Below are 114,353 nucleotides of genomic sequence, written 5' to 3'. Positions count from 1 at the left end.
GCGCATCTCGACGCGATCCGCCGGTCTGGCTTGCGCCTGCAGACCGATGAGACGGACCGGCGGGTCCACGGCATGCGGGCGCTGCGCCCGGAACAGGCGGACGCCATCCCCGATCTGCTGATCGTCTTCACCAAATCCATGCACACCGGCGCCGCGATGGCAGGCGTGCGCCATCTGCTGGGGCCGGACACCATTGTGCTGACGTTGCAGAACGGCCTGGGCAGCGTCGATGCGATCAGCGAGTTCGTGCCGGCGCAGCGGCTCCTGATCGGCGTCACCACATGGCCGGCCGACCTGGCTGGCCCCGGGCACGTGCATTCGCACGGCGAGGGCGTGGTGCGGATGATGAGCGCCGATGGCGTGGACCGGCCCGCCGTGGCGGGGACGGTCACGGCGCTGGAGCGCGCCGGGCTGCACTGCCGCGCCGACGCGGATGTGTGGGCCGCGATCTGGGAAAAGGTGGCATTCAACGCCGCGCTGAACCCCCTGTGCGCGGTCACCGGCAGCACCGTGGACCAGTTGGGCAACATCCCGGATGGCCCGGCGCTAGCTTTCTCCGTGGTGGCCGAGGTGCTGGCCGTGGCCAGGAGTCATGGCGTGGCGGTCGACGCGGACAAGGTCGGCGCCAACGTGCTGCACGCCATCGGCCACCACATCGGCCACAAGCCTTCCATGCTGCAGGACATCCTTGCCGCCCGGCGCACCGAGATCGATGCGATCAACGGCGCCGTGGTGGCTGCGGCGCGGCGCCACGGGGTGCCGGTGCCGTGCACCGAGAGCCTGCTGCAACTCGTCCGGCTGATCGAAGCCCGGGCGGCAAGCGGCGGACAGGGCGCCAGTCCGCTCCGGCAGCACTGAGTTCCGGCCCGTCGTGGCCACAAGACGTAAGGTGCAATACGCAGTACGCAAGACGCAAGACGCAAGACGCAATACATAAAAGCGCTGGCCCCGGCCAAAGCGCCCATCGACAGGAGACACGCATGAATAACTATCTATTCCGCGCCATTGCCGCGCGCCGCATTTCCATCGCGCGGCGCAAGCGCCGTCTTGCCACGATCCGGGCCGGCGCGCATCGCCATGGAGCGCCAGCATGAGCGCGAACCGGCTACAAGCCGGCGCGCCGGTTGACGTGGGTAGCGCGCTCGACGACGGCCCGTACACGACCATGCAGAAGATCGTCGTGATGCTGGCGGCGTTGTCCATCGTGATGGACGGCTTCGATGGCCAGTTGATCGGCTTCGCGATTCCCGTGCTGATCAAGGAATGGGGCATCACCCGCAGCGCCTTCGCGCCAGCGGTGGCGGCCGGGCTGGTGGGCATGGGCATCGGCAGCGCGTGCGCGGGCCTGTTTGCGGATCGCTTCGGCCGCAGGTGGGCCGTGATCGGCAGCGTCTTCCTGTTCGGCGCGGCCACCTGCGCCATCGGCTTCGCCCCGGACACGACGACGATCGCCGTGCTGCGCCTGATCGCCGGCCTCGGCATCGGCGGCGCACTGCCAAGCTCCACCACCATGACGGCGGAATTCACCCCGGCACGTTGCCGCACGCTGGCGGTGACGGCCACCATCGTCTGCGTGCCGCTTGGCGGCATGCTGGCCGGCCTGTTTGCGAGCGTGGTCCTGCCGGCCTATGGCTGGCGCGGCTTGTTCTTTATCGGCGGCGCCCTGCCGCTGGGCCTGGGCGTGCTGCTGATGCTGGTCCTGCCCGAGTCGCCGCGCTTCCTGGTGCGCTGTCCGGCCCGCTGGGATGAATTGCGCCGGTTGCTCGGCCGCATGTCCAGGCCGCTGCCGGCGGATGCGGTCTTCACCGACCTGGCCGAGCGCGGCGCACAGAGCCGCAAGGGCTTCGGCGCGCTGTTCGCGCCCGGGCAGGCGCGCGACACGCTGGCAATCTGGTGCGCGTTCTTCATGTGCCTGCTGGCCGTCTACAGCGCCTTTAGCTGGCTGCCGACCATGCTGGCGTCGGAGGGCTTGAACGTGGCGGTCGCGGGCTCCGGCCTGACCGCCTACAACCTCGGCGGCGTTATTGGCGCGCTGTGCTGCGCGGTGGCCATCGCGCGCTTCGGCTCGCGCTGGCCGCTGGCGATCTGTTGCGCCGGCGGGGCGGCCAGCGCGCTGCTGCTGCAAGGCGTGGACGTGCGCCACAGCACGGGGTTGCTGATCTTTGGCCTGGGCGTGCACGGCATGTTCGTCAATGCGGTCCAGTCGACCATGTACGCGCTGTGTGCCTTCGTGTACCCCACGGCAGTGCGGGCCACGGGCACGGCATCGGCGCTGGCCTTTGGCCGCCTCGGGGCCATTCTCAGCGCCTTCGCGGGCGCGGCGGTGATCACCGCGGGCGGCGCGTCGTCCTACCTCGGCATGCTTGGCGCGGCGATGGCCGCCGTGCTGGTAGCGCTGCTTGCGGTCAAGGGGCATATCCCGAAGCTGGCGCGTAGGCCGGCCAGCGGCGACGCGGTCCTGCGTACCGGCGCCTGGCGCAACGCCGGCTGCCCCGCATCGTGTTCGACTACATCGAAGGCGGCGCGGATGACGAGTCCGGGATCCGGCGCAATCGCGATGCGCTCGATGCCCTGTTGCTGGATCCGGCGCGCCGCCGCGCGCGCCGGCATTCCGTTCACGCTGTCCACCGCGTCCAACGTGGCGCTGGCGGAGGTGGCGCGACGTGCCGGCGGCAGGCTGTGGTTCCAGCTCTATGTGGTGCAGCGCGAGCACGCCCGCGCGCTGGTCAGGGGGCGCGTTGTCCGCCGGCTATGAGGCCCTGGTGCTGACCACGGACGTGACCGTGAACGGACGGCGCGAGCGCGACCTGCGCAACGGCTTCGCGGTGCCGTACCGCCTGACGCCGCGCATCGTGGCGGATGCGGCGTTGCATCCCGCGTGGACGATCCGGCAATGCCGCCATGGCTTGCCGACGCTGCCTAACGTGGATGGCGGTGCCGGTGCCGGTGCTGGTGCCGATGCCCAGGCTGCATTGCTCCAGCGCCGCATGGACGCCAGCTTCTCCTGGGACGATCTTGCCGCGTTGCGCGACATGTGGCCGCGCAAGCTATACGTCAAGGGCATCCTGAATGCCCGCGACGCCGCGCGCTGCGTCGCACTCGGCGCGGACGGCGTCATCGTGTCGAATCATGGCGGGCGGCAACTCGCGGATCTTGCGGCGCCGGTCTCCGTCTTGCCCGAGGTGGTGGCGGCCGTCGGCGGCGCGCAGACGCTGGTTGACAGCGGCTTTCGCAACGGCAGGGATGTCGTCAAGGCGCTGGCGCTAGGGGCACACGCCGTCATGCTCGGCAGGCCCTTGCTCTACGGCCTTGCCGCGCGTGGCGAGGCCGGCGTGGACGAAGTGCTGGCCATGTTCGTGGCCGACATCGACCGGACCCTGGCCCTGCTTGGTTGTCCGGACGTCGTCTCGCTTGGCCAGGGACGGTACATCCGGAATTCGCTATGATCCGGGATCGGAACCGTCTTGCGCGCGGCCGGCATCCCCAGGTGCGCCAAGGCAGATAGCCGCGCCCGGAGGCCAGGCGGCGCGCGCCCATGCCAATGACCCGGATAAACAGCAAGGCCCCTGTCACCACAGCCCCACCCGAAGCGCAGGCGGCCGCCCTGGCACATCGGGCGGAACGGATCGTCACCGATGTCGACGGCTGCCGCGTGGTGTGGCGCCGCTTTGGCGAGGGCCAACCCGTGGTCCTGTTGCATGGCGGGCATGGCAGCTGGCTGCACTGGGTGCGCAATATCGAAGTGCTGGCCGCGCACCGCGCGGTGTGGGCGCCGGACATGCCGGGGTTTGGCGAGTCGGACGATATCGCCAGCGATCTTTCCGTGATGACCGGCACGCTCGTCAAGGGCATCAGGCAGTTGCCCGGCTGCGACGGGGCGGTCAGCCTGGCTGGCTTCTCCTTCGGCGGGCTGGTGGCGGCCAACGTGGCCGCATCGCTGGGCACCGCGAGCCGGCTGGCGCTGCTGGGCTCCGGCGGCCATGGCGGCATCCGCCGCCAGCAGCGCGCGCTGCTGGACTGGCGCCAGGCGCGCGACGCCGAGGCCCTGGCGGGGGCGATGCGCTACAACCTGGAGGCGTTCATGATTGCCGATGCGGCCAAGGTCGATGCCATGGCAATGTACGCGCACACCGAGTCATGCCGCCTCACGCGCTTTCGCAGCAAGAACATCTCCCGCTCGGGCGACCTGCGCGACGCGCTGGACCGCTTCGGCGGCGAGGTGCTGCTGGCCTGGGGCGAGCACGACGTGACGGCGGATCCCGTCCCGGCCATCGCGGCCATGACCCAGGGCAACCCGCGCCGCGAAGGCCGTGTCATTACCAACGCGGGCCACTGGGTCCAGTACGAAGCGCACGCGCCAGTCAACGCACTGCTGGATGGCTGGTTGCCGAAATAGCCGGCGCCGCCGCCGCCGCCGGGTACGTCCTCTGGTAATGCACCGTGAACGTGCCCAGCGCCGCAAGCGCAGCCTGCGGGTCGTGGCTCGGCTTGACGGCGAAGGCGTCAAAGCCGCAACGCGCCATGTAGTGCACGGTATCGATCATCACGTCGCCCACCGCGCGCAGCTCGCCGTCCCAGCCATACTGCGTGCGCAGCATCTGCGCCAGCGAGTAGCCGCGCCCGTCCGTATAGACCGGGAAGTCGATCGCCAGGTGCGCGATGCCGGTGGCATCGATGGTGGCCGCGCCCGCTTCAAGCAGGCCTTCGGGGTCCGCATCCGGGCCCAGGTACACGGCCACCGGGTGGCGGCGCAGGCGTAGCGCGTCCCGTGCCGCCCGCCACGTGCCAAGGGTGACCAGCCAGCCGTTCTCGTCTGGCGGCAGCGCTTGCGTGGCCGAGACAGGCGCATTCTCGTGCGGCACGAAGGCGCGCCAGATGTCTGCTTCAAGCTGCCCGTTGCGAATCACATTGTTCAGCGGTGCCTTGGATTGGTGATCAGACACGGGCTTGCTCCGCTTGCTGGCGCCGCGCGACGATCCTCGGGTCCTGGTAGACCGCCTGCTTGAAGGGCTCCAGGCCAACCCGCTCGACCACGTCGATAAACCGCTCTGCCTCGCTGTCGCGCAGGGACAGGTAGGTATCGATCAGCAGCGCCACCACATCGGGGATTTCATCGCGCGCGAACGACGGGCCGATGATGCGGCCGATCGCTGCGCCGCCGCCCTTGTGCTGGTCCAGCAGGGCGTGGCCGGCCGCGCCGTTTTGGCGCCCGCCGATGGTCACCTGGTACCACGCCTCGCCGGCCTTGTCCACGCCAAGGATGCCGATATGGCCAACGTGGTGGTGCCCGCAGGAGTTGATGCAACCGGAGATGTTCAGGTCCAGCTCGCCAATCTCGAACAGGTAGTCCAGGTCGTCGAAGCGGCGCTGGATGGCCTCGGCCAGCGGGATCGACACCGCGTTGGCCAGCGAGCAGAAATCCCCGCCCGGGCAGGCAATGATGTTGGTGAGCAGGCCGATGTTCGCCGTGGCCAGGTTCAGCGCTTCCAGCGCCTGCCAGAGCGCGAACAGCGCGCCGCGGCGCACATCGGCCAGGATCAGGTTCTGCTCGTGCGAGACGCGCAGCTCGCCAAAGCCGAAGCGCTCCGCCAGGTCCGCCACCGCATCCATCTGGTCGGCGGTGATGTCGCCAGGCGGCATGCCGGTGGCCTTCAGCGAGACGGTCACGGCGGCGTAGCCGGGCACGCGATGCGCATGCACGTTGCTGCGCAGCCAGCGGGCAAAGCGCGGATGCGCCGCCGCCAGCTTGGGGTCGGGGCCGGCCTCGTGCGCCGCCGCGGGATCATGGTCCGGCATGGTGAAGCGGCTCGCCACGCCTCTGACGAAGTCCGCGCTGACCGTGTCCGGGCCGCCGCGGATCCGCTGCCATTGCTCGTCCACCTGCTGCGCGAACACGCCCGGCGTCAGGTCCTTGACCAGGATCTTGATGCGCGCCTTGTACTTGTTGTCGCGCCGCCCGTGCAGGTTGTAGACCCGCAGCGTGGCCTGCAGGTAGGTGAGCAGGTCGGACCAGTGCACAAAGGCGTTGATCAGCTTGCCGACCATGGGGGTGCGGCCCATGCCGCCGCCCACCCACACCCGGAAGCCAAGCTCGCCATCGCGCTCCACGGCCTGCAGGCCGATATCGTGCACGCCCACCGCCGCGCGGTCCGTGGTGGCGCCGCTCACCGCGATCTTGAACTTGCGCGGCAGGAAGGCAAACTCCGGATGCAGCATCGACCACTGGCGGATGATCTCGCACCACACCAGCGGGTTCACGATCTCATCCGGCGCCAGCCCGGCGAAGTGGTCGGTGGTGGTGTTGCGGATGCAATTGCCGCTGGTCTGGATGGCGTGCATCTGCACGGTCGCCAGTTCCGCCAGGATGGCGGGGGCGTCTTCCAGGCGCGGCCAGTTGAACTGCATGTTCTGCCGCGTGCTGAAGTGCCCGTAGCCGCGGTCCCAGCGCCGCGCTATCTCGGCCAGCTTGCGCAGTTGCCGCGACACCAGCATGCCGTAGGGAATCGCCACGCGCAGCATGGGCGCATGCCGCTGGATATAGAGGCCGTTCTGCAACCGCAGCACGCGGAACTCGTCCTCGGTGAGCTGGCCGGTGAGAAACCGTTCGGTCTGGCCGCTGAACTGCGCTACGCGCTGGTCGACCAGTTGCTGGTCGACGGTGTCATACACATACATGGAGCACTTCCAGGTGTGCCGTGCGGGGAAGGGGAACGCTAGCCCGCCGGCGAGGGGCTTGTGGGTAGCCATGAGGCTAGCGCCCCTTGCGCGCGCCGAACAGGAGCAGATGGTGCCTGTTCGGGCCGGAGCAGATGCCTCGCCGGGCGCCAACAGGCACGCCGCAACGGGTGGGTCCCTTGCCATTAAGAATGTGGTGATATACGGTGCGCATATCACAAATCATTTTTAAGTCCATCATGAGTCGCATCCTGGTCGACCTCACGGAGGAGCAGCTTCAAGAGCTGACAGCCATTGTCGAGGCAGAACAGCGCCCTCGGGCGGTAGTTATCCGCGAGGCAATTCAAGCGTACATCGCGCAGCGCAAGCCTGGCCTGGCCTCTGACACCTTCGGGCTTTGGAAGAACCGCAAGGTGGATGGCCTTGCGTATCAGGAAAAGCTGCGGGAGGAGTGGTGAACGCGCTCTTCGACACCAACATCCTGATCGATCACTTGAACGGAATCGGCCTGGTGTGCGGATTCCCTATCAACTCACATAGAGCAAGCGATGGAATCTGGAATCCATCGCCGCCAGTCGCATTCTTCGCCTCGCGGCCCGGCGCCGCCGCGCCAGTCATCTCCCGGCCAAACCATCCAGCCGCTCCACGGCCTGCACCGCTGCCGCGCGGGCGGCCGGTGACAGCGTGAGCTTGATGTGGCCCGTATCGGGCACCAGCGTCACCGGGATATCGGGGCGGCCCGCATCGGCGAACACCTGTGCGAACTTTGCGGCGACAAATACTTCATCGTCCTGCCCGGCCAGCACCGCCGCTGGCTTGTGAATCTCGCGAATATTGCGCTGGTAGTCCTCATCGGGCTGGAAATTCGTCGCCAGCGCATAGGAATACGACGCCGTTAATTCGGCGCGCGGCGCGTCGTTGATGGCAAAGGCCAGTACGGGCAAGTGGTTGAAGGCGGTGATGCCGATCCGGTTCAGCAGCGTGAGCGCGATCACGCGCGGCACGCCGACCGAGACCCAGCCGCCGGCGTCGGGGCGGAAAGTGGGCGCCCGGCGGTTCGTATAGGGCGCCATGAACAGGTAGTTGTCAAACATGGCCTGCCGCGCACCGCCGGCCACGCGCAGCGCAAAGCCGCCGCCCGATGAAAATCCCACCAGCGTCTTCGGGCCGGCGGGCTGAACGGCGCTCACAAAGTCCTCCAGGTCGTCATCGAGCTGCCCGATGTAGGCAATGTCGCCACGCGGGCCCGAGGCCCCGTGGCCGCGCATATCCAGCGCATAGACCGTGAAGCCGGCCTGCGCGAAGCGCAGCGCAAGCGGATGCATGCTCTGGCTGTTGGCTGAGGAGCCATGCACCAAGACCACGCTGCCCCGGCTGGGCTGGCCGCCGGCAGGGACGTAGCGGCGATAGGCGAGCTGCGCGCCGTCGCGTGCCGCGTAATGGGCGGGGGCCGCAAGCGCGGAGAAATCCACGTCCTTGAACGGATCGCTAATGCTCAGCATCGGCTTTGGCCGAGCCGGGCCACCTGCGGCCAGTGCCGCGGCAAAGGCCAGGAGCACCACGAAGAGTATGGCGGAGACGGCGAGCGTGGCGGTTCGAAGTTTCACGGTATTCGGTATTCGCTTTGCGCAAGGGGTGGAATAGTGGAAGGGACTGCGCTACCGGGATTGAATCGAAAAGTGCGCTAGTCCAGCCCGCAAGCTAGCACCGAATCCGCCACCGCGCGACATCCGCTTGTGGAAGGCTTGGTTTGCGGAAAGGCGTGAATTCTTCCGCATGCGTCAAGAGTGTTTTCCCATCCCGGCATTTCTTTCCGCCCGGTGGAAGGCTAACGTGCAATCACGCGTCCGCTGGCTTTGGCCTATGGCTGCGCAAGGCCACAAGCGCCGGACAAGACACACGACAAGTGGGCACGGATCCCGACCCATGCGGAGGAAGACAAAGCGATGCCAACATCATTTTTATACGTGGCCCAGCCCATGCGCGTGCTGTTTGGCGCGGGCAGCCTGAGCCAGGCAGGGCAGGAGCTGGAGCGGCTGGGCGCCAAGCGGGCGCTGGTGCTGTGCACGCCTAACCAGGCCGAGGACGCAACGCGGCTGTCCGACGCGCTCGGGCCGTTGTCCGCCGGCATCTATCCCGGCGCCGTGATGCACGTGCCGCTGGAAACCGCCCGTGCGGCCGTGGCGCACGCGCAGGCGGTGGGCGCGGACTGCATGATCGCCCTTGGCGGTGGCTCGACCACCGGGCTGGGCAAGGCCATCGCGCTGACCTCGGGCTTGCCGATCCTGGCGATTCCCACAACGTACGCCGGCTCGGAGATGACGCCGATCTATGGCCTTACCGATGCGGGCCTGAAGAAAACCGGCCGCGACCCGCGCGTGCTGCCGCGCACCGTGATTTACGATCCGGCGCTGACCGTGGGCCTGCCGGTGTCCTTGAGCGTGACCAGCGGCCTGAACGCCATTGCCCACGCCGCCGAGGGCTTGTACGCGCAGGACGCCAACCCGGTGACGTCGCTGATGGCGGAGGAGGGCATCCGGGCGCTGGCCAGCGGCATTCCCCGCGTGTTCGCCGCGCCCACCGACCTGGATGCGCGCGCCGATTGCCTCTACGGCGCATGGCTGTGCGGCTCGGTGCTGGGCAGCGTCGGCATGGCGCTGCACCACAAGCTGTGCCACACGCTGGGCGGCAGCTTCAACCTGCCGAGCGGCACCGGCGTGCAATCTCAAGGATTGGGCTTGGCGTCGCCCATCGCGCAGGCGACGCAGTGTCTTGCCAGCACATCCGTCGGGTCGATCAGCGTGATGACGCGGCCGTTGGCACAGCGCATTTCCGCCTGCGGCAGGAGCAAGGGCAATTCGGTGCAGGCAAGGATGACGATTTCGACATCGCGGCCGAGACGCACACGGCGGTGCTGCCGCACGCCATGGCCTATAACGCCATGGCCGCGCCGGATGCCATGGCGCGGATCCGCCGCGCCATGGGCGGCGAGGGCATCTCCGCCGCCGCCGCGCTTTACGACCTGGCCGCCCGCCACGGCGCGGCCACAGCGCTGCGCGATATCGGCATGAAGGCCGAGGACCTGGACCGCGCCGCGGATATCGCCCTGGCCAACCCTTACTGGAATCCGCGCCCGATCGAGCGCGCGCCGATTCGCGAATTGCTGCAGGCCGCCTTTGAAGGCGTGCGCCCGGATTGAGCGACGCGCCAACACACAACATGCACACAACACACAACACACAACACACAACACACAGGAGACAAACAATGCAGATCGGCTTTATCGGAATCGGCAAGATGGGCTTGCCCATGGCACGTCACCTGGCCGCGGCCGGGCATTCGGTCGAGGGCTTTGACCTGTCGCCCGCGGTGCTTGAGGCGGCGCGCGAGGCCGGGCTGAAGACCGCCGGTTCGCTGGCGGCGGCAACCGCCGGCAAGGACGTTGTGTTCAGCTCCCTGCCGCACGACGCGGCCTTCGAAGCCGTGGCCGCGCAACTGGCAGAGCTGGCCGCGCCGGGCACGCTGTATATCGACACCAGCACCGTGTCGCCGCAAGCGTCCGCCCGCGTGGCCGCCGTGCTGGCCAGGCGCGATATCCCGTACTTGCGCATCACCGTCTCCGGCAACAACAAGATGGCCGAGGCGGCGCAACTGACCGCCCTGGTGTCCGGCCCGGCGGCCGCCTATGAAGTGGCAAAGCCGCTGCTGGCCGCGCTCGGGCCGGCCCGGTTCTACCTGGGCGAAGCCGAGCAAGCGCGCCTGATGAAGCTGGTGGTGAACCTGATGATCGGCCTGACCTCCGGCATGCTGGCCGAAGCGCTGGCACTCGGCGCCAAGGGCGGCCTCAAATGGCAGGATATGTGGTCCGTGATCACCGCCAGCGCGGTCGCCGCGCCCATCGTCAAGGCCAAGTCCGCGCAACTGGCCGAGAACGACTACACGCCCACCTTCACCGTGGACCAGATGCTCAAGGACGTGGGGCTGATCCTGGATGCGGGCGCCGACCTGCGCGTGCCGCTGTCGCTCACGGCGCTGCTGGGCCAGATGCTGCAGGGCGCCGCCGCGCAGGGCATGGCCGGCGACGACTACGCCGCGGTGATCAAGTCCGCGCGGCTGGCCGCCGGGTTGCCGTCGGTCAACGGCTAGCCGGAACCCGGACCGGACCTGCGGGCATCCTCACGAGGTCCACTTGCGCTCGTAGTCCATGCGCTCGAAGTGCGCCACCAGGTAGTCGATGAACAGGCGCACCTTGGCGGCCAGGTAGCGCCGGCTCTGGAAGGCGATGTTGATGGTGAGCCGGGGCAGGTCCCAGTCGTCCAGCACCGGGATCAGCCGGCCCGCCACGATGTCGTCGTAGACGATGTACTTGGGCTGCACCAGGATGCCCAGGCCCTCCAGCGCGGCCGCGCGGATCACCTGGCCGTCGTTGGACTCCAGCTTGCTGCGCACCGTGACCGTTTTTTCTTCGCCATGGCGGGTGAAGGCCAGCTCGTGCGGCCGGTTGGCGTACGAGTAGATCAGCATGTGGTGGCGCAGCAGGTCGTCGACCTCGCGCGGCGTGCCCATGCGGTCCAGGTAGCGCGGCGAGGCGGCCAGGATGCGGCGGGTCTCGGCCAGCCGGCGCACGGTCAGGGCGGAATCCGGCTCGAACTCGCGCGTGCGGATGGCCAGGTCGATGCCGCTGTCCATGATGTCGTAGTAGCGGTTGGCCGTGAGGATATTCACGTCCACCTTGGGGTAGAGGCTGGTGAAATCCGGCAGCAGGGGCGCGAGGTGCTTCATGGAGAACGACATGGACGCGGTGACCGTCAGCGTGCCGCCCGGCTCCAGCACATTGGCGTTAACCGCCGCCTCCGCCTCCTTCATTTCCGCCAGCACGCCCTTGCAGCGCCGGAAAAACTCATGCCCCACATCGGTCAGGTAAAGCCGGCGCGTGTTGCGCTCGATCAGCCGTGCCGATAGCCGCTGCTCCAGCGAGGTGAGGTAGCGGCTCGCCGCCGCATTGGAAATGTCCAGGCTCTCGGCGGCCTTGGTGATGCTGCCCAGCTCCGCGATCTGGACGAAGAGTTCGAATTCGGTCCAACGGTCCATGTCTTGTCTCCCCGTGTTCTCTTTAGTCCGCCTGGCGCCAGGTTTGATTCTCTCGCCTGGTGGAAAGAAGATTTCCTTACCCGTCGTTTTTTTCCACTTGCCGGGAGTATAGAGTTTGTTCCAGCGCATGTCAGGCACGACATGGCGCCCACAAGACCCAGAGCGGCGCGCCGGCACAGGCAGCGCTGCCAGGCAACGGAGACACACCCATGATCCTGGTACGCGGGGCCACCCTGGTCACCATGGAACCCGCCCTCGGCGAGTTCACCGGCGACCTGCTGATAGACGGCGAACGCATTGCCGCCATCGCGCCGCATCTCGACGTGAAGGACGCGCCCGGCGCTGAGCTGATCGACGCCCGCGGCTTCATCGTCGCCCCCGGTTTTGTCAATGCGCACATGCACACCTGGCAGACCGCGCTGCGCGGCGTTGCCTCCGGCTGGACACTGACCGAATATTTCCGGCAGATGCATGCCGGGCTGGCCACGCGGTTCACGCCCGGCGATATCGGCATCGCCACGCTCGTCGGCGCCTGGAACCAGCTCGATTGCGGTACCACCACGCTGGTGGACTGGTGCCACAACAACCCCACGCCAGCGCACAGCGATGCCGCGCTGGACGCGCTGGCGCAATCCGGCATCCGCGCGGCGTTCCTGCACGGCTCGCCCAAGCCCGATCCCAAGCCCGGCGCCCTGCCGTTCTGGGAGACGCCGCACCCGCGCGGCGAAGTGGAGCGCCTGTCCAGGCGGCTGCAAGGATCGTCCTTGCTAAGCCTCGGCCTGGCCATCCTCGGGCCCCATTACTCGACGCTGGACGTGGCGCTGCACGATTTCGCCCTGGCGCGCGAGTTTGGCCTGCTGGCCAGCATGCACCAGGGTGGCGGCAGCGCGCGCACGCCGCAAGGGTGGGAGCGGCTGGAGCAGGCAGGGCTGCTCGGTCCCCATATCAATATCGTCCATGGCAACAACCTCACGGATGCGCAGCTTGCGCGCTTCGTCGGCTTGGGCATGAGCTTCTCCGTCACGCCGGAGAACGAACTGACGCAGGGCCATGGCATGCCCATCACCGGCCGCCTGACGCGCCTGGGTACCGCGCCGTCGCTCGGCGTGGACCTGGAGTCGGGCTTGTCCGGCGAGATGTTCATCGCCGCGCGCATGGCGCTGGGCATCCAGCGCGCGCTGGACCATGCCGAGTACCGCCAGCTGCACGGCGAGATCGCGCCCGCGCATGCGGTGAGCTGCCGTGATGCGCTGGACTGGATCACGCTGGCCGGCGCGCGGATGCTCGGCATGCAAGACCGCATCGGCTCGCTGGCCGTGGGCAAGCAGGCCGACCTGGTGATGATCGACGCCCGCAAGCTCAACATGATGCCGCTGCACGACCCGGTCAGCGCCATCGTGATGCAGGCCAGCCTGGCCAATATCGACAGCGTGTTCGTGGCGGGCAAGGCGCGCAAGCGTCACGGCCGGCTGCTGGTGGACGGGCTGCCGGGCAAGCTCGACGCCCTGCGCGAATCGGGCGAACGCCTGGCGGCGGGGCGGTAGGGCGGGCGTATCAATCGGCCGTCAGCGCTAGAAAAACACCAACGATAAGGAGGAGACCATGCATCGACAACCCGCTCCGCACGGCATCGGCGCCGGCAAGATCTTCAGGCTCGCATCATGAACGCAATCACCGAAGTCACGCCGCTGTTCGAGATGCGCGGCATCTGCAAGGGCTTTCCCGGCGTGAAGGCGCTGGACGATGTGTCGTTCGCCATCTACCCCGGCGAGGTGCACATGCTGCTGGGCGAGAACGGCGCCGGCAAATCGTCGCTGATGAAGGTGCTGTGCGGCGTCTACGTGGCCGATGCCGGCGAGTTCTATCACGATGGCGCCCCGGTGGCGATCACCAGCCCGGCCGACACCATGCGCCTGGGCATCGCGGTGATCTTCCAGGAGTTCTCGCTGGTGCCATACCTTGACATCGCGCAGAACATTTTCCTGGGCCGCGAGCCGCGCGGGCGCATTCCCGGCTCCGTCGACGCCGCCAGGATGCACGCCGAAGCACGCCGCATCCTCGATATCCTGGGCATGGAGGTGAGCACCCGCACGCCGGTGCATGCGCTGGGCGTGGCCCAGCAGCAGATGGTGGAAATCGCCAAGGCGCTGTCGCAGAACGCACGCATCCTGGTGCTGGACGAGCCTACCGCCGCGCTGTCCGACCGCGAGACCGAGAAGTTGTTCGCCGTGATCGCGCGGCTCAAGGCCGATGGCGTCTCGATGATCTATATCTCGCACCGCATGGCGGAGGTCTTTGCGCTGGGCGACCGCATCACCATCCTGCGCGATGGCCGCAAGGTAGGCGCCTGCCTGCCCGGCGACGCCACGCCGGACGAACTGGTGGCGCGCATGGTCGGGCGCAAGGTCGACATGAGCTATAGCCGCGAGCGCAGCGCGCAACTGGGCGAAGTGGCGCTGGATGTGCACAACGTCAGCGCCGACAACGGCATCACCGACATCAACCTGCAGGTGCGCGCCGGCGAGATCGTGGGCCTGGCCGGGCTGGTGGGCTCGGGCCGCAGCGAGGTGGCGCGCGCCGTGTTTGGCGCGGATCTGGTCCGCCAGGGCGAAATCCGCATCTTTGGCAAACGCCTCACCGGCGGGCCGGACCGGGCCCGCGAACTGGGCGCCGCGCTGATTCCGGAAAGCCGCAAGTCGGAGGGGCTGGCGCTGATCCGCACGGTGCGCGACAACCTGCTGCTGGCCGGCTTGCGCCGCGCCTTTCCCGCACGCTGGTATCGCGCAGACAAGGCCGAGGCGCTGGCCGAGCGCGAGATCGCGCGGCTGCGCATTGCCACGCCCAACGGCAACCAGCTCGCGCAGTTCCTCTCCGGTGGCAACCAGCAAAAGATCGTGATCGGCAAATGGCTGGTCGCCGAAGCGAAGCTGTTTATCTTCGACGAGCCCACGCGCGGCATCGACGTAGGCGCCAAGGCCGAGATCTTTGCCTTGATCGACAGCCTGGTGAAGCAGGGCGCTGGCGTCCTGCTGATCAGCTCCGAACTGCCGGAAATCATCAATGTCTGCGACCGCACCTATGTCATGCGCGGCGGGCGCATCGCCGGCGAAGTCGCCCATGGCGAGATGACCGAAGAACGCATTCTGCAACTGGGGATGAACGATGCTTGATACCAACGCACTACCGCGTCCGCTTAGCCTTTCCATTGGCAAGGTGCCCGGATCGGTCTGGGTGCTGCTGCTGCTTTCGCTGGGCTTCAGCGTGACGGGCTCGGGCTTCCTGAGCGTGGAGAACCTGCTGAACATCGGCACGCAATCCACCATCCTGCTGCTGATCGCCTTGCCCATGACGCTGATCATCATGACCGAAGGGCTGGACCTGTCGATGGGCGCCGTGCTGACCTTGTGCGGCGTGGTGCTGGCGATGGTGATGGTGTCCACGGAGTCGCTGCCTCTTGCTCTGGGCGCCGCGCTGCTTACCGGGCTGGCGTTCGGCCTGCTCAACGGGGCGCTGGTGTCGTGGCTGGAGATCCCGCCTTTCGTGGCCACGCTCGGCACGCTGGGCGTCGCGCAGGGGCTGGCGCTGGTGGCGACCGATGGCCAGAGCGTGACAGGCATCGGCGACACGATTCCGCTGATCTACGCCGGGCAACTGCTGGGCGTGCCGTTCCCGATCTGGATCGCGGTGGTGTTCTACGGCCTGTTCCACTGGCTGCTCTACCACACCCGCTTTGGCGCCTATGTGTTCGCGCTGGGCGGCAACCGCGAGGCGCTCAAGTTCTCCGGCGTGCGCATCAATGTGTATCTCATCGCGGTCTATGCGCTGGGCGGGCTGATGGCCGGGCTGGCCGCGTTGCTGCTCACGGCGCGCATGAATGCCGGGCACCCCACGGCGGCCATCGGGTTGGAGTTCGATGCCATCGCCGCGGTGGCGGTGGGCGGCACCACCTTCGAGCGCGGCAACGGCTGGCTGCCCGGCACGGTGCTGGGCGTGCTGGCGGTGGGCGTGCTGCGCAACGGGCTCAACCTGGTTGGCGTGCAGTCATCGGTGCAGGTAGCGGCCATCGGACTGCTGGTGCTGGTGGTGCTGCTGATCGAATCGTTCAAGGGGAAAGCATGAACACGGCGACTCTGTTCCCGCCACTCTCGGCGGATGCCCGCTCGTTTGCCTACCGGCTGTTCGCGCTGGGCCTGCTGTGCCTGCTGCTCGCGGTGGCGTCGGACGCGTTCCTGACGCTGGGCAATATCCTCAACGTGCTGCGCCAGGCCAGCCTGCTGTTCCTGCTGGCATCGGGCGTGACGCTGGTGATCCTGACCGGCGGCCTGGACTTGTCGGTGGGCGCCAACGTGGCCATGTCGGCCTGCGTGGCGGCGACCGTGATGAAGGCCACCGGCTCCACCATGCTCGGCGTGAGCGCGGGTCTGGGCACCGGCGCGCTGATCGGGCTGGCCAACGGCCTGCTGGTGGCCATGCTGCGCATCCCGCCATTCATCGCCACCTACGGCATGTTGTGGGTGCTGCACGGCGTCACCTATTGGTTCATGGCGGGCGAGACCATCCACGGCTTCCCGCCGGCGTTCCGGGCGATCGGCAGCGGCTACCTGTGGGGCGTGCCCATTCCGGTCTACCTGATGCTGGCGTTCCTGGTGGCGGGCACCGCCATGTCGCAAAAGACCACCTATGGCCAGGAGATCTACGCCATCGGCGCCAATCCCGTGGCGGCGCGGCTCTCCGGCGTGCCGGTGAAGCGGCGGCTGGTGCTGGTGTACCTGGTGAGTGGCGCCATGGCCGGCATCGCCAGCCTGGTGTTCCTGGCGCGGCTGAACTCGGCCGAAGGCGATATTGGCGAGGCGCTGACGCTGCCCGCCATCGCTGCGGTGTTGATCGGCGGCACCTCGCTGTTCGGCGGCGTGGGCCGCGTATCCGGCACGCTGGTGGGCGCCATCATCCTCACGCTGGTGCTCAACGGCATGAACCTGCTCACCGTCAGCGCCAACTGGCAGCCGCTGGTGACGGGCGTGATCGTGGTGCTGGCGGTCTTCCTGGATACGTTGTCGCGCAAGCGGCTAGGCGTGAGGTCTTAGCTCAGGGTCGTCAATCAAGGTCGTCACTCGAGGTCGTCAATCAAGATCGTCAATCAAGGCCGCAAGCTTTTCATCAGAGACAAAGGAGACAACATGAACGTACGTAACCTGCAGCAACTGGCCGCCGTGCTGGCCCTCGGCATCCTGGCCGCACCGGCCCACGCGGACGGCGAGCGCATCGCGGTGTTCACCAAGAACCAGACCAACCCGTTCTTCCAGGTGGTGCGCCAGGGCGCGGACGCGGCGGCCAAGAGCATGAACGCGCGCGTCACCCACTACATCCCCACCAAGCCGGACAGCATCCCCGAGCAGATGAGCCAGATCGAGGACGTGATCGTCAAGAAGACCGACGCCATCGTCTTTGTCCCGGTGGACTACAAGGCCATGGGTCCGGGCGTGAAGAAGATCAACGCGGCCAATATCCCGGTGGTCAACGTGACCGACAAGAGCGAGGTCGGCAACTTTGTCTCCTTCGTCGGCGCCAGCGACTATGACCTGGGGCTGAAGACCGCCACGCACCTGTTCAAGGCCATGGGCGGCAAGGGCAACGTGGTGCTGCTGGAAGGCATCAAGGGCTCGCTGACCAATATCGACCGCGTCAAAGGCATGCACGACGCACTCAAGGCGTTTCCCAACGTCAAGCTGGTGGCCTCGCAGCCGGCCAATTACCAGCGCCTGCAAGCCCTGCAGGTCATGGAAAACCTGATGCAGTCCTACCCGCAGATCGACGGCATCTTTGCCGCCAACGATGCCATGGCCATCGGCGCGATCGAGGCGCTGCAAGGCGCCAACCGCAAGGCGCTGGTGTCCGGCATCAACGGCACGCAGGAGGCCATCGACGCAATCAAGGCAGGCACCTTGCTCGCCACCGGTGACTACAATGGTTTTGCGCAGGGGTGCCTGGGCACGATCGCCGCCATCCGCAAGCTGCGCGGCATGCCGGTCACGCAGAGCATCGTGCTGCCGGCCACGGTGGTGGACAAGACCAACTACCAGTCGATCGACATCCCGGTGAGCAAGCGCACCTGCCCGCGCTGGGAAGATGCCACCAAGGCCTAATGTCATCAAGAACGACCACAAGAGAGCACACATCATGCGCAATCTAGACGAAGAGACCATCACTCAGGCCGTGCTGGCGCGGCATGCCGACATGCCCAACGGGCGGCTCAAGGAGATCATGACCAGCCTGGTCCAGCATCTCCACGCCTTCGCCCGCGAGGTGCAGCTCACGGAAGGCGAATGGGCCGAAGGCATCAAGTTCCTGACTGAAGTCGGCCACACCTGCACCGGCAGCCGGCAGGAGTTCATCCTGCTGTCCGACACCCTGGGCCTGTCCACGCTGGTCACCGCGCAGAACCACAAGAAGCCGCGCGGCTGCACCGAGGCCACGGTATTCGGGCCGTTCTACGTCGATGACGCGCCAGAGTACGAACTGGGCGCCGACGTAGGCAACGGCATGACCGGTGAGCCGTGCTATGTCAGCGGCAAGGTCAAGAGCGTGACGGGCGAGGCGGTGCCGAACGCGCGGCTGGAAGTCTGGCAGGCAGATTCGGAAGGCCTCTATGACGTACAGCAAGCGGGCCTCGATGGCCGCCAGGGCCGCGGCACGCTGACGGCCGACGAGAGCGGCGGCTTTCACTTCAAGTCGATCGTGGCCGAGTGCTACCCGATCCCGCACGACGGGCCGGTGGGCCGCATGCTCGATGCCATGGGCCGCCATCCGTGGCGCCCCGCGCACCTGCACTTCATGATCTCCGCGCCTGGCTACGAAACGCTCATCACCCATGTGTTCCGCGAAGGCGGCGAATACCTGGAGTCCGACACGGTCTTCGGCGTGCGCAGCTCCCTGATCGCGGACTGGGTGCAGCACGAAGCCGGCACCGCCCCGGACGGCACGCCATCGGCCACGCCGTTCTACACGCTGGACTTCGATTGGCACGCTGGACTTCGATTTCATTCTCAACCCGGCACCGGCAGCACCGGCGCCGTCCAGGAGGTAAGCCCCATGCTGTTTGTATTCCATCTTCTCGACAAGCCCGGCACCAGCGAACTGCGCGCCCGCGTGCGCCCGGAGCACAAGGTCTACCTCGGCGCCAAGGCCGGCAGCATTGCCTTTGCTGGCCCGCTGCTGGGCGAGGACGGCACCAGCATGGTCGGCAGCCTGCTGGTGATCGATTTCCCGTCGCTCGGCGAGGCCAAGGTCTGGCTGGCCGGCGAGCCCTTCACGCGGGCCGGCGTCTACGGGCAGTCGAGCGTGCATGCCTTTAGCAACCTGTGGCCGCAGAAGGTCGGTTTCCCGCCAGCTTAACGTTGGCTCAATGTCAGGAATATCAGGAAGATCGGCCAAGATCGGCCAAAGTCGGCAAAGGGAGAAATCGTGTCCATCGTCAAACACATCGTGATGTGGAACCTGCGCGGAGAGACCGAAGTCGACAAGCAAGACGCCGTGTCCCGGCTCAAGCTTGCGTTCGAAGGGCTTCGCGGCCGGATTCCCGGAATGCGCCACCTGGAGGTGGGCGTGGACTCGAGCAAGGTCAACTACGCCTGCGACGTGGTCCTGTACTCCGAGTTCGAATCGCAAAAGGCGCTAGAGGGCTATGCCAGCCACCCGGAGCACCTGCGCGTGAAGGAAGAGCTTGGCGACTTGCGCATCGCACGGCACCAGGTGGACTACGAGCCGTCTGCGTGAATATCCAGCGGCCGCGGGCAGCCTTGCCGCGGCCGTGCGAAAATCTCCACTGGCCTGCGGCAATACCGGCGGGCCGGTGGGATGAACGCCGGATGCCCGGCCGTTCAAAACGATAATTCGCGCGCGCCAGACAGTTCTCCCCGGACCCGTCTCTCGCGACGCCAAGTGGAGACAGGACAACCCTATGGGCATCACAGAACTTCTGGCACAGCCGATTGGCAACCTCGCGGACTGCGTCCGCCTGCACGCCGCCGAGCGGCCTCAGCAGGTCGCGGTCGTCGACAGCCGCGGCTCGCTCACCTATGCCGAATTCGACGCGCTGGCCGACCGCGTCGCCGCCGCCTTGCAGCGCGATGGCCTGCAGCCCGGCGCCTCGCTCGCCATCTGCGCGGCAGCGTCAAACGAATACGCCGCCATCCTCATCGGCGGCCTGCGCGCAGGCGTGGCCCTGGTGCCGCTGGCGCCGTCCTCCACGCCGGCCAGCCTGGCTGGCATGGTCGAAGACTCCGACGCCCGGCTGTTCTTTGTCGACGCGGACGTCCTGCGCGAGATCGCAGACGTCAAGGACAGCATCCAGGCCCGGCTCATCGGGCTGGCCGATGCGCCCACCGGCCTCGCCTTCGAAGCCTGGCTGGCGCGCCAGGGCAGCCGCCCGCAAGCCCATCCTGTTGCACCGCAACAGGTCTTCAACATCATCTATTCCTCGGGCACCACCGGCACGCCCAAGGGCATCGTGCACACCCACGCCCTGCGCTGGAACCAGATCCGCCGCGTCCAGGAATCCGGCGGCTACGGCCCGGATGCCGTCACGCTGATCTCCACGCCGCTGTACTCCAACACCACGCTGGTCAGCTTCATTCCCACGCTGGCGCTCGGCGGCACCGCGGTGCTGATGCCCAAGTTCGACGCGCAGCGCTATCTGCAACTGGCTGCGCAGCACCGCGTCACGCACAGCATGCTGGTGCCCGTGCAATACCAGCGCCTGCTGGCGCGCGCCGACTTCGATGACTACGACCTGTCCTCGTACCGGATGAAATTCTCCACCAGCGCGCCGCTCTCCGCCGCGCTCAAAGCCGAGGTCCTCAAGCGCTGGCCCGGTGGCCTGGTCGAGTACTACGGCATGACAGAAGGCGGCGGCAGCTGCGTGCTGGCCGCGCACGAATTCCCCACCAAGCTCCACACCGTGGGCAAGCCCATGGAAGGACACGACATCCGCCTGATCGACGACGACGGCAATGAAGTGCCCGTGGGCGAAATCGGTGAAGTCGTCGGCCACTCCAACGCCATCATGGCCGGCTACCACAAGCAGCCGGAGAAGACCGCCGCCGCCGAATGGCGCGACGCCACCGGCAAGCTCTTCATCCGCACCGGCGACGTTGGCCGCTTTGACGAAGACGGCTTTCTCACGCTGATGGACCGCAAGAAGGACATGATCATCAGCGGGGGCTTCAATATCTATCCCAGCGACCTGGAAGGGGTCCTGCAGCAGCATCCCGACGTGCTCGATTGCGCGGTGGTTGGCGTGCCCTCGCAGCGATGGGGTGAAACGCCGGTGGCATTTGTGGTTCGGCGCGATGGTGCCACGGTGTCCGATGACGCCTTGATGGCGTGGACCAACGAGCAGGTTGGCAAGACGCAGCGGCTTGCCGTGCTGGAGCTGGTGGAGGTGCTGCCGCGCAGTGCCATCGGGAAGGTGCTCAAGCGGGAACTGCGGGATGGGTTCAGGCCTGGGCGGCCGCTGGATTGAGGCATGCTTCCCTGACCCCGCTAGCGGGCGAAGGGATGTGCCCAAGCCCTATGCCCCGGAGCCGGCCCGTGCCGCTCCGGCGGCCAACCCCAGTACCTGCGCCGCCCCCTTCGGCGAGATCATGCCGATGAAGTCTTGCATATAGCCGCGTACATACTGGTCGTCCCGCAAGCTGATGGCCGCCATGGATGCGGGAAAGATCCCCCCGGTATCGATCACCGCCAGGTCAACATCCCGCGCCGGCTCAAGCGCCATCTGCTGGATCACAGCCACCCCCAGCCCCGCCGCCACATAAGCCTTGATCACATTCGCGTCGGTGGCCCGCACCACGACCCGCGGCGACAGCCCTTTGCGCTGGAACTCCCGTGTCACCACCCACCCGGAATTGAAGTGCTCGTCATAGGTCACGAGCGGATACTGCGCGATATCTTCGATCGTGACCTTCTTGAGCTTGAGCAGCGGATGCCGCCTGGGCACGATCAGGCAGCGCGGGATGGGATAGGCCTCCAGCGTGAGGATGCCCTCCGGCGTCTTCGGCGGCAGCGTCGAGACGCCGAGTTCCACCGCGCCTTCGGCCACCCACTGCACGATCTGGGCGGGCGTGCCTTGCAGCAACTCCAGGTTGACGGCCGGATGCGCGGCGGTGAAGCGCCGGATCACGTCGAGCAGGGCGTAGCGGGCGTGGATATGCGTGGTGCCCACACACAAGGTGCCCCTGCTCGCGGCAAGGTTGGCTTGCGCCAGGTTGGTCAGCGCGCGCGTGTCGTTCAGCACCCGGCGGGACAGCGCCGCTGCTTCCTGTCCCGCATCGGTCAGCGCCACCAGCCGGTTGCCGCGGCGCACGAACAGCTCCACGCCAATCTCGTTTTCCAGCGACCGGATGAGTTTGCTCACCGCGGGCTGGGTCGTGTGCAGCGCATCCGCGGCGCGGGACACGCTGAGGTTGCTGGCGATCACAGCCTGGATGCAGCGAAGTTGTTGGAGGGTCATATCATGCCATTATGGCAATGATTGTCTACAAACATGTCATTTTACAGAAAGATATGGGAAGCAGAGAATCGCCACATCTTCTCCCAGCGTAAAAGGCCTCTGTGATGACTTCCAGTGTGTTCGACCAGCCCCTGCAGCAGCATATGTGGAGCACGGATGAGATGCGTGCCGTGTTCTCGGAGGAGAACCGGGTACAGAAGTGGTTCGATTTCGAGGCGGCACTGGCACTTGAGCAAGCGGCGCTGGACATCATTCCCTCGGCTGCGGCCGGCGAGATCGCGGCGCGGGCCAACGTCGCCGATATCGACATGGCGGCGCTCGCCCGCGAAACACGCCGTGTGAAGCATCCGCTGGTGCCCGCGGTGCGCGCGCTGCAGCGCCAGTGCGCGGGCGCGCTGGGCGAGTTCGTGCATTTCGGACCGACTTCGCAGGACGTGTACGACACCGGCATGATGCTGCAGGTGCGCGAGGCGCACAGCATCCTGATGCGCGACCTGACCGCGGCTTCGCGCGAACTGTATCGGCTGGCGGATGCGCACAAGCACACGCCGATGGCCGGACGGACCCATTCGGTGCAGGCTTTGCCGATCACCTTTGGCCATAAGTGCGCGGTCTGGTTGTCGGAGCTTGGCCGCCACCACGAGCGGATGCAGGCGCTGGAGGCGCGCACCTTCGTTGGCCAGATGGTGGGCGCGGTGGGCACCAAGGCCTCGTTCGGCCCGCACGCCATGGCGCTGGAGGCGCGATTGATGGCGCGGCTGGGCCTGAACGTGGCCGACATCAGCTGGCAGCCCGCGCGCGACCGCCTTGGCGAGTACGTGAGCGTGCTCGGTCTGATCGGCGCCACGCTGGGAAAGATCGCCAATGCCATCATGAACCTCGAGGCCGACGAGGTCGGCGAACTGGCGGAGCCGTTCAACGAAGGCAAGGTCGGGTCATCCACCATGCCGCACAAGCGCAACCCCGCCGTGGTGGAGACGGTGGTGACGCTCAGCCGCGCCATCCGCTACAGCGTGGCGATGATGCACGACGCGCAGATGGCGGAGCACGAGCGTGACGTGGCGGCGGTGCGCATGGAGTGGAAGGCGGTGGAGCGCGTGATGTTCGCGCTCTCCGAGAAGGTCGGAAAGCAGACCGCGCATGAACTGGTCTACGCCGCCGCCATGCAGGGCATGGAAGGGGGCATCACCTTCGAGCAGGCGCTGCAGCGCAATGCCACCATTTGCGAAGCGCTGGACCCCGCCACGCTCAAGCAACTGCTCGATCCCGCCACCTACGTCGGCCTGGCGCCTGAGATTGTCGAGAGCTTGCTCGACAAGATACGGGCAAGCGGCTGGCTGGACTGAAAGCCGGCAAGCACATACCTATAACGAAAGGAGACACCGTCATGGACCGAATCGCCCAGCAGCTTGGCCGCGTTGTTGCAACGGCATTGCTTTGCGTGACCGCCGCCGTAGCAGCCGCCGCGCCCACCGATACTTATCCCAACCGGCCCGTTCGCGTGGTCGTGCCATACCCGGTCGGCGGCGGTGGCGATACCGTCGCGCGTCCGCTCACCTTGTACCTGTCGGAGCGGATGGGTCAGCGCATCATCGTGGACAACCACGGCGGGGCCAACGGCAACATCGGCATGGATATGGTCGCCAAGGCGCCCAACGACGGCTACACGCTGGCGCTGGCGCTGACCTCGCAACTGGCGGTGAACCAGAGTCTTTATCGCAATCTGCCATACGACCCGATCAAGGATTTCGAGCCGGTGTCCCTGGTGGCTTCGGCGCCTTACTTCCTGGTGGTGCATCCGTCCGTGCCCGCCAGGAACCTCGCCGAGTTCATCAAGCTGGTCAAGGCGAACCCCGGCAAGTACACCTATGGCTCGTCCGGGAATGGCAGCGGCCCGCACCTGTCGATGGAGTTGCTCAAATCGATGGCGGGGCTCGACCTCGTTCACGTGCCCTTCAAGGGCACCGGCCCGGCCATGCCCGCGCTGCTGGCCGGCCAGGTGAACGTGATGTTTGCCAGCTACGGCGTGGCGTCCCAGCAGATCAAGGCGGGCAAGCTGCGCGTGCTGGCCGTGTCCACGGCGCAGCGGGCGGTCTCGATGCCGGACGTGCCCACCATTGCCGAGGCCGGCGTGCCCGGCTACGAATCGAACGTCTGGTATGCGCTGCTGGCGCCCCGCGGCACGCCGCGCCCCATCGTCACGCGGCTCAGTAACGAGATTGCCGGCCTGATCAAGGACTCGGAGCTGCGCCGCCGCTTCCTGATTGACGGCATCGTGCCGGTGGGCTCCACGCCGGAGGCGCTGGGTGCCTACATCACGTCCGAGAGCTCGAAGTGGGCGGCCATCGTCAAGCGCTCGGGCGCCACCATCGACTAGCCGGGGTTGAGCCAGTCACCACCGCTTCACACAACGCTGCAAACAGGAAGACCGCAATCATGAAGATCGAACGCGTCGAGGCTATCGCCGTCAGCATCCCGCTCAACAAAGTGTTCTCCGGCAGCTCCTACCGTGTCACCAGCCGCGCGACCGTGATCACGCGCATCCACACCAGTTCGGGGCTGGTCAGCGAGGTGTACAACGGCGACCCCCGCGAACACGGCCCGGAGATCGCCCGCATGATCGAGCAGGACATGGCGCCGCTGCTGGTGGGCGAATCCATTTACGCTTGCGAACGCATCTGGGAGAAACTGTTTCGGCTTACCATCGCGGCGCCCGACCGCCCCTTGGTGATGAACGCAATCGCCTGCGTGGATACGGCCGTGTGGGACCTGGTGGGCAAGTCGCTGGGCATCAACGTGTGCCGGCTGCTTGGCGGCTATCGCCAGGAGATCCCGATCATTGCCATCGCCGGCTACTACCTGCCGGGTAAGACCCTCTCCGACCTCGCTGCCGAAATGGCATGGCTGAAATCGGTAGGCATGGCGGGCTGCAAGGTCAAGGTGGGCGGCGTATCGCCCGAGGAAGATGCCGAGCGCGTGAAGTACGCGCGGCAGGGCGGCGGCGACGATTTCCTGATTGCGGTGGACGCCAACCGCGGCTGGAGCATCCAGGATGCGACCCGCTTTGCACGGTTGATCGAGCCCTACGACATTGCCTGGTTCGAGGAACCCTGCCACTGGCATGACGATGCGCGCGGCATGGCGGCCGTGCGTCGCGCCACATCGATTCCCATCAACGCAGGCCAGAGCGAAGTCAGCGCGGCGGGCGTGCGCCGGCTGCTGGATGCCGGGGCCGTGGACATCATCAACTTCGACGCATCGGAAGGCGGCGGCATCACCGAGTGGCGGCGCGCCGCGGCAGCTTGCGCGTTGGTTGGCGTGCGCATGGCCCACCACGAGGAGCCGCAGATCGCCTCGCACATGCTAGGCGCGATGCCGCACGGGATCTGCGTGGAGTGCTTCCCCGACCCGGACCGCGACCCGATCTTCCCCGGCATGTGGGTAAATCCGCCCGCCATCAAGGATGGCATCATGGCGATTCCGCAAGGGCCAGGATTCGATATCCAGCTTGACTGGGATATGGTGAAACGGTACCGGGTGAACTAGAGGGGGGTTATTTTCCCCTCGCGGTTTTCGCTTTGCCTTTTCCGTTCACCGTTGTGGCCTCCGGCCACAACGGTGAACTCACCGAAAAATCCGCCTCCTCCATCGTGACCGCCTTCACGTAAGACAGGTTGTGCGGCGCCGGCTTGCTCGCCAGCTCTGCCAGCTTGCCCGCGCGCACAAACGGCGCCACGTAGGACTGCGGGAAAAGGCTGATCCCCACGCCCGCCATCACCATGGCAATCAATGCCGACAGGCTGTTGCAAACCAGCGCCCTTGGGATCTCGAGATTTTGCTCCGCCGCCCATCTTTCGAAGGCCAATGTCAGGCCGGCTTCGGCGCTGAGCATGATCACCGGATGCTCGGCGAAATGCCGGGGCGTGAGGACTGTGCCGCACGCCAGCCGCTGCGGCGACGCCATCCACTTGTAGGCCAGCTCACCGACTTTTTCCTGTGACAGGTTGGGCGAGGTGGAGGGGCCGGGAATGATCGCGAAGTCCAGCTCGCCGCGTTCCAGCTTGCGCTCCAGGTTGCGCGTCAGATCCACCTGCGGCTCCAGCACCAGATTGGGATGTAGCTCGCGCACCCGCGCGACCAGGCGCGGGAACCAGGTGGACGCAACCAGCTCGCTGATGCCGAACCGGCAGCTCCCGCGCAGCGCGCCAGCCATGTCCAGGTCCGAACGGATGCGGCTTTCTATGTCAAGGATCTGGGCAGCATGCTCAAGCAGGCGTTCGCCCGCGTCGGTGATCACCGAGCGTTGCCCGGTACGGTCGAACAACGCCTTTCCCAGATCGTCTTCCAGCTCGGCGATGCGCTTTGATAGCGATGACTGCGTGACATGCAGGCGCGCGGCGGCTACGGAAAAACTGCCGAGTTTCGCGGCCCAGTAGAACGCTTCCAGCTGCTTGAGTGTCATGGCGAGGCCTTGGCCTGGCGAAGCGCTTGATGCCCCGCCCGCGCGCGGTCATTCCAGAATCTCACCGGGGGCCGTGAGGATTTGTCGCTTTCTTCCAGTGCGGGAGGTACGTATCGTCTGGCCATCGTCAATATTGGCTGGGAGGAGGAAAGATCATGCGGTACGGGCTCAAGGCTTTCAAGACGCACTACGCAATCAACACGCTTGGCGTGTGGCTTCTGTTCGCAACGGGCATGGCGGCGACCCCTGCCAGGGCGGAGTGGCCCAGCGATCATCCCATCCAGGTCTACGTCGGGTTTGCCGCCGGCGGTGGCACCGATACCATGGCGCGCACGATGGCGCCGTTCATCCAGCGCTACCTTGGCGCGAACGCGAGCCTGGTGGTGCAGAACAAGCCCGGCGCCGCCGGCGAGATTTCCAATCTCAGCCTGATGCGCGCGGCCCCGGACGGCTACACCGTTGGCGTGGTCAACCTGCCGGCCATGGCGTTCTCGCCGCTGTACCGGAAGACCAGCTTCGATCCCGCCGCGCTGCAACTGGTTGCCCGGGTGCTGAGCGACCCGACCATCCTGGTGGCGCGCAAGGATAGCCCGTACAACAACCTGAAGGACGTGGTGGCGGCGTTGAAGAAGAAGCCAGCGTCGCTGTCTTTCGGCCACAACGGGGTCGGGACGAACGGGCACCTGGCGTTACTGCAATTGCAGAACGTGGCGGGCGTGAAGGCCAACGACATCCCCTACAACGGGACGGCGCAATCCAAGACGGCTTTGTTTGGCGGGCATATCGATTTTGCGGCGGTCACGACGGGCGAGCTGCAGGATGCGAGCAAGGAGGCCGTGCCGCTGAAGATTATCGCGCAGATGGGGGAGAAGCGGGCCGCTTCGCTGCCCGATGTGCCGACGGCCCGGGAGCAAGGTTTTGACGACGTGATGCCGGCCGAGCGGGGGATTGCGGTGCCCGCAGGCGTGCCGCCGGCCATTGTGGAGAAGCTGCGCGCGGCCGTCAGGGCGACCCTCAAGGATCCGGAATACCTGAAGAAGGCAGGCAACGATGCGCCGGTGCTGGCCTACCTGCCAGGGGACGACTGGGCCCGGGAAATCGCCGCGCGCAAGCCCATGATGCGCAAGCTGGCCGACAGCATGCCGAAGGAGTGACAAGCCCCATGACTTCCCACCCATCCTCGCGAGCCTAAGTCCATGCAACGCATTGCCCCGGTTCAAAAGACCGCATCCCTGCGCACCCTGCTGCAACGGGAATCGTTTGTGGTCGCGCCCGCCGTCCACGATATCTTCAGCCTGCGGCTGGTGGAGCAGGCGGGCTACCAGAGCGCGTGCATCAGCGGCGCCATGCTGTCGTACAGCCTGCTGGGCGTCCCGGATATCGGCCTGCTCACGCTGACGGAATGCGTGGAGCACTGCCGGCGGCTGACCCGAGCCTCATCCATTCCCATTACCGCCGATGCGGACGCGGGCTATGGCAACCCGCGCGGCGTCCACTATGCCGTGGAGCTGTTCGAGGAGGCCGGCGCGGCGGGCCTGAACATCGAGGACCAGGTCGTGCCAAGGCGTTGGGGCTCGGCGGTGGCCAAGGAAGTGGTGCCGCTTGGCGAGATGCTCGCCAAGATCGATGCGGCGCAGCGCGCCAGGCGCGATGGCAACTTCATGATCATTGCCCGCACGGACGCGTTTGCCTGCGAGACCACCGAGCAGGTCATCCTCCGGGCAAGGGCGTATCAGGCGGCGGGCGCCGACATGCTGTTGCCCATTGCGCCGCGCACCGAGGACGATATCGCCCGGCTGGTGCGCGCACTGGATATCCCGGTGACACTGAGCGCCGGGACCGGGCTGGCGCCTAGCCCGTCGGCCGCGAATGTGCCGCTGGAACGGCTGCGTGAGCTGGGCGTTCGCCGGGCAAGCCTGACGACGTTGTTGCCGGGCGCGGCGGTGGCCGGGATGCGGCGAAGCCTGGACGCCATCGGGGCGGCGCGCGGCGGCTGTGATGGCGGGATGGCAGCAGCGGGCGCGGCCAGCCTCGGGGCGCTGTTTGATACGGTGGAGCAGATCGCCTTTGAGGATGCGCTGCTGCATTAGCCTGGAGCATGACAATAGTCAGTAGTCAGCTGCGTGTGCGTGACCATGCAGTTCGCGCGGTTGCACAAATATTGTTTTCGGCAGTGTCTTAATGTTGCAACAAGAGGGCTCTATCATTTGCCCGTATCAAGTCGCAGCTAAAGAAATCTGAAAAGCATTTTTGCGTATGGACCATTGGGGTGGGCCATACGCCGATTTGATTGCACGTCCCGCAATGGCATCTTTTCAAGGCGGCACGGATGTCAAGAGAGCGTTCGGCTGCAGGTGCCATGTTCGGTGGACGTATTGTCGCGGGGTTGTCGGAGCCATCCTGAAGGGGTGGCTCTTTTGTTTTGCTTGCTGGCTCGAACGACGTGGGCCGGCATCGGCCAACAGGCGCATAACGGACGCATGCCGCAGCGCTCGCTGTCCTCCACTCCTCATCGTCATTGGATTTCCAGGTAGCACCATGCGGCCCCGTCAAGCAACCACGACCGATTTGTCCGATGTGGAGGCGCTACTTCAGTCTTGCTCGCTACCTGCCGGGGGCACCCATCGTCAATCGGTGCAATTTCATGTCAGCAGGGACAAGCAGGGACTCCTTGGGTGCGCAGGCATCGAGGAATTAGGCGGCAACGTTGCCCTGGTCAGAGGCCTCGCCGTGGCAAAGCGCGCCAGGCGCGCGGGGTTGGCCGGGCTGCTGCTTTCCGACGTTCGGCTACGCGGCATCGAGTCCCTGGTAGTCAGTACGGATACCTCTGCGGGCTACTTCTCGCGTCTTGGGTTCGCGCCGGTCGAGCTTGCTGCCTTACCGCCGGAGTTACGGACGTCTCCTAGTCAAGAACGGTGATTCCTGATAGTGCCGAGGCGAGCCAAGTTTGCCTAGAAGTGTGTGGTAGCAATATCCGGTGTGCCTGCATGCACGGATAAGCAGGCTGCTTATGATTTCATCCGGATAGGGCTTCGGGAAATACAGCATTAGTCAGGGAACGCGCAGATCCGTACGACTGCTGAGGTTCCACACACTGTCAGGGGCCGATAGGCGAACTCCATCTTCGCGAGTTCTTCCGCAGGAATATCCGAGCGGTTCTCAAGCTCGTCGAAGATCTGCTCTATGTAGTAGACGGACATCGTTCCGCCATTACCTCTTAGAGCATTGATTTCTGGTGTCGCGACCAGGAGCAACTGCATGAGCCGGCGCGAGGGCACATCACCAAGTCGGCGATGCGGTGCCTCGATGGCCGCCATGGGCCGCCCGCACGAAATGTACTTGTCAATCGCAAACAACAAATCGTCGGCACCCCCAACGATGGCGAAGGAGTGCTTTCGTTTCCAGTAGGCCTCATCGATGAGCTCGCCGAAGTTGTGCACGATTGCCCAAGTCTCTTTTGACTCGTCCAGTGCCAATAAAAGCTGGGCTACGCGTTCGGGTTCCAGCTTCTTGTCGGAAATCATCGCACGGATGTCGTCGATCCAGTCCGTACGGAACCTGGCCACACCCTCGGCCACCCGGAATGAGTTGCTCCGAAACCGGCTTGCATTGCCGATTTCAGAACACCGCCGGCTCCAGTGTACTGTTCGCCAGCCTATCCGACAGTCTGCGTCAGCTGATACGTCGTTGAATAGCTGAAGCGGCTCGCCGGGTGAACCCCCGTCGTTACGGCGATCACCTTGTCACGTAAGAAATAGGTCCGGATGATGCGCAACCCAGCAGATTTTTCCGGTACTTGCAGGACATCGGCTTGCGTGCGTTCGATCAGCAATCCCTGCACTTCCTGCTCGACTCGCGTTACTTTGATGCCGTATTGCTTTTCGACCATCGTGTACACGGGAACGGCCAGAGTTTCTCCTAGCGGGGGCAGTTCACTGAAAGCCCCGTCGACGTAGATATCAACAAGTGCGATCGCTTCGTCTGCGGGGGCGCCGCCATATCGCGTGCCGGCAATGTGCAACCAACTTGCCCCAGGCGCGCAGCGCAGCAAGGCTGCTTGGGTCTCGTCGGCTTCTATGCGTTCGTAGGCCGACTTGCGCAGCGTTGTACCTTTGGCGTAGCCGACGAGGTCGGCAGGCGAGTCCATTACCTGCAGGAAGCGACTCTGGGGGCGGTCGGAGACAACGCGCGTACCGACTCCGGCCTGCCGGGTAACCAAGCCGAGGCTGCACAATTTCTGCACCGCCTGTCGCACAGCGTAGCGGCTTAAATTCCACTTTTCGCACAGTTCAGCTTCCGTCGGGAGCAGTTCACCCACGGCAGGATGGCCGTTGTGGATGTCCTGCATCAGGGTGCGCGCCAGATCAAGGTGGCGGGGAGCTGTGGTAGCGAGGGCGGTTGAATAGGCTTCGATTTCGTCTTGCATGGCGTTCAAAGCGATGGATGTTTTCGGCTTGTCGTCGCGGAGCGGATGGCTAACTGCCTGCTCTGAGGGTCACAAATCTTACCATGGTAGGCAGGGTTATTCCTAATATTCGAATGTTCGAACAAACTTCTATAGTTCGACCATCGATGCGATGACGGGTCGGTTCGTCCCGCATCCCGTCGCCTTCGTTTACTGGAGATACCCCGAGCATGTACCCCATCGACTTCCTGTGGCGCGCCGTTGACCGGCATCCAAACCGGGTGGCCATCATCAGTCCTGCTGGCGAACTTTCCTTCCGTGAACTGGCGCGTATGGTGCTCGAGCGGGCGGCCGCACTCACGGCCATCGACCCGGCTCCTCGCAGCCTTGTCTGCGTAGGGGCGGCAAACACCGTGGATCATTTGGTGGGCATCCTGGCCATTCTGGCTGCAGGTAAGGTATGGGTGCCGCTGAACCCGCGCAATGGCGACCCTGAATTGCACCGCATCGTCGAGTTTGTCGAGCCGTCGCTCGTGCTTGCCGATGCCGACATGGCAGAACGGTTGGCTGGCATCTCCGCGCGCCTGCGGCCGCTTGAGGAATTGATGCGCTGTCAGGGTGAGACAGCTGCTGTGATGATGGGCCCGCACTCGCGTGGCGGGATTGGTCTTGATGAGCCGCAGGCCATCAAGTTTACCGGGGGCACCACCGGCTACCCGAAGGGGGTTATCCAGCCCCTGCGCGCCTGGAACACCAATATCGCGACCCAGGTCCACGAACTCGGCCTGATTGCGGAAGATCGATATCTGGTCGCCGCTCCGATTACGCATGGCACTTCCACATACATGCTCCCTGTTCTGGGTGCTGGCGGAGCGCTGATATTTCCGGAGTACGCCAAAGCCTCTGCGCTGCTCGACGCCGCAAGTACGCACGACGCGACCTTGTTCTTCGCGCCGCCCACACTGATTCTTTCGCTGGTGGAGGAGCAGCGCCGCTCGCCCCGTCCACTGCGCGCCTTGCGCTATCTCGTATACGGCGGCGCGCCGATGCGACCGGAGCAGATCCGCGACGCTCAGTCTGTGTTCGGCTCCGTCCTGTGCACCTCGTTTGGCCAGACCGAGGCGCCCCAGATCATCACATTCCTCCCGCCCGCTGACATGGCCGGTGAGAACCTGGCCTCCGTGGGGAAACCATCGCTGCTCACCCGGGTGGCCATCGTCGACAAGAACGGTACCCCGCTTAAAGCCGGGGAAGAGGGCGAAATTGCGGTACGCGGGGATCTGGTGATGAGCGGCTACCTGAAGGCGGAAGAAGAAACACGCAAGACACTGGTCAATGGCTGGCTGCGTACAGGCGATGCCGGGATCTTCGACGAGCGCGGTTTCCTATTCCTGCGGGACCGCATTCGCGACGTGATCATCACCGGTGGCTTCAATGTTTATCCCAGCGATGTCGAGGTGGTGCTGTCGGCCCACCCGGCAGTCGCGGATTGTTCGGTGGTCGGCATCCCGGACGCGAAGTGGGGAGAGGCCGTCCATGCTGCCGTGCAATTGCGTCCGGGAATGAGCGTCGACACCAATGAACTCGTCGCTCTTGTCAAGCGCGAACTCGGCTCGGTCAAGACGCCCAAGCACGTACATCTGTTCGAGGCGCTGCCGCGTAGTTCAGTCGGCAAGGTACTAAAGCCTGCGGTTCGCGAGACCATCCTGAGCATTCGGAGCCATTGATGACCAATCCGAACGAAGCCAAAGCAGCACGCACGAAGCTCTGCCACTACACGACGCAGGCCGTCTACTATGGCGACGATGATCTGGTCGGCGACCTGCTCGGCCAGGTCAGCTTCGTTGATGTCTTCATGAAGCAGACCTTTGGCATGGTGCCGACAGCGGCGCAGCGCCGGATTGTCGAAGCCGTGCTCGTGACGCTGATGGAGCACGGTATGACGCCTAGCGCGATCGCTACGCGCATGATCTACGCGAGTTCGCCGGAAAATCTCCAGGCTGGCGTCGCAGCTGGCCTGCTGGCCGTAGCCAGCCGCTTCGTCGGTACGATGGAGCCGGCAGCCGAGCTCCTGGGTCGCATCGTGGATGCCGGTAACCAAGGGCCGACCGAAGCACAACGCATTGCCCAGGACTTCCGCACGCGGCGGGAGGCGGTGCCAGGCTTTGGCCATCATCTGCATCGGCCAGACGACCCGCGTGCTATTGCGCTATTGAAGCTGGCGCGCGAAGTCGGCACTCACGGACCACATTGTGCCGCGCTGGAGCAACTGGCTGCCGAGATAGACGCTGCAGCCGGACGTCACATAACGATCAATGCAACGGGTGCAATCGCCGCCATCCTGGGCGATATCGGCATCCCCGCAGCGCTTATGCGCGGCTTCGCTGTCCTCAGCCGTGCGGCCGGCTTGATCGCTCATATCGCCGAAGAACAACGCGAGCCTTCCGGGCGATTCATCTGGGATCTGGTCGACGGCGCGATGACGCCAGAGTATTTGGCGGACTGACCGTCCCCAAACGGCACGCGAAGTCTTTCCGATTTTTCATACCACCCCCCATCCGCAGCAGGAGGAGACAAGAATGACTCAAGCAAATCAATCCATTCAGCGCCATCACCATATCACCCTGAATGTCGGCACGGCCCAGGAAGACTATGACTTCCACACCAAGGTGCTCTCGCTCAAGAGCGTCAAGAAGACCCTGATCTACGATGGCGGTACGCCCTTCTACCACCTTTACTACGGCAACGACCTTGGCGAGGAGAGCACGCTGATCACCTGCTTCCCGGTAGCTCATTTCGGCCGGAAGGGCAAGCGTGGGGCCGGGCAGATCGGCAACTTGGCGCTGTCGGTGCCGGCGTCAGCCATTCCGTTCTGGGAGAAGCGTCTGGCCAATCACGGCTTTGAGGTTCGTCGCTCCGAGCGTTTTGGCGAGCACGTTCTAACGTTCGCGCATCCCTGTGGCATCGAGTACGAGCTGATCGGCATCGCTGACGACGCGCGCAAGCCTTACTCCAATGGCGAGGTGCCGGCCGAGTTAGCAATCCGCGGCTTGCACACCATCGCAGTGAACGTGCGGGAGATGGAACCTTCGCAGGAGTTTATGCAGGACGGCTGGTCTGCCCGCGAGGTGGCGCGAGACGGCAAGTACGCTCGCTATGCATTCGGCGAGGGCGGCTCCGGCAAGTTCGTCGACTTTTCCCTGGAAACGAGCATGCCCCAGGCGAGCTGGACCTATGGCGAGGGTACCGTGCATCACTGCGCGTTCCAGGTGGCGGACCATGTTGTCCAGGACTTGGTCAAGGCCAGGCTCGAGGGCATGGGTTTGACCGACACCTCCGAGCGCAAGGACCGCGGGTACTTCGAATCGATTTACGTGCGCACGCCCAGCGGCGCAATGTTCGAGGCCACGGTATCCAAGCCCGAAGGATTCCTGATAGACGAACCGTACGAGAAGCTCGGCACCGAACTACAGATCGCACCCCAGTTCGAAAGCCAACGTGCAACGATCATGGAATCGCTAGAGACCTTGAAGTACTGAGTCCGAACGGGCGCACAAGCTGCGTCCGACTGTACGCTACTGGAACACCTCGCGCAACGCCACATGCCATACGCCAATCCTCATCTGCATCAACCGGTAAGTACCTTCGGAGCAGCCACGGCGCGCGATGCGGCGCTTGCTGTCATCCTTGTGCATGGCCGCGGCCAGTCGCCCGCGTTGATGCACGAGATGGTGGTCAGCCGTTTCGCGCGGCCAGACATCGCTTGGCTTGCACCGTTGGCGGCGGAAAACTCCTGGTACCCGGAGCGTTTCATTGAACCACTTGAGGTCAATGAGCCGCTGCTTTCGCAGGCGCTTGAGCGCTTGGATACGCTGTCGGAGGAACTGCGGATGCTTGGTTTCCCATACGAGTCCCAGATTCTGATGGGGTTTTCGCAGGGCGCGTGTCTTTGCAGCGAGTTTGTCTGGCGTCAACGACGACGTTACCGCGCGTTAGTCGCATTCACCGGCGGACTGATCGGCCCGCAGGGCATGCTACGCGACACTTCGCATCGCAATTTTCAAGGAATGCCCGTGCTGTTTTCAACCTGGGAGCAGGACCCGTTCGTGCCTGCGAAGAGTGTGCGGGAATCAGCCGCACTATTCCAAACGGTGGGTGCTGACGTGACTTTGAAGGTGGAGGCTGGCACGGAGCATGGCATCCGCGATGCCGAAATCGGCTATGCCAGGGCCACCCTGGACCATAGCGCGTCGCAAGTCCACTTAAGTTCCGCCCGGAGCCGTTAGCATGCAGCCATTTGTGCACGAAACCCACGGAGCCCGCGTTGTCTTTGGCGGCGGGGCGCGCCAGTTCCTGCCGCGCGAACTCGAGCAACTTGGGATGCACCGCGTATTGGTGCTGACCACTCCTGAGCAGGTCGAACTTGGCCAACAGATTGCGGGCATCTTAGAGGAACGTTGTGTTGGCGTGTACGCCAAGGCAGTGATGCACGTGCCTGCCGACGTCGCGCGCAGCGCCATCGATACAGCGCGGACCTTGGGTGCTGACGGATGCGTTGCTGCCGGCGGGGGATCGACCATCGGGCTTGCCAAAGCGATCGCGCTCGAATCGGATTTGCCGATCATTGCTTTGCCAACGACCTACGCTGGCTCGGAAATGACGCCGCTATATGGAATCACTGACGCGGGACTCAAGAAGGCAGGGCGGGACTGGCGGGTAATGCCTCGCGGTGTAATTTATGACCCCGAGTTGACGTTGACGCTGCCCGTGGCCCTGAGTATGACCAGTGGGATGAATGCCATCGCACACGCTGCCGAAGCCCTGTATGCCCGCGACGGAAATCCAATCTATAGCCTGATGGCCGAGGAAGGCATTCGTGCGCTCGCCGGTGCACTGCCGCGCCTGAGACGCGCATCCGCTGACATCGATGCCCGCAGCGACGCACTGTACGGTGCCTGGCTGTGCGGCACGGTGCTAGGCAACGTGCAGATGGGCGTGCACCACAAACTGTGTCATACCCTGGGTGGCAGCTTTAACCTGCCGCACGCAGAAGTGCACACGGTGATTTTGCCTTATGCGCTCGCCTATAACGCCGACGCGGCGCCCCAGGCGATGGTGCGTATTGCGAAGGCACTGGGGCGCGAGAGCGGACCGGCTGGATTGCGTGAACTCGGTGAATCGCTTGCTGCGCCTCGCTCGTTGCGCGAAATCGGCATGCCCGCCGATGGTCTTGATCGAGCCGCCGATCTGGTGGTGGAAACACCTTATCCCAATCCGCGCCGGATCGAGCGAGGGCCGATTCTTGAACTGCTGCAGCGTGCATATGAAGGTGCCGAACTGGCTTGAGGGCGCACCAATGGAGAATAGAGGGAAATCCATGTCATACATCATTCGTTGCTATTTCCGCCCCGGCTCGGCGCAAACGCGTCTGAAGATCCGGCCGGCGCATATCCGCTATGTCATTTCCAGGCTGCCCGAGATTGTCTGCGCCGGTGCATTGTGCGGGGAGGATCAACAACCGCAGGGCTTGTTTCTTGCCATCAACTGTGCCGAGAGAGCGCAGGCGGGAGAGTTTATCGCGGACGAGCCGTACTGCCGCGCAGGTCTGTTCGAGCGGATTGAGGTAGACCGCTTCAATCAGTTTGTCCCTCACGCGAATGCGCGCATCCTGCATGAGGAGTTGGAGCGAGCGCTGGAAACCGCCGCCTCCGCGACGAGCTGAGGATGGCAGGCGCGGTGCTGGGCTGGTTCGCATCGCGCGGCAAAAAGACAGAGACCGAACGAGACGGCAGGGCGCACGCGCATCCGCTGCAGAATCCAGGTCTAGGAGACCCCATGTCAATCGACTTCACGTACCCGGCGCGGGTGCCGAGCCCCGGCGCTTCGTAGCGTTCGTTTAGGCGCAGCGGCGACATTCCAGGCCTGCAACGCCGCGGGCGCTCTTTCACCAGTTCAAGCAAGAAAGCGCAGTGAAACCCTGCAGGGCAGCATTTGCCCACGGCAGGCGTGTGCGCACGCGATGGCAAGCAGCGGGGTGCATTGTTAGGCCGTCCCGCGTGCCGCCCATACAAGCAGCCATTCGCCTTTTGATGTCCTTTTCAGAAAGAAGACGTGAGCCATGGAACGTATCAAACGCATCATCCTGTCGGGAGTGCCCCTAGCCGTCGTTGGGGGACTTCTCTATGCGGGCCTCTTTGTGAAGCCCACACCGGTCGGCAAGGCTGTCGAGCAGCCGCTCGTCGAACGAGGCGATGCCTTCTACGGCATCGCCGCCCTGCCCAACGGCCCCATGTGGGCGGTTGGTACAAATGGAAAGATCTTGTACAGCGACGATGCGGGGCAGAACTGGCGCAAGCAAAGTGCGGCCAGCCAAGAGACGCTGCAGGATATCGCCGCCTGGGACGCGCGCCGGGCCGTTGCCGTAGGCAACGAGGGCGTTGTTCTGACCACGGAAGACGCTGGGCTCACATGGACGCCGGCGCAGGCGCCGAAGTCGGCCATCAGCAACAAGTTGATGCGCGTCCACGTCAGTCAGGACGGCAGCGCCTGGGCCGTCGGCAGTGGCGGCGTACTGCTGCGCTCCCGCGATTATGGCAAGAGCTGGCAATCCGCGGCCCAGGGCGAGGACGCAGCCTGGAACGGTATCGACTTTGACGGCCAGCGCGGATGCGTAGTGGGCGAGTTTGGTCGCATCCGAGTCTCCAGTGACGCCGGTGAGAGTTGGACGAGCGTCTCCAGTCCGGTCAAGCACAGCCTGATGTCGGTCAGGTTCAGGGATGCCAGCCACGCTGTTGCCGTTGGCTTGAGCGGTACGGTCCTGGTAAGCGACAACGGTGGCGCGAGCTGGACGCAGGCCGGCAAGGCGACGGAAGAAGATCTCCTGGACGTCGCCTGGGATGGCAACCAATGGATTGCAGTGGGCGACAAGGGTGTCGTCCTGGTGGCCCGGGAGGATGCCGGCAAATGGCGGCTGACCCGCTTCGCACCACACGACCGCGGTTGGTACACCAGGGTACAGGCACGGGGTGGAAAGTACTACGTCGCCGGCTCACGCCTCGCTGTCAAGGACGCGGCCGCTCTTTAAGGCCGCACATAGCGCATTTGGAGGAGAACATGAATACGATGGATCGAGGCAGGCTCGAACGCTTTGTCGAGCACTGCATACACCGGCGAGCTTACGTGACCGGTATCTTCTTTCTGGTGACGGCCGTAATGCTGGCTGCCGCCTTGAGGGTGGAAGTCAGGACCGTTTTCGAGGACCTGCTGCCGCGCAGCCACCCCTATATCCAGGTTCACGAGCAATACAAGCAAGCGTTCGGCGGCTCGAACGTGGTCAGCATTGTGCTCGAGGCCGAGAAGGGGGACATCTTCAACACTGCATTCCTGACCAAGGTCAAGACGGTCACTTCTGCCTTGCAGCAGGTCGATGGCGCCAATCAGTTTCAGATTGTTTCGCTGGCATCCCGCAAACTCAAGGAGATTCGTGGCTCGACCGAGGCCATCGAGTCGAGCCCGCTGATGTGGCCGGACGTGCCGCAAAACCAGGCAGGATTGGAGGCCTTGAAGCAAACCGTGCTGAAAAATCCACTCGTCTATGGCGCCTACGTCTCGAAAGACCTTAAGGCTGCCTTGGTCACGGTGGACTTCTACGAAAATGCGGCCGACTACAACAAGATCTTCCCGCAGGTGATGGCCGTTGCCGACGCGGCGCGCGGCAACGGTGTGCGGGTGCGCGTGACTGGCGAACCCATCCTCTACGGCTGGGTGAAGCACTTCCTGCCAGAGACGCTGCATATCTTCCTGTTCACGATCGGCTGCCTCGTGCTGCTGCTCTTCATCATTGCCCGTACCTGGCGCGGAACCCTGCTGCCGCTTCTGGCAGGACTGAGCAGCGCCATCTGGGCACTCGGCGTCGCGCGTCTGTTGGGCTTCAATCTGGACCCGCTGGTGATTGTGATCGCGTTCCTGATTACAGCCAGGGCCATCTCGCATTCCGTGCAACTTGTGTCTCGCTTCGATGAGGAGATTGCCGCAGGCGCGATCACCACGAAGGCGGCGGCGAAGGCAAGCATGCTGCAGCTTTTCAAGCCGGGCATGCTGGGCGTGATTGCGGACGCCGGCTGCATGGTCGTCGTGGTGCTGACCCCGATTCCGCTGATGCACAAGGTGTCCATCATCGGCACGATGTGGGTGATGACGATCGCGCTAAGTGCCTGCGTCATGACGCCGGTACTTCTCTCGTGGGTTCGCTATCCGCGCGGGTACGCCCACCGCCTGGATCTCGGGCGTTACCTCGATCGCATCCTGAGTGTCTGCGTACGGAGCGCTACCTCTCGGTGGCGCTATGCAGTGCTCGCGTCCGCGGTCGCTGTGTTTGGCGTCTCCGCATGGTATGCCACCCGTATTCAGGTGGGGGATGCGCAGCCCGGCTCGCCCATTCTCTGGCAGAACTCTTCGTACAACCGCGATGCGGCAGCGATCAATCAGCAGTTCCAGGGCGCCGACCGGCTGTACGCGGTGTTTTCGGGAAGCAAGCCGAATGCTGTGAAGGAACCCAAGGTGCTCGAGAGCATTACGGGACTGCAGCGCTACATGGCCGCTCAGCCTGAGATCGGCGGCAGCGCCTCCGTCGCGGATGTCATCCCCATGGTGAGGCGCGTCCTGAACGAGAACAATCCGCGCTACCAGGAACTGGGCCGTACCGCGCAAGAAAACGGGGAGTTGATGTACATGTTCGTCTCCGGGTCCGATCCAGGCGACATGGCCCGCTTTACCGACGCGCAATCGCAGAACGCATCGGTGACGTTCTACTTCCGCGATCACCAGGGCGAGAGCATTCGCACGGCAATGGCACGGCTCAAGGCATACGTGGATGCCCATCCCCTTGCCGAAGGAACCTACCGGTTGGCGGGTGGCCTGGTCGGCGTGCTGGCGGCGGTCAACGAGGTGATTCTCGCAGGGCAGATCGAGAGTATCGCGCTTGCGCTGCTGGTGCTTGTGATTTGCTGCGCGGTGGCCTACCGCTCCGTGACGGCCGGCATCTTCTTCATGGTGCCTGTGATTCTCTCCAACACCATCACGTTCAGCTATATGGCGTGGAAAGGCATCGGCATGAACCTGAGCACGCTGCCGGTGGCGGCGCTGGGAATCGGCTTGGGGGTGGACTACGCCTTTTACATTGTCGACGGCATCAAGGAGAAACTCAGCGAAGGCAAGGACCTCCCGGCAGCCACGGTCGCCTCGCTGCATGGTGCTGGCCGTGGCGTGGTGGTGACCGCGCTGACACTGACTACCAGCGTGGTGCTTTGGTGTGCCTCGTCGCTTCGATTCCAGGCTGACATGGGTGTGCTGATGGCGATCTGGTTGTTCGTATCGGCGCTGAGCGCCCTGTTCATCATGCCCGCGATGGTGCTGGTGTTCCGGCCGGCATTCATTGTGAAGACGGCCGGCAAGGGGGTGACGCCGGGAATCCACAACGTCGCAATGAGCGCGGTGCCTGAGGTCTAGGCCCTCGCTTCGGTGAAAAAACAATAAGAGAACATTAACAGGAGGAGACGGTGAAATTGAATTCTTGGCACGAACTCGGCATGAAATCCGGTGCGGCTGGTCTGGCGCTGGCTTTTCTAGCCGCGGATACGCCCGGGCGTGGGCCTCCTTCAATCTGCAGAATCCGCCGGAGACGAGCAAGAACGACAGGTATTCGCCATCCATGGTGCGGGGTTCGCTGCTGCTCGATGCTGATGCGAAGACCGGCCCGATTACATGGAAGGTCGTAGGGCGGGCGGACCAGGAGTATAAGACGCCCTATCTTAAGGATCTTGAGCGGCTGAACCAGGAGCATTCGCCAGGTGGGCCGGGTAGCCGGCTGATGGACCAATACAATCGGGCGGACCTGCGCGAATACTACGCAGATTTCTCGCCGGTAGACCGCATAAATCTCCGCATCGGCAAGCAGCAGGTCGTCTGGGGCGAAACGGACTTCTTCCGCGCGCTCGATCTGGTCAACGGCTTCGACTACCGCTGGCGGTCCTTCCTGGAGCGCGAGGGCGACGAACTGCGCAAGCCGCTTTTCCTGATCAAGACCAAGATCAATGTTCCGGAGGCGGACGGCAGCCTGCAGCTTCTCTTCCGCCCCGGTATTGACCGTAATCGGGACGTAGGAAATAGCTACGACCTCTATGGCGGCCGCTGGGCGGGACAGCCTTACAAGGGCGTGGACTTCCTTGCTCCCGGCGCGCTGAACTACAACTATCGGCAGCCTGGCGCCAATGTGCAGGACAAGACGGGTGGCGTCCGTTGGGAAGGTATCGCCGGGCCGGTCAACTATTCGTTGGCGTATCTGAAGACCTTCAGCAACGATCCGGTCGTGAACTCAGCCTTCGCGCCCTCCGGCACCGCACCAACAGGCGCGCTGGGCGATTTCATCTTCCCGAAGATCGACCTGTTCGGTGCGACCGTTAGCGGCTATGTTCCGGCCATCGATTCCGTACTGAGCACGGAGCTCGTTTACACGCGCAATGCACCTTACAACGTCGGTACCAACTTCTTTGGCGGGGCTCTTCCTGGATTCGGCGGCATCATCAAGAAGGATCTGGTCACCACCATGGTCCGAATTGACAAGAACCTGAACCTGACCAGGCTGCTCGGCACAAGCCGGCCATCGTTCTTCTCGGTCCAGGTGTTCGATAAGTGGATTCAGAACTACAAGCCGTCGGACGACATCGTCAACATGGTCGGCTACGGCGCCGCGGCGAAGGAACACTCCACCATCGCCACGGTGATTCTTGGCCTGAACTACAAGAACGACAAGATCAATCCCCAGCTAGCCGCAGGTGTGGACCTGCAGGGCCGCGGCGGCTTTCTGATCCCCAGCGTGGAGTTCGTCTACGGCAACCACTGGCGCCTGGTGCTGGAGGCGGACTTATTTTTCTCGAAGAACCAACGATCGCCCGGCCAGGTGGAAGGCTCAACGCGTCTGTTCGGTTCCTTTGCCAACAATGACCAGTTCATTGCCCGTTTGACACGACAATTCTAAGCAGGAGACATAAACCATGTATCGCATCAAGAAGACACTCGCCCTGTGCATGTTTGCGGCATTTAGCGCCGGCGCCACAGCAACGCTTGCCGCGGAGTTGCCCGCCGGCACCGTGATCGACAAGGCCAACATCGATAAGGTCAAGAACGATACGTTCGACGGTCACACCATCGCGAGCCTGTTGACCGAGAAGCTCGAGTGGCAGATTCGCAATACCGGCTTGAAGATTCCGCTCGGCCATGCCAAGCCCGTGCAGCTCGACCCAAAGTACCTCGAGGCCACCAAGAAGAATGCCGGCAAGGCGCAATTCGATGAGAAGACGCGGGAGGTCACCGGCTGGGTGGCCGGCATCCCCTTCCCCGAAGTCAGCCAGAGTGACCCGTCTGCGGGCGACAAGCTGATCTGGAATTTTTACTACGCCTCACCGGAGGGCGACGTCATCAACAACAAGGCGACCTTCCTGATGATCAGCGGCGAGAAGGGTCTGGAGTCGACGCAGGACTGGCTGTTTCAGCGGTACTACATGAAGGGACGGCTTAGTGGCGACAAGCCAGTGCTGGGCGATGGTGGCGTTCTCAGCAAGACGCTGTTTGTAGCGACGGCACCCGAGGACATCAAGGGAGTGGGCACCTTCACCATCCGCTACGACGATCCGAAGCTGGAGGACAGCTGGGCCTATATCAAATCGGCGCGGCGTACCCGTCGCCTTTCTGGCGGCGCATGGATGGATCGGTTTGGGGGGTTTGTTGTCCTGAATGACGATATCTATGTATGGAACGCCAGGCCCTCGTGGTATCCGAAGATTAAGTTGGTGAGTCGGCGTTGGATCCTGGCGATATCGGATGCCAAGCTCGGCTACACACCGTCGAAGAAAGGAACACCGGAAGAGTGGAAAACAGTGGACTTAAAGGAGCCACCGTACTGGAACCCGGTGCAGACGTGGCAGCCGCGTGAGGTCTGGGTTATCGAAGGCACACCCCCGACAGAACATCCTTATGGCAAGAAGGTGGTCTACATGGACGTGAATTATCCGCGCGTCTATATGGGAGAAGCCTATGACAAGAAGGGGGAATTCTGGAAATTCATTAACTTCCACATGACGCCGTCTGTGGGTGAAGATGGCACGAAGTACTCGTCATCGATCCAGGGCGACATCATCGACTTCAAGGCACGCCACGCCTCCATCTATCTCTTCCGCGGTTACAAGCTAAACGAGGCGAAGATCAAGGAAAGCGATATGACCTATAGCGCGCTGGAATCTATCGCCAAGTAACACAGGGAAGGTGTCCATGGGCGCGCGCGCATTGGACACCTTTGCAGCCATAGTGCGCCAACCAACCTCTGAGGGCAAGCGATGCGCAAACAGGTCGCAAGCAACAAAGACTACTATGAGATTGCCGTGGATGTGACGCGGAACGGAATGTACCTGAAGATCAAAGGATACTGGCCCTCACCGTCGGCAGTGCCCGATTACCTTCGCGAACTCTAGCAAGCCATTGGCTTGCTCGCACGTGCGTTCGCCATTGTCGCCGACCTGACCACGATGAAGGTGGCCACAGGCGACGTTGCCGTCTTGCATCAACAGGCTAAAAAGCTGTGTGCGGCAAGGGGATTGGCTGCCAGTACGGAAGTATTCGCCAGCGCGACCGCGAAGATGAGCGCGGACCAGTTTTCCCGCAGCTCGGGCATCCGAAAGGAAGCGTTCGCGAGCGTCGCGCAGGCGGACGCGTGGCTGGGCGCGCTCTGACAACGACAAGTATCCGAAGCCGGGTGAGTGATCATGGAAACAAAAGCAATGACGGATGAGCAGCGCAAGGCAATTGCGCTGGAGTATTTCAGGCGTATGGACAGGGGCGAGAGCGTCCTCGACCTGTTTGACGACCACGCCGAGTTCTATTTTCCCAAGTGGGGTGTAGCGCAAGGGCACGCGCAGATCGAGCGCCTGTTCCAAGATTTGATGGGCATTCTGGCATCGGTTAGTCACGATATCGCCCATGCAAACGTCATACAGCAGGGCGATCTATTGGTGGTCGAGGGCACATCCAGCGGAAGCCTGAAGAACGGCGAGACATGGCGCGCGGGGGTTACCCATGCTGGTCGCTGGTGCGACGTGTTCGAGATCCGTGACTTCCGGATACAGCGCTGCTATGTCTATCTGGACCCGGACTACGGGGGCAATGACGTGGAGCGCTACCCATGGCTGAGCAAGCAGAGCGAGAGTTGTCGCTGAGGAGGGGCGCCAAACATGAATGGCGGCGTAGCGGATTCGGTAACCAACTATCCCTTGCCTCGTCGAACTCGCTAAGGCGTGCGGGCAAGAGGTTACGCGCACCGAGGTTACGCTCATGATCCTTTGGGGAGGCTGCCTATTTTGGGCGGTGGCGAGCTGTCTCACGAGCCAACCCAGCTTGCACCGCGCCACGCTCCATCCAGCACCAGGCGTTTCATCAAGGCCAGCAAGTGTCGCGGTGGTTCTGCCGATACTCGTGCCGGCGTCGATGCCGGTACAGGAGGCACCTGCGCCAGAGTAGGTGGACGTGAATTACCGCGACGAGGTCATTCGATACTAGGCTGCCGGTGCAAACCGTGAGCAGCAGGCAGGGCATGGCTTCGGCTTTGCGCGGCACGGCGTCCGACGCGATGGCAGAGGCCGAATCGCATGAACTGCCTCGCGATTACAAGCGACTGATTCGGCAACGGCTGCGCCGATTGTGGGCGAGCTTGCCACGGCGACAACGGTGGTTAGGCAAGATGGACGGGTGACTGCCAAGGCGGCGCGGCACGTGCGAGCTCACCAACTGTCTGCTGGCGCCGGTATCTGCCCAAGGGAAGGAGCCGGTCTGTCGGTCGACAGCCAGGCCGAACTCCACTCCATTGCTGATAGCCTGATCCGGCAGCCACGCGCTACCCATGCGTTTCACTGCCCGCTGGAAGTATTCGGCGCGATGCTTCAGAGGGCAAGCCAGCCAACAAAGTCCATTCAATATCCCTGTTTCACCTTCGGATTAGAAGCCGATCGCCTAATAATCAAGGCATTAAAATTGAATGGAAGCTGGCATAAAAATACATCATGAACATTGAGAAAACGATGACACCAATGCCGTGGTCCTGCCTTCTTGCTAAAAGAGATATCCCGGAGACAATTCCACCAACTGGAAAGGCGACAGCTAGCATATATCCATGCTTAACTCGTGCAGTCAATTCGTTTGGCACGTCATTTTCGTGGATCGCGTCGGGCTTACGTTCACCGCAGTAGAGGCACGCTCCAGCTTGCAGACGAATTTTCTTTCCGCAACCACGACTATTAATCTTCGGAATAGAAATACATAAAGATCGGCGTCTGTCACGAAGAATATGGATAACCTGAACGACGGTCTGATTAACTCGGTTTGATCCATGCCGGGATGAGCCGTCTCCAATCTGCGCAGCGTGCGTCACAATGCGTACCACCACTGGCCGCCCAGGACAATGCGGGCAAACGCGCGATAGCGACGGAGCGTTGTCGGTCTCTACATTGCTCATGGTTCTTTCTGATTGACCTGCCTAGGTTACCAAACCTCTATGGCCGGCTGATGCCCGCCGCCCATTGCCGCGTCGCCACTGCCACAGCGACGGCAGCGTGGGCCAGCGGAGAGCGGAAACCGGCTCTGCATGCGTGTTCCTGCGGCGGGCATGCTGCCAACTCCAAAGCGGCTGCGCGCGCCTTCGAGCATAGCTTTCTCTACCCTCTGGCGGAAGCCTTGGATTGCAGAACGCCGTAGTTCCCGGGGAGGAACAATGGCTGCTGCATGGATCCCAGGTAATGGCGCAACGACTGGGAAGTGGTCACCGCCGCGCGCAGCGGAACTGGCCCGCGGCTGTTGATTTGTTGGGAGATTTTTGTTGCAGCTTGACAAGGTTGGAGGTGGTGGCTAAAGTTTACAAAAATGAAACATAGTGTCCGCTATATGAAATTTAGACGGGCACGTGAGATAAACAGATAGAGGAGGGAGTGATCGGGTGGCAGAGACAGAGGTGCTGATCGTAAGGGTAGGTCCAGTTGGTTTTTCCGTGCGGGTCCCTTGGGGGGTCGCCCGAATGGCGATCCCGAAGCGGAGCAGCATTCAGGGAAGGCGAAGCCGCCAAAGTGTGTGCGAGTGTGCTCATGCCGGGGGAGTTTCCAGTTACTACGGCAACCTCTTCTGCAAGGCCCTTCGTATACTGGACAAAGGGATCAAACACTAACTCAGTTTCACTGAATCAATGAAATTGGTCGATGCCTGCCATCTCACCTTCCTGGTTAGCCATGTCTCCAGTCTTGCACTGATGATCAAGAAAGCATTTCACATTGCAAGAACGGGGCGCCCGGGCCCGGTCGTGGTGGATATCCCGAATGACGTGGCACCTGCCAGCGCGCCGTTCGCATATCCGACAGTGTGGAGATCCGCTCTTACCCGCCCGTGGTCGAAGGTCATTTCGGTCAGATCCAGCACGCGGCGGAGGTGATCCGGCGTACCAGTCAACGGTGCGGCAGCTGCAGCATGTTGAATATCAGAGCCGATATTCACAGTCCTATATGGAGGCGCTACCGGATTTTCCGGCTCTTGCGCGGGCCTATGGTCATGTCGGGCTTCGCTTCGAAACGGCAGCCGACATGGAGCCGGCCATCCGAGAAGCGCTCTCGCCCAAGGACCGCACCGCGTTCATGGACTTCCATGCGGACGCAATGGAGAACGTCTGGCCCATGGTTCGCTCTGGGCACGGACTGACCGATATGCTGTTCGGTGTCTCGGTTGATTAAGCGACGGGCACGGTGGCACAAAGACATGCTGAGAAGGAGAATGAAATGATGAGAGAGAGCGAGATCGTGCTGGCAAACCTGGCTGAGCATGTAGGAATCGATGAGGACGGCGAAGAGACGAGGGAGTGGCTCGACGCCTTGGAGGGTGTCGTGCGCTCGGCGGGCAACTCGCGCGCGCACTTCCTGCTGCAGCGGCTTGCGGAACATGCAAGCCATCTCGGCGTTGGCGCAAGGAGCAATCCCTACTCTGTCTACCAGAACACGATCGGCGTCGCGGACCAGCCACGCTACCCGGGTGACCTGACGCTTGAAGAAAAGCTGACGTCGGTCATTCGCTGGAACGCGCTGGCAATGGTGGTCCGAGCCAACAAGGCCTACGGGGAGCTCGGCGGCCATATCGCCAGCTATGCATCCGCCGCCGAGATCTTCGAGGTTGGCTTCAATCACTTTTTTGAGGCCGACACGGCCGACGCCAAGGGCGACCTGGTTTACTACCAGCCTCATTCCGCCCCTGGTGTCTATGCGCGCGCCTTCCTGGAGGGACGGCTCTCGGAGGCTCAGCTCGCCAGGTACCGCCAGGAGGTCGATGGAGGAGGTCTCTGTTCCTATCCCCATCCATGGTTGATGCCGGATTTCTGGCAGTTTCCTACGGGTTCGATGGGTATTGGACCTATCAGCGCGATCTATCAGGCGAGGTTTCTTCGCTATCTCGAACACCGGAAGATTGCGGATACGGCGTCTCGCCGTGTATGGGGCGTATTTGGCGATGGCGAAATGGATGAGCCGGAGTCGATCGCAGCGCTTTCGCTTGCCGCGCGCGAGAAACTGGACAACCTGACTTTCATCATCAATTGCAACCTTCAGCGATTGGACGGGCCGGTCCGGGGCAATGGGCAGATCATCCAGGAGCTCGAGGCACTGTTCTCGGGGGCGGGGTGGAATGTCGTGAAAGTGGTATGGGGCTCCGACTGGGATCCTCTCTTTGCGCGCGACAAGAATCATGCACTGCTGCGGCGCTTTGCCGGCATGGTCGATGGCGAGTATCAAACTTTGGGCGCCAACGACGGCGATTACAACCTCGCCCATTTCTTCAACCTTGATCCGGAACTCAAGGCACTAGTAGCTCACATGAGCGCCACCGAGATCAACAACCTGCGGCGCGGCGGTCATGATTTCAAGAAGCTGCATGCTGCCTTCCAGGCGGCGACGGACCACAAGGGGCGCCCGACCGTGATCCTTGCCAAGACCAAGAAAGGCTTCGGCATGGGCAATGCCGGCGAATCGCGAATGACCGCGCATCAGCAGAAAAAGCTGGACGTCGAGGCCTTGAAGTCATTTCGCGACCGCTTCTCGCTTCCCCTGGACGATGAGGCCGTTGCCGAGATGCGGTTCTACAAGCCGGCAAGCGATAGTCCCGAGATGCAGTATCTGTATTCCCGCCGCGAGGCCCTCGGAGGCTATATGCCCAGGCGCAGCCAGGTAGCTCCCGCAGTCAGCGTGCCGCCACTCGAAAGCTACGGGCAATTCGCCATGGCACCGGATGGACGTGAGGTGTCCACGACTACAGGGGTCGTCAGACTCTTCACGAATCTCATCAAGGACAAGGCGGTCGGTCCCCGTGTGGTGCCCATCGTTGCCGACGAGGCACGCACGTTCGGCATGGCAAACCTCTTCCGGCAGATTGGCATCTACTCACCGGCGGGCCAACTCTATGAGCCCGAGGATGCCGGCTCGATGCTCTACTATAAGGAAACCCGGGATGGCCAGTTGCTGGAGGAAGGGATCACGGAGGCAGGGGCGCTTTCGTCCTGGACCGCCGCGGCCACCTCGTACAGCGTGAACGGCATCGCAATGCTGCCGTTCTACATCTATTACTCGATGTTCGGTTTCCAGCGAGTGGGCGACCTGATCTGGGCCGCCGCCGACCAGCGCGCAAGAGGCTTCCTCATCGGTGCCACGGCCGGCCGGACCACGCTTTCCGGCGAGGGGCTGCAGCATCAGGACGGTTCGAGTCATCTCGTTGCCTCAACAGTACCGAACTGCAGGGCTTATGATCCCGCCTTCATCAGCGAAGCGGCCATCATCATCGATCACGGCGCGCGCCGCATGCTGGAGGAGCAGCGGGATGAGTTCTACTACTTGACGGTGACCAATGAGAACTACGTTCACAGCCCGGTTCCGACCGACGCGCGTGAGGCGGTGATCAAAGGGATGTATCGGTACGGCGCCCGGGGCGCGGCGGACAAGCCGGCCGCGGTGCGGCTGCTGGGGTCCGGCTCCATCCTTCGCGAAGTCATAGCAGCCGCAGAATTGCTGGCGAACGATTGGCATATTCCGAGCGAGATCTGGAGTGTTACCAGCTTCTCCGAACTGGCTCGCGACGCGCAAGAGGCTGAGCGAGAACGGCTGTTTATGGCAGGCGGCAACCGACGCAGTCATGTGTCGCGATGCTTGGAGGGTGAAACGCCGGTGGTTGCGGCAACGGATTACGTGCGTGCTTACCCCCAGTTGATCGCGTCCTATGTCGATGCACCGTTCACCGCTCTTGGCACCGACGGCTTTGGGCGTAGCGACAATCGTGCATCCTTGCGTCGTTTCTTCGAGATAGACCGCTATCACATCGCCGTTGCGGCAATACAATCCGTAGCTCCGGAGCTGCAGCTCCAGGCGCTGAAGCGGTACGGAATCGAGCCGTCTCCGGCAGCGCCGTGGACGCGGTGACTAGTGGTTCGTAGCGTTTCAATGAGAAGACAATGACTGAGCACACGAGGCTCGAATTGCAGTTGCATCGCGCCGACCACGCACAGTTGGATGCGGCGGCGATTGCGGCAGGCTATTCCTTGGAGGAATACGCCCGTTTGGCACTTCATCGGTTCAGCCTCGACACGCTCGAAGCCGCAGGCGCGCCGCGGCCTGCGGTTTCTCCCGCCCTCCCTGCGTTCATTTTCTTGTCTGCATCTCTGCATCGGAATGTTTGAAAGTGGAGGGGGGCTGGCCGCCAGCCTGGTCAAGGACGCCCGGGCCTGGCCATGCGCGACGCCGTGCCGGCGGCCGAGGTGCTGGGTATCGACATGCACGGCATCAGGATCACCATGTTCGTTCCGTCGGCCATGCTCGGTTCGCTGGCAGGCTCGCTCTTTATGCACTATGTGTCGTTCGTCAACGTGCAGAGCTTCACCGTGGAGCGTTCCATTGTCTTCCTGCTGGCGCCGGTGGTTGCCGGGGCGCGTTCGGTCTACGGCGTGGTGCTTGGGGCGCTTTGCGGCTCGCTGAGCGGGCCGGCAGGCGCGGACCCGGGACGCAGCGCTTCTCGCTGGATGAAGTCTCGGCCTCTTTGACATCCTGCGCGAGCGTGCGAACTCGGAGGTGGGCTTGCTGTCCGGCGGACAGCAGCAGATGGTCGCAATCGCCCACGCGCTACTGCTGCAACCGGACCCGCTGATCATGGACGAACTGACCATCGGCTTCGCGCCCCGTATCGCCAAGGAGATCCTCAGCCATGCTGAACCCGTTGCGCTCACGCGGCATGAGCATCGTGGCAGGCATACCGCGAGTATGGCCTGCGCAACCGCGTGGAAATGGCGGGTGGGCTTCTGGGCTGCATTGTCTGCCTGGTCGGATGTCAGCACCAGATCGTGAATATCGCTGGCACCCCGAATTCGCCGCGAGCGAGGCATTCGGGGACGCCCTGCTGCGCGACGCCGATTGGCAGGCATCCTTGCTGGCCACCGGGCCGCTTGTTGTCAGCAACGAGCGTAAGCAGTTGCGTCCCGCATCCATCGCCCAACGGCTGCCAATGTTCACGCAGGCGCGCTGAACGCAGCTGTGCGGGCCGGCAGCGCCGTTGGCGCTACGCCGGGGGGCGCCTCGAAGACGTCAGGCGCGGCGGTGGCGAGGAAATCGGCACGCGGCTGACTTCATTGTTGGCCGCGACCACGCGCTGGAGCATTTCCACGAACGCGACTTTCTCCGCATCGTTCAATCCGATCAGCGATCGGCCCTGTGCACGTTCGGTGCCAGGAAAGATGGCCATGAGCAATGCCTCGCCTTTGTCTGTGAGAAACAGCAGCTTTGTGCGTCGGTCGGCAATGCCCGGCGAGCGCGAGACCAGTCCCTTGCCTTCCAGCCTTTCCACGACACCGGCGATGGTGGTTCTGTCAAAGCCGATGGCGTTGGCCAGGCGCAACTGGTCGATGCCGGGGTAGGCGCGAACCGCTGCCAGCGCGCCGTATTGCACTGGCGTCGTGTCGAATCCTTCCGTTTCTTCTAGGAAGACAGTGGTGGCGATCTGATGTAGCCGCCGTATGAGGTGGCCTGGCTTGTTGTAAATGAGGCGGTCGAGGTTCGTTTCATCCATCTTGAGGGGGGAGGTGGGTGTCGGGCGAGGGGATCTGTAAGTACCTGACGTATACCCTAGTAGATATAAGCAGCACGCTGACTATCATACGACAACTCATTCGATATCGAATGATTCGATATGGATCTAAGGTTGCGACAACAGAAGGAACCTGACATGAATGAACCTGAAGGCAACCCCTTGCCTGCCGAATTCCGGGCCGTGTTGCGCGAGCGCGCGCTGGCACCGCTCTGGGACTTTCTCAAGGGCGTGTTGCCGCACGGCCGTCCGGCCGGCGTGACCCGTCCGCACCGTTGGCGCTATGCGGACGTCCGACCGCTGCTGTTGGATGCCGGCCGCCTGGTTCCCGTCGAGAAGGCGGAGCGCCGGGTGCTAGTGCTGAGCGACCCGGGGCGCGGTGCGGATGCCATGTCGGCGACGGGCACCCTCTATGCCGGCATCCAGTTGCTGCTGCCTGGCGAAACCGCACCCACGCATCGCCATTCGCCGAGCGCCGCGCGGATCGTCATTGAAGGGCGGGGCGGCTTTACTGTTGTCAACGGGCATCGCTGCGAGATGGAGGCTGGTGACGTCATTCTGACGCCCGGCGGCCAGTGGCATGACCACGGGCACGATGGCACGGAGCCCGTCACCTGGCTCGATGTGCTGGACCTGCCCGTCTTCACGGCGGCCGAGTCCGCCTATGCCGAGGCTGGCATCCCAGGTTGCAACGACGAGGATCCGCTGATGACGCTGACCTCGGATTTTCAGCGCCAGGGCTTCCGGCCGGCGGTGGCCTGCCGTCGCGCCAATCCTTACCCGATGCTGCGTTACCCGTGGCGAGCGGCCAGGGCGGCGCTGCTCCGACTGGCCGATGTCGCCGGCCAGGACGAGGGTGCGGCACTCGAGTATGTGAATCCGGAAACCGGCGATAGTTGCCTGCCGATGCTGGGCTTCACCGCCATGATGCTAGCCCCGGGCCAGGCCTGGCAGGCACCGCTCAACTCCGCCAGCGCGGTCTTTCACGTGATCGAAGGCAACGGGGAGAGCCAGGTGGACGATCACACCTTTGATTGGATGGCGGGCGACACGTTCAGCGCTACCACGTTCGCCCGGATATCTCATCGCTGCGCGGAGGGCGGACGCCCCGCCTTTCTGATCCGTGTCGACGACACGCCGTTGCAGCGCAAGCTGGGCTTCTACCAGGAACGCCAGCCTGACTGAAAGGCCCTTACTTAACAATAGATTCCCAGACTTGCCTTATGCGATTTTGCCGCTATAACGACAACCGCCTCGGTCTGATCGACGACGAGGACGTCATCGACATCACCCCGGTGCTTGAGATGCTTCCCGCGCACCGCTGGCCGTTCCCGCCAGGCGACCCGTTGATTGCCCATCTGCCCCACATTCGCGAAGCCGCATTGCGCGTAAAGGACAGGTCGCCGCGCCAGCCGCTGGCCGGTGTACGCTTGCTCAGTCCTGTCGCGAACCCGACCAAGCTGGTGGCGGCCCCGGTCAACTACCTGAGCCACCTGGCCGAGGCGCAGGCGGACCCGGCCACCTTCCACGCGCATCAGCTCAAGCGCATTGAGGAGATCGGCCTCTTTCTCAAGGCAAGCAGCTCGCTTGCTGGTGCCGGCGAAGGCGTGGCGCTGCGTGACACGGAGCGGCGCAACGACCATGAATTGGAACTGGCCGTGGTGATCGGCAAGACCGCCGACCGGGTTTTGCCGCAGCGCGCGCTGGAGTACGTGGCTGGCTACGCGCTCGGACTGGATATGACAGAGCGCGGACCGGAAGAGCGGTCCATGCGCAAGTCGATCGATACTTATTCCGTACTCGGGCCGTGGTTAGTCACTGCGGACGAGGTCGGGGATCCAACGCAGCTTGAGCTCGCGCTACGCGTGAATGGCGAGTTGCGTCAGCGCGCCAATACGCGCGACCTGATCGTCGGCATCCCGCAGTTGATCGCCTGGGCATCGGCGTACTACACGCTGCACCCCGGCGATGTCATTTTCACGGGTACCCCGGATGGCGTCGGGCCGGTCAGTCCGGGCGACGTAATCAGCGCGAGCATCGAAGGCGTGGGCGCGATGCAGGTTTCGGTTCGCGCCGCATGATCCGGATTGTCATCACCTCAAATGCAGAGATCGCCAATGAACGGAAACAACAACATTGAGAAGCTGATCGTCGGGGGAGGCATCGGCGGGCTGGCAACGGCACTGGCACTGGCGAAAACCGGTCGCACCGTGCATGTGCTTGAGCGCGCCCCGGAATTCAGCGAGGTCGGCGCCGGGTTGCAACTCGCGCCCAATGCATCGCGCATTATGGATGGACGCCATGAGCGGCAAGCAGGTTACCGCCCTGGACCTTGGGGAAAAATTCCGGCAGGCCTATGGCTATCCCTACCTGGTGACGCATCGCAGCGACCTCCTCGCCGCTCTGCTGGCCGCCTGCCGCGCGCACGCAGGCATCACGCTGGAAACCAGCAAGGACGTGATCGCAATTGTGGACCTGGAGCAGGGCGCCGAAGTGCGCTGCGCAGACGGCTCCACCTATCGCTGCGACACGTTGATCGGTGCCGACGGCCTGCACTCGACAGTCCGGCGCATGATCGCGGACGATGGCGCGCCGGTTTGCTCCGAGTATGTGGCGTATCGTGGCACGCTGCCCATTGAAAGGATGCCGGAGCATGCGGGGCTGGACAATGTGGTGATGTGGACCGGGCATGACATGCATCTGGTGCAGTACCCGGTACGGCGCGGCGAACTGTATAACCAAGTGGCCGTCTTCAAGAGCTATAACTTCGATCCCGCCTCAGACGACTGGGGTACGGTGGACGAATTGGAAGCGCGTTTCGCCGGCGCCTGTGCGCCTGTCAGGTCGGCCATCGCCATGATCCATACCAATCGGCGCTGGCCGATGTATGACCGCGACCCGATCGCCGACTGGACGCGCAACCGTATCGCACTGCTGGGCGACGCCGCGCATCCTATGCTGCAGTACCTGGCGCAGGGTGCGGCGCAGGCGATAGAAGACGCGGGCGCGCTCGCGGATGCCCTGGAACGCCATGGCCAAGACGTACCCCAGGCTTTGCGTGCCTACCAGGAAGCCAGACGCCTGCGTACCGCTCGCGTCCAGCTGACTGCGCGCTGGTTCGGCGACATCATCCACCTCGGCCATGTCGGCGCGGACGTGCGCAACGCGCTCCTTGCTGCCCGGCCCCACGACGGTTTCAGTCCAGTCGACTGGCTGTACGCGCCTCGGCAAGGCACCGCGCAGCGTGAAGAGGAGGCGCGATGATGACCGATGACATTGGCACGACGCTGCGGCGCCAGGCGATGTTGCCGTTCCAGTTCATCGTGGTCGCCATCTGCATCGCCATCAACGTGCTGGACGGCTTTGACGCGCTGGCCTCGGCCTTCACTGCGCCGTCCATTGCACGGGAGTGGGGGCTGCGGCCGACTGCACTCGGCTTCTTGCTAAGTGCAAGCCTTGCTGGCATGGCGATCGGCTCGGTCCTGATCGCGCCCTTTGGCGACAGGATCGGGCGCCGCCCGATTGTGCTCGGCTGTTTGGTGTTGGTCAGTGCAACTATGCTTGCCTCGGCCGCTGCCCGGAACGTGTGGCAACTTGCGGCGCTGCGCTTGGTCACTGGCCTTGGCGTGGGCGGCATCATCCCGGGCATCAACACGCTGGTTGCCGAGTATGCATCGGCGCGGCGGCGAGACCTGGCGTTGAGCATGACTACGGTTGGCTACGCGGTGGGCGCCATCCTTGGCGGCGCGGTTTCCGGATTCCTGATCGGCAACTACGGCTGGCGCGCGGCGTTCCTGGCCGGCGGGGTCCTGTCCGCACTGATGGTGCCGGTTGCAGTGATCTGGCTGCCGGAGTCCCTCGATATTCTTGCGATGCGCCAGCCGCGCCATGCCCTCGACAGGCTCAACGGGGTATTGCGCAAGCTCGGACAGCCAGCGTTGCGCGAACTCCCGGCCAAGCCGGCCCACGCGCAGGCGCGCTCTGCGATTAGGACGCTGTTCCAGGCCGAATTGCGCAGGGCCACTGTTCTGACCTGCGCCTGCTATCTGCTGGTCATGCTTACCAACTACTTTCTGCTTAGCTGGACGCCCAAGATCCTGGTCGATATGGGAATGAGCGTGCAGAGCGGCATCTCCGGCGCAGTCGTCATGAACCTGGCCGGCGTGATTGGCGGCATCGTGTTGGGCTGGTTGACGGGGCGCTACGGGCTGCGGCGAATATCGGTCGCCTACCTGAGCCTGTGTTTCCTGTCGGTGGCATGGTTTGGCTTCATGTCGGCATCCTCGCCCGGCCTGTTCGCGGCGACTGCGCTGATCGGCTTCCTGATCACTGGTGCCGTGGCCTGCCTGAACGCACTCGCTCCGCGCATGTTCTCGCCGGACGTGCGCACCACCGGCACGGGACTGGCGCTGGGCTTCGGCCGCCTGGGCGGTACAGCCGGGCCATACCTGGCGGGGCTGCTCATCGCGGCGGGATGGTCGCGACCTATCTATTCAATCGCACTGGCGGCGCCCTTGTTGGCGGCGGCACTGATCTTCTCGCTGGCGCTGGCGAAGGAGGGCGCAACTACGTGAGCCGGTGCCGGTCACGTTGCGGTCCGTGATTAATTAATGCGGAATCGTATTATTTTGTATCGAAGTATTTCTAACAATCAAACCAATCAAACCAAATGAGAGGAAGACAAATGCAAGAAGGAATTTCGTTGTGGGAAGCGGCCAAACGCGAAATGGAAGACTATCAGTTCGTGGCCGGGGCGGAGCTGCAGCCGAAGTGGGATGTACCCACGGAGATCGCCATCAATGTGGCGGTGTCGGGTCGATTCAGCGATAGCCAGGAAGAAGGGCATCCGACTTCCATCGAAGCCTATGTGGATGCCGCCTCCGAGGTGATCGAGGCTGGCGCCTGCGGCGTGCATATCGATTTCTCGATGGTGACCGATCACAAGGGCCGCCGGCTGGACCGGGACGTACCACCGGTGGAAGCCTACAGCGCGGTACTGGATCCGCTGCGCGCGCGCTTCGGCTGGGACTTCGTGGCCAACCTGAATGTACTAAACGGCAGCACCTTTGACATCTGCATGAGCCCGGCCAGGGAAGGGTTGGCCGAAGTGGCGCCTTGCGCTGCCGGCCATCCGGATGCGTTCATGGTGCCTGCCGTGCAGGCGCTGGAGCAGCATGGGGTCAAGCCGGAAATCGTGATCCATAGCTCCGGCGAGATTGAACTGGCCAAGCGCAAGGCTCGCCACATGTTCATGATGGTGGACCAGATCCGCCAGATCGATCCCACCTCCGCCATCACAGTGTGTGCTGCCGGCCGAGCCACGCTCTACATGACGACACTGGCGACCATGCTGGGCCTGAACATCCGGGTCGGCACGGAAGACACGCCCTGGAAGTACCCGAACAGCGATGCGCGCCTCCGGGACAACCTGGAGATGTTCCGGATGGCCCGCGATATCGCTGCGCTGCACGGGCGCCGGCCGGCCAGCGCCGACGGCTACCGCCGCATGATCGGCAAGCCCGCTCGCTCAGGTCAGGCCGCCGCGGTGACGGGGGAGCGCGCATGAACGCCCGTCCGCTGGACACCTTCAGCTCCGGCGCCCCCGACCCCAGCCTGTGGGGCGTGCTGGAAATGCCGATGCCCGATGGTGGCATGTGGAAATACGAGGAGCCGGCGAGGCGCCATGACCATGTGCCGATGTTTGACAACCCCAAGCACTTCCTGGCGATGCACGCGCCGCTGCAAATCACCCGCGACGGGGCCGTCACCATCGGCTGCGAGATGGCCTGCGAAAATCACAACGGCAACCCGGGTGACCTGTTTGACGGTTTTGCGGGGTTCAACGTCTGTGACCTGGCCAACGGCCTGGTCTTCGACTTCATCATCTCCGCCACGCGCATCGGCGTGGTCCATGAGCGGCTGCCCATCCCGGGCGTGACGCCACCGGGGGGCGACTGGCTGCATATCGTGCAGTCGCCGCTGGTTGCGCAGAACCATCCGGGGGAGTTCCACCGCTACGAGATTACCATCGACCGGGGGGCGCGCACCTGCGAATGGCATGTGGACGGCAAGCCCATCTACGCCACGCGCCTGCTCGCCGCGGATGTGGAGTGCGTGGTGCCGGCGCTCGGCCTGTTCACGCTCAAGCCTGCCATGGCAGGGCGGGGCAGCGTGTCCAACCACGGGCAGGGCGCCACCGGGCGGTGGAAGAACCTCTGTGTCAGGGGCGCCCGAGAGGCGTAGGCGAAAGCAAAGACGAGCACACCATGAGCAAGCTGAATCTATCCCTGGCGATGGGCGACTATGACCGCACCCGTCCGCTACTGGACGGCAAGGTACCAATCGACGGCGTCAATCCTGTCTTCCTGACGCTCGACCCCGAGGAAATCTTCTTCCGTGCCTTCCGGCACGCAGAGTTCGATGTCTGTGAACTGTCGCTGAGCAGCTTCACCGTCAAGACGGCGCGCGGCGAGTGCCCCTATGTCGGCGTGCCGGTGTTCCTGTCGCGCGCGTTCCGGCATACGGCGATCTACGTGCGCACGGACCGGGGCATCCGCGATCCGGCGGACCTGCGCGGGCGGCGCGTCGGCGTGCCCGAATACCAGCTCACCGCCTGTGTGTGGGTGCGCGCCATGCTGGAGGAGGACCACGGGGTGCGGCCGTCGGAGCTGCAGTGGGTGCGTGGCGGAGAAGAGCAACCCGGGCGGCTGGAGAAGATCAACCTGGCGCTGCCTGCGGACATCCGGCTAGAAAGCGCCGCGGACGGCGCCACGCTCAACGGCATGCTGGCGACCGGCGAGATCGACGCGCTGATCGCGCCCCGGCCGCCATCGTGCTGGACGCAGGGGCATGCGCAGGTTGGCCGGCTCTTCACCGACCCGATTCGTGCCGCGAGCGATTACTACCGGCGCACCGGCATCTTTCCGATCATGCACTTGCTTGGCGTGCGCCGCGAGCTGGTGCAGGCGCATCCGTGGCTGCCGGCGGCGCTGCAGAAGGCGTTCGAGCGAGCCAAGGCAATGGCCATGACGAGCCTGGCGGAGATTGCAGCGTCGGCGGTCACCCTGCCGTTTGCACAGGAAACGATGCAGGCCATGCAGGCGCTGATGGGCGAGGACTACTGGAGCTACGGTGTCGCGCGCAATGCGGCGACGCTGGATACCTTCCTGGCCCATCACCATGCGCAGGGGTTGTCGCCGCGCCGGGTGCGGCTGGAGGAGTTGCTGCATCCCTCCACCTTCGAGGTCCACCGGGTCTGACAGGGGCTTCAATCGTTTACATCGGTGAGCTCGGGGGCTGCCGTGGAGAGATTTTCCTGGATCTGCACCAAAACCTTCTGGAAGGTCTTCAGGTCGCGTTCGGAGACGCCGGTGACGGCATGCTCCAGCAGGGCAGTGATCGACGGCATGAGCTCGTCCAGCAGGGCGCGACCCTTGTCGGTGATGAAGACGAAGCTGCGGCGGCGATCTTCGGTGTCGCGCACGCGCTTGACCAGGCCCTGCTTCTCCATGTTGTCGAGCGCGGGCACGGAAGTCGTTGCGGCGAGGCCGACGCGCCGGCTCAGTTCCAGTTGCGTGAGCCCATTCTGCTCCGCCAGCACGCGCAGGTAGTACCAATGACCTACGGCGGCGCCCTCGCGGGATACCAGGGACTGGAGATGGCTCGTGAACAGACGGTGGAGATCGCGAATATGCCAGGCAATGCTGCGGCCAAGCGTGTCGAACACAGACCGGACAGCAGGTGCGAGCGTGGCTGGGGCTTCGGGCTGCGTCGGACGGTTCTTCCTGCTTTTCGGTATTCCGGTCATGGGTATATCCGCATCCTGCGGGTGATTGCGGTTGATGGGGCGGGGCGAGTTTACCACTAGCCGTGTAGATGCAAGCGGATGAAATCATCCGCGTTCGAACCATAGTGATGGATGATCAACAACCAACTGTTTGAGAAGGAGACTAGCGTGAGAGACGATCGATTCGGACCGGCGCAGGAAAACGGCGAGGGGGAAGGGCACAGCGAACTGTGGACGCGCGACGGTTTCAACGGCGCTTCGTCGATGGTAGTCCGGCCGCACTATGCACCGGCTTACCTGTCGGCGCAGGGACTCCATGTGCCACGGCGCTTCCAGATCGGCAAGCTGGCTGCGCCGGGTAGCGATGACCCCTCGGTGCTGCCGCTGCAGGTGGCGCGGTCGCGTGGCGGCGTGTACCTGAGCGTGGTCAGCCTGTCGCTGCCGATGCCTTACGTGGTTCGCAACGTGGAGGCCGATGAACTGCATTTCGTCCATCACGGCGAACTGAAGTTCGAAACCGACTGCGGGGTTCTGGTGGCCAGTGCGGGCGATTTCGTCTGCATTCCACGTTCCGTCGCCTACCGTATCACGCCGCTGTCCGGGCCCACCCAGAGCTTCATCCTGGAAAGCGCTTCGCCGCTGCGGCTGAACCCGCAGACATCGTCCGGCATGATCAACATCGCGCGCGATGTCCACTACCCACGGATCGAAGCGCCGGTGCCGGGAGAAGGCGAGACCACGCTCGTGCTCAAGGCTGAAGACGGCCCAACCATCTACCGCCTGCCGCAGGACCCGCTGGCCGCAATGGCGCACGTGTATGGCAGCGCGCCGGTCTGGAAGCTGAACCTCGCCAACGTGCAGGTGGGCACCTACCTGCCGCACGGCGGGCCACCGTTCCAGTTCCTGACCTCTGACGATGGCCAAGTGATGCTCTACACGCTGAGTGCACGCATCACTCAGCGCCCGCCCATTCATGTCAACGCGGACTTCGACGAGGTGGTTTTCTACCATCGCGGGCCGGGCGCCTGGGGCGAGGTCTCCGAACCGGGCACGGTGAGCATCGTGCCAAAGGGGGTGATCCACCAGGGGCCGAGCGAGCAGGTCGAGGAGGGCTATCTGGCGTGGTTGCTGGAAACGCGCCCGACGCTGCGCCTCACGCCGGCGGCACTGGAGGCCTCGGTGCTGCTGGAGACCAGCCTGTACGGGGTGCATCCCAGCGAGCAGCACGGCTGACAGGCAACGAGCCGCAGCACAAAACAAAAAAACATACGAGGAGACTGACTTGAACACCGAGACGCTACCCGCGCGGGGGTCGCCCCCCGGCATGGAGGCCCTGGTGCTGGCCCTGGCCGCCCTGTCGGCGCCGGCCGCGCACGCCTTCCAGATTGCCACCGAGAATGAAGACCTGACGATACGCTGGGACAACACACTGAAATACAGCGTCGCGCAGCGCGTCAAGGCGCCCTCGCAGAAGCTGACAGCCGACGTCAATACCGACGACGGCGACCGCAACTTTCGCAAGTGGGGACTCATCTCCAACCGGGTAGACCTGCTCTCGGAGTTCGACGTCACCTACCGCAACTATGGCGTGCGAGTGAGCGGCGCCGCCTGGTATGACGACGTCTACAACCGACGCAATGATAACGATTCGCCCGCTACCGCGAACGCGGCTTCGGTGCCTCATGACCAATTTCCGAGCGGTACCCGCACCATCAACGGCCGGGATGTGGAACTGCTCGATGCCTTTGCCTTCGGCAAGCTGGACGTCGGTGGCAAGCCGGTGAGCTTCAGGCTGGGCCAGCACTCGCTGCTCTATGGCGAAAGCCTGTTCTTCGGCAACAACGGCATTGCCGCCGCGCAGTCGCCGGTCGATCTGGTGAAGCTGCTGTCAGTGCCGAACACACAGTTCAAGGAGCTCATCCGGCCGGTGCCGCAAGTCTCCGGTCAGGTGCAGCTGATGCCCAACCTGGCGGTGGGCGGCTACTACCAGTTGGACTGGGAGCGCAACCGCCTGCCGGGCGTAGGCAGCTATTTTTCGAGCGTCGATATCCTGGACGCCGGTGGCGAACGAATCCTGGCCGGCCCCGGTGTTTTCTTCTCCCGGGTGGGGGACCAGAAGGCGAAGTCATCCGGCCAGGGCGGTATCCAGATGCGTTTCCGCCCGCATGGGCGGGACTCGGAACTGGGCCTCTATGCCGCCAACTTCCACGCCAAGGATCCGGTGGTGTACACCAGCTTTGCCGGCCAGAATCTGGCTGTGGGGAGACTGGGGCAATATCAGCTGGTATTTCCGGAAGACATCAAGGTCGCGGGGGCAAGCTTCTCGACCACGCTGGGCACGGCCAACGTGGCCGGCGAGTTCTCGTATCGCCATAACATGCCGCTCGTGCCCCGCGGCGGCTCAGTGTTCGTGCCGCCCGGCATGACGGCCAACAACTCGGGGAATCCGCTATATCCGGTGGGCGATACCGCGCACGCGCAGATCTCCTGGATCAATCTGCTCTCGCCGACCGCGCTTTGGCAGGGCGGCAGCATCATCGGCGAGATTGCCTGGAACCGGCGCCTGGGTGTGAGCCGTAATCCTGACGCGCTGGACCCCAACGCCACGCGGGATGCCGCAGCCATCCGCATGGTGTTCCAGCCGGCCTATTTCCAGGTGCTCAGCGGGCTGGACATCAATGTGCCGATCGGCATCGGCTATGGCCTCTTCGGCAAGTCCTCGGTGATCAATCCCGGATTCGGGGTTCGTCACGGTGGAGACCTCAGCATCGGCCTGAACGGCATTTACGAGCAGGTGTGGAGGTTCGGCCTGACCTTCACTCACTACTTCGGCCCAGAAGCCACGGTAATCACGCCGCCCAATGGGGCAAGCCAGGCGTATTCGTACGGACAGTCCTTCAAGGATCGCGACTTCGTCTCACTGACGATCCAGCGCGCCTTCTAAAATCGGGAGACCACTCATGAAACATCGAATCGTTGTGATGCCTCTGCTGGCGTCGGCCTTGCTCGCCGCAGGCCAGCCCGCTCAGGCCGTGGTCAGCGCGCAGGAAGCCGGCGCGCTCAAGACCACGCTGACGCCGTTTGGCGCGGAACGTGCAGGCAACAGGGATGGCAGCATTCCCGCGTGGTCCGGCGGCTATACGCAGGTGGCCGCAGGCTACAAGACCGGTGACCCGCCGCCTGACGTGTTCGCCGGTGAGAAACCCGTCCTGAAGATCGACGCGAAGAATGCCGCCCAGTATGCGGACAAGCTGAGCGACGGCGTGAAGGGTCTGCTCCAGAAGTATCCCGAGTCGTTTCGCCTGGATGTCTACCCGACCCACCGCACGGCGGCTGCGCCCCAATGGGTCTATGACAACACCTTGCGCAACGCCACGCACGCCAGGACCACGGACAACGGCCTGTGGGTGGAAGGTGCCTACGGCGGCATCCCGTTCCCGATCCCCAAGAGCGGAAATGAGGCCATGTGGAACCATAAGCTGCAATGGACCGGGGAAACCATCTCGAGCTACTTTGTTAACTATGTCGGCACGCCGGAAGGCAAGCTGATCATGGCCACCAAGGGCTACAACAAGTCCCAGTATCCGTACTATGAAAAGGGCGGATCGCCGGAGAAATTCACGGGCGAATCGCAGCAGTTGCGCATTTTCACAACCGAGCCGGCGCTCAAGGCAGGGTCGCAGTTTTTGCTGGTGGACGCGGTCAACCGACCGCGACAGGCCTGGGAGTATCTCACTGGGCAACGCCGCGTCAGGAAGGCACCAACGCTGGGTTACGACACTCCGGACGACATCAACTCCGGCCAGAGCTACTACGACGAAGCGTTCATCTTCCTCGGCGAACTGGATCGCTACAACTGGAAGCTGGTGGGCAAGAAGGAACTTTATATTCCTTACAACAACAACAAGCTTTACCAGAAGGGCATCACGGTGGAACAACTGCTGTCTCCCCATCACGCAAATCCGGACACGCAGCGGTGGGAGCTGCACCGGGTGTGGGTGGTGGAGGCTGAACTAGCGCCCGGCAAGCGCCACGTGGTGCCCAAGCGCCGGCTCTACCTGGACGAGGACACCTGGGCCGCCGTGCTCGGTGAGGGCTGGGATGCCCAGGGCCAGCTCTGGCGTGTCCAGGTGGCGATGCCCTACGTGGTGCCGGAGGGGCCGTTTGTCAACGCGACCAGTTCCTGGTGCATCTACAACCTGCTGTCGGGCGGGTACCTTGCCGCGGCAATCCCGGACTACGGCAGCGCGAGCTTCCGCTACCACTACAAGCTTCTCGATCGCATTCCGACCAGCTACTTCCAGCCAGAGGCCCTGGCCGGCGAGGGCGTTCGATAGAAGCAGCCAGCAACCATGACCGGGCCGGCTGCAGTCGCCGGCCAAGGCAGAGGAGACATCAATGAATGCATGGTCGACCATCGTCCGGCGCAGGACGATGTGGGGGGCGCTCGCGCTTGGCGGCTGGGCGGTGCTGGCTTCGGCGGGTACAGTCATTGGCCCCGCGGTACCTGCGCCCGGAGAGTTCAGGCAGGACGCGGTGCTGGTTGGCGTTGCCAGCTCGGGCACGGGCGTGGTGGCGGTCGGCGAGCGCGGCACCGTCGTGCTGTCCGACAACGGTCGCGCTCCCTGGCGCCACGCGACAACGCCGACCGACGTCACACTCACCGCCGTACGCTTTGCCACGCCTCTCAAGGGTTGGGCCATCGGTCACGCAGGCGTCGTGCTGGTCACCATCGACGGCGGCAAGACCTGGACGCGGCAACTGGACGGACAGGCTGCGGCCCGGCTGGTCCTGGCCGCAGCCGGGCCCGCCCAAAGCTCGGAAGGCGAAGAGCAGCGCCGCCGGCGCGAACTTGCCAGGCAGCTTGTCGAGGATGGCCCGGACAAGCCATTTCTCGACCTGTATGTCGTCGACGAGGACACGGTGATGGTGGTCGGCGCCTACAACCTGGCCTTCCGCACCACCGACGGCGGCAAGCACTGGGTGCCATGGCAGGACCGGATTCCCAACCCAAAGTCGCTGCACCTCTACGGCGTCGCGGGCGCCGGCCGCGACCTCTATATCGCCGGCGAGAAAGGCACGCTGCTGCACTCAGCCGATGGGGGCGAGTCCTTCGGGACGCTGCAGTCCCCCTACAGCGGAACCTTCTTCGGGGTGCTGGTACAGCCGGATGGCAGCGTGATTGCCTACGGGCTGCGCGGCAACAGCTATCGCTCCGCCGACCGTGGCGCAAGCTGGTCGAAGCTTGCGCTCGACACCACGGCGTCCATTACCGGCGGCACCAACCTTGGCGACGGGCGCGTGGCGCTGGTGACGCAGGCCGGTGAGCTGTTCATCAGCCGGCAAGGCCAGCCGGACGCATTCACTCGAGCCGGGACCGATCGGTCGCAGCCCTTTGCCGGCGCGGTACGGCAGGGCGCCATCCTCGTACTGGTCGGTGCACGCGGTACATCGACTGCGCAGGCACCGGATGGGACGCAGTAACGCATAAGGGAATTTTTGCCATGCATGAGCACAACATCAAGGGCGAGTGGCAGGTTGTCGGCCGGATCGAGGATTTCGATGCGGGATCCGGCTCGCCTGTCGAGCGCATCATCTTCAACCATCGGGGCTGGATCCTTGCCTTTTGCCTGGTCGTCACCGCCTTGCTTGGCTGGCAGGCGACGCGGGTGCGGTTGAACGCTGACTTCGAAAAGATGATCCCGGCAGCGCATTCGTACATCCAGAATTACCTTGGGCACAAGGCGGACCTGAGCGGGCTCGGCAACGCGTTGCGCGTCTCGGTGGAGACACGCAACGAGAACATCTTTGACCCGGTCTATCTCGACACCCTGCGCAGGATCAACGATGAGCTGTTTCTGCTCCCCGGCGTTGACCGCTCGTACCAGAAGTCGCTCTGGACTGCCAACACGCGTTGGCTCGGCGTGACGGAGGAGGGACTGGAAGGCGGTACGGTGATCCCTGACGACTACGACGGCTCGCCATCCAGCGTCGAGGCGGTGCGGCGCAATGTGGAGCGATCCGGCGAAGTTGGCCAACTGGTGGCCAACGACTATCGTTCATCGGTCGTCTTCCTGCCGCTGCTTGAACGGGATCCGAAGGACGGGCAGGCGCTCGACTATGGGAAGTTCTCCGACGCTCTGGAGGCCGTCCGCCAGAAGTACGAGACGAAGGACCTGCGTATCCATGTCACGGGCTTCGCCAAGGTAGTTGGCGACCTCATCGCAGGCATTCGGGAGGTGATGGTCTTCTTCGCGCTGGCGGTGGCGATCGTGGCCGCTGCCGTGCTCTGGTACACACGCTGCCTGCGCAGCATGCTGCTGGTGGTGCTGACCTCGCTGCTGGCCGTAGTGTGGCAGCTGGGCCTGTTGCCGGTATTGGGCTATACACTGGACCCATATTCCGTGCTGGTACCGTTTCTCGTCTTCGCCATCGGCATGAGCCACGGCGCGCAGAAGATGAACGGGATCGTGCAGGACATCGGCCGCGGCGTGCACCGGCTGGTGGCAGCTCGTTACACCTTTCGGCGGCTTTTCATGGCGGGACTGTCGGCGTTGCTGTGCGACGCGGTCGGTTTCGCGGTGCTGCTGGTCATCCGCATTCCGGTCATCCAGGAACTGGCCGTGGTGGCAAGCCTGGGGGTAGCCATTCTGGTCTTCACCAACCTGGTGCTGCTGCCGGTACTACTTTCGTACACCGGCGTGAGCGCGAATGCGGCAGCGCGGGCATTGCGCGCGCAGGAGGCGCCCGCGCAGGACCGCCTGCTGTGGCGCTGGCTGGAGCGCTTCACCGGGAGGCAATGGGCGCTCGCGGCGCTGCTCGGTGCGGGTCTGCTCGGGCTGGGAGGCTTCCTGGTCAGCCTGCACCTGCAGGTAGGCGATCTCGATGAAGGCGCGCCTGAGCTGCGCGCGGACTCCCGTTACAACCGCGACGACCGGTTCATGACTTCGCACTATTCCGCCAGCAGCGACCTGCTGGTGGTCATGGTGCGCACGCCCGACGGTCTCTGTAGCGACTATGCGACGCTGAAGAAGGTGGATGTGCTGGAATGGCAGCTCAGGCACCTGCCGGGCGTGGAGGGCACCAGTTCACTGGCGCTGCTGAGCCGCCGCATCGTCGCGGGCATGAACGAGAACAGCCCGAAGTGGTACGAACTGGTGCACAACCAGCCCACGCTGAATACCGCCGCCAACCGTTCTCCGCGCGAGAGCTTCAACCAGGCGTGCAACCTACTCTCGGTCTATGTTTACCTCAAGGACCACCGGGCCAACACCCTGGGCACGGTAGTTACCACCGTCGAGGACTTCGCGGCGCGTCACAACACGGCGGACGTGCGCTTCCTGCTCGCCGCCGGCAGTGCCGGCATCGAAGCTGCCACCAATATCGTGGTGAAGAGCGCGAGCCGGCAGATGCTGTTCTGGGTCTACGGCGCAGTCATCCTGCTGTGCATCGTGACGTTCCGCTCCTGGCGGGCTGCCGTGTGCGCGGTGGTGCCGCTCGCACTGACCTCGGTGCTGGCAGAGGCGCTGATGGTGGCGCTCGGGATTGGCGTGAAGGTAGCGACGCTGCCGGTGATTGCCTTGGGGGTGGGGATCGGCGTCGACTACGCCCTCTACATCATGACGATCGTGCTGGTCGAGTTGCGCGCGGGAGCAAGCCTTGCGCAGGCATATCGCCGCGCGTTGCGCTTTACCGGCAAGGTGGTGATGCTGACCGGCGTGACACTGGCCATCGCGGTGGCGACATGGCTTTTCTCGCCGATCAAGTTCCAGGCCGACATGGGCATACTGCTGGCCTTCATGTTCTTGTGGAACATGCTAGGCGCCATGATTTTGCTGCCCGCCCTTGCGTATTTCCTGCTACCCGCCGCCAGCGCCGGGCAGAAGCAGGCGTCACAGTCGTCTGGCGATTGCCACGAACTCCCCGGCGAACGGTGGTACCGGTACGACAGGCAGTCGGGTCGTGCATGAACTGATCGCGCACGGCGTGGAGGTGAAGATCCTCACGCGCAACCTGGAGCGCGCCAACGCCGTTGCGCCGCAGGCGCAGGCGGTGGTGGGTGACCTGCTCAAGCCGGCGGATCTCCGACCGGCCTTTGAAGACGTCGATGCGCTCTTCCTGCTGCTGGCAGGCGTACCGAGCGAAGCGCACGAGGGGCTTACCGCCGTGGCGCTTGCGCGCGCGGCCGGCGTGAAGCGCATCGTCTATCTGTCCGTGCACCAGACCGCGCGGCCGCCGCGCCATGTGCCGCATATCGGCTCGAAGCTGCTGATCGAATCGGTGATCCGGGAATCCGGTATTCCGTACACCTTCATCCGCCCCAACGTGTTCATGCAGAATGACTTCTGGTATCAAGAAGCCTTGCTAGCGCATTCCATCTATCCGCAACCCATCGGCGACAAGGGGACATCGCTCTGCGATGTGCACGACATTGCAGAAGCCGCAGCGATAGCCCTGACCACGGACGGCCACGAGGGCGAGGCCTACACCATCGCCGGTCCGGAGCCGTTCACCGGCCAACGAGCTGCCGCGCTCTGGTCCGCGGTGCTCGGCAAGGACGTGACGTATGGCGGGCACGACATGGAGCAGTGGGAACTGCAACAACTCGAGCGCGGTGTGCCGCAGTGGTTCGCACTGGATCTCAAGATGATGTTTACGGCATGGCAAACGGACGGACTGGTGGCAACAGACAACGAGATCGACCGCCTGACCCGACTGCTCGGCCATGCGCCGCGTAGCTACGAAGATTTTGTGGTGGAAACCGTCGCCAGTTGGCCGGTGGGCCAATCTCAGATCGCAGCCTTCAAAGGCAGGGCTTTCTCGTAGCGTCTTTGTGGCCGAGTGCCATTCATCATCTATCAGGAGAGCAATATGCCAATCACCGTTCTGGATCACTTCTCATCCGGCAGCCTGGCACCGGAAATCTGGCGCACGCTCGCGTTGCCGGCGGGCGACGGCGCAATCTGGGTATTCCAGGATCCGGGGGTGCGGATACAGGCTGAGGGCGGCGTGCTGGAGGCCAGCATCGAACGCTTTCGGCTCAGCCACGACCACGTCCAGATGTTCGACAACCCCAAGCTGCTGGTAGTAATGCAGCAGCCAGTGCCGTTGTCCGTAACAGGGGTCACCACGATTTCCTGGGATATGGCCTGCGAAAATCACAATGGCAATCCGGACGACCTGCTGGACGGCTTCGTGGCACTAAGCCTGGGCGACTTCGAAACCGGCATGGTGTTCGACTTCATCATGTCTGGCACGCGCATAGGGGTGGTCTACGAGCGCCTGGCCCTGCCGGGCGTGACGCCGGCAGGCGGAGACTGGATCCATGTGGTGCAGTCCCCGCTGCTGGCGCAGAGCGCCCCCGGCGAGTTCCAGCACTATGAAATCCGCTTCGATCGCGCCGCGCGCTCGTGCGAATGGTGGGTGGATGGCCGGCGGATGTATGCCGTGTCGGATATCCCGGTCGACGTGAAGAGCGTCACGCCTGGCGTGGGACTGCTGACGCTCAGGCCCCTTGAGTCAGGCAAGGGGAGTGTCTCCAACCATGGGCAAGGCGCTACCGGCAGATGGCGAAACTTGGTGGTGCAGGGCTAAGAGACGAGCGCGTGCGTGAGCAACAAGGCGCCGCTTGTGCTGCTGCCCGGGCACCTCTGCGACCACCGGATGTGGACGCATCAGGCTGAAGCGCTGTCCAACATCGCCAATGTGCTGGTGCTGCCCCTCGGAGCTCGTGCCTCGGTTGGCGAACTGGCGAGTGATGTCCTGGGCAGGGCGCCGCCGACGTTTGCGCTGGGTGCCTTTTCGCAGGGCGGGTTCGTGGCCTTCGAGATTCTTCGGAGCCCCTCGCACAGGGTCACCAGGCTTGCTCCGATCAGCACCGCGGCGCGGCCGGACTGACCGGCTTTGGCGCCCGTGCGTCCGCTCAGCCGCTTCGCAACTAAACGGCGGCGCGACCGGGTTTGCTAAGGTCGGACGACGATATTTCCGGGTCCCGCCGCAATCAGGATGATGAACCCGCCAATAATGCTGATATGTTCCAGAAAGCCCGTTAAGGAGACAGTGCGCTGCGCGCCTTTCAGATTCCAGAAGTCGTAGAATACCAACGCAGTTGCCAGCGTGAATACTGCAAGAAGCAGCGAAGCGATTCCGGTTTGCCATCCAGCCATGATGGCTATGCCGCATGTAAGCTGGACCAATATTGTGCTCGACAGGATCAGACGCGGAAACGGAATATTTCTTGATCTGACTTCTTCTAGGCCATGGCTGAAGAACAGAAGTTTATTGGCTCCGCTGAGCACGTACATGAATGCGATAAATACACGTCCAGCAAGCAAGTAGTAATCAAGCATACAGACTCCAAATGGGGCCGGTCAGTGCCGGAAGGCTGCACCTGCGTTCCTGGCATTGGGAAATAACGGACTGGCCCGCAACGGCATGCGGCGCCAGCCCGGCTATCGTCAGCTGCGATCGTAGGAGAACTGGATTCCGGCAGTGCCGCCGGTTTCGACGAACAGGTCAATGAAGGCTGGTACGGATTCCTCCCGCGCCCAGTCGCGCTGCAATTCGCAGAACAACTGCGCAACACTGATCATCTTGCCGCCGGCTTGCTCAATGCGGCGCAGGGCAGCTTCGTGTGCCGCGACCGAGGTACCGCCGACGGCGTCCACCACCACATAGACTTCATATCCTTCCTTGAGCGCGTCCAGTGCGGGGAACGTCAGGCAAGCCTCGGTCCACAGTGCAGTCATGATGAGCTTCTTGCGGCCCGTGGCCTTGACGGCCGCTTTGAATTCGACGTCTTCCCACGAGTTGATAGTCGTGCGGTCGTAGGTCGGATAGTCGCCCAAGACCTTGCGCAGTTGCGGAATCGGTGGTTTGTTCAAGCCGGTCTTCACATTCACCGTTGAGTGAATGATGGGCAGCTTGTATGCAATGGCCGCCTTCGACGTCCCAACGATATTGTTGATCAGAAGCTGACGGTCCATCGACGCAATGGAGTTCACTTGCACCGGTTGGTAATCGATGATGACAAACGCCGCATTCTGCGGGGTCAGCAGATGGTCGCTTGCAGGATCACGGATGGGTTCGCTGGCCATAGTTCTCTCCATATCAGTAAGAAAGTTGCTGCTATTCAATACGCATTGATGATGCCTGCGTGCGCACCGCGGGCTGTCGGCGTTACCTTGCTGCCTTTCAATCGATCGAAACGCCGCGATGAGCCTGTGCAGGATAGGCGATCCCCCGTGTTGAGCGTGATAGGCATCTGCCGAACATGCTGTTCTATCTGGTCGAACGATGTGGCGGGGCAATTGAGAGCATTCTGTCTCCGATCCATGGTCTCCCGGATGCCCGACATCCTCGGGACGCGTCATCGTGATGTGCTCGCTGGTTCGGGCAGTTCCCGCGTTCCCGCTTTCTGTCGCGATGCCAGAGTTCGCCCTTCGTGTACCTTGTCTTTTAATATTCAAAACTTGTTTTTATATATTTTTCTGTTTAGTATAGTTTTTGTACCTGCTGCGATGGATTCTCCGGGTTGACCACCGCGCAATGAGTCAGAAGCTCCACATAGAGCGCGGCGGACAGCACAGCACATAGAACAGCGAGAGACAGAGATGGACATCAACGAGGTTCAATCAAGCCCGGGCGGTAGCGCTGCGGCGTCGGAATCGCGCCATGCGGTGCATTCGATCGATCACTACGCGCTGGAGGTTCCCGATCTGGCGGTGGCTGAGCACTTTCTCGACGCTTTCGGACTGATCCCGCTGCGCAAGGGAAATTCACTCGACGTATTTGCCGGTGACCAGCACTGCTGGGCCAGATTCTATAAGGGTGAACAGAAGCGTCTGGCTTATCTGAGTTTCAATTGCTTTGCAGGGGACTTCGACGGCATCCAGCGACAGCTTGCGGATTGCGGTGCGACTTTTGTAACCGATGTGCCGTTCGGCAGCGAGGAAGGGATGTGGTTCATCGATGTGGATGGCAACCTGGTCCAGGTCAAGGTCGGTCCCAAAACGTCCCCGAGCGCGAAGTCCACAGTCCGAATGGAGAGCGCGTCGGCAGGTAGACGCGGCGCGGTAGTCAGGAGCCAGGTGCAGAGAGTCCATCCGCGACGCCTTTCGCACGTGTTGCTGTTTTCGCCTAGCGTGCCACGCGCGCTGGATTTCTATCGGAATGCGCTGGGCTTGCGCCTATCGGACAGATCCGATGATGTGATCGCCTTTACCCACGCTCCATACGGCAGCGACCATCACTTGCTTGCATTTGTGAAGAGTTCCGCGAAAGGCTGGCATCACGCGGCATGGGATGTCGAAAGCGTCAATCAGGTAGGACAGGGTGCCAGCCAGATGGCCAACGCGGGTTACAAACGGGGCTGGGGTACCGGACGCCATGTACTCGGATCAAACTATTTCTTTTATGTGCTCGACCCCTGGGGCTCGTTCTGCGAGTACTCGGCGGACATCGATTACATCGCCGCGGGACAGTCGTGGCCAGCGGGCGATTTCCCGGCCGAAGACTCGCTGTACCAATGGGGACCCGACGTCCCAGATTACTTCATTCGCAACACGGAAGCCTGAGTTGAAACAAGGCAGATGACGGCGAGTTGGCACCCGTGGACAGCCGCCAGGCTCAATCTGTTCCTTCTGTCGCAGAGGGCCTCCAGCCCCGCGTTGACGGAAACCGGGTTGGGCTGGCTTCAGAAATATATTTGCATTTGTATTTTATTTATATCGTTCGGCTGTGCGTTATGGCCTCGACTTCTTGGGAGTTTGAATATGAAATTGACAACGTTCCTGCTGGATGGCCAGCAACGTATGGGCATTGTGACCACCGAGGGCGTGTTAGCCTTGCCTGCGGCAGCAGGCAATGATATTGGTGCGTTGATTGAGTCAGGCTTGAGCGCAGATCAACTACGCAACCTGTATGCCGAAGCTGCACTGGTGCCGGATGGCAGTCGGCTGACTTATCTGCCGCCTGTTGTCAATCCTCGCAAGATTCTTTGCGTAGGACTTAACTATGCCGACCATACCAAGGAGTCGCCTTACGATCAGCCGGACTACCCGACGCTGTTCCTGCGCGTGCCGACCAGCTTGGTGGGTCACGCCGGTGCCATCGTGCGACCGTTGGTGAGCGATTCGCTGGACTTCGAGGGCGAGCTGGCTGTCGTGATCGGAAAGGGCGGCAAGCATATTACGAAGGAAGCCGCGTTGGCTCATGTGTTCGGCTACTCGATCTTCAACGACGGTTCGGTACGAGAGTACCAGTTCAAGTCTCCCCAATGGACGGTTGGCAAGAATTTCGATGCAACAGGTGGCTTCGGGCCGGTGCTGGTGACCGCGGATGAATTGCCGCCGGGCGCGGCTGGCCTCAAGCTGGAGACGCGGCTGAACGGGCAGGTTGTCCAGTCCGCGAATACCTCCGACATGTTGTATGACGTGGCTTCGCTGATCGCCATCATCAGCGAGGCGATCACCCTCGAGGCTGGTGACGTAATCGTAGCCGGTACACCGTCCGGTATTGGCTGGGCGCGTGATCCGAAGCTGCTGATGCGCCATGGTGACGTGTGCGAGGTCACGATTGAAGGCATCGGCACGTTGTCGAATCCCGTCATCGACGAACAAATGCAATAAGGCCTTTGAGCATGAAATCCGAGGAGACAAAATTGAAGACGATCGAAGTCCCCGTTCTTGTCGTGGGCGCCGGACCGGCGGGTCTGGTTTCCACCGCACTGCTGGCCACCTACGGTGTCCGGACACTGACAATCACCAAGTACCACGGCACCGCCAATTCGCCTCGCGCTCACATCACCAACCAACGTACCATGGAGGTGTTTCGCGACCTGGGCATAGAAGACCGCGTGCGGCAGTTCGCCGCGCCGAACGAGCTGATGAGCAACAATGTCTGGGCGACCAGTTTTGCGGGCACGGAGATCGCACGACTACAAACGTGGGGCAGTTCGGAGCAACGCAAGGCGGACTACGCGATGGCTAGCCCATCCCAGATGTGCAACGCACCGCAGCATCTGCTTGAGCCCGTCATCCTGGACTGCGCACGAGAGCGTGGGGCAGAGTTCCTGTTCAATACAGAACTCATTCAGATCTCCCAGAACGACGATGCAGTCACGGCAATCCTGAGGAACCGCAGCACGGATGAGACCATGCAGGTCAAGGCGCGCTATGTCATTGGCGCGGATGGCGCCGCTAGCACAGTGGTGCCCCAATGTGGATTCGAGATGGAAGGCCAGATGGGGCTCGGGGCTGCAGTCAATTGCTGGCTCGAAGTGGATCTGGCCAAATATTGTGAGCATCGCCCCGGTGTGCTGTACTGGATGACCCAGCCGGGCAATGACTATTGGGTGGGAAGCGGCACCTACATCTGTGTGCGCCCATGGAACGAGTGGGTGTTGCTATTCATGTACGATCCTGCCGACGGCGAGCCAGACCTCAGTGAGCAAGCCATTATCCGGCGTGCCAGGGCTACCATCGGCGATGACTCCCTTTCCATCAAGGTAAAAGCTGTTAGTAAATGGCAGATCAATCATGTCGCAGCCAGGGACATGCGCAAGGGTCGTGTCTTCATCGCCGGCGATGCCGCACATCGACACCCGCCCGCCAACGGTCTTGGCACCAATACCTCGATCCAGGATGCCTTTAATCTGGCCTGGAAGCTTGCGTATGTGATTCGTGGCGGTGCGCACGACGCATTGCTCGACAGCTATTCCGCCGAACGCCAGCCGGTCGCCAGGCAAGTGGTTGACCGCGCGATGAAGTCGGTCCGCAATATGCTGCCGATCGCGCAGGCGTTAGGATTCCAGCCAGGCCAGAGCGAAGCCGAGGGCTGGGAGAACATCGATGAGCTCTTCGGAGGCACGGAGCGGGGCCAGGAGCGGCGCCGTACTCTGCAAGAGGCGGTCGAGTTGCAGAACTACCAGTTCAATTGCCACGGCGTGGAGCTTGGCCAGACTTACCAGTCGGCAGCGGTAGTGCCGGACGGGCTGCCGCGCGAACCCTTTACACGAGATCCTGAGCTCTACTACCATCCGACCACCTCGCCAGGTGGGGTCATTCCTCACGCGTGGCTTGAATATCGCAAGGAGCGTGTCTCCACGCTGGACCTGGTTGGACACGGTCGCTTTACGCTGCTGACAGGTGTCGGCGGTGGCGCCTGGCACCGCATCGCCACTGCCATTTCGAAAGAAACTGGAATCGAGATCGAGGTGGCTAGCATTGGCGGACCGAACTGTGATGCGCACGATGTCTACGGTACCTGGGGCAAGCTGCGCGGTATCACCGACTCGGGCGCGATTCTGGTACGGCCGGATCGTTTCGTTTGCTGGCGGCAACAACGGCATGGCGCCAACTCCGAACGAGAATTCTCCGCAGTAATGCGGGGCATCCTCGGCCGCTTGTCGGATTCCGAAGTCGGCTGCCACGCCGCATAACACACCTCGCAGGTGAGCCAAGGCCGCTGGCAGGCGCGTTGCGCCAGCGGCCTTCGTTCGAAAGCATCAGGAACGGCGAGGTCCATGCTGCGTTGGCCATGGGCGACACAGAGGCCGCGACGGGGGGGCGATGTCTTGCCTGCATCGCGACCTGCTCGTCTCGCAAAAAATATATAATAGTTCATACTATCTATTATTTTGCGAGGCGATACTGTGCCGAGAGCTAAGTCAGCAAAGGCAGGCGTCGAGGAAGTTGCTGCCATTGCGCCGGAAACGCTGGACTTGGGAGGGCGGACCTGGGCGTCCATTCTCGAGCAGACCGTCCGTGAAGACATTATCAACGGCGAATTGCCCGCCGGTAGCAAGCTCCGTCTGAAGGAGTTGGCTGAGCGCTACCAGGCCGGTGTTATTCCGCTAAGAGAGGCGCTGTCGCGACTGTGCGCGACCGGATTCGTATTGGCAATTGATCAGAAGGGCTTTCGGGTAGCTGAGTTGTCGCCGGATGAGCTTCTGGACATCACCCGTGTCAGGCAGCAGATTGAAACCAGCGCACTCCGGGACGCGATCGAGACGGGAGATATCGCTTGGGAGGGAGAGGTCATTGCTGCGCATTATCGCCTGACGCGCATCCCGATGGTTCTGCATGGACAGGATGGAGTGCTGAATCCCGTGTGGGAGGAGGCTCACGCCACCTTTCATGAGGTTCTGATCGCGGGATGCAAGTCGCCATGGATGCGCCGGTTTTCGACAGTGCTCAGGGACCAGACGGCGCGTTACCGCGTTATTTCTCTCGCCGTGCCCAAGGCCGAACGAAGCCGGGACGTGGCAGCGGAACATGAGGCAATTGTCAATGCCATCGTCGATCGCGACGCCAACAAAGCTTGCAGGCTTCTTTCCGATCATTTCCAGGCGACCGCGAACCTGGTGCTGAAGTTTCTCCAGCAACAGATAGCCAAATCGGCGCCGGCGCGCAAGCGGAGCGCATCGGCAGAACTGGGGGTCTGACGCCGTTTCCGCGGATCTTCGCCAGTCGTCTTCTGCGGTAGTCCGCCTCATTCCTGTCTTGCCATCGTTTTCTGCGACGGCGCTTTCATCAAAGATCGCTTTACAGCCACCTCGGGTCTTCTCACCCTCCATGGCTTCCACCGCGCAGGTAGCGTATGTGGAAGAGCAGGGACATGCCCGGCATGGAGACAGAACTTGAAGAACACGACAAAGCCAGTTTGCCGCCTCTTTGGCGCGGCGGCTTCCCTGACCCTCTCACTTGCCTGCGGCATCAACTGGCGGCAAAGGCACCACGCGATGGCGTGGCGGTGGCGGCTCAAAAAACTATCGCCAGTTACGACAAAGTTCCCGGCGGCGGTGCGGACTTCGGCGCCGACACTCTGATCCTCGTGGCAACGGGAAATCGCGAACACGTTCGCTCTTTCCGACTGGCGGATTGTCCTTGATTGAGGGGGTAACTTTTACTAGGCTCGACACATCGAGTTGCTAGGAGGTGGGTGACCTGTCGAGTTGCACGCAGGTACCGCGCTCTTTGGCATTGAAAGGCGGTTCGACAGGCGTGCGCCCAATCATGGCACCCATGGCGACACTACCGCAATGGAGACTAGCATGACCAGTGAAGCGATCCGCGATCCGAAGAGTGATCACCTTCTCACCCCGCAGAACTCAACGTTCATCATCATCGATTACCAGCCGGTGCAGGTTAACTCCATTGCCTCAATGGATCGTCAACTCCTGATCGACAACATCGTCGGCACCGCGAAGATGGCAGTGGCGTACGGGTTGCCAATTGTCCATTCGACGGTGAACGTGAAGACCGGGCTGAACAAGCCGCCAATCCCGCAGATTCAGAAGGTGCTCGGCCACCTGCCGACCATCGATCGCACGTCCATCAACTCCTGGGAAGACACGGAGTTCAAGCAGGCAGTCAAGGCAATTGGGCGCAAGAAGCTGATCATGACCGCGCTGTGGACCGAGGCGTGCCTGTCCTTTCCCGCACTGGATGCGCTGGAGGAGGGTTACGAAGTCTATGCGGTAGTGGACGCCGTTGGCGGAACCTCGGTTGCGGCGCATGAGGCCGCTTTGCGGCGGATCGAACAAGCGGGCGGCCAGATGATCAGCTGGACGCAGATGTTGTGCGAACTCCAGCGCGACTGGGCCAGGTCGGATACGGTGCCTGCGTTCATGAATCTCTTCATCGAAACGGGGGGAACTGCCGGCATCCAGTTCGCCTACGAGAAAAAGGACTAGGATCGGCCCGGTTTCGGCCGCCGTGCCTGGCGGACCCTTTCATCGGTTCAGGGTGCAGGGGGACTTGGCGAGTTCGTGGCCCCCCCTTTTGACGCGCCCGCCATTTCCCGGCCCGATATGGCATGGCTGCATGCGCTTGACGGCACGACGGAGGGAATGATGGACGATTTCTTCGTATTGGTGATCGTATATGCGAAGCCGGGGCGGGAGGCTGATCTCAGGGAGAAGCTGACGGCTGTGGTGGAGCCATCGCGCAAGGACCGGGGCAACTTGCGCTATGAGCTATTTGAACAACTGGACGATCCGGGCCGATTCGTCTTCCTGGAGCACTGGGCGAGCGAAGAGGCCCAGGGAGAGCATCACACGCAAGCCGAACATATACGCCGGTTCGAGGAGCACAAAGGTGACTTGGTGGAGCGTGTCGAATTGTTCTACAAGCTCAAGCTCGTTTCCTAGGCATGCACGGCTTGGTATCGCGCCCTCGGAACGGGCGCGCTCTATTTTCCGCCGCCGTCGGCAACGACGGTGACGGTACACGTGGTCCCCATCGCAAGGCGGAGGTCGTCAGGGGGAGCATCCAGATGGATGCGCACGGGCACGCGCTGCGCCAGCCGGATCCAGGTGAACACGGGATTCACGTCAGCCAACAGATTCGCGCTGGTAGGGTTGTCGCGGTCGGCAATGCCTCGTGCAATGCTCTCCACATGTCCGCTTAACGGATCGCCACCAGATAGCAGCCTGATCTCGACTTTCGCGCCTACGCGCACCTTCGACAGTTTGGTTTCTTCGAAGTAGCCGTAAATCCAGTAGGAGTGCTTGTTGATGACGGCCATGCGAGCCGACCCGGCACTCACGTAATCGCCAGCATAGAGATTCAGGTTGGTTACGTATCCGTCTACCGGGGAACGAATCTCGCTTCTTTGCAGATTCAGCTTCGCGGTATCTCGGGCTGCCAGGCTAGCGTCGTAGTTCGCTTTCGCTTGCTTCTCCTGGGCACTGGTATCCTCCCGGCTCTCTATCGAGATGACCGAACTATCGAGGTCACGGCGCCGCATTGTCTGCTGGTGCCGCATGTCCAGCTCCGCCTTGCGGGCCTGGACCTGTGCTTCGGCTTGGGCGAGCGCCTGCCGGAAGCGTTCCTGGTCGATCACGAAGAGCAGGTCGCCTTGATGTACTTCCTGGTTATCTTTCACGGGTACGCGGGAAACCAGGCCGGAGACATCCGCCGCGATATTCACCACTTCCGCGCGGACGCGGCCGTCACGCGTCCATGGTGAATACATGTAGTGTGTCCAGAGACTGTAGCCGAGTACGATTGCCGCTATTGTCAATAGCAAGGTGACAAGCAGACGCAACAGGAATTGCGTTTTCAATTTCATGTTCCTGAATGATTTTGATCCGATTAGAGATTGCCCGGGGCTCGAGACTCAGGCCCATAGCATCAGGCCGATGCCGCTGAACATGCACACGAACAAGGCTGCGCGAAACAACGCGGGATGCCACACCAGACGATAGAGACCAATGCGTGCGAACAGGTAATCGACCAGCAGGTAGAGCACCACGCAAGCCAGGAATACCGGCAGCAAAGTCGGCACCAGGACGGATGACAAGGCGATTTCACGAGACATGGGACACTGCTCCGGCTTTGCTCATTCCTGGCTCGCAGACGTTGTCTCATCAAAGCCACCGCCCAGGGCTTGCATGAGACGTGCCCATGCATCGAGGCGGCTGGCCTGCACCAGCGCGAGGCTTTGCTGCTGGCGCCTGAGTTCGTTCTCCGTGTTCAGTACGTTGAGATAGTCGGTGAACCCGCCGCGGTAGCCTTTCTCGGCGAGCCCGTACGCCTGCTTTGCCGACAGTAGCGCTTCCTCGATGCCGGCCTGCTGCTGGGTGAGCGACTGGAGGGAGATCACTTGATCCGCCACGCTTTGGAAGGCGGAAAGCACCGCTTTATTGTAGCTCTCGACCGCGAGGTCGTAGTTCGAGGTTGCGGCGCCATAGTTGCCCTGCCTTCTCCCACCGTCAAAGATAGGCAGCGAGAACGCCGCGCCAACGTTGTGTCCGATCGCGTCGTTGTTGATGAGCGTAAAGAAGTTGCCGAAGGCCGCGGAAGCCAGGCCCAGGCTCGCCACGAGATTGATGTTCGGGTAAAAATCTGCCTTTGCCACCTTCATGCCTTGCGCTGCCGTTTCTACGCGCCAGCGCTGCGCCACGATGTCGGGCCTGTGTCCGACCAGTTCCGCCGGCAGCGTGGCTGGCACGGCAATCGGCGTTTCCAGTATCAGTTTTGGGCGCTGCAGCCGTTCCCCCGCGCCCGGACCGTCGCCGCTGAGCACCGCAAGTTGGTTCTTGATCAGCGCGATCTCCCGTTCCGATTGTTGTAGCTGCGCAAGCAGGGCAGGGATCGGCGTGCGCGCCTGGCTCAGTTCCAGTTGGCTGGCAAGGCCCCGGCTGCTGCGCTTGCGGATGATGTCGTAGATATTGCTTTGCCGCGCAAGCATCGCCTTGTTCACATCCCAGATTGCATACTGCAGGGCCAGTTCCACATAGGCGCGAACCACGGAGGTCTCCAGGTTCAACTGCACGGCGCGGGCATCGGCGGCGGCCGCTTGCACATTGTCGATGGTGCCCTGCAGTACGGCCCGGTTCCTGCCCCAAAGGTCGAGGTCATAGGAGAGATCGATGCCTATGTGGTTGTTCCACGTGGTGTGGCCGCCAATGGGCTGCGGGGTGGACAGTCGTGGAAACCGCGTCCGGCCGAACGCACCGCCACCGGTGACGCTGGGCTCGACGGCAGCGCCGGCTATCCGGGCTTGCGCTTCGGCAAGCTGGCTTCTTGCCTGCGCGATTCGCATATCGGGACTGCCTATGATCGCCCGCTCTACCAGCGCATTCAATGCCGGGTCGCCTAGGCGGTCCCACCAGGCCTGCTGCGGCCAGCCCGCGTCCTGCTGTGTAGTGCGCAAGGCGGTGCCGGCATCGACTGCTGTGGCATCGATCAGGGTGGATGATGGGGTGATGCCGCCTGTATTAGCGCAACCGGCGAGAACGCAAGCGCAGGCACAGGCATAGGCACAAATTAGGGATCTAGCTGGCACGGCGAACACCCGCATGATTCGGTTGGTGGGAGGCAACGGCATGCATGCTTCCTGCATCAGGCAACTTCGGCACCGGTGCCAGGGAAGGCATTGACCAGGGGGAGGGCATCGTCCAGCAGCGACAGCCTGATGAAGTGCAGGAATGCCCGGACCTGCGATGGCCGCGGCTCAGGCTCTCCGCCTGTCCTATTGCTTGCCGTCCCGGCTGTCTGTTCAATGGCGCTTTCGACGGCGCGCAACGCGACCTCATGAGTCTGCGGCGAGGGTGTAAGGAATAGCGCGGAGATCGCCGCCAGCATGCTGCCTTGTTGTTCTTTCCATCTCGCTGGCATGACCTCCCTGGCGGTCGCTTCACGAATATTGATCACGCCAAGCCCGATCTCCAGCGCGGCGAAAGACCATCCCAGCAGTTCCGCCTGGCTGGCGCGGCCGGTCACCGGCCGAGTGCCGGCGTACTGTACGAAATCGCGGATATTGCTCTCGAAGGTCAGGCGCAGGCCATCGAGTGCACCATGGCACGCCTCTCTTGCCACCAGCTTGCGCAACTGATTCAGATAGCGCTCGGCCAGCCAATGACCGCCCTGGGGCATGATGGTCGCAAAAGCGAGCGACGCTATCGCAATGCCAAGCAGCGTGGCAAGACCCGAGTCGAGATAGCTCGTCGGGTTGTAGACGGTCGGGTTTGTCAGATTGCTGAGGAAGCTGAAATAGATACCGAAGCCCAACCCGATCGTCGCGGTTTTCGGAAAGGTACCGAGATAGCTGCCGGCCAAGATGAACGGGACGATCCAGACCGCGAGCAGCAGGAACCCATCGAGGCGAGGCAGGATGAAGAAGTTGAAGAACAGGCCGGCCAGCCAGGCCGCCGCACACCCGATGAGCATCTGCCGCGCGACGGCGGTTGGCTGGGGCATGACCGAGTAGAGCGCGATGGCGATAGCAGCGGCGATGACTGCCGAGCTGCCGCCGTTCCAGCCCGACGCAATCCAGAGCCAGGAGCACGCCAGGATGGCCATCGCCGCGCGCAGGCCGGATGCCAGGGCAAAGGCGCGATTCCCCGAGTACAAGAGTTTGCTCGGCCGTTTGCGGGGGCGCTCCGTGACGAATGTGCGCGCCGTGCGCAGGGCAATGTAGTGCTCGGTATAGGAGAGCAGATCGGCCGTGGCTTCGTCGAGTGCTGCCGCACCCGCGGCAAACCGATCCAATACCGGCGGCGGGGCATTGGAAAGTGCCGCCGAGGCGGACGCGATGCGGCCGGGCAATTCGGACGCCAATGCCAGCAATCCGGCATGCAAGCCGCGTACCTCCGGCAGGCTTAACCTGGCGCCATCCGAGGGGAATGGCAGGATTCCGGAGAGCGAGTCGAAGAGGGCATCGAGCGCGCTTGCGGCCCGACGGTCTTCGGTTTTTTCGATGCGTGCGCGCAGTTGGTGAATGGTGTGAAAGCGCGCAATGGCATCGAGGAAATCGTGATTCAGGTGAATCATCAGGTCATTGTTCGCGCGCAGTTCGGGATCCTCGAAGACCACCGCGCTGCGCAAGTTCTCGAGCTGGGCGCGTTCGCCCATCAGATGCAGGTGTGAAAGCCCAAGCGCGGACGGGGACTGCCTGCCGTGCAGGGCTTCGCGGATGAAGCCGACAAAGGTGGTGATATGCTGCTGGCCCGCAGCGAGCATCATCGTTGCGACCCGCTGTGGGAGGATCAGCGCGCTTACCAACCCTGCGCAAAGGATCCCGATCGATACCTCGCTAAGGCTGACAATCACGTTGTCGAAGATCGCATAGGGATTGTTGATGGACGGAACGGCGGCAATACACGTCGCGTAGCCCGCGAGTAAGAACCCATACGATTGATAGTTCCGGTAGTAGGCAGCCCCGCAAACACATAGCCCGGTCCAGACGGACAAGCAGAGCAGAAATAGCACGCGTTCTTGCGGAAAGGCGAAGAACAGCAGCAGGGCGGCCAGGTTGCCAACAAGCATCCCCAGGGCGCGGTAGAAACCTCTTGCCAGCACCATGCCGCTATGCTGATGCATCATCAGGATGACCGCTGAAACCATGGCGGTGCGCGGCGAGGAAAGCTCAAGCCGCATCGAGAGCCACATGGAAAGGACCACGGCAAGCGCGGTCTTGGACGCGTGCACCAGCCGTCCCCGGTCCGCCTGCCAGTATGACTGGACCGCATTGGCGAAAGATGCGCGCTCTGGCGCTAACGTGCTGCCGGATATCTTTGCCATTGCACTTAGGTCAGAGCTTGACGAGGGTGGTAAAAGAGCGCAAACGCTGGTGTTCCCGCAGTTTCCGGGCTGATGTCATCATAGTCGAGCACGAGGTGCGCCGGCGTTCTGCGCGACCGAACACGGTGTTCTGCTGCAGAGGCCAGTGCCCGGGAGCACGGCACCTAGTGTCCGGCAAGATGGTGGAGGCTGTGCATCTTGTCCTGGAGCCATTGCAAGACGCTGGATTTGCCGGCATGGGCGGGCGGCTGCATGTTGCCGAAGGCGCTGTTCGATTCCTGCCGCTGGGAAAGCAGCTGGCACATTTGCGATCCCACTTCAGGACGGGATTGAAGTACCGGTGTGAGATCCGATTTATCCAGCCGGTAGAGGACTACGCCGGTAATTGCCTCAATGGTCACCTGCATGGCAATGCCCGCCAAGACGCCAGGTTCGCCGAACGCTTCACCCGGTCCGAGGCGGGCAGTCTCCACGTGCTCGTTTCCGCGCGCAATTGAGACGGAGAGCACACCCGAGTCCACAAGGAGCATGTAGTCCGTGACATCGGAGCTTGTCACAACTGTCTGGTGCGCCTGGTATTCATGCCGCGACAGGCGTTTGGCAAGTTGGGAGAGTTCGTCCGCGCCCAGCGCCTGGAAGATGCTCACCGTCGAAAGCAGCCGCTGGCGGCGATCGGTCGCCGGAGTGCCTGCGTTGGGGACGGCGAGCGGACGGAGATTGACGTCGACGGATGCCAGGTGCCGATGCGCGAGATCGAAGAGTTGATTCGTGGCCAGTCTTTTATTGGCGATGTCCTCGACGTAGCAGGTAATTTCATAGTCGATCGAGTTGGCGCCGGCTTGTTTCACCATCACCGATGGCGCTGGATTTGCCAATGCGACTTTGCAACCTAGTACCGCGCGCTCCAGCGCTTCCACAACCACGCTCGGGCGGGCTTCCGGTGTGACCTGGATGGATACGTTGACACCGTGCAGTTCCGAGGGCCGGCTGATATTGGTGATCTTGGCCCGGGCAGTCACGTTGTTGGGGATCACCACCAGATTCCCTTGGGCACTCAGCAGATGGGTGGCGCGCCAGTTTATCTCCAGCACCTTGCCGTCCACGCCATCGATGGAGACCCAGTCGCCGAGATGGTAGGGCTGTGTGGCGTTCAGTACGAGTCCGGAGAACACATCGCTCAATGTACTTTGGATCGCCAGGCCAACAATGATGGCCAGGGCGCCCGACGTCGCCAGCAAACCGCTCACAGGAAGCTCAAGGACGTAGGCGATGGCCGCCACGGCCGCGGCAACGAAGATCAGCGCGCCCAGCACGTCCTGGAACAGGCGCTCCTGGTGCCAGGCCTTGGGCATGAAGAGCGCGTCCAGGAGAATGGTGAGGGCGCGGGCGCCGAGCAGCCACCAGATGATCTCCAGTGCCTGGCCAAGGAAATGGCGAACCGGCTGCTCAGGCGACGGGGCTGCATCGAGCGGGCTCATGCCGCCATGGAGAAGCACGGCAGTCAGCAGCGCAAATACTGCCAGCCGGACGGCAAGGCGCAGCCGCTTGTAGCCGGGTTCGATAAGGCGCCAGGCGAGAACATCGCACAGCACCAAGCCAACGCCCAGGCAAAGAGGATCCAGCAAATATTCCATGGCGAGACCTTGCATACGGAGGATGCCAATTCATGCAGCCATAACAAGCCGCCCCTGGAAAGTGAGGCAAGAGGCTGGCGCGGTGTTTCCAATCAGAACGGGAGCAGGTAGCGCAGCACGATCTTGCTGCCCTCTGGGCGATTCCTGGCGCCCCATTCCTTATATGCATTCAACAGGATCTGGTACGAACTTCCTTGGTATAGCACCCCAGGGCCGGCCCCGAAGAGCCGTTCCTTGGAGTCCGACTGGTACTTGCCATCGATGCGATCCTCGCTGAGTTGTTGCAGGGCATAGCCAGCGATGCCGATCCGCCAGTGCTTGGAAACAGCATAGGAGCCAGAGAGGTTTAGAGACAGCGCGTCACCGGCCTGCACGGAGTCTGCGTTCAAGGCCGGGGATGGCTTGGTGTTCTTGCCGTTCCACTGGTAGTTGAGCCGGGCACTGATCTCGAACTTATCGGTGGGCATCAGCGTGAAAGCATAGTAAGGCGCGATCGTCCAGGCATGGCTTCCGGCGTTGGCGAGCGCATTGCGGTTGTATTGCCCAGTTGGTGCCGAAAAGAGCAGGTCGAACCGCTGGAAAAAGGGCATGCCAAACAGCGTCTGGCCGGTCCATTGAACCAGGAATGGGCTGAACTGGACGTCGCCGGCAGCAAAGTTGCTGTCTTCAAGGCCAGGCCCGACTTTGAGGTTGGCATAGACAAGCGGAAGCAGTATCTCGCCGCCAACATGTCCGCCAAGCAGTGTGAAATTGGGGGATATGTAGGCAATATGCGGAACGATGGCAGCCACCTCGATGCGCGGCCCCCCCGGGGCGGCGTTGCCCGCGTCGTCCTTGATGGTCGTGGCGTGGTAGTAGCTGGAGCCAACCTCGAAAAGGAAGCCTGGCCCTGCGACGCCGTCCAGAAAGCTCGTGTTGCCGAGATTCATAGGCGGCAATGTCACCGCGTCCGCCAAGGCGGCGGACGACAAAAAGGCGCAGCAAATCAGCGGTAGAAGCTGGCGCGTAATTTTCATATCACAGCCTGTTGATGTGTGATGGCGCCCGCTTTGACGCCAAACGAGGGATAGTCGGCAGGTCCTGGCCGGGAAGGGACTCTAGACCTGCTGGAACAACCGCGACATCTCTGCCACCGGCGATGGAGGGGGCGAGCGGCTGTCGCAACCGATTGTCAGCGGAGCCAGTGAGCACAGGACGCGCGGCGAGCGCGTTGACGCTCGCACAGCGGCGCTGTGCGCTGACCAGGCCCCGGCATTCGGGAAATACCGATCGGCAGCTACGACATTACGATCAAAGCAATGGCAGAAAGAATGAGCGCGTCGAGTTCGCCTTCGGTGGGGCGGTAATTAGTCGCGAGCGCACGGTGCAATGTGCCGGCGATCACGATGCTGTGGAATAGTTGGGCGGCGATCTCAGGTGTTGCAGCCAGCGTGGCCCCTGCCGCCTTACGCATTGCCAGGAAATTGGCGATGTAAATGCAGGAAGCCTTCGGGCCGCGTGTGTACCACGCATCGCCCAGTTCAGGGAACCGACGGGATTCGGCGATGATGAGCCGCAGGAATGCGAGGTGGCGCTCGTCCAGCAGCGATTGAAGGAAGCTGTGTGCAATGTTCCGCAAGCCCTGCGCTGCGCTGCTGTGCGAGAGGTCCAGGCCCTCGGTTTTTTCCAGGAATTTGCCGCAAAGCATCTCTACAACTGCGACGAATAGCCCATCCTTGCCGCCAAAGTAGCTGTAGACATTGGTTTTTGAGCCTCCACACGCCTTGACAATCTCGTCGAGGCTGACGCCGTCGTAGCCGTGATCGAGAAACATGTCTGCGGCGGTGGTCAGAATCAGCGCGCGCTTATCTTCCCCCCGGCGCGTCAAGCGCACAGGCGGCTTCGCGGAGGTTTTCGTCAACGTGCTCTGTCGTAGGTCCATTGAGTAGCAAGGTGGTTAAGAGGCCAAGCGCCAAAATCGCGACCTGATGTCTCAGGTCCTGCGCAGTCTATCAAATCGAGGATCCAGGGCGTTGCGGCAGCCCTGTGCCGCTCAAAGCATTCAACGATCCCGAACCCTGTCTTCCAAACCAAAGAATACCATACGGTACGGTTTTGTCTATAGTGCACTTCAAGGGCGTAACCACTCAGGTCGAAAAGTCCATCTGACGTGATTTCCCGCTCTCTTTTTTTGGTTTTCAAAGGAGCAAGTGCGATGAGAAAGGCAATGGTTGGCGCGGTCGTGATGCTAGTAGCGAGTTCAGCCGCGCAGGCGACTGTGCGTTCGCCCGACGTCTTTATAGACGGTGCGCGTAGCAGCCGGCTCGAAGCCCCGCCGGTGGCGACGCAGGACTTCCCGCGGCACGGCGGACTCGTCGATGAGCAGTTCCGCAAGGTAGCGGTGCGCAAGGCCGATCCCTATACCGATGGCGCGGCCCGCCCAGTTGATCCCTTCACGGATGGGGCCATCCGCCAAGTCGATCCGTTCACGGACGGCGCGCTGGCAAAGATCAGTGAGGCTGAACCATTCACGGACAAAGCGTGACCTTGGGCGAATCTGCCGGGCTATGCACGGTTCGCCCGTCCTCGTTCAAGTCCTGGCTTGCCAACTGATAGATCCCACCCTAGAATTATTTCGCATATCGCTATTATTTGCGGCTAGCGCAAAAAATAATGAGGAGATGATATGACAAACGAGCAGATAAAACAGCTCCCGGCTGGCCGTACGGCCATCGCCGAGGTGGATATCCATGGGGTCTGCGTGCACGGCAAGGACCTGAGCCAGGAACTCATCGGCAAGGTCGGCTTCACGGAGTACTTCCTGTTTCTCCTTACCGGGCGGATACCTGACCAAGGACTGGTGGCGGTCACCAATGCCTGCCTCGTCGCCATCGCCGAACATGGCCTGGTGCCATCCGTACAGGCTGCGCGAATGACCCTTGCCGCTGCCCCGGACGCGCTGCAGGGCGCGGTTGCGGCCGGCGTCCTTGGCTGCGGCTCCGTGATACTGGGTGCATCGGAGACTGCTGGCCTGATGCTCAAGGAAGTGCTGGCGGGCAAGGAGGTCAGCTCCATTGCAGAAAGCGCGCACTCTGTCGTCCGGGCCTTGCGCCAGGCGCGCAAGCCGCTGCCGGGCTTTGGCCATCCCACGCACAAGCAGGGCGACCCGCGCGCGCACCGGCTGCTGGCGTACTCGCGCGAACTAGGCCTGGCGGGCGAACACGTCGCCGCACTGGAAGCGGTCGCCGATGCGGTCCCGGCGCACTACGCCAAGCCATTGCCCATGAACGTGTCCGGGGCGATCCCGGCGGTTCTGCTGGATGCCGGATATCCGGCCGGCGCCTTGAAGGGGGTGCCGCTGCTGGCCCGCGTGGCAAGCCTGATCGCCCACCTGCAGGAAGAGCAACGGCAGCCTATTGGCTTCATCCTGGCCGATGCCGCCGAACACGCCATCGCTTTTGACGGCATCCCGGCGAGGGCAGCATGAGCCATACTCATTCCGTCGGTAACCCGGCGATGATCACCCCGCTGGAGGTGCTCCGGCAGTACCGGGCACATGACTTCACGCTGCCGGATTTTCTGGCCACGCGGGTCGAGGCGCATCCGGACAAGCCCGCCATCTTGTTCGAAGGCGAGACCTGGACCTATGGGCAACTGGAAGCGCAGATTTCCCGCGCCGCGAATTGGCTGGCGCACGATATGCGTGTGCGCCCCGGCGACAGGATCGGCATCCGGTGCCGGCGAATCCGGACTACCGGCTGGACGAGGCGCTCTACGTGCTCCGGCACGCGCAGGTCTCGGGCGTTGTATGTTCCCCGGCCACCTTCGAAACCGCGGCTGCCGTCGCCGCCGAACTTGGCGAAAGTGTCTGGCTGCGCGCCAACGAGGCCGGCCAGCACGCGGTGCCCACGCTTGAGGAATCGATGGGCGCCGGCACGCCGGCGCAGGTGCCGCCGGGCACGGGCAACGCGACCGATACCGCGCTGATCATTTACACCTCGGGCACCACCGGTTTCCCGAAAGGCGCCATGCATAGCCATCGCGGCTATGTGCTGACCGCGGAGGCATTCGTTGGCCGTCTCCACCTGCAGCCCAGCGAGCGGGTGATGTGCGTGATGCCGTTGTTCCACATCAATGCGCTGATGTACTCGGTTGGCGGCGCCTTTGCATGCGGCGGCTGCCTGGTGCTGCTGCGCAAGTTCTCCGCCTCGTCCTTCTGGCGCTTTGCCGCGGAGAGTGGCGCGACCGAGGTCAACCTGGTGGCTGCCGCCGGCAGCATCCTGGCGCGCCGGCCGCGCGAGGAATTCGTCCCCGGCCACCGCATCACCAAGATGTTCATCGCGCCGCAAACGCAGGAGATGGTCCGCGTGATGAAGAACGAGTTTCATGTGCCGCGGCTGATCGAGTGCTATGGCATGACCGAAATTCCGGGCGTGATCGCCAACCCCTTCAATGGGCCGCACAAGCTGGGGACGATGGGCCTTATCTCGCGTCATCCCGATACCACCATCGCGGCGCCCGAAGCCCGCATCGTCGACGACGAGGGCGTTGACGTGGCCCAGGGCGAGGAGGGCGAGTTGCTGATCCGCACGCCCACCTTGATGCAGGGCTACTTTCGAGACGCCACACAGACCGAAGCCGCCTTCAAGGCCGGCTGGTTCGCCACTGGCGACCTGGTGCGCCAGGACGCCGACGGCTACTACGTCTTCGTCGCTCGCAAGAAGGACGTCATGCGGCGCAAGGGCGAAAACGTGTCCGGCGCCGAACTGGACCGCATTTTCGGCGAGCATCCCGCAGTCGAAGAAGCCGCGGCCATCGGCGTGCCGGCCGAGCTTGGCGAAGAAGAAATCATGCTGGCGGTGCAGCTCAGGAAGGGCCAGACGGTCAATCCGGCAACCCTGGTTGCCTGGGCCAAAGACCGGCTTGCCGCGCACAAGCTGCCGCGCTTCGTGGTGCTGGTCGACGCCATTCCCCACACGCCCACGCATAAGCCGGCCAAGCACAAGCTGAAGGCGGATACGACCCTGCTTGCGCGAGCCGTCGACCTGGCCGGCGGCGCCGCAACCCGATAAATCAAGACGGAGACAACCATGAACATGCAAGACAACCCCACCCTGCAACGGGCAATCGGCGCGATGTGCGAAGGTGCCGCAGGTTCCGATCCGGCGCTTCAGGCTCGCTTCGCGGTGGCGCTTCGCCACTTTCACGCCATGCTGGACGAATTGCGCCTGACGGACCAGGAGCTCTATCGCATCGTGGGCTGGCTGGGCAAGGTGGCAGCCCAGGATGAACTCATCATGCTTTGCGACATGATGGGCATGACCATGCGGGCCTTGGTTTTGTCACGCTCCGACGATCAGGCCACGCCACAGAACGTGACCGGCCCGGGGTTGCCGAAGGCCCCAATCCTTGTTCACTGGCGACGGACGAAGAGCCCGGCCAGCGTCTCGAGCTAAGGGGGCAGGTGCGCGACGCCGTGACCGGCCGTTCCATCCCGGGCGCGCAACTCATCGTGTGGCAGCCGAACCAGTTCGGCCGCTATGAAAACGAGGACGATTCCCAGTCGGCGGACAACCTGCGCGGCAAGTTGCGCTGCAACGCGGATGGCGGTTTCAGTATTCTCACGGTGCGGCCAGGCGGCTACATCATCGGCCGCGAAGACACCGAAGTCGGCGTGCTGATGAAGCGGCTCGGCCGCAACCGCCAGCGCGCTCCGCACATCCACTATCGCGTGGTACATCCCGGCTATCGGATGCTCACCTCGCAGGTCTATTTTGCCGGCGATCCCGCCAATCCGGTCGACTGCATCTTCTCGACCATCGAGGACCACATCGTGGCAGTGCGCCCGCACCCCGAGCGCGACAACTACCAACTGGTGGAGCTCGATATCGCCATGGAGCCCGAGGCGTCACGCTAGGCGCGTGCCGGTCTTGCCTAGCTCAGGACGCCGCCGAAATGGAGTGCGCCAGGGCGGGCGCTCGCTGAATCGCCGCCTCGATCGAGGCCGCGGCCTCGCGCAGCGCGGGCAAGCGGGTGGAGAGCAGTTCCTCCATGCTGGTCCGTTCGGCTTCGGTCGAGCAATTGATGGCGGCGATCACCCGCTGCTGTGGGTCGCGCACCGGTACCGCGATCGACAGCACGCCGATTTCCAGCTGGCTGTCCTGTGCCGCGTAACCCTGCTCCAGTGCCTTGGCCAGCGCCGCCCGCAGATCGTCTGCTTCGCTCAGCGTCATCGGGGTGTACTTCTGGAACGGCGCCTTGGCGAGGACGGCGTTCTGCTGCCGCTTCGGCGCGTGCGCAAGCAGCAGCCGCCCGAGCGAGGTGCAGTGGACCGGCAGGCGGTAGCCAACCGAGGCGCGAAACGCGATGCGGCGGCTGCTTGGCACGTGCGCGAGATAGACCACGCTGTCGCCGTCGAGGATGGCCAGCGAGACCGAATCGCGAAAGCGCTCGGCCACCTCTTGCAGGAAGGGCTGCACGATGTCGCGCAGGTTCATGGAGCTGAGGAAGGCCGCCCCAAGCGACAGCACCTTGGGCAAGAGCAGGAATCGACGCCCGTTCGCGCCGATGTAACCGAGCGATTGCAGCGTCAGCAGCGCGCGGCGTGCGGTGGCGGGGCTCATTCCCGTGGCCTGGGCGACTTCGCTCAGCGTCATTTCGGGTTCGCTGTCGGTGAACGCCTGAATGACCGCAAGGCCTCGCGCCAGGGCCGCGACATAGTCGCGGTGGCCTTCTTCCAGTTTGGGCTGCGCGTCCTCGTCAGCCGCGGCAGTGGGTTTGGCGATTGGTTTCATGCGCGTATTTTAGCCACAAGACAGCCGCCATCGGCATTCCGGAGCACAAGATCATGGTGAGGCTCGATCCAACGTCATTGCGGCTCTTCGTCGGTATCCTCGAAGAGGGCTCCATCTCGGCTGCCGCCGAACGCGCGCATCTTGCCGCGGCGGCGGTAAGCAAGCGCGTCAGCGAGCTGGAGCACTGCCTGGGAACGGCGTTGCTCGTGCGCAGCAACAAGGGGGTGCGCCCGACGGCAGCGGGGGTGGAACTGATGCACCTGGCGCGTGGCGTCCTGCACGACCTCGACGATATTGCCGTTCGCATGCGCGACTATGCCGGGGGACTGCGGGGGCGAGCCAGGGTATTCGCCAATATCTCCACCATCACGCAGTTCCTGCCGGCGCAACTCAAGTCCTTCCTGGCGGCCTATCCGCTGATCGACGTGCACCTGGAGGAGCGCATCAGTTCCGCGATTGTGCGGGCCGTGGCGGAGAACGCCGCCGATATCGGCATCTTTACCGCCGGGGCGGCCGGGGCGGGGCTGGAGACCTTTCCCTACAGGCGCGACGAACTGGTGCTGATCGTGCCGCAAGGGCACGCGCTTGCCGGGCGACAGTCGGTGGCGATACGCGAGACGCTGGACTACGACCACGTGAGCCTGCACGCGGGCAGCCACATCAACCTGCAGCTGATCAAGGCCGCTAGCGAAGCGGGCAGGGCACTCAAGCCGCGTATTCACGTACCGGGCTACGACGCCCTGTGCCTGATGGTGCAGGCCGGCCTGGGCTTGGGCATCCTGCCCAAATGCAGCGCCGCGCCATACCAGCACACGCTTGGCATCCGCACCATCAGGCTGGACGAACCGTGGGCGGAGCGCCAGCTTGTGATCGGGGTACGCGCGTACCAGGGCTTGTCCGTGGTGGCGAGGCTGCTGGTCGACCACCTTCGCGAGGCGCCGTAGCCGTGCCGGCCCTGCCATCGCGTTTTGCGATGGCGCGCTCGCCAATGGTTGCTTTACGGCTCGCGCGACTTCTTTCAACCTTCAGTACCGCAAGCCACCAGGCAATAGTGGCAGACAGGAGTTCGATACAGCCATGGCCGAAGCCAACAACGACGACAAAGACAACGTCAACGACAAATCCTCCCTCCGGGGCATCCGGGTCATTGAACTCGGTTCGCTGATCGCCGGACCATACGCGGGCAGCCTGCTGGCCCAGTTCGGTGCCGACGTGCTGAAGATCGAACCGCCCGAGCAGGGCGATCCGCTGCGCAAATGGCGCAAGCTGTATGAGGGCACCTCCCTGTGGTGGTACAGCCAGAGCCGCAACAAGAAATCGGTGACGCTGGACCTGCGCTCGCCCGCGGGCCAGGACATCGTGCGCAAGTTGGTCGCCAGTGCCGATATCGTGATCGAGAACTTCCGGCCAGGGACGCTCGAAAAATGGGGCCTCGGCTGGGAAGACCTGCGCCAGGTCAATCCGGCGCTGATCATGGTCAGGATTTCCGGGTACGGTCAGACTGGTCCCTACAAGGACCGGCCGGGCTTTGCCGCCATCGCGGAATCGATGGGCGGGCTGCGCTACGTCTCGGGCTATCCGGACCGGCCGCCGGTCCGCTCGGGCGTGAGCATCGGCGATACGCTGGCCTCGCTCTACGGCGTGATCGGCGCGCTGCTGGCCATGCATCACTTGCGCGCCAACGGCGGCGAGGGCCAGTTTATCGACGTGGCGCTCTACGAATCGGTCTTCGCCGTGATGGAGAGCCTGGTTCCCGAATACTCGATGCTCAAGCATGTGCGGGAGAGATCGGGCGCCAGCCTGCCGGGTATCTCGCCTTCCAATACCTATCCCTGCAAGGACGGCCACTACGTCATCATCGCCGGCAATGGCGACGCCATCTTCAAGCGCTTCATGACGGCCATCGGCCGCGGCGATCTCGGCGAGGACCCGTGCCTTGCCCATAACGACGGCCGGGTCGCGCATAACGCGATGCTCGACGAGGCCATCGCCGCGTGGACATCCTCGCATGACCTGGAAACGGTGCTCGCCACGCTGGGCGCAGCGGCCGTTCCCTGCGGCAAGATCTACACGGCCGCCGAGATCTGCACCGATGAGCACTATCGCGCCCGCGACATGATCGAGACCCACACCCTGCCGGACGGCGTGCCAGTGGAAATGGCGGGGATCGTGCCCAAGCTCAGCGAGACCCCGGGCAAGACCCACTGGCTCGGCCCGGCGCTGGGTGCCCACACGGAGGAGGTGCTGGCATCGCTCGGCATCTCCGGCGCCGAATTCCAGGCATTGCGCGAAGCCGGCGTGGTCTGAACCGCCAGCCGGCACGACAGGAGAAAGTCATGTGGTTTTCAAACGCCCCACAGCTGGTATTCATCAACGAGGTTTCGGTACGGGACGGCTTCCAGATCGAACCAGAGTTTATTCCGACCGGGCAGAAGATTGATCTGATCGACCAGCTATCGGCAACGGGACTGGCCAAGATCGAGATCACTTCCTTCGTCTCGCCCAAGGCCATTCCGAATCTGCGCGATGCCGAAGCGGTCGCCAGGGGGATCCGGCGCCATCCGGATGTCACCTACGCGGCGCTGGTGCCGAACGAGCGGGGCTGCGAACGGGCGCTGACTTGCGGCATGGACGAGATCAATCTGGTCATGTCGGCAAGCGAGACGCATAACCTGGCCAATATGCGCATGACCTGCGCGCAGTCGATCGAGCAGTTTCGCGGTGTGATGCAACTGGTGCAGGGAACGGCGCTGCGGGTCAGCGGCTGCATCGCGACGGCCTTCGGCTGCCCGTTCGAAGGCGAGATCGCGCCCGAGCGGGTGAAATGGGCCGCCGAGCAGTACCTCGGCATGGGCATGCACAGCATTACGCTGGCGGATACCACCGGCATGGCCGATCCTCGCCAGGTGGGCGCACTGGCGGCGGCCTTCCACGCATGGTTCCCCGGCGTGCCCTTGACCTTGCACTTCCACAACACGCGCGGCATGGGGCTGAGCAACGTGCTGGCGGGACTGGCGGCGGGGGTGACCAGCTTCGACGCGTCGCTGGGCGGGCTGGGCGGCTGCCCGTTCGCGCCGGGAGCCACCGGCAACATCTGCACCGAAGACCTGGTGCACATGCTGGAGTCGTCCGGCGTTGACACCGGGGTCGACCTGGACCGGTTGCTCGGTGTGGCGCTCGGCCTGCCGGCCCTGGTCGGGCACGACATTTCCGGGCAGGTCGTCAAGGCCGGCAAGCGCACCGACCTCCATCCCAGGCCTGCCTGGCTGGAAACACGATAGGCCGGCAGCGCAATCCAGCATCCCTTGGCAAGACCCGCGCGCGACCTGCGCCTGCGCGGGGTATTACGGAGACAAACATCATGCTTGAAGTCAGCCAACCGGCCAGCCTGCTCGACAAGCTCTGGGCCAGCCACGTCATCCACGAGGAAGCCGACGGGCCCTCGCTGATCTATATCGACCGGCACCTGGTGAACGAGGTGACCAGTCCCCAGGCCTTCGAAGGCCTGCGCCTGAACGGGCGCAAGCTCTGGCGCGCCGCTTCGGTGCTTGCCACGGCCGACCACAATGTGCCGACCACCGCGCGCGCGCAGGGCATCACCGATCCTGTGAGCCGCGCCCAGGTGGAGGCGCTGGACCAGAACTGCGCCGACCACGGCATTGTCAACTTCGGCATGGACGATCCGCGCCAGGGCATCCTGCACGTGGTCGGGCCAGAGCGCGGAGCCACGCTGCCCGGCATGACCATTGCCTGCGGCGACTCGCACACATCCACGCACGGCGCATTCGCTGCGTTCGCCTTTGGTATCGGGACCTCGGAGGTCGAGCAGGTGCTGGGCGCGCAATGCCTGTGGATGACCAAGCCGAAATCGATGCTGGTCAGGGTGGAAGGCGAGCTGTCGCTGGGTGTTTCCGCCAAGGATATCGCGCTCAACCTGATTGGCCGGATCGGCACCGCCGGCGCGACCGGGCATGTGATCGAGTTCGCTGGCAGCACCATCCGCGGCCTGAGCATGGAAGCACGCATGACGGTCTGCAACATGGCGATCGAGGCGGGGGCGCGGGCCGGCATGGTGGCGGTCGACGAGACCACGCTGTCCTATCTCCGGGGCCGTCCGCTCGCGCCTGAAGGCCAGGCGTGGGAGACCGCCAGCGCGTTCTGGCGGAACTTGCGCAGCGACCCGCACGCGGTTTTCGATGCCATCGTGGGGATCGATGCGGCATCGGTCCGCCCGCATGTGACCTGGGGCACCTCTCCGGAAATGGTGGTGACCATCGGCGAGCGCGTTCCCGATCCCCAGCGGGAGCGCGATCCGGTCAAGCGCAAGAGCATGGAACGGGCGCTCGACTATATGGGCTTGCAGCCGGATACGCCGCTGGAGTCCATCCCGCTGGACAAGATCTTCATCGGCTCGTGCACCAACGCCCGTCTTGAGGATCTTCGCGCGGCGGCGGAAGTGCTGCGCGGCCGGCATATCGCCCCGAGCATCCGCCTGGCCCTGGCGGTGCCCGGCTCCGGGCTGGTGAAGTCGCAGGCTGAGGCCGAAGGGCTGGACCAGGTCTTTATCGCGGCCGGCTTTGAATGGCGGGAACCGGGGTGTTCCATGTGCCTGGGCATGAACGACGACAGGCTGGCGGCCGGCGAGCGATGCGCGTCCACCTCGAACCGCAATTTCGAGGGCCGACAGGGACCAGGAGGGCGAACCCACCTGGTGAGCCCGCAGATGGCGGCCGCGGCGGCGGTGGCGGGCCATTTCGTCGGTGGCGGGCCATTTCGTCGACATTCGCGCGCTTTGACAGAGGAGGTAGCGATGAGAGCCTTTACCACGCTGGACGGACTGGTGGCGCCGCTGGACCGCGCCAACGTCGATACCGACGCCATGCTTCCCAAGCAGTTCCTGAAATCCATCAAGCGCAGCGGATTCGGTCCCTACCTGTTCGATGAATGGCGCTACCTGGATCACGGCGAGCCGGGGCAGGACTGTAGCAGCCGTCCGCTTAACCCGGACTTTGTGCTTAACCAGCCGCGCTATCGGGGTGCCTCGGTCATGCTGGCGCGCGAGAACTTCGGTTGCGGCTCGTCCCGTGAACACGCGCCGTGGGCACTCGAAGACTTCGGCATGCGCGCCCTGATCGCGCCCAGTTTCGCCGACATCTTTTACAACAACTGCATGAAGAACGGTTTGCTGCCAATCGTCGCCGATGCGGCCATTGTCGACCGGCTGTTTGCCGAGGTCGCGGCGGCGCCCGGCTACCGCCTGCAAATCGACCTCGCCGGGCAGACCGTGACGACGCCGTCCGGCGAAGCGATTGGCTTTTCGCTCGACCCGTTCAAGAAGTACTGCCTGCTGAACGGGCTCGACGATATCGCGCTGGCGCTGCGCCACGCCGTGCAAATCCGCGGCTATGAACAAGAGCGGGCACGGCGGGAGCCCTGGTTGTTTGCCTGAATGAAAGCCAGCCGGCGAGCTGGATTCCAATACTGAAATGGATGGAGACACTATGCTTTGGCAAGACCACAAGCGGCAACCCGGCCGCGAAAATTCCCTTGCGCGCGGGAACAAGGATGCAAGGGCGGACGCAAAGACCAGCAGGCTTTCCCGCCACTGCAGGCACATGGGCCTGGCGGCCCTTGCCCTCGCCTGGCTGACCGGGGCGGGCACGGCGTGGGCGCAGTCCTATCCCGCCCAGCCCATCAGGCTGGTGGTGCCGTACGCGCCCGGCGGCACCACCGACATCATCGCCAGGCAACTGGCCCATCGCATGTCAGAAAAACTGGGCCAGCAAGTCGTGGTCGAAAACAAGAGCGGCGGCAACACCGTGATCGGCGCGGAAGCCGTGGCCAAGGCGCAACCCGATGGCTATACGCTGCTGCTGACGAATGACGCCACCTTTGTGCTGAACCCGGTGGTACTGCCCTCGCTTTCCTACAACGTCTCGCGGGATTTCGTGCCGGTGGCCGCGATCGGCTATGTGCCCCTCGTCATGGCCGTGTCGGGCAGCTTGCCGGTCAATAGTCTCAAGGAACTGGCGGCCTATGCAAAGAGCCGGCCGGGCACGCTCAGCTACGGCTCGTTCGGCAACGGCAGCCAGCCCCACCTGATGGGGGCACTGTTCAACAAGCTGGCCGGCACCGATCTGGTCCACGTGCCCTACAAGGGCTCCGCGCCGGCGGTCAGCGATGTCGTGGGCGGCCAGATCCTCCTGACGTTCCCGGCGCTGCCCACCATCCAGAGCTTCGTCGGCGCGCGCAAGATCAAAGTGCTGGCGGTGAGCGGCGAGAAGCGGACCCGGGCCCTGCCGGATGTCCCCACATTTACAGAGGCCGGCTTCAAGGAGATGAATATCTCCGCCGTCTACGGCGTGCTTGCCCCGGCAAAAATGCCCAGGCAGGTGGTGACCAAGCTGAACACCACCATTGTCGAGATCCTCAATGAGCGGGACTTCGTCGAGAAGAACTTCGCCGCGCAGGGGATGGTGCCGATGAAGTTCAGCCCGGAGCAGTTCTCGCGCTATATCGACGAGCAGACGCAGCAGACCAGGAAGATAGTGGCGCTCTCCGGCGCGAAGGTCGACTAGCTGGCCGGTCCATAGGCGGCACATGGCCGCCGCGCCCTCGATCACTCACTTTGCACAGGCAATAGGGCGTCGAGGGCTGTTCCCGCATCGCGCCTTGCGGCCTCTCTCAGGCTGCAAGGCGCCCCCATGCCCGCATGGCTCGCGGTATCTCCCACCTCCGGTGAAAACCCCGCCTTGCCTGCCTTCGGGTTCTCAACTAAATTTCTTCGCACAACGACTTTTTTTGACGAAAAAATGAGCGTTGACCAAAAGCACATAAAGGACGAGACAAAGCATGAATCCCTTGCGAATCGGCTGGATTGGCGTCGGCGCCATGGGCCGGCCAATGTGCCTGAACCTGCTGAACGCCGGCTATCCAGTGATGGTCTTCGACAAGACAGCTTCGCAGTGCGAACCCGTCATCGCGGCGGGCGCAGCCATGACAGCCTCGCCGAAGGACCTGATGGCGGCGGTGGACGTAGTCTTCTCGACCATATTCAACGATGAGGGGTTGCGCGACATTGTCATGTCCGAGGATGGCCTCCTCGCCGGAGCGGCGGGTGCCGGGATCCATGTCGATATGAGCACCGTCTCGCCCGATGTCTCTGCCACGGTTGCGCAGGCGCTTGCACAGCGTGGCGTGCAGTACCTGCGCGCTCCGGTCTCCGGGACGGTGTCGCTGGCGGCGAGCGCGCAATTGAGCAGCTATGTCTCCGGCCCGAAGGAGGCCTTCGATGCTGTGCGCCCGGTCCTGGCCTGTCTCACGGCGAGGCAAACCTATGTCGGAGAGGCCGAAGAGGCGCGCGTCATCAAGCTCATGATCAACCTGATGGTGTTCATGAGCACCGCGGTGATCGGCGAAGGGCTCGCCTTCGGCGCGCGCGCGGGGCTGGACCGCGCGCTCATGATCGACGCGATCAACGACAGCATCGTGGCCAGTCCGCACTACAAGACCAAGGCGGAAAAACTGAAGCAGCGCGAGTACAGCGCCGACGGCGCCATCTCGCTTGTGGTGAAGGACCTGGACCTGGCGCTGGCGGTCGCTCGCCGCAACGACGCCGCGCTGCCGATTTCATCCCTGGTACGCCAGTACCTCGCCATGATGCAGAGCCGGGATATGAGTCATCTCGATGTGGCCGCGCTTGCTGACGTGCTGGCGATGATGAGCGGGCATGCCGATGCGCAGGACTTCCGCCCGTCTTGCCCGGGGCCGTGAGCCCGGGCCGATCCATCAAGGCCCTCGGGTCAATCACTAATAATAGAAACGGAGCAGACATGAGCTACAGAGCAATCCATCTACGGATGCCCAGGAAGGCGATGGCCGCCGTCATCGCGGGCATGGCGTTCACATGCGCGGTAGGGGCGGCCCTGGCCCAGCCGAAGCCGGGCGGCGAGCCAATCCGTATTGGCGCGCTGTTGTCGACGACCGGCGGACTTGCCGCCGTGGGGCTCGCCGAACGCGAAGGCGCCCTGTTGGCCCAGAAGGTGATCAATGGCCGCGGCGGCATCCAGGGACGCCTGCTCGAGATCGTGTTCGAGGACGACGGGTCCAGTCCGGACTCCGCGGTGGCCAAGGCGAACGCACTGATGTACACGCACAAGGTGCGCGCCATTGTGGGGCCCACGGGAATTGCGCAGACCGTTGCCATCGGCAGCATCACGCAGCCGCAGAAACTGCCCGTATTCGCTTTTTCCGGCCTGGGGCCGGCGGTGGAGCGCGAGCGCACCTGCGTATTTCACATGACGCCCTCGCAGGAGCTCAACGCGCGCGCCGTGCTCTCCTACGCCCGCGACAATGGCCTCAAGCGGATTGGCGTGCTGCATGACTCCGGCTACGGGCAAGTGGTGTGGAACAGCATGAAGAACCTGGACCGCGAGTACGGGGTCAGCTTCGTGCAGGTGGAGAAATTCGAAATCGCCGCGACCGACGTGACCACCCAGGCGGCCAAGGTGAAGGCAACCACGCCCGATGCGCTCATCATCATCTCGACCTCGCCCGCGCCGTTCCGCAATGTGCGCCAACTGAAGATCGGCGTGCCCATCCTTTCCGTGCACGGCACCGCCACCTACGAGACCGTCAAAGCGATGGGCGATGCGGCGGACAACATCATCCACTCAGAGTTCGTGGTGGCCGAGGACCCGCTGCCGAACCAGAAGGTGTTCGTCGAAGCGTATCGCAAGGAGTACGGCAAGCTGCCCAAGCACTTCTCCGCGGTCGCGTGGGACGCCGTGATGGCGCTGGCCGACGGCCTGAAGACCGCCGGCGCGGACGCGCCGAACGAAAAGCTCTGCAGCGCACTGCGCAAGCCATATCTGGGCGCCACCACCCGCTATGACTTCGCTGCGTCCGACATGGGCGGCATGACGCTTGCCGGTTTCACCTACTCGCGGTTGCAAAAGGGCCAGTTCGTGCGCCTCGGCTACACGGCCGCCAAGCCCTAGCGGGATACTGGCAATCTGAGAGGAACCACGATGTCCATGAGTCTCATCATCCAGGCGGTCCTGTCCGGGATCACCAATGGCTTTGTCTACGCGCTGATCGGCGTCGGCATGGCAGTCATCTACAAGGGCACCCGCATCGTCAACGCCATGCAAGGCGAGTTCGCCGTGGTCGGCGGACTGGTGGCAGTGTTCGCGCTGCAGGCAGTGGGGCTGCCCTACGTGCTGGCCATCCCTGCTGGCATCGCCGCTGGGGCGGCCAGCGGCCTGGTCATCGACCTGCTGTTCGTGCGGCCGATGACGCGGCGCGGAGCCACCGAGGAAAGCTATCTGCTGCTGACCATCGGGCTGGCCTTCACCTTGTCCGCCGCCGCGCTGTATGTCGGCGGGCGCGATTCGCATCTGCTGCCGGGCATCGGCGGTGACGGCGTGGTCGAACTCCTCGGCGCCGTCACGCCGACGCACGCTTTGTCCCTGATCGGCATTGCCGCGCTGCTGGTTGGCCTGCTGCGCCTGTTCTATACACCAGGACGCTGACGGGCCTGGCCATGACGGCCGCCTCGCTTGATCCCGACGGGGCCACCACCACCGGCATCAATGTGCGCCGGATGCGGTCCCTGACGTTCCTGCTTGGCGGCGGGTTCGGCGCCATTGCCGGCATCCTGGTCACGCCGCTGATCGCCATGAACTACCAGATGGGCATCGGCCTCACGCTGAAAGGCTTCGCGGCCGCCATCCTCGGCGGGTTGAGCAATCCGCTGGGCGCCGTCGTCGGCGGGCTGATGCTTGGCCTGATCGAATCGCTGGCCGTGCTGGGCTTCCCATCGGGCTACCGCGATGTGATCGCTTTGTCGATCCTGATCGTCATCATGATTCTGCTTCCCAACGGCATGCTTGGCCGCGTGGGCCGCAAAGGAGGATAACCATGAACTATTCGCGTGCGCTGGTGCTTATCGCCCTGGTGCTATGGGCGGTGGCCGGGCAGATGCTGTCTCGACACTACCTGGATATGCTGAACTTCGCGGCGATCCTGACGGTCGGCGGACTGGGCGTTGGCCTGCTGCTCGGGCAGTGCGGCATCGTCAACCTCGGGCAGGCCGCGTTCTATGGCTTTGGCGCGTATGCGTCGGCCTACTGCACCACGGTACTCGGCTGGCCGGCGCTGGGCGGGTTCGCCGCCGGCCTGGTCTTCAGCGCCGTGCTGGCTGCGATCATCGGCACGCCGGTGCTGCGTCTCGGCGGCTTCTTTCTCGCCCTGGCTACGCTTGCGGTGGGGAGCATCGCCAATGTGCTCTTCTTCGAGTGGGACTGGCTGACCGGCGGCACGCTCGGCATCGGCGGCATTCCGAAGCTGTCGCTGTTCGGCTTTATGCTTGACACGCCGGAGCGCTACTACTACTTCATCTGGCCGCTCGCGATCCTGCTGCTGTGGCTGGTGGACAACCTGGTCAAGGGCAGGCCGGGCCTGTCGATGCGGGCCATGCGCGACGCCGCGCCGGCGGCCGAAGTGCTGGGCATCGACATGCGCGGGCTGAAGACGGCGATGTTCGTGCTGTCCGCCATGCTCGGCTCGTTGGCGGGTTCCCTGTTCGCGCACTACGTGTCGTTTGTCAGCGTGCAGAGCTTCACCGTGGAGCGATCCATCGTCTTCTTGCTGGTGCCGGTCGTTGCCGGTGCGCGCTCTGTCTATGGCGTGGTGCTGGGGGCGCTGTTCGTCGCCCTGGCGCCAGAGTTGCTCAGCGGCCTGGGAGACTTCCACCAGGTGCTGTTCGGTCTGGCGCTAGTTCTGGTCGTGACCCTGATGCCGGGTGGGCTGGTGGGTGCGCTGATGCGCGCCAGGTCGTGGAGGGCGGCGCAATGAATGCTCCCGTGCCTGATTTCAGAACCGGCGCGCATGCCGTGCACGCCGCCACGCCGTCCTTGCTGACGCTCGAAGGCGTCGCGCACAGTTTCGGCGGCCTCGACGTCCTGCGCAACGTGAGCTTCGAGGTGCCCGCGGGCCGGATCGTCGGCCTGATCGGTCCGAACGGCAGCGGCAAGACCACCTGCTTCAATATCATCTCCGGCTTCCTGCGCCCGAAGGGCGGCAGGGTATCGCTGGCGGGGCGAGAGATCACCGCCGATTCGATCCAGCAGCGCAGCCGCGCCGGCCTGGTCCGGACGTTCCAGACGCCCCAGGTCTTCGAGCACATGACCGTGCTGGAAAACCTGATGGTGGGCTGCTACAAGGCAACGAGTTCGGGCGTGCTGCAAGCCATGCTGCGCACCCCGAAGTCCCGTGCCGAACTGCGCGCGATGCGTGCGTCCGCACAGGCTTGCTGCGAGAAGTTCGGCCTGGCACGGCTGCAGGACAACCTGGCGGGAAGCCTCCCCGCTGGGCAGCGCCGCATTGTCGAACTGGCACGCGCCTGCATCGGCAATCCGCGCCTGCTGCTGCTGGATGAGCCGTCCTCCGGTCTCAACAGCGACGAGATCGAAACGCTGGCAGCGTGGATCGCGCGTCTGAACGAGCAAGGCATCACCATCCTGCTGGTCTCCCACGATATGGGGCTGATGACGGCTTGCGACACCGTGCACGTGCTGTATTTTGGCGAGATCATCGCCACCGGGGCGCTGCCTGAGGTGCAGGCCGATCCGCGTGTACGTGAAGCCTATATGGGAGTCTGACAATGCTACAGGTAAGAGGCTTGCGCGCCGGCTACGGGACAGTGCCGGTGCTGCACGAGATCGATATCGATGTGGAGCAGGGCGAGGCGGTTGCCGTAGTGGGCGCCAATGGCGCCGGCAAGACGGCACTGGTGCGGACCCTGTCCGGCCTGATCAGGCCGATGGGAGGCAGCATTGTCAAGGATGGCGTCGAGATCAGCCGGGTGCCTGGCTACCGGCGGTTCGAGCACGGCATCGCGGTGGTGCTGGAGAACCGGAACCTGTTCACCGAGCTGTCGGTCCATGACAACCTGCGGCTTGCCGAGCGCGCCGGCAAGCGTGCCAATGGCGGCAAGACGCGCTTTTCATTCGACGAAGTCTGCGATCTCTTCGCGATCCTGCGCGAGCGCGGGCAGTGCGCGGTGGAACTGCTGTCCGGCGGCCAGCAGCAGATGGTCGCGATCGCCCGCGCGCTGTTGCTGCAACCCGACTTGCTAATCATGGATGAACTGACCACCGGGCTGGCGCCCAGGATCGTCAAGGAGATACTGGCGGTGCTGAACCAGTTGCGGGCGCGCGGCATGAGCATCGTGCTGGTGGAGCAGAGCGTGGCGATTGCCTCCGAGATGACCGACCGCGCTTACGTCCTGTCGGTGGGGCGTGTAATCCATGAGGTTCGCCGGGGGGAATGGAGCGCGGTGTTGAACGACAAGACATTGATCAAGGCCTACCTGCAGGGCTGATGCCCAGCAATTCAAGGAGAAGACAGCATGGAACACACAACGGCCGTTGCGCAACTGAAGCTGGCCGACGAAGCCCGGTACCGCGCCATGCTTGCCGGCGATATCGCCGCGCTGGAAGGCCTGCTGGCCGAGGAACTTTCCTACACGCATTCGTCCGCGCTGCGGGAGGGCAAGCAAGCGTACCTCGCCTCGCTGGCGAACGGGCGAGTCAGATACCTGGACGCCCGCTTGAGTGATGTGGAGCAAATCATTTATGACGGCTTGGCGATGATGCACGGCATGGTGGTGATCGAAGCTGTCGTCGATGGCGTCGAGCGCACTCTGGACAACCGATTCCTGAGCGTTTGGAAGCGTGGCGGCGGTGGCTGGCAGATGGTCGCATGGGCGTCAACGCCCGTGCCGGCTGGCGCGGCGTGACAAGGTCGTCAGCCTGATCCGTCGGCCTGCTGTTCGCGCTGACGGAACAGCGTGTTCGATAACTGGAACCTTACCGCGGCGAAGTGCGGATGCTACGCTTTACTCCCCTGTCCGGGGAGTCTTCCCATATGGATTGCCGGACACTTCGCTCCAACCTTGCCCAAGAGGAGTTCAGCATGGCGCAAGCTACGCCGCCCACTTTCCCAGACGACGACATTGACACGCAAGAAACTGCGGAATGGCTCGACGCGCTCGATGCCGTCATCGCGTACGAAGGGACGGAACGCGCGCACTTCCTGATCGAGAAACTGATCGAGCGTGCGCATGGCGCCGGTATCTACCTGCCGTTCAGCGCGAACACGGCCTACGTCAATACGATCCCCGTTGACGTGCAGGCCAGGAGTACCGGCGACCAGGACCTCGAGCATCGCATCCGGTCGTATATCCGCTGGAATGCGGTTGCGCTTGTCCTGCGAGCAGCGCGCGACACCAATGTCGGCGGCCATATCGCCAGTTTCGCGTCTGCCGCGACGCTGTATGAGGTCGGCTTCAATCACTTCTGGCATGCGCCGTCCGGCGAGCATGGCGGTGACCTGGTCTTCTTCCAGGGGCACTCTTCGCCTGGCTTCTATGCGCGGGCCTTCCTCGAAGGCCGGTTGACCGAAGAACAGATGGACAACTTTCGTCAGGAAGTGGACGGCAAGGGCATCTCTTCCTATCCGCACCCCTGGCTGATGCCCGACTTCTGGCAGTTCCCGACGGTGTCGATGGGGCTGGGCCCCATCATGGGCATCTACCAGGCCCGCTTCATGAAGTACCTGCAAGACCGCGGCTTCGGGCAGCACGCCGGCCGCAAGGTCTGGGTGTTCAGCGGCGATGGCGAGATGGACGAGCCCGAATCTCGTGGCGCGCTGGGCATGGCGGGGCGGGAGCACCTGGACAACCTGGTGTTTGTCATCAACTGCAACCTGCAACGGCTCGATGGCCCGGTCCGCGGCAACGGCAAGATCATCCAGGAACTGGAGGCGGAATTCCGTGGCGCCGGCTGGAACGTCATCAAGGTGGTGTGGGGCAGCAAGTGGGATGCGCTGCTGGCGCGGGACAAATCCGGCATCCTTGCCAGGCGGATGATGGAATGCGTGGACGGCGACTACCAGACCTTCAAGGCCAAGGATGGCGCCTACGTGCGCGAGCATTTCTTCAACACGCCCGAGTTGAAGGCCATGGTCGCCGACTGGTCGGACGACGATATCTGGGCGTTGAACCGCGGCGGCCATGATCCGCACAAGGTCTATGCCGCCTACCAGGCCGCCGCGGATCATCAGGGCCAGCCGACCGTCATCCTGGCGAAGACCATCAAGGGCTACGGCATGGGCGAGGCGGGCGAAGCCCAGAACATCACGCATCAGCAAAAGAGCATGCGCGTGGAAGCGCTCATGCATTTCCGTGACCGGTTCAAGTTGCCCCTATCGGACCAGCAGCTCGAAGCCTTGCCCTACCTGAAGTTCGAGGAAGGCTCCCGCGAGCACGCATACCTGCATGCGCGCCGCAGCGCGCTGGGCGGCTTTCTTCCGTCCCGGCGCAGGCGCGGCCCGTCGCTGCCGGTGCCGCCGTTGTCGGCCTTCGACGCCCAGCTCAAAGCCGGTGGCGAGGGGCGCGAGTTCTCGACCGCGATGAGCTACGTCCGCATCCTGAACACGCTGCTGCGCGATAAGGTACTGGGCCGGCGCATCGTGCCGATCGTCTCGGACGAATCGCGTACCTTCGGCATGGAAGGGTTGTTCCGGCAGATCGGCATCTGGTCGCAGCAGGGGCAGACTTACACGCCGCAGGATGCCACGCAGCTGATGTTCTACAAGGAATCGAAGGACGGGCAGATTCTGCAGGAGGGCATCAACGAGGCGGGGGCGATGGCGGACTGGATTGCCGCCGCCACGGCATACTCGACGCACGGCGAGCCAATGATCCCGTTCTTTATCTTCTACTCGATCTTCGGCTTCCAGCGCTTCGGCGATCTGGCCTGGGCCGCCGGCGACCAGCGCGCGCGCGGCTTCCTGCTGGGGGGAACGGCGGGTCGCACGACGCTGAACGGGGAGGGCCTGCAGCATGAGGACGGCCATAGCCTGGTCTGGGGCGGAACCATCCCCAACTGCATCAGCTACGACCCGACGTTCGCCTACGAGCTGGCTGTGATCATCCAGGATGGCCTGCGCCGGATGATCCAGGACCAGGAGGATGTGTATTACTACATCACCGTGATGAACGAGAACTACGAGCATCCGGCGATGCCTTCAGGTGCTGAGGCCGACATCCTGAAGGGCATGTACCTATTCCGGCGCGGCGAGGACGGCAACAGCGCATCGCCCCGGGTTCAGCTCCTCGGCGCCGGCACCATCTTCCGCGAGGTCATCGCGGCAGCGGATCTGCTGCAGCGGGACTGGGGCGTGCAGGCTGACCTCTGGGGTTGCCCCAGCTTTACCGAACTGGCCCGCGAGGGCAACGAGGCAACGCGGTGGAATCTCCTGCACCCGGAAGCGCCGCCACGGCGGTCCCACGTCGAGCAGTGCCTTGGGCAGGCGCAAGGCCCAGTGATTGCCTCCACTGACTACGTGCGCGCGCTGGCGGAGCAGATCCGCCCGTTTGTGCCGCGGCGGTACACGGTGCTCGGCACCGACGGCTACGGCAGATCGGACACGCGTGAGCAATTGCGCCACTTCTTCGAAGTCGACCGCCACTGGATTGTCCTGGCCGCTTTGAAGGCCCTGGCGGATGAGGGTACCTTGGACAAGGCTATCGTGCAGCGTGCCATTGACAAGTATGAGATCGACCCTGGCAAGCCGTATCCGCTGCGTGCCTGATCGGCCCGCGGCTGTGGATCGCCTAGTCCGAATAGAGGAGTTTTCCATGAGCAATGTAACGATGGACAGCGCCGCTTCGCTGTCGCGCGACTGTCCGCAATGCCCCGGCCATCCGGTACTGGAGCGCATCCCGACCGCGCGGCCCAGATCGGCGAGGGCTTCGTCATTCACCGCGCGCTGCCCAGCCGGCAACGCCGCATGGTCGGAGCCTGGTGTTTCCTCGATCACGCGGGTCCTGCGGAGTTTGGGGAGGGACAGGGCTTGCGCGTGGGTCCGCATCCGCACATCGGGCTGCAGACCTTCACCTGGATGATCGAGGGAGAAGTCCTGCACCGCGACAGCCTGGGCTATGAACAACTGATCAGCCCGGGGCAGGTCAACTTGATGACCGCTGGGCGGGGCATCGTTCACGCTGAAGATACGCCGAATGCAAGCGCAGGCCGGTTGCATGCCGCGCAGCTCTGGATTGCACTGCCGGACGCCGAGCGTCACCGGGAGCCGGCGTTCCAGAACTATCCCAACCTGCCGGTGGTGGATGCCGGCGGCTTCCGTATCACAGTACTGGTGGGGACGGCATTCGGCGAAACGTCTCCCGTCCCGGCGTACTCGCCGCTGGTGGGACTCGATCTCGTGGCCACGGGTGCCGGGGCGCAATCGGTGCCGCTGGATGCCGGCTTCGAGTATGCCGCGCTGACTCTGCGCGGCGAAGTGGAGATTGACGGGGAGCAACTCGCCCCCGGCACCTTGATGTACCTCGGCGCCGGCCGGACACATCTGAGCCTGCGCTGTGCCGGGCTGGCGCAATTGCTCATCATTGGCGGCGTGCCGTTCGACGAGGAAATACTACTGTGGTGGAACTTCGTCGGGCGCACCCAGGCCGAGATCGAGGCCGCGACGCATGAATGGAACCACAACGGCGAGCGCTTTGGCGAGGTCAGGGGCAGTACCTCGCCCCGGCTTGCCGCCCCCGATATGGCAGGGCTCCAGATTAAGGCCAGCCGCGGGCGCTAGCGAGCCGCCATGCATTTGCGCAACGCCAGACACGGTCAGAACGTGTAGCTGGCCGCGATATAGGTGAATGTTGTGTTGTGCCCGCCCACTGTGCTCAAGGCCTTGGAAATATCCATATAGACAAGGCCGGCATTGAAGAAAATGTGGCGATCTACCTGCCAGGCCGCATCAACTGAGAATTGGCTGCTGCTGTACTGGCCCGGGTGTCCTGCAGTACCCGCAATCGGTATGCCCACGGAGGTGTAGACGGCATCGTGGGTTGTTGCACGCCAGATGAAATCGCAGGCCAGCGTGAGCTTCAGGGCAGGGGCCGGATGCAGGGTCAGCGATGGCTGTATATCAATCACGTTGGAGGCCCCGATCAGCCCGGCCTGATTGAAATACGCGAGCTTTGGAAAGAGGCCGTCGTAGGTGCCAAGCGTTCCGTCGTGGGGGTTCCGGTCGCCGCTGCCCATGGTCGCCTTGACTCCGCCCCTGGGCTTCCAGTCGTAAGCCGCTAGGGTGTAGCCGGTATCGGTTGAAAATCCCCATGCCCGGATCTGTCGCTGGGAGAAGGATCCGAACTGGCCGAGCGTTTCCCAATCCCAGTCCCAGTCTCCGTGGCGGCCAAAGACGCGTGCGCCGATCGAGTGCCTTCGCTCCCCGCCCGTGCCGGTGCTAAACAGCGCGTGGTCGTTCTCGAAACCAAGATAGTAGAGATCGAAACCGGAGTGGGGTATGAGGCTGTCCGCTACTGTCGCGTAGGCGCCCCAGAACCCCTGTGCATGGTTGGGTCGATCATCGAAAACGCCGTCCCGCAACTGTACCGGACGCGTGGCGAAGGCGTCGACGCGAACCCGGTCGACCGTTCCGCCCAGGCGGGCGCCATCGAAGGCGCGCCGCACATTCGGCGCGTCCCGGATCGAGATCAGGCGCTGTGCACCAAACGCCATTTCCTGGCGTCCAATCCGCAGGAACGGGTCGTCGGCCACACGTTCCTTCAACGGAAACCGCACGTCAACGAAAGCCTGTTGCACGTCGAGTCGGTCACTATAGGGCGGGGCCGCGTTATCCTTGCCGGGCGCCAGTTGATTGCCAAGCTGCACGAAACCGCGAACGAACTCACCCGCATGCAGATCAGCGTGGAGCAGGGCGCGATGCAGCAGGTAACTGTCGCCCTGTTTGCCCGGCACGCCAAAGTTCGCCGCAGTGTAATCTTCGAAGCGTTCCCGCACTTCGCCGCCGAGACTGATGAACCAGCCAGACGCGCTAATCGGAATGTACTTGACGGGATCCCAGAAGTCGCTTCGTCTGGCGGGGTCTTGCAGGTAGCTGTAGTCCTCGTCGTAGCGCAACAGCTTGAAGGCGGGCGCAGTCGCAGCCACTGGAGAAGACTGCTGGGCGGCGGCGCAAGTCATCTCCAGCGCGGTGGCCAGGGCGGCAAGCATCGCGCCAGCCACCCTCCCGAAGCCGGAACGGGTGGCCGGCTGTAGCCGGCACCATCGTCTGGGGAGCGCTCCCGTGCTCATGTCTTTCCTGACTAGCGACCCGTGATTCGAATTCCGTTCGTCAGTTGGCAGCCTGCCGCGACGGCAGGATTTCGCTTATGAGCACAAGGTTAGGCTGGCCTTCGTACAGCCGCAAGGCAATGATGTCCCCGGCTATTCCTCCTGATGCCCCGGCTCCTCCCAGGGAGGCGGCGACAGTGATTGTTGCAGGAAAAGGATAAGCGCCTTCAGCTTGTGCGAGACAAACGGCGTGCGCTGATAGACGGCAAAGATGCCGTCGTCCAGCGGCGTCTCATTGGGTAGCGCATTGATAAGACGGCCCGCTCGAATGTCGTCGGCCACGATAAAGAGCGGCAGCACAGCCAGCCCCTGCCCAGTCGTCGCTGCATCCCTCAGCACTTCGCCATTATTCGCGGTGAACTGGCCTCGCGGCGTAACCACTCTTGGGGCAGACCGGGGTGTCGGACCCTGGAACGCCCAGATCTGGCCGGGTGGCGCGTTGCTATAGGTCAGGCAGGCATGGCGTGTGATGTCGTCCAGCGTCTTGGGAAGCCCGGCTCGTTGCGCGTATGCTGGGCTGCAGCAAACGATCCTGCGACTTGCCGCAAGCTTCCTTGCGATCATCGCAGTGTCGCCCAGGCGCGTCACCCGGATTGCGACATCAAACCGTGCATGTTCGGTATCGACAAGTCGGTCGTCGAGATCGACGATCAGATTCAGCTTTGGATTCGCGGCTGCGAACCGGGACAGGAGTGGAGAGAGCCAGAGCGTACCGAAACTCATGGGAGCAAGAATTCGCAATTCGCCGCACAACTCTTGTGAATTCTGAGAAATGGTCTCGGCCGCGCGCGTGAGTTGCGCTAACGCCGAGCGCGTCTCTTCATAGAACCTTGCCCCATTCTCCGTGGGCTGAACGCGTCGCGTCGAGCGTTGAAGGAGCAAAACGCCGAGCGTACGCTCCAGGTCACTTAATCGCTTGCTGATAACGGATTTCGACAGATTGAGGTGACGGGCGGCCCCGCTGACGCTGCCTTGCTCAACAACCAACAGGAAAGCTTCAAGTTCGTCCGTTCTTAGCTGCATGCGAATGTGATAGAGGGATGCGTTGGGTCCATAGGATACCCAAGGTCGATTGCGTTCAGCAATCGCCCTGATGATTGCGCGGATTCCGGTCCGCGGAGGGGCATTGTTCGGTAGCTAAGAACGCTGCTTTCGGCAAGATGTACGTAGAGACGGTGTTCCGACGCTACTCTTCGCACCCCGGCATACACTTGTTGAAAGACACAAACATTCCTGACCCCAACTACTTCTACTATGTAAGAGACCCGTCGTGCTCATCCTTCTGCGAGTAGGTCGCTCACATTGACCATATCCCCGAGCGGGCGTGGTTGGCCATGGGAGTGTGGCTTCAGAGTGGCGGGTGGATAGGGGAGGCGGCAGGTGAAAGTGGAGCCGCAGCTATGGTTCTGGCACAATGGCACCCGGTCTGTACCGCTACGACAGTGGTTAAGCCTCGGCGTCGGCGAGGACCGGAACTAAAACCTGACGGACGAATGAGAGCCTGGTTCGGAACAGGCTCAGTTAGCCATGAAAGAAAGTTGGTAACGGGTGGGGAGGCGGCATTGCGGCCCCACTTGTCGTGAGCCGAAACATGAGCCGAAACATGAGCCGAAACATGAGCCGAAAGATAGTCGGACTCTACAAATAGGGGATATCGTTTGGATAGTGTACGCTCGGTCGAGCGGGCTCTGGACATCCTGCTTAGCTTTATCGAAACACCATCGATGGGGATTTCGAAAATCGAGGCTGCTGTCCCACTTAGTCGCCCGACGCTATATCGTCTTTTGAATACTCTGGAGAAGAAAGGGCTGCTACGCTCTTTCGGCGATCCTCGTACGTATCAGCTCACTCACCGTGCAGTGGATTTGGCGAATGCGTTCCTGTCTGCGACAGATTTCGTTCGGGTGACTCAGCCCTTCCTGGAAGAACTATGGGAAACATCGAGCGAGACGGTCTCGCTCTTCGTGTTCCAGGGCGATAACAGACGTGAGTGCGTCCAGGAACTCCGCAGCAAGAACCCGTTGTCCTATGCGCCGGGCATTAGCGTTCGACCGCTTCATGTTGGCGCCCCTGGCAAGGCGATTCTTGCTTTCCTCCAGGAAACGGCGATCGATGAGATTCTCCAGGTATTACCCCAGCAACAAGCCCGCGAGGAGTTGAAGGCCGCGCTTAGAACGATACGGCGCAAGATGTACTGCATCTCTCTTGGAGAGCTGATTGCGGGCGGTGCGTCAATTGCGGCGCCGATCTTCGATAGCGAGGAGAAGGTTGTGGGGTCGCTGGCGCTTGCAATGCCACAGGCGCGGCTCACAAAAACACTGCAGAATCATTACGTCGAGCTTGTGCTCTCCACGGCCGCCAGGGTGTCTTCTGTACTTGGTAGCACCAAGATGTTCGCTAATCTGCAAGGCAACACTCAATAGCTATTGGTCTTGGTGGCGTGGCTGGCAGCCAGATCGAGAGGCGAATTTGCACGCCTTTCGCTTTCAAGCCGTCTGGCACCGCACCCACTGCCGAAGCCACCTTCTGGTGTGTTCTATCGGCATTGAGCCCGTAGCAGGCTCAATGCCGGATGGTAGCGATGGTGCAGGTGCAGATCTATCCTTTTCCACCAGCGTGCCCGATAAGAACCGACAGCATGAACTGCTCCTGCGCTATGTCAAGCCCGAGGGCGTGATTCATCAAATCGTCGAATACGCCTCCGCAAGGTCGTGCGCTCAGTCCCAGAGCCGTCGCTGCAAGGACCAGGTTCTGGGCGATATGCCCCACTTCCGCCACCAACATACGGTGGCCACCCTCGCCATATTTCCGTTCATGTCGAGGGAAGAAGCCTGTCATGCAGATCATGGCAGCGGCGCCAGCAGTCATCTCTCTCTCGACAGGAAGCATCGTATCCACGACCTGCTCCCGATCGATTGGCTTGACCTTCTCCAGTGCATTCTCGGTCGCAAGAAAGTGGTATACCGCCTGGTCCAGGCCTTCCACGCGAAGGGCGATAGGATAAATCTCGACTGCGTAAAGACCCCCGCTGGAAGGATACGCACGAAGTTTGGAATCGCGTCCCGCCCACGCCAGCGACCCTGTCACCCCGCACGCAGTGTCGAGGATTGCGTCAAATGCACTCCGGGTCAGCGGGAGACCGCGGTAGTCCCGGTGCGATCGGCGCGCACGGGTGAGCGTGTGGAATGCGCGGAGAGGCTCGGGGATCGATTGACCAATTGCAATCCTGGGCGAGTCCGGGAACTCACGGTAGTTTCCGTCGGTAGTCAGCCGTAAGATGTCGTCGCCCTCCAACCCGCCACCCGGCAGGACTCCCTTCTTGGTTGTCTTATGAAGCAGCCGACCGATTGGCCGGCCGGACACGTCGACCGCGCCCGTGGCAGCCAGCACGGCTAGCATATGCAAGGCGATGCCGCGCTCAGCGGGTTGGATCCGCGAGATGAGTTCCTCAACGGTGGCGGTTCCATCCATTTCTCGGATCAGCCGGAAGAGAATAGATGGGCTGCCCGCCAGTACCACGTCGCGGCGGGTTCGCCGTATGACGGTGCAACCGGGATGTCGTTCGAAGGTCGGTTCTTGCAGCGAAAGCGCAAAATGAACGGCACCATCCTCATCTGTCCAATTGCGCGTGCACGGCATCATCATGGGGCGCACGTTCCTGGCGAGAGGCTTCGGCTCTGCGGCCCACCTTTGGAGGCTCCGCTCGCGTGGTCCGTCGACAAGCAGGTCTGTGTCGAAAGCGAAATCAATGAGCAGTTCTTCGTCAAGGGTGACCAAGAAGTCCGCCGACAGTGCGCTGCTGCAGCCGCCAGCGTTGGCCGTGGGAAGTGAATCCCGATGAAGCGTGGCGGTCCGGTCGGATGCTTCCCTCGATGCATCGGACTGGCCGATCGCGCGGCGTACCTCCCCGAGTTCCGAGCGGAAGGTGCCGCGCAAGCTCCTCAGGACTTCACTGGCCGGAAGCATCTCCGTGATATCGATGGCCTCCAGAAAGTGCGCCACCGCCAGGTCGGGCCGCCCGGCTATCAGGAAACAACGACCAAGGCGGCCAAGGATCACGGCTCGGCCCCAGCTAGGTGCTGCATCCAGTCGGGCGAGGGTGGTGAAAATTCCGGGCGCGCGTCGCCTAAGCTCTTGAAAGTCGTTGGCCTGTGCAAGCAGTATGGCTTTCCGTTGGCTATCCGCGCTGATCGCGGCCTCGGTTGCGGCGATGTCTCCGAGGACGCCATATGCGTGCCAGACATCGGCGATGGCTGGATCGAGCGTCTGCGCTACCGCGAGCGCCTCTTCTGCCAATCGGCGAGCCTCAACAGGTCGGCTCTGGGGGGCGTTGTGGAATTCGGCAAGTTTTACCAGATCACGCAATAGCTGAAGGGAGTCGCCAGACGTGCGCGCCAATTCAATTGCCTTTCGACGACACAGTTCCACCGTCCCTGGATGGCCGGCCTCTTGGTGGAGCGTGGCCAGCTCGCTCCAGATCAGGCCGGCTTTGGCCGGATTTCCGGTTGCTTCCGAAAGACGAGCCGCTTCCCTATAGTGCAAATCGGCCTCCGCCAATTGCCGTTGTTCCTGTAGCAATCTGCCGAGCTGGTACCGGACTACCGCTTCCATGCCCCGCTCTTGAACCCGCTCAAACAACGGGAGTGCTGCAAGGTAGTGCTTCCGAGCTTCCTCCAGCTTGCCTTCCGCTAAGAAGAGCGCGCCGAGGTGTCCCAGATCGATACCCTGGCTCCGCAGATTTCCAAGCCGCTCGGCAACAGCTAGTGCTGCTGTGTACGCTTTGCGTGCTTCGCCGTGCCGGCCGGTTGCCCGGAGTGCGTCTCCCAGTCCGGATTGCAAAGTTCCCCGCAGGCTCTCCACGCCGTCGGTGGGAGCGAGTACTTCGGCAATAGCGATGGCTTCACGGAGCCGCTCGACTGCCGCGTCGGCACGCGCGCTCAGGTATAGACATCGGGAGAGCCGCCCGAGTATCACAGCCCGCTCGAACTGCGAAGCTTGATCGAGCCGGGCAAGGATGGCTTGAAACACCTCCATTGCCTGCCCCACCTGCGCGCCATCCAACAGGGCTTGCCCTCGTTTGCAATCCGGGATGTACCACTCCCGAGGTGCCCCTCTCCCGATTGCCCTCCGCCCGCCCGGGTTGGTCCCTTTGCGCTTTCGCGCAACCTCGGGCGCCTCGATGCCGCGCACGCTGCTCACCTTGCGTCTTCCCATGCCAACCATCCAATAGTGTCCAATGAAACACTGCCCTCACGCCCATAGTTAGTCATGCCTGAGAGCCATCTGTCGTCGTCTTCATGCCGCGATTCGCAATTCTCTTGGGAGAAGCCGTCCAGGTAAAGGGTTGCGACTCGTATATGCGTTGCTGTCGGCGGCCGCGCAATTGGGAAAGCCGCCGGTCCTGATACGCCGGTCCGAAGGTAGCCCCCACGCTCATGCGCGCGGACGTCGAGCGCGATATCGCTCGGCCGTGTGCTTGACAGTCGTTCATCGGATAGTTAGAGTTGTCAAAAATGAAATAGATAGTCCGCCAGATGATACATCAGGCGGCGGCGCAAAAGTGGGTACTGGAAGGAGAC

The 114,353-nt window shown here is 63.3% G+C and carries 105 protein-coding genes and 7 pseudogenes (1 of these 112 running past the window's edge); 88 read left to right on the top strand and 24 right to left on the bottom strand.

Annotated features, from left to right (window positions below):
* From OR16_RS20430 to OR16_RS20415, 5 genes and pseudogenes are all read left to right on the top strand, one after another.
* Positions 1-858: the 3' portion of a ketopantoate reductase family protein gene (locus tag OR16_RS20430; protein ID WP_050983041.1), read on the top strand. Its footprint begins 99 nt before the window's first position; only the last 858 of its 957 coding nucleotides appear in the window; its start codon lies off the left edge, out of view; it ends in the stop codon at positions 856-858.
* Positions 859-1,090: 232 nt separating this feature from the next.
* Positions 1,091-2,467 (top strand): annotated as a pseudogene (locus tag OR16_RS20425) (MFS transporter); the annotation flags it as partial.
* A gap of 32 nt (positions 2,468-2,499) precedes the next feature.
* A pseudogene (locus OR16_RS47330) lies at positions 2,500-2,755 on the top strand (alpha-hydroxy-acid oxidizing protein).
* Positions 2,739-3,446 carry an alpha-hydroxy-acid oxidizing protein gene (locus OR16_RS20420; protein ID WP_158001378.1) on the top strand — a complete coding sequence of 236 codons (708 nt, stop codon included), beginning with the start codon at positions 2,739-2,741 and terminating at the stop codon, positions 3,444-3,446. Before OR16_RS47330 ends, OR16_RS20420 begins: the two are co-directional and overlap by 17 nt.
* Positions 3,447-3,535: 89 nt before the next feature.
* Positions 3,536-4,396 carry an alpha/beta fold hydrolase gene (locus OR16_RS20415; RefSeq protein WP_100227936.1) on the top strand — a complete coding sequence of 287 codons (861 nt, stop codon included), beginning with the start codon at positions 3,536-3,538 and terminating at the stop codon, positions 4,394-4,396.
* On the opposite strand, the gene OR16_RS20410 is transcribed toward OR16_RS20415, so the two are convergent.
* Both OR16_RS20410 and OR16_RS20405 read right to left on the bottom strand, forming a co-directional pair.
* A complete protein-coding gene (locus tag OR16_RS20410; RefSeq protein WP_006159846.1) occupies positions 4,362-4,943 on the bottom strand; it encodes a DUF934 domain-containing protein in 582 nt (193 codons plus the stop codon). The genes OR16_RS20415 and OR16_RS20410 overlap by 35 nt on opposite strands.
* The gene (locus tag OR16_RS20405) at positions 4,936-6,675 is read right to left on the bottom strand and encodes a nitrite/sulfite reductase (RefSeq protein ID WP_006159845.1); all 1,740 of its coding nucleotides are present in this window, start codon (positions 6,673-6,675) and stop codon (positions 4,936-4,938) included. Before OR16_RS20405 ends, OR16_RS20410 begins: the two co-directional genes overlap by 8 nt.
* Positions 6,676-6,914: 239 nt before the next feature.
* On the opposite strand from OR16_RS20405, the gene OR16_RS20400 reads away from it, so the two are divergent.
* Positions 6,915-7,133 carry a ribbon-helix-helix protein, CopG family gene (locus OR16_RS20400; protein ID WP_006159843.1) on the top strand — a complete coding sequence of 73 codons (219 nt, stop codon included), beginning with the start codon at positions 6,915-6,917 and terminating at the stop codon, positions 7,131-7,133.
* Between the two features lie 156 nt (positions 7,134-7,289).
* Here the strand turns inward: OR16_RS20400 and OR16_RS20395 are convergent, their stop codons facing one another.
* Positions 7,290-8,282 carry an alpha/beta hydrolase gene (locus OR16_RS20395; protein ID WP_006159842.1) on the bottom strand — a complete coding sequence of 331 codons (993 nt, stop codon included), beginning with the start codon at positions 8,280-8,282 and terminating at the stop codon, positions 7,290-7,292.
* A 339-nt stretch (positions 8,283-8,621) separates the two neighbouring features.
* Here OR16_RS20395 and OR16_RS20390 point away from each other — a divergent pair, with 339 nt between their 5' ends.
* The 3 genes from OR16_RS20390 to OR16_RS20380 are packed head-to-tail and all read left to right on the top strand — an operon-like array spanning position 8,622 to position 10,821.
* Positions 8,622-9,746 carry a maleylacetate reductase gene (locus tag OR16_RS20390; RefSeq protein ID WP_081488838.1) on the top strand — a complete coding sequence of 375 codons (1,125 nt, stop codon included), beginning with the start codon at positions 8,622-8,624 and terminating at the stop codon, positions 9,744-9,746.
* Positions 9,743-9,874: a hypothetical protein gene (locus OR16_RS48315; RefSeq protein WP_006159840.1), complete on the top strand. Its 132-nt coding sequence runs from the start codon at positions 9,743-9,745 to the stop codon at positions 9,872-9,874. The genes OR16_RS20390 and OR16_RS48315 overlap by 4 nt, the downstream gene beginning before the upstream one ends.
* Before the next feature lie 20 nt (positions 9,875-9,894).
* On the top strand, positions 9,895-10,821 hold the full coding sequence (locus OR16_RS20380) for an NAD(P)-dependent oxidoreductase (protein ID WP_158001377.1): 927 nt from the start codon (positions 9,895-9,897) through the stop codon (positions 10,819-10,821).
* Between the two features lie 30 nt (positions 10,822-10,851).
* On the opposite strand, the gene OR16_RS20375 is transcribed toward OR16_RS20380, so the two are convergent.
* The gene (locus tag OR16_RS20375) at positions 10,852-11,766 is read right to left on the bottom strand and encodes a LysR family transcriptional regulator (RefSeq protein ID WP_006159838.1); all 915 of its coding nucleotides are present in this window, start codon (positions 11,764-11,766) and stop codon (positions 10,852-10,854) included.
* A 209-nt stretch (positions 11,767-11,975) separates the two neighbouring features.
* Between OR16_RS20375 and OR16_RS20370 the strand changes: the two genes are divergently transcribed.
* The 9 genes and pseudogenes from OR16_RS20370 (at position 11,976) to OR16_RS20335 (ending at position 21,286) form a co-directional block, all read left to right on the top strand.
* Positions 11,976-13,310 (top strand): amidohydrolase family protein, encoded by a 1,335-nt coding sequence (locus OR16_RS20370; protein WP_006159837.1) that lies wholly within the window; start codon positions 11,976-11,978, stop codon positions 13,308-13,310.
* A gap of 117 nt (positions 13,311-13,427) precedes the next feature.
* Positions 13,428-14,936 carry a sugar ABC transporter ATP-binding protein gene (locus OR16_RS20365; protein WP_006159836.1) on the top strand — a complete coding sequence of 503 codons (1,509 nt, stop codon included), beginning with the start codon at positions 13,428-13,430 and terminating at the stop codon, positions 14,934-14,936.
* The gene (locus OR16_RS20360) at positions 14,929-15,885 is read left to right on the top strand and encodes an ABC transporter permease (RefSeq protein WP_006159835.1); all 957 of its coding nucleotides are present in this window, start codon (positions 14,929-14,931) and stop codon (positions 15,883-15,885) included. Before OR16_RS20365 ends, OR16_RS20360 begins: the two co-directional genes overlap by 8 nt.
* Positions 15,882-16,850, top strand: coding sequence for an ABC transporter permease (locus OR16_RS20355; protein WP_006159834.1), 969 nt, complete (start codon positions 15,882-15,884; stop codon positions 16,848-16,850). The genes OR16_RS20360 and OR16_RS20355 overlap by 4 nt, the downstream gene beginning before the upstream one ends.
* A gap of 93 nt (positions 16,851-16,943) precedes the next feature.
* Positions 16,944-17,909 carry a sugar ABC transporter substrate-binding protein gene (locus tag OR16_RS20350; RefSeq protein ID WP_006159833.1) on the top strand — a complete coding sequence of 322 codons (966 nt, stop codon included), beginning with the start codon at positions 16,944-16,946 and terminating at the stop codon, positions 17,907-17,909.
* A gap of 34 nt (positions 17,910-17,943) precedes the next feature.
* Positions 17,944-18,786, top strand: a pseudogene (locus OR16_RS20345) (intradiol ring-cleavage dioxygenase); the annotation flags it as partial.
* 69 nt (positions 18,787-18,855) lie between these two features.
* Complete coding sequence (locus OR16_RS46075; RefSeq protein WP_237717137.1) at positions 18,856-19,158, top strand: YciI family protein; 303 nt, start codon at positions 18,856-18,858, stop codon at positions 19,156-19,158.
* A 69-nt stretch (positions 19,159-19,227) separates the two neighbouring features.
* Positions 19,228-19,539: a Dabb family protein gene (locus tag OR16_RS20340; protein WP_006159831.1), complete on the top strand. Its 312-nt coding sequence runs from the start codon at positions 19,228-19,230 to the stop codon at positions 19,537-19,539.
* Between the two features lie 184 nt (positions 19,540-19,723).
* A complete protein-coding gene (locus OR16_RS20335) occupies positions 19,724-21,286 on the top strand; it encodes a class I adenylate-forming enzyme family protein (protein ID WP_006159830.1) in 1,563 nt (520 codons plus the stop codon).
* A gap of 48 nt (positions 21,287-21,334) precedes the next feature.
* On the opposite strand, the gene OR16_RS20330 is transcribed toward OR16_RS20335, so the two are convergent.
* Positions 21,335-22,276 (bottom strand): LysR substrate-binding domain-containing protein, encoded by a 942-nt coding sequence (locus tag OR16_RS20330; RefSeq protein WP_043420406.1) that lies wholly within the window; start codon positions 22,274-22,276, stop codon positions 21,335-21,337.
* Between the two features lie 104 nt (positions 22,277-22,380).
* On the opposite strand from OR16_RS20330, the gene OR16_RS20325 reads away from it, so the two are divergent.
* From OR16_RS20325 to OR16_RS20315, 3 genes are read left to right on the top strand one after another with little or no spacing between them, the layout of a single operon-like run.
* Entirely contained in the window at positions 22,381-23,622 is a 1,242-nt protein-coding gene (locus tag OR16_RS20325; protein WP_006159828.1) for a class-II fumarase/aspartase family protein, read from the top strand.
* Positions 23,623-23,663: 41 nt separating this feature from the next.
* The gene (locus OR16_RS20320; protein ID WP_006159827.1) at positions 23,664-24,653 is read left to right on the top strand and encodes a tripartite tricarboxylate transporter substrate binding protein; all 990 of its coding nucleotides are present in this window, start codon (positions 23,664-23,666) and stop codon (positions 24,651-24,653) included.
* Between the two features lie 59 nt (positions 24,654-24,712).
* Positions 24,713-25,822 (top strand): mandelate racemase/muconate lactonizing enzyme family protein, encoded by a 1,110-nt coding sequence (locus OR16_RS20315; protein WP_006159826.1) that lies wholly within the window; start codon positions 24,713-24,715, stop codon positions 25,820-25,822.
* 7 nt (positions 25,823-25,829) lie between these two features.
* On the opposite strand, the gene OR16_RS20310 is transcribed toward OR16_RS20315, so the two are convergent.
* On the bottom strand, positions 25,830-26,738 hold the full coding sequence (locus tag OR16_RS20310) for a LysR family transcriptional regulator (protein WP_006159825.1): 909 nt from the start codon (positions 26,736-26,738) through the stop codon (positions 25,830-25,832).
* A 155-nt stretch (positions 26,739-26,893) separates the two neighbouring features.
* On the opposite strand from OR16_RS20310, the gene OR16_RS20305 reads away from it, so the two are divergent.
* The 3 genes from OR16_RS20305 (at position 26,894) to OR16_RS47755 (ending at position 29,657) form a co-directional block, all read left to right on the top strand.
* Positions 26,894-27,892, top strand: coding sequence for a tripartite tricarboxylate transporter substrate binding protein (locus OR16_RS20305; RefSeq protein ID WP_006159824.1), 999 nt, complete (start codon positions 26,894-26,896; stop codon positions 27,890-27,892).
* Between the two features lie 42 nt (positions 27,893-27,934).
* Entirely contained in the window at positions 27,935-28,828 is an 894-nt protein-coding gene (locus tag OR16_RS20300) for an isocitrate lyase/PEP mutase family protein (RefSeq protein WP_006159823.1), read from the top strand.
* A 166-nt stretch (positions 28,829-28,994) separates the two neighbouring features.
* The gene (locus tag OR16_RS47755) at positions 28,995-29,657 is read left to right on the top strand and encodes a GNAT family N-acetyltransferase (RefSeq protein ID WP_337459855.1); all 663 of its coding nucleotides are present in this window, start codon (positions 28,995-28,997) and stop codon (positions 29,655-29,657) included.
* Positions 29,658-29,785: 128 nt separating this feature from the next.
* On the opposite strand, the gene OR16_RS20295 is transcribed toward OR16_RS47755, so the two are convergent.
* Together OR16_RS20295 and OR16_RS20290 are read right to left on the bottom strand one after the other, a co-directional pair.
* Complete coding sequence (locus OR16_RS20295; RefSeq protein WP_006159821.1) at positions 29,786-30,316, bottom strand: hypothetical protein; 531 nt, start codon at positions 30,314-30,316, stop codon at positions 29,786-29,788.
* 77 nt (positions 30,317-30,393) lie between these two features.
* Positions 30,394-31,164, bottom strand: coding sequence for a GntR family transcriptional regulator (locus OR16_RS20290; protein ID WP_006159820.1), 771 nt, complete (start codon positions 31,162-31,164; stop codon positions 30,394-30,396).
* A 209-nt stretch (positions 31,165-31,373) separates the two neighbouring features.
* Between OR16_RS20290 and OR16_RS20285 the strand changes: the two genes are divergently transcribed.
* The 12 genes from OR16_RS20285 (at position 31,374) to OR16_RS20230 (ending at position 44,408) form a co-directional block, all read left to right on the top strand.
* A complete protein-coding gene (locus OR16_RS20285) occupies positions 31,374-32,870 on the top strand; it encodes a class I adenylate-forming enzyme family protein (protein WP_006159819.1) in 1,497 nt (498 codons plus the stop codon).
* The gene (locus OR16_RS20280) at positions 32,870-33,649 is read left to right on the top strand and encodes a citryl-CoA lyase (protein WP_006159818.1); all 780 of its coding nucleotides are present in this window, start codon (positions 32,870-32,872) and stop codon (positions 33,647-33,649) included. The genes OR16_RS20285 and OR16_RS20280 overlap by 1 nt, the downstream gene beginning before the upstream one ends.
* Positions 33,650-33,722: 73 nt before the next feature.
* Positions 33,723-34,682 (top strand): VOC family protein, encoded by a 960-nt coding sequence (locus tag OR16_RS20275; RefSeq protein WP_006159817.1) that lies wholly within the window; start codon positions 33,723-33,725, stop codon positions 34,680-34,682.
* A 63-nt stretch (positions 34,683-34,745) separates the two neighbouring features.
* The gene (locus OR16_RS20270; RefSeq protein ID WP_043420404.1) at positions 34,746-35,429 is read left to right on the top strand and encodes an alpha/beta hydrolase; all 684 of its coding nucleotides are present in this window, start codon (positions 34,746-34,748) and stop codon (positions 35,427-35,429) included.
* A gap of 1 nt (position 35,430) precedes the next feature.
* Entirely contained in the window at positions 35,431-36,489 is a 1,059-nt protein-coding gene (locus tag OR16_RS20265) for a maleylacetate reductase (RefSeq protein ID WP_006159815.1), read from the top strand.
* Positions 36,490-36,520: 31 nt separating this feature from the next.
* Complete coding sequence (locus OR16_RS20260) at positions 36,521-36,865, top strand: YciI family protein (RefSeq protein WP_006159814.1); 345 nt, start codon at positions 36,521-36,523, stop codon at positions 36,863-36,865.
* Between the two features lie 396 nt (positions 36,866-37,261).
* Positions 37,262-38,227: a WD40/YVTN/BNR-like repeat-containing protein gene (locus tag OR16_RS20255; RefSeq protein WP_006159813.1), complete on the top strand. Its 966-nt coding sequence runs from the start codon at positions 37,262-37,264 to the stop codon at positions 38,225-38,227.
* A 29-nt stretch (positions 38,228-38,256) separates the two neighbouring features.
* Positions 38,257-40,650 carry an efflux RND transporter permease subunit gene (locus tag OR16_RS20250; protein WP_043420402.1) on the top strand — a complete coding sequence of 798 codons (2,394 nt, stop codon included), beginning with the start codon at positions 38,257-38,259 and terminating at the stop codon, positions 40,648-40,650.
* A gap of 202 nt (positions 40,651-40,852) precedes the next feature.
* Positions 40,853-42,178, top strand: coding sequence for a DUF1302 family protein (locus OR16_RS20245; protein WP_006159811.1), 1,326 nt, complete (start codon positions 40,853-40,855; stop codon positions 42,176-42,178).
* Positions 42,179-42,194: 16 nt separating this feature from the next.
* Positions 42,195-43,451 carry a DUF1329 domain-containing protein gene (locus tag OR16_RS20240; protein ID WP_006159810.1) on the top strand — a complete coding sequence of 419 codons (1,257 nt, stop codon included), beginning with the start codon at positions 42,195-42,197 and terminating at the stop codon, positions 43,449-43,451.
* A gap of 228 nt (positions 43,452-43,679) precedes the next feature.
* The gene (locus OR16_RS20235) at positions 43,680-43,925 is read left to right on the top strand and encodes a hypothetical protein (RefSeq protein WP_006159809.1); all 246 of its coding nucleotides are present in this window, start codon (positions 43,680-43,682) and stop codon (positions 43,923-43,925) included.
* 33 nt (positions 43,926-43,958) lie between these two features.
* Positions 43,959-44,408 (top strand): nuclear transport factor 2 family protein, encoded by a 450-nt coding sequence (locus OR16_RS20230; protein ID WP_043420438.1) that lies wholly within the window; start codon positions 43,959-43,961, stop codon positions 44,406-44,408.
* A 797-nt stretch (positions 44,409-45,205) separates the two neighbouring features.
* Here OR16_RS20230 and OR16_RS43600 read toward each other — a convergent pair.
* Positions 45,206-45,700: a hypothetical protein gene (locus tag OR16_RS43600; protein ID WP_141639897.1), complete on the bottom strand. Its 495-nt coding sequence runs from the start codon at positions 45,698-45,700 to the stop codon at positions 45,206-45,208.
* A gap of 970 nt (positions 45,701-46,670) precedes the next feature.
* On the opposite strand from OR16_RS43600, the pseudogene OR16_RS20225 reads away from it, so the two are divergent.
* The 6 genes and pseudogenes from OR16_RS20225 to OR16_RS20200 form a co-directional block, all read left to right on the top strand.
* A pseudogene (locus tag OR16_RS20225) lies at positions 46,671-46,958 on the top strand (thiamine pyrophosphate-dependent enzyme); the annotation flags it as partial.
* 45 nt (positions 46,959-47,003) lie between these two features.
* Positions 47,004-49,679 (top strand): alpha-ketoglutarate dehydrogenase, encoded by a 2,676-nt coding sequence (gene mdeB / locus OR16_RS20220; RefSeq protein ID WP_006159806.1) that lies wholly within the window; start codon positions 47,004-47,006, stop codon positions 49,677-49,679.
* A 32-nt stretch (positions 49,680-49,711) separates the two neighbouring features.
* Positions 49,712-49,936: a hypothetical protein gene (locus OR16_RS20215; protein WP_006159805.1), complete on the top strand. Its 225-nt coding sequence runs from the start codon at positions 49,712-49,714 to the stop codon at positions 49,934-49,936.
* Between the two features lie 51 nt (positions 49,937-49,987).
* Complete coding sequence (locus OR16_RS20210) at positions 49,988-50,296, top strand: ABC transporter permease subunit (RefSeq protein ID WP_006159804.1); 309 nt, start codon at positions 49,988-49,990, stop codon at positions 50,294-50,296.
* 34 nt (positions 50,297-50,330) lie between these two features.
* Entirely contained in the window at positions 50,331-50,597 is a 267-nt protein-coding gene (locus OR16_RS20205) for an ATP-binding cassette domain-containing protein (RefSeq protein WP_043420400.1), read from the top strand.
* Positions 50,578-50,775, top strand: a complete 198-nt coding sequence (locus OR16_RS20200) for a hypothetical protein (protein ID WP_006159802.1) — start codon at positions 50,578-50,580, stop codon at positions 50,773-50,775. Before OR16_RS20205 ends, OR16_RS20200 begins: the two co-directional genes overlap by 20 nt.
* A gap of 33 nt (positions 50,776-50,808) precedes the next feature.
* On the opposite strand, the gene OR16_RS20195 is transcribed toward OR16_RS20200, so the two are convergent.
* On the bottom strand, positions 50,809-51,315 hold the full coding sequence (locus OR16_RS20195; protein ID WP_006159801.1) for a MarR family winged helix-turn-helix transcriptional regulator: 507 nt from the start codon (positions 51,313-51,315) through the stop codon (positions 50,809-50,811).
* A 156-nt stretch (positions 51,316-51,471) separates the two neighbouring features.
* Between OR16_RS20195 and OR16_RS20190 the strand changes: the two genes are divergently transcribed.
* The 8 genes and pseudogenes from OR16_RS20190 to OR16_RS20160 all read left to right on the top strand — a co-directional run bounded on the left by OR16_RS20190 (position 51,472) and on the right by OR16_RS20160 (position 58,592).
* Positions 51,472-52,518, top strand: a complete 1,047-nt coding sequence (locus tag OR16_RS20190; RefSeq protein WP_006159800.1) for a cupin domain-containing protein — start codon at positions 51,472-51,474, stop codon at positions 52,516-52,518.
* Positions 52,519-52,556: 38 nt separating this feature from the next.
* Positions 52,557-53,414 carry a fumarylacetoacetate hydrolase family protein gene (locus OR16_RS20185; protein WP_006159799.1) on the top strand — a complete coding sequence of 286 codons (858 nt, stop codon included), beginning with the start codon at positions 52,557-52,559 and terminating at the stop codon, positions 53,412-53,414.
* A 21-nt stretch (positions 53,415-53,435) separates the two neighbouring features.
* Positions 53,436-53,531: pseudogene (locus OR16_RS46070) on the top strand (hypothetical protein); the annotation flags it as partial.
* Positions 53,532-53,634: 103 nt separating this feature from the next.
* Positions 53,635-54,597: an FAD-dependent monooxygenase gene (locus tag OR16_RS20180; protein WP_237717133.1), complete on the top strand. Its 963-nt coding sequence runs from the start codon at positions 53,635-53,637 to the stop codon at positions 54,595-54,597.
* Positions 54,594-55,907 carry an MFS transporter gene (locus OR16_RS20175; RefSeq protein ID WP_100227935.1) on the top strand — a complete coding sequence of 438 codons (1,314 nt, stop codon included), beginning with the start codon at positions 54,594-54,596 and terminating at the stop codon, positions 55,905-55,907. The genes OR16_RS20180 and OR16_RS20175 overlap by 4 nt, the downstream gene beginning before the upstream one ends.
* Before the next feature lie 110 nt (positions 55,908-56,017).
* Positions 56,018-56,899, top strand: coding sequence for a 3-keto-5-aminohexanoate cleavage protein (locus tag OR16_RS20170; protein ID WP_006159796.1), 882 nt, complete (start codon positions 56,018-56,020; stop codon positions 56,897-56,899).
* Complete coding sequence (locus OR16_RS20165) at positions 56,896-57,576, top strand: DUF6081 family protein (protein ID WP_006159795.1); 681 nt, start codon at positions 56,896-56,898, stop codon at positions 57,574-57,576. The genes OR16_RS20170 and OR16_RS20165 overlap by 4 nt, the downstream gene beginning before the upstream one ends.
* A gap of 23 nt (positions 57,577-57,599) precedes the next feature.
* Positions 57,600-58,592, top strand: a complete 993-nt coding sequence (locus tag OR16_RS20160; protein WP_006159794.1) for an ABC transporter substrate-binding protein — start codon at positions 57,600-57,602, stop codon at positions 58,590-58,592.
* Between the two features lie 8 nt (positions 58,593-58,600).
* Here the strand turns inward: OR16_RS20160 and OR16_RS20155 are convergent, their stop codons facing one another.
* A complete protein-coding gene (locus OR16_RS20155; protein WP_081488835.1) occupies positions 58,601-59,140 on the bottom strand; it encodes a MarR family winged helix-turn-helix transcriptional regulator in 540 nt (179 codons plus the stop codon).
* Positions 59,141-59,287: 147 nt separating this feature from the next.
* Here OR16_RS20155 and OR16_RS20150 point away from each other — a divergent pair, with 147 nt between their 5' ends.
* The 8 genes from OR16_RS20150 (at position 59,288) to OR16_RS20115 (ending at position 69,016) form a co-directional block, all read left to right on the top strand.
* Positions 59,288-60,352 (top strand): homogentisate 1,2-dioxygenase, encoded by a 1,065-nt coding sequence (locus tag OR16_RS20150; protein ID WP_043420434.1) that lies wholly within the window; start codon positions 59,288-59,290, stop codon positions 60,350-60,352.
* 49 nt (positions 60,353-60,401) lie between these two features.
* The gene (locus tag OR16_RS20145) at positions 60,402-62,063 is read left to right on the top strand and encodes a DUF1302 domain-containing protein (RefSeq protein ID WP_006159791.1); all 1,662 of its coding nucleotides are present in this window, start codon (positions 60,402-60,404) and stop codon (positions 62,061-62,063) included.
* 16 nt (positions 62,064-62,079) lie between these two features.
* Positions 62,080-63,456: a DUF1329 domain-containing protein gene (locus OR16_RS20140; RefSeq protein WP_006159790.1), complete on the top strand. Its 1,377-nt coding sequence runs from the start codon at positions 62,080-62,082 to the stop codon at positions 63,454-63,456.
* 61 nt (positions 63,457-63,517) lie between these two features.
* A complete protein-coding gene (locus OR16_RS20135; RefSeq protein WP_006159789.1) occupies positions 63,518-64,603 on the top strand; it encodes a WD40/YVTN/BNR-like repeat-containing protein in 1,086 nt (361 codons plus the stop codon).
* Positions 64,604-64,623: 20 nt separating this feature from the next.
* Complete coding sequence (locus tag OR16_RS20130; RefSeq protein WP_006159788.1) at positions 64,624-67,089, top strand: efflux RND transporter permease subunit; 2,466 nt, start codon at positions 64,624-64,626, stop codon at positions 67,087-67,089.
* A complete protein-coding gene (locus OR16_RS20125) occupies positions 67,082-67,945 on the top strand; it encodes an NmrA family NAD(P)-binding protein (RefSeq protein ID WP_006159787.1) in 864 nt (287 codons plus the stop codon). The genes OR16_RS20130 and OR16_RS20125 overlap by 8 nt, the downstream gene beginning before the upstream one ends.
* 45 nt (positions 67,946-67,990) lie before the next feature.
* Positions 67,991-68,713: a DUF6081 family protein gene (locus OR16_RS20120; RefSeq protein WP_006159786.1), complete on the top strand. Its 723-nt coding sequence runs from the start codon at positions 67,991-67,993 to the stop codon at positions 68,711-68,713.
* Positions 68,714-68,728: 15 nt separating this feature from the next.
* Entirely contained in the window at positions 68,729-69,016 is a 288-nt protein-coding gene (locus OR16_RS20115) for an alpha/beta fold hydrolase (protein WP_006159785.1), read from the top strand.
* 65 nt (positions 69,017-69,081) lie between these two features.
* On the opposite strand, the gene OR16_RS20110 is transcribed toward OR16_RS20115, so the two are convergent.
* Both OR16_RS20110 and OR16_RS20105 read right to left on the bottom strand, forming a co-directional pair.
* The gene (locus tag OR16_RS20110) at positions 69,082-69,468 is read right to left on the bottom strand and encodes a DoxX family protein (RefSeq protein WP_006159784.1); all 387 of its coding nucleotides are present in this window, start codon (positions 69,466-69,468) and stop codon (positions 69,082-69,084) included.
* 108 nt (positions 69,469-69,576) lie between these two features.
* The gene (locus OR16_RS20105; protein ID WP_006159783.1) at positions 69,577-70,215 is read right to left on the bottom strand and encodes a hydrolase; all 639 of its coding nucleotides are present in this window, start codon (positions 70,213-70,215) and stop codon (positions 69,577-69,579) included.
* A gap of 516 nt (positions 70,216-70,731) precedes the next feature.
* Between OR16_RS20105 and OR16_RS20100 the strand changes: the two genes are divergently transcribed.
* From OR16_RS20100 to OR16_RS20075, 7 genes are all read left to right on the top strand, one after another.
* Positions 70,732-71,694 carry a VOC family protein gene (locus tag OR16_RS20100; protein WP_006159782.1) on the top strand — a complete coding sequence of 321 codons (963 nt, stop codon included), beginning with the start codon at positions 70,732-70,734 and terminating at the stop codon, positions 71,692-71,694.
* 198 nt (positions 71,695-71,892) lie between these two features.
* Complete coding sequence (locus tag OR16_RS20095; RefSeq protein ID WP_006159781.1) at positions 71,893-72,747, top strand: fumarylacetoacetate hydrolase family protein; 855 nt, start codon at positions 71,893-71,895, stop codon at positions 72,745-72,747.
* 32 nt (positions 72,748-72,779) lie between these two features.
* The gene (locus tag OR16_RS20090; protein WP_006159780.1) at positions 72,780-74,558 is read left to right on the top strand and encodes an FAD-dependent oxidoreductase; all 1,779 of its coding nucleotides are present in this window, start codon (positions 72,780-72,782) and stop codon (positions 74,556-74,558) included.
* A 213-nt stretch (positions 74,559-74,771) separates the two neighbouring features.
* Entirely contained in the window at positions 74,772-75,563 is a 792-nt protein-coding gene (locus OR16_RS20085; RefSeq protein ID WP_063709602.1) for an FCD domain-containing protein, read from the top strand.
* A 173-nt stretch (positions 75,564-75,736) separates the two neighbouring features.
* Complete coding sequence (locus tag OR16_RS43595) at positions 75,737-76,009, top strand: hypothetical protein (protein WP_141639894.1); 273 nt, start codon at positions 75,737-75,739, stop codon at positions 76,007-76,009.
* Positions 76,010-76,172: 163 nt separating this feature from the next.
* Positions 76,173-76,814 (top strand): hydrolase, encoded by a 642-nt coding sequence (locus OR16_RS20080; protein WP_006159778.1) that lies wholly within the window; start codon positions 76,173-76,175, stop codon positions 76,812-76,814.
* Positions 76,815-76,889: 75 nt separating this feature from the next.
* Positions 76,890-77,270: a putative quinol monooxygenase gene (locus OR16_RS20075; RefSeq protein WP_237717132.1), complete on the top strand. Its 381-nt coding sequence runs from the start codon at positions 76,890-76,892 to the stop codon at positions 77,268-77,270.
* A 41-nt stretch (positions 77,271-77,311) separates the two neighbouring features.
* Here the strand turns inward: OR16_RS20075 and OR16_RS20070 are convergent, their stop codons facing one another.
* The 7 genes from OR16_RS20070 to OR16_RS20040 all read right to left on the bottom strand — a co-directional run bounded on the left by OR16_RS20070 (position 77,312) and on the right by OR16_RS20040 (position 85,683).
* Positions 77,312-78,193, bottom strand: coding sequence for an HlyD family secretion protein (locus OR16_RS20070; RefSeq protein WP_006159776.1), 882 nt, complete (start codon positions 78,191-78,193; stop codon positions 77,312-77,314).
* Between the two features lie 48 nt (positions 78,194-78,241).
* Positions 78,242-78,442 (bottom strand): DUF1656 domain-containing protein, encoded by a 201-nt coding sequence (locus OR16_RS20065; protein ID WP_006159775.1) that lies wholly within the window; start codon positions 78,440-78,442, stop codon positions 78,242-78,244.
* Between the two features lie 21 nt (positions 78,443-78,463).
* Complete coding sequence (locus OR16_RS20060; RefSeq protein WP_237717131.1) at positions 78,464-79,954, bottom strand: efflux transporter outer membrane subunit; 1,491 nt, start codon at positions 79,952-79,954, stop codon at positions 78,464-78,466.
* A gap of 14 nt (positions 79,955-79,968) precedes the next feature.
* A complete protein-coding gene (locus tag OR16_RS20055; RefSeq protein WP_043420399.1) occupies positions 79,969-82,149 on the bottom strand; it encodes an FUSC family protein in 2,181 nt (726 codons plus the stop codon).
* A gap of 164 nt (positions 82,150-82,313) precedes the next feature.
* Positions 82,314-83,783, bottom strand: coding sequence for a mechanosensitive ion channel family protein (locus OR16_RS20050; protein WP_237717130.1), 1,470 nt, complete (start codon positions 83,781-83,783; stop codon positions 82,314-82,316).
* Positions 83,784-83,875: 92 nt separating this feature from the next.
* Positions 83,876-84,799 (bottom strand): SphA family protein, encoded by a 924-nt coding sequence (locus OR16_RS20045; RefSeq protein ID WP_043420397.1) that lies wholly within the window; start codon positions 84,797-84,799, stop codon positions 83,876-83,878.
* 260 nt (positions 84,800-85,059) lie between these two features.
* The gene (locus OR16_RS20040; protein ID WP_043420425.1) at positions 85,060-85,683 is read right to left on the bottom strand and encodes a TetR/AcrR family transcriptional regulator; all 624 of its coding nucleotides are present in this window, start codon (positions 85,681-85,683) and stop codon (positions 85,060-85,062) included.
* Between the two features lie 294 nt (positions 85,684-85,977).
* On the opposite strand from OR16_RS20040, the gene OR16_RS20035 reads away from it, so the two are divergent.
* The 6 genes and pseudogenes from OR16_RS20035 (at position 85,978) to OR16_RS46055 (ending at position 89,679) form a co-directional block, all read left to right on the top strand.
* Positions 85,978-86,307 (top strand): hypothetical protein, encoded by a 330-nt coding sequence (locus OR16_RS20035; RefSeq protein ID WP_043420396.1) that lies wholly within the window; start codon positions 85,978-85,980, stop codon positions 86,305-86,307.
* 141 nt (positions 86,308-86,448) lie between these two features.
* A complete protein-coding gene (locus OR16_RS20030; RefSeq protein WP_006159768.1) occupies positions 86,449-87,249 on the top strand; it encodes a citryl-CoA lyase in 801 nt (266 codons plus the stop codon).
* Positions 87,246-88,318: pseudogene (locus OR16_RS20025) on the top strand (class I adenylate-forming enzyme family protein); the annotation flags it as partial. The gene OR16_RS20030 and the pseudogene OR16_RS20025, both read left to right, overlap by 4 nt.
* 45 nt (positions 88,319-88,363) lie before the next feature.
* The gene (locus tag OR16_RS46065; RefSeq protein ID WP_337459856.1) at positions 88,364-88,834 is read left to right on the top strand and encodes an AMP-binding enzyme; all 471 of its coding nucleotides are present in this window, start codon (positions 88,364-88,366) and stop codon (positions 88,832-88,834) included.
* An 18-nt stretch (positions 88,835-88,852) separates the two neighbouring features.
* A complete protein-coding gene (locus tag OR16_RS46060) occupies positions 88,853-89,218 on the top strand; it encodes a dioxygenase (protein ID WP_237717129.1) in 366 nt (121 codons plus the stop codon).
* Positions 89,219-89,238: 20 nt separating this feature from the next.
* Entirely contained in the window at positions 89,239-89,679 is a 441-nt protein-coding gene (locus OR16_RS46055) for a hypothetical protein (protein ID WP_237717128.1), read from the top strand.
* 22 nt (positions 89,680-89,701) lie between these two features.
* Here OR16_RS46055 and OR16_RS20015 read toward each other — a convergent pair whose 3' ends face one another.
* On the bottom strand, positions 89,702-90,556 hold the full coding sequence (locus tag OR16_RS20015; RefSeq protein ID WP_006159766.1) for an IclR family transcriptional regulator domain-containing protein: 855 nt from the start codon (positions 90,554-90,556) through the stop codon (positions 89,702-89,704).
* 56 nt (positions 90,557-90,612) lie between these two features.
* Between OR16_RS20015 and OR16_RS20010 the strand changes: the two genes are divergently transcribed.
* The 16 genes and pseudogenes from OR16_RS20010 (at position 90,613) to OR16_RS19945 (ending at position 107,227) form a co-directional block, all read left to right on the top strand.
* Positions 90,613-91,500 (top strand): LysR family transcriptional regulator, encoded by an 888-nt coding sequence (locus OR16_RS20010; protein ID WP_043420423.1) that lies wholly within the window; start codon positions 90,613-90,615, stop codon positions 91,498-91,500.
* Between the two features lie 133 nt (positions 91,501-91,633).
* The gene (locus OR16_RS20005) at positions 91,634-92,863 is read left to right on the top strand and encodes a CaiB/BaiF CoA transferase family protein (RefSeq protein ID WP_006159764.1); all 1,230 of its coding nucleotides are present in this window, start codon (positions 91,634-91,636) and stop codon (positions 92,861-92,863) included.
* A 29-nt stretch (positions 92,864-92,892) separates the two neighbouring features.
* Positions 92,893-93,837, top strand: coding sequence for a hydroxymethylglutaryl-CoA lyase (locus OR16_RS20000; protein ID WP_006159763.1), 945 nt, complete (start codon positions 92,893-92,895; stop codon positions 93,835-93,837).
* Positions 93,838-93,917: 80 nt separating this feature from the next.
* Positions 93,918-95,333: pseudogene (leuC, locus tag OR16_RS19995) on the top strand (3-isopropylmalate dehydratase large subunit); the annotation flags it as partial.
* A 33-nt stretch (positions 95,334-95,366) separates the two neighbouring features.
* A complete protein-coding gene (gene leuD / locus OR16_RS46050; protein WP_237717135.1) occupies positions 95,367-96,005 on the top strand; it encodes a 3-isopropylmalate dehydratase small subunit in 639 nt (212 codons plus the stop codon).
* A 166-nt stretch (positions 96,006-96,171) separates the two neighbouring features.
* Positions 96,172-97,134, top strand: coding sequence for a Bug family tripartite tricarboxylate transporter substrate binding protein (locus OR16_RS19990; protein ID WP_043420419.1), 963 nt, complete (start codon positions 96,172-96,174; stop codon positions 97,132-97,134).
* A 274-nt stretch (positions 97,135-97,408) separates the two neighbouring features.
* The gene (locus OR16_RS19985; protein ID WP_006159760.1) at positions 97,409-98,329 is read left to right on the top strand and encodes an NAD(P)-dependent oxidoreductase; all 921 of its coding nucleotides are present in this window, start codon (positions 97,409-97,411) and stop codon (positions 98,327-98,329) included.
* Between the two features lie 59 nt (positions 98,330-98,388).
* Entirely contained in the window at positions 98,389-99,555 is a 1,167-nt protein-coding gene (locus OR16_RS19980) for an ABC transporter substrate-binding protein (protein ID WP_043420394.1), read from the top strand.
* A 30-nt stretch (positions 99,556-99,585) separates the two neighbouring features.
* Positions 99,586-100,089, top strand: a complete 504-nt coding sequence (locus tag OR16_RS46045; RefSeq protein WP_237717127.1) for an ABC transporter permease subunit — start codon at positions 99,586-99,588, stop codon at positions 100,087-100,089.
* Positions 100,090-100,100: 11 nt separating this feature from the next.
* Entirely contained in the window at positions 100,101-100,475 is a 375-nt protein-coding gene (locus tag OR16_RS46040; RefSeq protein WP_237717126.1) for a branched-chain amino acid ABC transporter permease, read from the top strand.
* A gap of 2 nt (positions 100,476-100,477) precedes the next feature.
* On the top strand, positions 100,478-101,413 hold the full coding sequence (locus OR16_RS19970; protein ID WP_006159758.1) for a branched-chain amino acid ABC transporter permease: 936 nt from the start codon (positions 100,478-100,480) through the stop codon (positions 101,411-101,413).
* 8 nt (positions 101,414-101,421) lie between these two features.
* The gene (locus OR16_RS19965; protein ID WP_237717125.1) at positions 101,422-102,219 is read left to right on the top strand and encodes an ABC transporter ATP-binding protein; all 798 of its coding nucleotides are present in this window, start codon (positions 101,422-101,424) and stop codon (positions 102,217-102,219) included.
* 2 nt (positions 102,220-102,221) lie between these two features.
* Entirely contained in the window at positions 102,222-102,941 is a 720-nt protein-coding gene (locus OR16_RS19960) for an ABC transporter ATP-binding protein (RefSeq protein ID WP_006159756.1), read from the top strand.
* Positions 102,942-102,968: 27 nt separating this feature from the next.
* Positions 102,969-103,358, top strand: a complete 390-nt coding sequence (locus tag OR16_RS19955; protein WP_006159755.1) for a nuclear transport factor 2 family protein — start codon at positions 102,969-102,971, stop codon at positions 103,356-103,358.
* Between the two features lie 176 nt (positions 103,359-103,534).
* Positions 103,535-106,216 carry a pyruvate dehydrogenase (acetyl-transferring), homodimeric type gene (gene aceE / locus OR16_RS19950; RefSeq protein ID WP_006159754.1) on the top strand — a complete coding sequence of 894 codons (2,682 nt, stop codon included), beginning with the start codon at positions 103,535-103,537 and terminating at the stop codon, positions 106,214-106,216.
* 99 nt (positions 106,217-106,315) lie between these two features.
* Positions 106,316-107,227 carry a pirin family protein gene (locus OR16_RS19945; protein WP_043420393.1) on the top strand — a complete coding sequence of 304 codons (912 nt, stop codon included), beginning with the start codon at positions 106,316-106,318 and terminating at the stop codon, positions 107,225-107,227.
* A gap of 35 nt (positions 107,228-107,262) precedes the next feature.
* Here OR16_RS19945 and OR16_RS19940 read toward each other — a convergent pair whose 3' ends face one another.
* Together OR16_RS19940 and OR16_RS19935 are read right to left on the bottom strand one after the other, a co-directional pair.
* The gene (locus tag OR16_RS19940; RefSeq protein ID WP_006159752.1) at positions 107,263-108,654 is read right to left on the bottom strand and encodes an alginate export family protein; all 1,392 of its coding nucleotides are present in this window, start codon (positions 108,652-108,654) and stop codon (positions 107,263-107,265) included.
* 213 nt (positions 108,655-108,867) lie between these two features.
* Complete coding sequence (locus OR16_RS19935) at positions 108,868-109,797, bottom strand: LysR family transcriptional regulator (RefSeq protein WP_006159751.1); 930 nt, start codon at positions 109,795-109,797, stop codon at positions 108,868-108,870.
* A 635-nt stretch (positions 109,798-110,432) separates the two neighbouring features.
* Here OR16_RS19935 and OR16_RS19930 point away from each other — a divergent pair.
* Positions 110,433-111,197, top strand: a complete 765-nt coding sequence (locus OR16_RS19930; protein ID WP_063709601.1) for an IclR family transcriptional regulator — start codon at positions 110,433-110,435, stop codon at positions 111,195-111,197.
* A 175-nt stretch (positions 111,198-111,372) separates the two neighbouring features.
* Here OR16_RS19930 and OR16_RS39900 read toward each other — a convergent pair whose 3' ends face one another.
* Positions 111,373-113,988: a SagB family peptide dehydrogenase gene (locus tag OR16_RS39900; RefSeq protein ID WP_050983035.1), complete on the bottom strand. Its 2,616-nt coding sequence runs from the start codon at positions 113,986-113,988 to the stop codon at positions 111,373-111,375.
* Between the last annotated feature and the right edge of the window lie 365 nt (positions 113,989-114,353).

Origin of the sequence: Cupriavidus basilensis OR16, from assembly GCF_000243095.1 — a bacterium.
Classification (GTDB): Bacteria; Pseudomonadota; Gammaproteobacteria; order Burkholderiales; family Burkholderiaceae; genus Cupriavidus; species Cupriavidus basilensis_D.
This window is presented reverse-complemented; position numbering and strand designations above follow the sequence as displayed.

What these genes read in the sequence shown, in the direction of transcription:
- OR16_RS20415 (WP_100227936.1), top strand. Translation starts at nt 3,536, where the DNA reads ATGCCAATGACCCGGATAAACAGCAAGGCCCCTGTCACCACAGCCCCA.
- OR16_RS20405 (WP_006159845.1), bottom strand. Translation starts at nt 6,675, where the DNA reads ATGTATGTGTATGACACCGTCGACCAGCAACTGGTCGACCAGCGCGTA.
- OR16_RS20400 (WP_006159843.1), top strand. Translation starts at nt 6,915, where the DNA reads ATGAGTCGCATCCTGGTCGACCTCACGGAGGAGCAGCTTCAAGAGCTG.
- OR16_RS20390 (WP_081488838.1), top strand. Translation starts at nt 8,622, where the DNA reads ATGCCAACATCATTTTTATACGTGGCCCAGCCCATGCGCGTGCTGTTT.
- OR16_RS48315 (WP_006159840.1), top strand. Translation starts at nt 9,743, where the DNA reads ATGAAGGCCGAGGACCTGGACCGCGCCGCGGATATCGCCCTGGCCAAC.
- OR16_RS20380 (WP_158001377.1), top strand. Translation starts at nt 9,895, where the DNA reads ATGCACACAACACACAACACACAACACACAACACACAGGAGACAAACA.
- OR16_RS20375 (WP_006159838.1), bottom strand. Translation starts at nt 11,766, where the DNA reads ATGGACCGTTGGACCGAATTCGAACTCTTCGTCCAGATCGCGGAGCTG.
- OR16_RS20370 (WP_006159837.1), top strand. Translation starts at nt 11,976, where the DNA reads ATGATCCTGGTACGCGGGGCCACCCTGGTCACCATGGAACCCGCCCTC.
- OR16_RS20365 (WP_006159836.1), top strand. Translation starts at nt 13,428, where the DNA reads ATGAACGCAATCACCGAAGTCACGCCGCTGTTCGAGATGCGCGGCATC.
- OR16_RS20360 (WP_006159835.1), top strand. Translation starts at nt 14,929, where the DNA reads ATGCTTGATACCAACGCACTACCGCGTCCGCTTAGCCTTTCCATTGGC.
- OR16_RS20355 (WP_006159834.1), top strand. Translation starts at nt 15,882, where the DNA reads ATGAACACGGCGACTCTGTTCCCGCCACTCTCGGCGGATGCCCGCTCG.
- OR16_RS20350 (WP_006159833.1), top strand. Translation starts at nt 16,944, where the DNA reads ATGAACGTACGTAACCTGCAGCAACTGGCCGCCGTGCTGGCCCTCGGC.
- OR16_RS46075 (WP_237717137.1), top strand. Translation starts at nt 18,856, where the DNA reads ATGCTGTTTGTATTCCATCTTCTCGACAAGCCCGGCACCAGCGAACTG.
- OR16_RS20335 (WP_006159830.1), top strand. Translation starts at nt 19,724, where the DNA reads ATGGGCATCACAGAACTTCTGGCACAGCCGATTGGCAACCTCGCGGAC.
- OR16_RS20330 (WP_043420406.1), bottom strand. Translation starts at nt 22,276, where the DNA reads ATGACCCTCCAACAACTTCGCTGCATCCAGGCTGTGATCGCCAGCAAC.
- OR16_RS20325 (WP_006159828.1), top strand. Translation starts at nt 22,381, where the DNA reads ATGACTTCCAGTGTGTTCGACCAGCCCCTGCAGCAGCATATGTGGAGC.
- OR16_RS20320 (WP_006159827.1), top strand. Translation starts at nt 23,664, where the DNA reads ATGGACCGAATCGCCCAGCAGCTTGGCCGCGTTGTTGCAACGGCATTG.
- OR16_RS20315 (WP_006159826.1), top strand. Translation starts at nt 24,713, where the DNA reads ATGAAGATCGAACGCGTCGAGGCTATCGCCGTCAGCATCCCGCTCAAC.
- OR16_RS20310 (WP_006159825.1), bottom strand. Translation starts at nt 26,738, where the DNA reads ATGACACTCAAGCAGCTGGAAGCGTTCTACTGGGCCGCGAAACTCGGC.
- OR16_RS20305 (WP_006159824.1), top strand. Translation starts at nt 26,894, where the DNA reads ATGCGGTACGGGCTCAAGGCTTTCAAGACGCACTACGCAATCAACACG.
- OR16_RS20300 (WP_006159823.1), top strand. Translation starts at nt 27,935, where the DNA reads ATGCAACGCATTGCCCCGGTTCAAAAGACCGCATCCCTGCGCACCCTG.
- OR16_RS47755 (WP_337459855.1), top strand. Translation starts at nt 28,995, where the DNA reads ATGGACCATTGGGGTGGGCCATACGCCGATTTGATTGCACGTCCCGCA.
- OR16_RS20290 (WP_006159820.1), bottom strand. Translation starts at nt 31,164, where the DNA reads ATGCAAGACGAAATCGAAGCCTATTCAACCGCCCTCGCTACCACAGCT.
- OR16_RS20285 (WP_006159819.1), top strand. Translation starts at nt 31,374, where the DNA reads ATGTACCCCATCGACTTCCTGTGGCGCGCCGTTGACCGGCATCCAAAC.
- OR16_RS20280 (WP_006159818.1), top strand. Translation starts at nt 32,870, where the DNA reads ATGACCAATCCGAACGAAGCCAAAGCAGCACGCACGAAGCTCTGCCAC.
- OR16_RS20275 (WP_006159817.1), top strand. Translation starts at nt 33,723, where the DNA reads ATGACTCAAGCAAATCAATCCATTCAGCGCCATCACCATATCACCCTG.
- OR16_RS20270 (WP_043420404.1), top strand. Translation starts at nt 34,746, where the DNA reads ATGCCATACGCCAATCCTCATCTGCATCAACCGGTAAGTACCTTCGGA.
- OR16_RS20265 (WP_006159815.1), top strand. Translation starts at nt 35,431, where the DNA reads ATGCAGCCATTTGTGCACGAAACCCACGGAGCCCGCGTTGTCTTTGGC.
- OR16_RS20260 (WP_006159814.1), top strand. Translation starts at nt 36,521, where the DNA reads ATGTCATACATCATTCGTTGCTATTTCCGCCCCGGCTCGGCGCAAACG.
- OR16_RS20255 (WP_006159813.1), top strand. Translation starts at nt 37,262, where the DNA reads ATGGAACGTATCAAACGCATCATCCTGTCGGGAGTGCCCCTAGCCGTC.
- OR16_RS20250 (WP_043420402.1), top strand. Translation starts at nt 38,257, where the DNA reads ATGAATACGATGGATCGAGGCAGGCTCGAACGCTTTGTCGAGCACTGC.
- OR16_RS20245 (WP_006159811.1), top strand. Translation starts at nt 40,853, where the DNA reads ATGGTGCGGGGTTCGCTGCTGCTCGATGCTGATGCGAAGACCGGCCCG.
- OR16_RS20240 (WP_006159810.1), top strand. Translation starts at nt 42,195, where the DNA reads ATGTATCGCATCAAGAAGACACTCGCCCTGTGCATGTTTGCGGCATTT.
- OR16_RS20230 (WP_043420438.1), top strand. Translation starts at nt 43,959, where the DNA reads ATGGAAACAAAAGCAATGACGGATGAGCAGCGCAAGGCAATTGCGCTG.
- OR16_RS43600 (WP_141639897.1), bottom strand. Translation starts at nt 45,700, where the DNA reads ATGAGCAATGTAGAGACCGACAACGCTCCGTCGCTATCGCGCGTTTGC.
- mdeB (WP_006159806.1), top strand. Translation starts at nt 47,004, where the DNA reads ATGATGAGAGAGAGCGAGATCGTGCTGGCAAACCTGGCTGAGCATGTA.
- OR16_RS20215 (WP_006159805.1), top strand. Translation starts at nt 49,712, where the DNA reads ATGACTGAGCACACGAGGCTCGAATTGCAGTTGCATCGCGCCGACCAC.
- OR16_RS20210 (WP_006159804.1), top strand. Translation starts at nt 49,988, where the DNA reads ATGCGCGACGCCGTGCCGGCGGCCGAGGTGCTGGGTATCGACATGCAC.
- OR16_RS20200 (WP_006159802.1), top strand. Translation starts at nt 50,578, where the DNA reads ATGTCAGCACCAGATCGTGAATATCGCTGGCACCCCGAATTCGCCGCG.
- OR16_RS20195 (WP_006159801.1), bottom strand. Translation starts at nt 51,315, where the DNA reads ATGGATGAAACGAACCTCGACCGCCTCATTTACAACAAGCCAGGCCAC.
- OR16_RS20190 (WP_006159800.1), top strand. Translation starts at nt 51,472, where the DNA reads ATGAATGAACCTGAAGGCAACCCCTTGCCTGCCGAATTCCGGGCCGTG.
- OR16_RS20185 (WP_006159799.1), top strand. Translation starts at nt 52,557, where the DNA reads ATGCGATTTTGCCGCTATAACGACAACCGCCTCGGTCTGATCGACGAC.
- OR16_RS20180 (WP_237717133.1), top strand. Translation starts at nt 53,635, where the DNA reads ATGAGCGGCAAGCAGGTTACCGCCCTGGACCTTGGGGAAAAATTCCGG.
- OR16_RS20175 (WP_100227935.1), top strand. Translation starts at nt 54,594, where the DNA reads ATGATGACCGATGACATTGGCACGACGCTGCGGCGCCAGGCGATGTTG.
- OR16_RS20170 (WP_006159796.1), top strand. Translation starts at nt 56,018, where the DNA reads ATGCAAGAAGGAATTTCGTTGTGGGAAGCGGCCAAACGCGAAATGGAA.
- OR16_RS20165 (WP_006159795.1), top strand. Translation starts at nt 56,896, where the DNA reads ATGAACGCCCGTCCGCTGGACACCTTCAGCTCCGGCGCCCCCGACCCC.
- OR16_RS20160 (WP_006159794.1), top strand. Translation starts at nt 57,600, where the DNA reads ATGAGCAAGCTGAATCTATCCCTGGCGATGGGCGACTATGACCGCACC.
- OR16_RS20155 (WP_081488835.1), bottom strand. Translation starts at nt 59,140, where the DNA reads ATGACCGGAATACCGAAAAGCAGGAAGAACCGTCCGACGCAGCCCGAA.
- OR16_RS20140 (WP_006159790.1), top strand. Translation starts at nt 62,080, where the DNA reads ATGAAACATCGAATCGTTGTGATGCCTCTGCTGGCGTCGGCCTTGCTC.
- OR16_RS20135 (WP_006159789.1), top strand. Translation starts at nt 63,518, where the DNA reads ATGAATGCATGGTCGACCATCGTCCGGCGCAGGACGATGTGGGGGGCG.
- OR16_RS20130 (WP_006159788.1), top strand. Translation starts at nt 64,624, where the DNA reads ATGCATGAGCACAACATCAAGGGCGAGTGGCAGGTTGTCGGCCGGATC.
- OR16_RS20120 (WP_006159786.1), top strand. Translation starts at nt 67,991, where the DNA reads ATGCCAATCACCGTTCTGGATCACTTCTCATCCGGCAGCCTGGCACCG.
- OR16_RS20110 (WP_006159784.1), bottom strand. Translation starts at nt 69,468, where the DNA reads ATGCTTGATTACTACTTGCTTGCTGGACGTGTATTTATCGCATTCATG.
- OR16_RS20105 (WP_006159783.1), bottom strand. Translation starts at nt 70,215, where the DNA reads ATGGCCAGCGAACCCATCCGTGATCCTGCAAGCGACCATCTGCTGACC.
- OR16_RS20100 (WP_006159782.1), top strand. Translation starts at nt 70,732, where the DNA reads ATGGACATCAACGAGGTTCAATCAAGCCCGGGCGGTAGCGCTGCGGCG.
- OR16_RS20095 (WP_006159781.1), top strand. Translation starts at nt 71,893, where the DNA reads ATGAAATTGACAACGTTCCTGCTGGATGGCCAGCAACGTATGGGCATT.
- OR16_RS43595 (WP_141639894.1), top strand. Translation starts at nt 75,737, where the DNA reads ATGCCCGGCATGGAGACAGAACTTGAAGAACACGACAAAGCCAGTTTG.
- OR16_RS20080 (WP_006159778.1), top strand. Translation starts at nt 76,173, where the DNA reads ATGACCAGTGAAGCGATCCGCGATCCGAAGAGTGATCACCTTCTCACC.
- OR16_RS20070 (WP_006159776.1), bottom strand. Translation starts at nt 78,193, where the DNA reads ATGAAATTGAAAACGCAATTCCTGTTGCGTCTGCTTGTCACCTTGCTA.
- OR16_RS20065 (WP_006159775.1), bottom strand. Translation starts at nt 78,442, where the DNA reads ATGTCTCGTGAAATCGCCTTGTCATCCGTCCTGGTGCCGACTTTGCTG.
- OR16_RS20060 (WP_237717131.1), bottom strand. Translation starts at nt 79,954, where the DNA reads ATGCCGTTGCCTCCCACCAACCGAATCATGCGGGTGTTCGCCGTGCCA.
- OR16_RS20055 (WP_043420399.1), bottom strand. Translation starts at nt 82,149, where the DNA reads ATGGCAAAGATATCCGGCAGCACGTTAGCGCCAGAGCGCGCATCTTTC.
- OR16_RS20050 (WP_237717130.1), bottom strand. Translation starts at nt 83,783, where the DNA reads ATGGAATATTTGCTGGATCCTCTTTGCCTGGGCGTTGGCTTGGTGCTG.
- OR16_RS20045 (WP_043420397.1), bottom strand. Translation starts at nt 84,799, where the DNA reads ATGAAAATTACGCGCCAGCTTCTACCGCTGATTTGCTGCGCCTTTTTG.
- OR16_RS20035 (WP_043420396.1), top strand. Translation starts at nt 85,978, where the DNA reads ATGAGAAAGGCAATGGTTGGCGCGGTCGTGATGCTAGTAGCGAGTTCA.
- OR16_RS20030 (WP_006159768.1), top strand. Translation starts at nt 86,449, where the DNA reads ATGACAAACGAGCAGATAAAACAGCTCCCGGCTGGCCGTACGGCCATC.
- OR16_RS46065 (WP_337459856.1), top strand. Translation starts at nt 88,364, where the DNA reads ATGCAGGGCTACTTTCGAGACGCCACACAGACCGAAGCCGCCTTCAAG.
- OR16_RS46060 (WP_237717129.1), top strand. Translation starts at nt 88,853, where the DNA reads ATGAACATGCAAGACAACCCCACCCTGCAACGGGCAATCGGCGCGATG.
- OR16_RS20015 (WP_006159766.1), bottom strand. Translation starts at nt 90,556, where the DNA reads ATGAAACCAATCGCCAAACCCACTGCCGCGGCTGACGAGGACGCGCAG.
- OR16_RS20005 (WP_006159764.1), top strand. Translation starts at nt 91,634, where the DNA reads ATGGCCGAAGCCAACAACGACGACAAAGACAACGTCAACGACAAATCC.
- OR16_RS20000 (WP_006159763.1), top strand. Translation starts at nt 92,893, where the DNA reads ATGTGGTTTTCAAACGCCCCACAGCTGGTATTCATCAACGAGGTTTCG.
- leuD (WP_237717135.1), top strand. Translation starts at nt 95,367, where the DNA reads ATGAGAGCCTTTACCACGCTGGACGGACTGGTGGCGCCGCTGGACCGC.
- OR16_RS19990 (WP_043420419.1), top strand. Translation starts at nt 96,172, where the DNA reads ATGGGCCTGGCGGCCCTTGCCCTCGCCTGGCTGACCGGGGCGGGCACG.
- OR16_RS19985 (WP_006159760.1), top strand. Translation starts at nt 97,409, where the DNA reads ATGAATCCCTTGCGAATCGGCTGGATTGGCGTCGGCGCCATGGGCCGG.
- OR16_RS19980 (WP_043420394.1), top strand. Translation starts at nt 98,389, where the DNA reads ATGAGCTACAGAGCAATCCATCTACGGATGCCCAGGAAGGCGATGGCC.
- OR16_RS46045 (WP_237717127.1), top strand. Translation starts at nt 99,586, where the DNA reads ATGTCCATGAGTCTCATCATCCAGGCGGTCCTGTCCGGGATCACCAAT.
- OR16_RS46040 (WP_237717126.1), top strand. Translation starts at nt 100,101, where the DNA reads ATGACGGCCGCCTCGCTTGATCCCGACGGGGCCACCACCACCGGCATC.
- OR16_RS19970 (WP_006159758.1), top strand. Translation starts at nt 100,478, where the DNA reads ATGAACTATTCGCGTGCGCTGGTGCTTATCGCCCTGGTGCTATGGGCG.
- OR16_RS19960 (WP_006159756.1), top strand. Translation starts at nt 102,222, where the DNA reads ATGCTACAGGTAAGAGGCTTGCGCGCCGGCTACGGGACAGTGCCGGTG.
- OR16_RS19955 (WP_006159755.1), top strand. Translation starts at nt 102,969, where the DNA reads ATGGAACACACAACGGCCGTTGCGCAACTGAAGCTGGCCGACGAAGCC.
- aceE (WP_006159754.1), top strand. Translation starts at nt 103,535, where the DNA reads ATGGCGCAAGCTACGCCGCCCACTTTCCCAGACGACGACATTGACACG.
- OR16_RS19945 (WP_043420393.1), top strand. Translation starts at nt 106,316, where the DNA reads ATGCCCCGGCCATCCGGTACTGGAGCGCATCCCGACCGCGCGGCCCAG.
- OR16_RS19940 (WP_006159752.1), bottom strand. Translation starts at nt 108,654, where the DNA reads ATGCTTGCCGCCCTGGCCACCGCGCTGGAGATGACTTGCGCCGCCGCC.
- OR16_RS19935 (WP_006159751.1), bottom strand. Translation starts at nt 109,797, where the DNA reads ATGCAGCTAAGAACGGACGAACTTGAAGCTTTCCTGTTGGTTGTTGAG.
- OR16_RS39900 (WP_050983035.1), bottom strand. Translation starts at nt 113,988, where the DNA reads ATGGGAAGACGCAAGGTGAGCAGCGTGCGCGGCATCGAGGCGCCCGAG.